This is a genomic window from Acinetobacter sp. NEB 394 (assembly GCF_013374795.1).
Taxonomy (GTDB): domain Bacteria; phylum Pseudomonadota; class Gammaproteobacteria; order Pseudomonadales; family Moraxellaceae; genus Acinetobacter; species Acinetobacter johnsonii.
Genome location: NZ_CP055277.1, coordinates 2,825,149 through 2,940,491, shown reverse-complemented (window position 1 = coordinate 2,940,491; position 115,343 = coordinate 2,825,149). Strand labels below are relative to the sequence as shown.

The 115,343-nt window shown below is 41.9% G+C and carries 101 protein-coding genes, 4 tRNA genes, 7 pseudogenes, 1 riboswitch and 1 other annotated feature (1 of these 114 running past the window's edge); of the genes and pseudogenes, 59 read left to right on the top strand and 53 right to left on the bottom strand.

Annotated elements, in window-relative coordinates:
- From scpB to HUK62_RS14190, 6 genes are all read right to left on the bottom strand, one after another.
- Window positions 1-302, bottom strand: the 5' portion of a protein-coding gene (gene scpB / locus HUK62_RS14215; RefSeq protein ID WP_010327370.1) for an SMC-Scp complex subunit ScpB. The gene continues 286 nt to the left of window position 1, outside the view; only the first 302 of its 588 coding nucleotides appear in the window; the start codon lies at window positions 300-302; the stop codon falls past the left edge of the window.
- Entirely contained in the window at window positions 302-1,096 is a 795-nt protein-coding gene (locus HUK62_RS14210) for a segregation/condensation protein A (RefSeq protein WP_125280338.1), read from the bottom strand. The genes scpB and HUK62_RS14210 overlap by 1 nt, the downstream gene beginning before the upstream one ends.
- 509 nt (window positions 1,097-1,605) lie before the next feature.
- Window positions 1,606-4,011 (bottom strand): sulfatase-like hydrolase/transferase, encoded by a 2,406-nt coding sequence (locus tag HUK62_RS14205; protein WP_176538181.1) that lies wholly within the window; start codon window positions 4,009-4,011, stop codon window positions 1,606-1,608.
- Between the two features lie 642 nt (window positions 4,012-4,653).
- Complete coding sequence (locus tag HUK62_RS14200) at window positions 4,654-4,920, bottom strand: hypothetical protein (protein ID WP_062034054.1); 267 nt, start codon at window positions 4,918-4,920, stop codon at window positions 4,654-4,656.
- A gap of 54 nt (window positions 4,921-4,974) precedes the next feature.
- Window positions 4,975-5,592 (bottom strand): L-threonylcarbamoyladenylate synthase, encoded by a 618-nt coding sequence (locus HUK62_RS14195; protein WP_176538180.1) that lies wholly within the window; start codon window positions 5,590-5,592, stop codon window positions 4,975-4,977.
- Window positions 5,593-5,677: 85 nt separating this feature from the next.
- Window positions 5,678-6,340, bottom strand: coding sequence for an elongation factor P hydroxylase (locus tag HUK62_RS14190; protein WP_176538179.1), 663 nt, complete (start codon window positions 6,338-6,340; stop codon window positions 5,678-5,680).
- A gap of 97 nt (window positions 6,341-6,437) precedes the next feature.
- On the opposite strand from HUK62_RS14190, the gene HUK62_RS14185 reads away from it, so the two are divergent.
- The 6 genes from HUK62_RS14185 (at window position 6,438) to lysM (ending at window position 10,191) form a co-directional block, all read left to right on the top strand.
- Entirely contained in the window at window positions 6,438-6,995 is a 558-nt protein-coding gene (locus tag HUK62_RS14185; RefSeq protein WP_004982945.1) for a YceD family protein, read from the top strand.
- Window positions 6,996-7,071: 76 nt separating this feature from the next.
- The gene (gene rpmF, locus HUK62_RS14180; RefSeq protein WP_004695348.1) at window positions 7,072-7,254 is read left to right on the top strand and encodes a 50S ribosomal protein L32; all 183 of its coding nucleotides are present in this window, start codon (window positions 7,072-7,074) and stop codon (window positions 7,252-7,254) included.
- Window positions 7,255-7,430: 176 nt separating this feature from the next.
- Window positions 7,431-8,417 carry an ACP S-malonyltransferase gene (gene fabD / locus HUK62_RS14175; protein ID WP_062034056.1) on the top strand — a complete coding sequence of 329 codons (987 nt, stop codon included), beginning with the start codon at window positions 7,431-7,433 and terminating at the stop codon, window positions 8,415-8,417.
- On the top strand, window positions 8,414-9,148 hold the full coding sequence (gene fabG / locus HUK62_RS14170) for a 3-oxoacyl-ACP reductase FabG (RefSeq protein WP_176538178.1): 735 nt from the start codon (window positions 8,414-8,416) through the stop codon (window positions 9,146-9,148). The genes fabD and fabG overlap by 4 nt, the downstream gene beginning before the upstream one ends.
- A gap of 86 nt (window positions 9,149-9,234) precedes the next feature.
- Complete coding sequence (gene acpP / locus HUK62_RS14165; RefSeq protein ID WP_004695351.1) at window positions 9,235-9,471, top strand: acyl carrier protein; 237 nt, start codon at window positions 9,235-9,237, stop codon at window positions 9,469-9,471.
- Between the two features lie 246 nt (window positions 9,472-9,717).
- The gene (lysM, locus tag HUK62_RS14160) at window positions 9,718-10,191 is read left to right on the top strand and encodes a peptidoglycan-binding protein LysM (protein WP_004982938.1); all 474 of its coding nucleotides are present in this window, start codon (window positions 9,718-9,720) and stop codon (window positions 10,189-10,191) included.
- 68 nt (window positions 10,192-10,259) lie between these two features.
- Here the strand turns inward: lysM and HUK62_RS14155 are convergent, their stop codons facing one another.
- From HUK62_RS14155 to atzF, 3 genes are read right to left on the bottom strand one after another with little or no spacing between them, the layout of a single operon-like run.
- The gene (locus tag HUK62_RS14155) at window positions 10,260-10,964 is read right to left on the bottom strand and encodes a GntR family transcriptional regulator (RefSeq protein WP_176538177.1); all 705 of its coding nucleotides are present in this window, start codon (window positions 10,962-10,964) and stop codon (window positions 10,260-10,262) included.
- Between the two features lie 3 nt (window positions 10,965-10,967).
- On the bottom strand, window positions 10,968-14,570 hold the full coding sequence (gene uca / locus HUK62_RS14150; RefSeq protein ID WP_176538176.1) for an urea carboxylase: 3,603 nt from the start codon (window positions 14,568-14,570) through the stop codon (window positions 10,968-10,970).
- A 20-nt stretch (window positions 14,571-14,590) separates the two neighbouring features.
- Entirely contained in the window at window positions 14,591-16,420 is a 1,830-nt protein-coding gene (atzF, locus tag HUK62_RS14145; protein ID WP_176538175.1) for an allophanate hydrolase, read from the bottom strand.
- A 1,102-nt stretch (window positions 16,421-17,522) separates the two neighbouring features.
- Here atzF and HUK62_RS14140 point away from each other — a divergent pair.
- From HUK62_RS14140 to HUK62_RS14130, 3 genes are read left to right on the top strand one after another with little or no spacing between them, the layout of a single operon-like run.
- On the top strand, window positions 17,523-20,375 hold the full coding sequence (locus HUK62_RS14140; RefSeq protein ID WP_176538174.1) for a type VI secretion system Vgr family protein: 2,853 nt from the start codon (window positions 17,523-17,525) through the stop codon (window positions 20,373-20,375).
- A 2-nt stretch (window positions 20,376-20,377) separates the two neighbouring features.
- Window positions 20,378-21,376, top strand: a complete 999-nt coding sequence (locus tag HUK62_RS14135) for a hypothetical protein (protein WP_078426824.1) — start codon at window positions 20,378-20,380, stop codon at window positions 21,374-21,376.
- Window positions 21,376-21,900, top strand: coding sequence for a hypothetical protein (locus HUK62_RS14130; RefSeq protein ID WP_176538173.1), 525 nt, complete (start codon window positions 21,376-21,378; stop codon window positions 21,898-21,900). Before HUK62_RS14135 ends, HUK62_RS14130 begins: the two co-directional genes overlap by 1 nt.
- 1 nt (window position 21,901) lies before the next feature.
- Here the strand turns inward: HUK62_RS14130 and HUK62_RS14125 are convergent.
- Window positions 21,902-23,121, bottom strand: a protein-coding gene (locus tag HUK62_RS14125) for an IS3 family transposase (RefSeq protein WP_176538172.1) whose coding sequence is annotated in 2 segments (ribosomal slippage) — window positions 21,902-22,845 and window positions 22,845-23,121 — 1,221 coding nt in all. Because the reading frame shifts where the segments join, the coding sequence is not laid out codon by codon here.
- Window positions 22,730-22,846 (bottom strand) — a sequence feature (AL1L pseudoknot). It overlaps the preceding gene by 117 nt.
- Before the next feature lie 55 nt (window positions 23,122-23,176).
- Here HUK62_RS14125 and HUK62_RS14120 point away from each other — a divergent pair.
- A pseudogene (locus HUK62_RS14120) lies at window positions 23,177-23,965 on the top strand (type VI immunity family protein); the annotation flags it as partial.
- 67 nt (window positions 23,966-24,032) lie between these two features.
- Here the strand turns inward: HUK62_RS14120 and HUK62_RS14115 are convergent.
- Window positions 24,033-24,784 (bottom strand): IS5 family transposase gene (locus HUK62_RS14115; protein ID WP_149931241.1). Its coding sequence is split into 2 segments (ribosomal slippage): window positions 24,033-24,448 and window positions 24,448-24,784, totalling 753 coding nucleotides; the frame shifts between segments, so codons are not numbered across the junction.
- Window positions 24,785-24,861: 77 nt separating this feature from the next.
- Here HUK62_RS14115 and HUK62_RS14110 point away from each other — a divergent pair.
- From HUK62_RS14110 to HUK62_RS14100, 3 genes are all read left to right on the top strand, one after another.
- A complete protein-coding gene (locus HUK62_RS14110) occupies window positions 24,862-25,083 on the top strand; it encodes a hypothetical protein (RefSeq protein WP_176538171.1) in 222 nt (73 codons plus the stop codon).
- Window positions 25,084-25,503: 420 nt separating this feature from the next.
- Window positions 25,504-26,016 (top strand): hypothetical protein, encoded by a 513-nt coding sequence (locus HUK62_RS14105; RefSeq protein WP_176538170.1) that lies wholly within the window; start codon window positions 25,504-25,506, stop codon window positions 26,014-26,016.
- 16 nt (window positions 26,017-26,032) lie between these two features.
- Complete coding sequence (locus HUK62_RS14100) at window positions 26,033-26,479, top strand: hypothetical protein (protein ID WP_176538169.1); 447 nt, start codon at window positions 26,033-26,035, stop codon at window positions 26,477-26,479.
- Window positions 26,480-26,976: 497 nt separating this feature from the next.
- Here HUK62_RS14100 and HUK62_RS14095 read toward each other — a convergent pair whose 3' ends face one another.
- From HUK62_RS14095 to HUK62_RS14085, 3 genes are all read right to left on the bottom strand, one after another.
- Window positions 26,977-28,260, bottom strand: coding sequence for a ribonucleotide-diphosphate reductase subunit beta (locus HUK62_RS14095; RefSeq protein WP_126037636.1), 1,284 nt, complete (start codon window positions 28,258-28,260; stop codon window positions 26,977-26,979).
- A 137-nt stretch (window positions 28,261-28,397) separates the two neighbouring features.
- On the bottom strand, window positions 28,398-28,535 hold the full coding sequence (locus HUK62_RS14090) for a hypothetical protein (RefSeq protein ID WP_176538168.1): 138 nt from the start codon (window positions 28,533-28,535) through the stop codon (window positions 28,398-28,400).
- A 124-nt stretch (window positions 28,536-28,659) separates the two neighbouring features.
- Window positions 28,660-31,491, bottom strand: coding sequence for a ribonucleoside-diphosphate reductase subunit alpha (locus HUK62_RS14085; protein ID WP_176538167.1), 2,832 nt, complete (start codon window positions 31,489-31,491; stop codon window positions 28,660-28,662).
- 595 nt (window positions 31,492-32,086) lie between these two features.
- Between HUK62_RS14085 and bfmR the strand changes: the two genes are divergently transcribed.
- Both bfmR and bfmS read left to right on the top strand, forming a co-directional pair.
- Window positions 32,087-32,803 carry a response regulator transcription factor BfmR gene (bfmR, locus tag HUK62_RS14080; RefSeq protein WP_004695375.1) on the top strand — a complete coding sequence of 239 codons (717 nt, stop codon included), beginning with the start codon at window positions 32,087-32,089 and terminating at the stop codon, window positions 32,801-32,803.
- 36 nt (window positions 32,804-32,839) lie between these two features.
- Window positions 32,840-34,504, top strand: a complete 1,665-nt coding sequence (bfmS, locus tag HUK62_RS14075; protein ID WP_148825606.1) for a sensor histidine kinase BfmS — start codon at window positions 32,840-32,842, stop codon at window positions 34,502-34,504.
- Between the two features lie 49 nt (window positions 34,505-34,553).
- Here the strand turns inward: bfmS and HUK62_RS14070 are convergent, their stop codons facing one another.
- Complete coding sequence (locus HUK62_RS14070; RefSeq protein WP_004695379.1) at window positions 34,554-34,910, bottom strand: hypothetical protein; 357 nt, start codon at window positions 34,908-34,910, stop codon at window positions 34,554-34,556.
- A 490-nt stretch (window positions 34,911-35,400) separates the two neighbouring features.
- Between HUK62_RS14070 and ndhC the strand changes: the two genes are divergently transcribed.
- The 16 genes from ndhC (at window position 35,401) to HUK62_RS13990 (ending at window position 52,436) form a co-directional block, all read left to right on the top strand.
- Window positions 35,401-35,949, top strand: a complete 549-nt coding sequence (gene ndhC / locus HUK62_RS14065) for an NADH-quinone oxidoreductase subunit A (RefSeq protein ID WP_078426485.1) — start codon at window positions 35,401-35,403, stop codon at window positions 35,947-35,949.
- Between the two features lie 6 nt (window positions 35,950-35,955).
- On the top strand, window positions 35,956-36,633 hold the full coding sequence (locus HUK62_RS14060; RefSeq protein ID WP_004975447.1) for an NADH-quinone oxidoreductase subunit B: 678 nt from the start codon (window positions 35,956-35,958) through the stop codon (window positions 36,631-36,633).
- Window positions 36,634-36,718: 85 nt separating this feature from the next.
- Window positions 36,719-38,506 (top strand): NADH-quinone oxidoreductase subunit C/D, encoded by a 1,788-nt coding sequence (gene nuoC / locus HUK62_RS14055; RefSeq protein WP_176538166.1) that lies wholly within the window; start codon window positions 36,719-36,721, stop codon window positions 38,504-38,506.
- A gap of 14 nt (window positions 38,507-38,520) precedes the next feature.
- On the top strand, window positions 38,521-39,030 hold the full coding sequence (gene nuoE, locus HUK62_RS14050; protein WP_004982912.1) for an NADH-quinone oxidoreductase subunit NuoE: 510 nt from the start codon (window positions 38,521-38,523) through the stop codon (window positions 39,028-39,030).
- Window positions 39,027-40,358, top strand: a complete 1,332-nt coding sequence (nuoF, locus tag HUK62_RS14045) for an NADH-quinone oxidoreductase subunit NuoF (protein ID WP_176538165.1) — start codon at window positions 39,027-39,029, stop codon at window positions 40,356-40,358. The genes nuoE and nuoF overlap by 4 nt, the downstream gene beginning before the upstream one ends.
- An 11-nt stretch (window positions 40,359-40,369) precedes the next feature.
- Window positions 40,370-43,051, top strand: coding sequence for an NADH-quinone oxidoreductase subunit NuoG (gene nuoG, locus HUK62_RS14040; RefSeq protein ID WP_176538164.1), 2,682 nt, complete (start codon window positions 40,370-40,372; stop codon window positions 43,049-43,051).
- 3 nt (window positions 43,052-43,054) lie between these two features.
- Window positions 43,055-44,062: an NADH-quinone oxidoreductase subunit NuoH gene (gene nuoH, locus HUK62_RS14035; protein ID WP_004695391.1), complete on the top strand. Its 1,008-nt coding sequence runs from the start codon at window positions 43,055-43,057 to the stop codon at window positions 44,060-44,062.
- A 16-nt stretch (window positions 44,063-44,078) separates the two neighbouring features.
- Complete coding sequence (gene nuoI, locus HUK62_RS14030) at window positions 44,079-44,621, top strand: NADH-quinone oxidoreductase subunit NuoI (protein ID WP_004651038.1); 543 nt, start codon at window positions 44,079-44,081, stop codon at window positions 44,619-44,621.
- Window positions 44,621-45,139 (top strand): NADH-quinone oxidoreductase subunit J, encoded by a 519-nt coding sequence (gene nuoJ / locus HUK62_RS14025; RefSeq protein ID WP_171056751.1) that lies wholly within the window; start codon window positions 44,621-44,623, stop codon window positions 45,137-45,139. Before nuoI ends, nuoJ begins: the two co-directional genes overlap by 1 nt.
- Window positions 45,139-45,447, top strand: coding sequence for an NADH-quinone oxidoreductase subunit NuoK (gene nuoK, locus HUK62_RS14020; protein ID WP_004695395.1), 309 nt, complete (start codon window positions 45,139-45,141; stop codon window positions 45,445-45,447). Before nuoJ ends, nuoK begins: the two co-directional genes overlap by 1 nt.
- Window positions 45,444-47,333 (top strand): NADH-quinone oxidoreductase subunit L, encoded by a 1,890-nt coding sequence (nuoL, locus tag HUK62_RS14015; RefSeq protein WP_094148762.1) that lies wholly within the window; start codon window positions 45,444-45,446, stop codon window positions 47,331-47,333. Before nuoK ends, nuoL begins: the two co-directional genes overlap by 4 nt.
- Window positions 47,334-47,340: 7 nt before the next feature.
- Window positions 47,341-48,948: an NADH-quinone oxidoreductase subunit M gene (gene nuoM, locus HUK62_RS14010; RefSeq protein WP_171262524.1), complete on the top strand. Its 1,608-nt coding sequence runs from the start codon at window positions 47,341-47,343 to the stop codon at window positions 48,946-48,948.
- Between the two features lie 3 nt (window positions 48,949-48,951).
- The gene (gene nuoN / locus HUK62_RS14005) at window positions 48,952-50,448 is read left to right on the top strand and encodes an NADH-quinone oxidoreductase subunit NuoN (RefSeq protein WP_005400347.1); all 1,497 of its coding nucleotides are present in this window, start codon (window positions 48,952-48,954) and stop codon (window positions 50,446-50,448) included.
- A 122-nt stretch (window positions 50,449-50,570) separates the two neighbouring features.
- On the top strand, window positions 50,571-51,206 hold the full coding sequence (upp, locus tag HUK62_RS14000; RefSeq protein ID WP_058870138.1) for a uracil phosphoribosyltransferase: 636 nt from the start codon (window positions 50,571-50,573) through the stop codon (window positions 51,204-51,206).
- Between the two features lie 81 nt (window positions 51,207-51,287).
- Window positions 51,288-51,581 (top strand): cold shock domain-containing protein, encoded by a 294-nt coding sequence (locus tag HUK62_RS13995; protein ID WP_005400349.1) that lies wholly within the window; start codon window positions 51,288-51,290, stop codon window positions 51,579-51,581.
- A gap of 123 nt (window positions 51,582-51,704) precedes the next feature.
- Window positions 51,705-52,436, top strand: coding sequence for a cold shock domain-containing protein (locus HUK62_RS13990; protein WP_176538163.1), 732 nt, complete (start codon window positions 51,705-51,707; stop codon window positions 52,434-52,436).
- 29 nt (window positions 52,437-52,465) lie between these two features.
- Here the strand turns inward: HUK62_RS13990 and gigC are convergent, their stop codons facing one another.
- The gene (gigC, locus tag HUK62_RS13985; RefSeq protein ID WP_004695408.1) at window positions 52,466-53,344 is read right to left on the bottom strand and encodes a LysR family transcriptional regulator GigC; all 879 of its coding nucleotides are present in this window, start codon (window positions 53,342-53,344) and stop codon (window positions 52,466-52,468) included.
- An 85-nt stretch (window positions 53,345-53,429) separates the two neighbouring features.
- Between gigC and HUK62_RS13980 the strand changes: the two genes are divergently transcribed.
- The 6 genes and pseudogenes from HUK62_RS13980 (at window position 53,430) to HUK62_RS13955 (ending at window position 58,957) form a co-directional block, all read left to right on the top strand.
- A complete protein-coding gene (locus tag HUK62_RS13980; RefSeq protein WP_176538162.1) occupies window positions 53,430-54,191 on the top strand; it encodes a ferredoxin--NADP reductase in 762 nt (253 codons plus the stop codon).
- Between the two features lie 156 nt (window positions 54,192-54,347).
- Complete coding sequence (locus HUK62_RS13975) at window positions 54,348-55,370, top strand: molecular chaperone DnaJ (protein WP_176538161.1); 1,023 nt, start codon at window positions 54,348-54,350, stop codon at window positions 55,368-55,370.
- A gap of 88 nt (window positions 55,371-55,458) precedes the next feature.
- Window positions 55,459-56,646, top strand: a complete 1,188-nt coding sequence (locus tag HUK62_RS13970; protein ID WP_176538160.1) for a molecular chaperone DnaJ — start codon at window positions 55,459-55,461, stop codon at window positions 56,644-56,646.
- Window positions 56,647-56,731: 85 nt separating this feature from the next.
- A pseudogene (locus tag HUK62_RS13965) lies at window positions 56,732-56,827 on the top strand (DUF559 domain-containing protein); the annotation flags it as partial.
- Between the two features lie 154 nt (window positions 56,828-56,981).
- A complete protein-coding gene (locus tag HUK62_RS13960) occupies window positions 56,982-57,527 on the top strand; it encodes a hypothetical protein (protein ID WP_176538158.1) in 546 nt (181 codons plus the stop codon).
- 20 nt (window positions 57,528-57,547) lie between these two features.
- The gene (locus HUK62_RS13955) at window positions 57,548-58,957 is read left to right on the top strand and encodes an adenylate/guanylate cyclase domain-containing protein (RefSeq protein ID WP_176538157.1); all 1,410 of its coding nucleotides are present in this window, start codon (window positions 57,548-57,550) and stop codon (window positions 58,955-58,957) included.
- Window positions 58,958-59,028: 71 nt separating this feature from the next.
- On the opposite strand, the gene HUK62_RS13950 is transcribed toward HUK62_RS13955, so the two are convergent.
- Window positions 59,029-61,923 (bottom strand): valine--tRNA ligase, encoded by a 2,895-nt coding sequence (locus HUK62_RS13950; RefSeq protein ID WP_176538156.1) that lies wholly within the window; start codon window positions 61,921-61,923, stop codon window positions 59,029-59,031.
- A 182-nt stretch (window positions 61,924-62,105) separates the two neighbouring features.
- Between HUK62_RS13950 and HUK62_RS13945 the strand changes: the two genes are divergently transcribed.
- Together HUK62_RS13945 and HUK62_RS13940 are read left to right on the top strand one after the other, a co-directional pair.
- A complete protein-coding gene (locus tag HUK62_RS13945; RefSeq protein ID WP_176538155.1) occupies window positions 62,106-62,780 on the top strand; it encodes a hypothetical protein in 675 nt (224 codons plus the stop codon).
- A 12-nt stretch (window positions 62,781-62,792) separates the two neighbouring features.
- The gene (locus HUK62_RS13940; RefSeq protein WP_176538154.1) at window positions 62,793-63,599 is read left to right on the top strand and encodes an SDR family NAD(P)-dependent oxidoreductase; all 807 of its coding nucleotides are present in this window, start codon (window positions 62,793-62,795) and stop codon (window positions 63,597-63,599) included.
- Window positions 63,600-63,699: 100 nt separating this feature from the next.
- On the opposite strand, the pseudogene HUK62_RS13935 reads toward HUK62_RS13940, so the two are convergent.
- The 9 genes and pseudogenes from HUK62_RS13935 to sdsA all read right to left on the bottom strand — a co-directional run bounded on the left by HUK62_RS13935 (window position 63,700) and on the right by sdsA (window position 75,537).
- Window positions 63,700-64,735, bottom strand: a pseudogene (locus tag HUK62_RS13935) (agmatine deiminase family protein).
- 128 nt (window positions 64,736-64,863) lie between these two features.
- Window positions 64,864-65,334, bottom strand: coding sequence for a heavy metal-binding domain-containing protein (locus HUK62_RS13930; RefSeq protein ID WP_176538153.1), 471 nt, complete (start codon window positions 65,332-65,334; stop codon window positions 64,864-64,866).
- Window positions 65,335-65,337: 3 nt separating this feature from the next.
- Entirely contained in the window at window positions 65,338-65,694 is a 357-nt protein-coding gene (locus tag HUK62_RS13925; protein ID WP_176538152.1) for a YbjQ family protein, read from the bottom strand.
- Window positions 65,695-65,797: 103 nt separating this feature from the next.
- Window positions 65,798-67,252, bottom strand: a complete 1,455-nt coding sequence (gene adeK, locus HUK62_RS13920) for a multidrug efflux RND transporter AdeIJK outer membrane channel subunit AdeK (protein WP_114837051.1) — start codon at window positions 67,250-67,252, stop codon at window positions 65,798-65,800.
- Complete coding sequence (adeJ, locus tag HUK62_RS13915; RefSeq protein WP_176538151.1) at window positions 67,252-70,431, bottom strand: multidrug efflux RND transporter permease subunit AdeJ; 3,180 nt, start codon at window positions 70,429-70,431, stop codon at window positions 67,252-67,254. Before adeJ ends, adeK begins: the two co-directional genes overlap by 1 nt.
- Window positions 70,432-70,443: 12 nt before the next feature.
- Window positions 70,444-71,688 (bottom strand): efflux RND transporter periplasmic adaptor subunit, encoded by a 1,245-nt coding sequence (locus tag HUK62_RS13910; protein WP_176538150.1) that lies wholly within the window; start codon window positions 71,686-71,688, stop codon window positions 70,444-70,446.
- Between the two features lie 25 nt (window positions 71,689-71,713).
- Window positions 71,714-72,325, bottom strand: coding sequence for a phosphatase PAP2 family protein (locus HUK62_RS13905; protein WP_176538149.1), 612 nt, complete (start codon window positions 72,323-72,325; stop codon window positions 71,714-71,716).
- Between the two features lie 146 nt (window positions 72,326-72,471).
- Complete coding sequence (locus HUK62_RS13900) at window positions 72,472-74,526, bottom strand: site-specific recombinase (protein WP_176538502.1); 2,055 nt, start codon at window positions 74,524-74,526, stop codon at window positions 72,472-72,474.
- Window positions 74,527-74,559: 33 nt separating this feature from the next.
- A complete protein-coding gene (gene sdsA / locus HUK62_RS13895; protein WP_176538148.1) occupies window positions 74,560-75,537 on the bottom strand; it encodes an All-trans-nonaprenyl-diphosphate synthase in 978 nt (325 codons plus the stop codon).
- Window positions 75,538-76,004: 467 nt separating this feature from the next.
- On the opposite strand from sdsA, the gene rplU reads away from it, so the two are divergent.
- The 9 genes from rplU (at window position 76,005) to HUK62_RS13850 (ending at window position 83,318) form a co-directional block, all read left to right on the top strand.
- Window positions 76,005-76,316 carry a 50S ribosomal protein L21 gene (gene rplU, locus HUK62_RS13890; protein WP_004695441.1) on the top strand — a complete coding sequence of 104 codons (312 nt, stop codon included), beginning with the start codon at window positions 76,005-76,007 and terminating at the stop codon, window positions 76,314-76,316.
- A 19-nt stretch (window positions 76,317-76,335) separates the two neighbouring features.
- Window positions 76,336-76,590, top strand: a complete 255-nt coding sequence (gene rpmA, locus HUK62_RS13885) for a 50S ribosomal protein L27 (protein WP_004695443.1) — start codon at window positions 76,336-76,338, stop codon at window positions 76,588-76,590.
- Between the two features lie 364 nt (window positions 76,591-76,954).
- Window positions 76,955-77,287 (top strand): collagen-like protein, encoded by a 333-nt coding sequence (locus HUK62_RS18905; RefSeq protein ID WP_218015304.1) that lies wholly within the window; start codon window positions 76,955-76,957, stop codon window positions 77,285-77,287.
- Window positions 77,288-77,362: 75 nt separating this feature from the next.
- A complete protein-coding gene (locus tag HUK62_RS13875; protein ID WP_218015303.1) occupies window positions 77,363-78,118 on the top strand; it encodes a collagen-like protein in 756 nt (251 codons plus the stop codon).
- Between the two features lie 220 nt (window positions 78,119-78,338).
- Window positions 78,339-79,037: an outer membrane lipoprotein chaperone LolA gene (gene lolA / locus HUK62_RS13870; RefSeq protein ID WP_176538146.1), complete on the top strand. Its 699-nt coding sequence runs from the start codon at window positions 78,339-78,341 to the stop codon at window positions 79,035-79,037.
- 173 nt (window positions 79,038-79,210) lie between these two features.
- Entirely contained in the window at window positions 79,211-79,981 is a 771-nt protein-coding gene (locus HUK62_RS13865; protein ID WP_176538145.1) for an RsiV family protein, read from the top strand.
- 100 nt (window positions 79,982-80,081) lie between these two features.
- Window positions 80,082-81,353, top strand: a complete 1,272-nt coding sequence (gene serS, locus HUK62_RS13860) for a serine--tRNA ligase (protein ID WP_004695457.1) — start codon at window positions 80,082-80,084, stop codon at window positions 81,351-81,353.
- 76 nt (window positions 81,354-81,429) lie between these two features.
- A complete protein-coding gene (gene cysG, locus HUK62_RS13855) occupies window positions 81,430-82,806 on the top strand; it encodes a siroheme synthase CysG (RefSeq protein ID WP_176538144.1) in 1,377 nt (458 codons plus the stop codon).
- Window positions 82,807-82,838: 32 nt separating this feature from the next.
- Window positions 82,839-83,318: a tRNA (cytidine(34)-2'-O)-methyltransferase gene (locus HUK62_RS13850; RefSeq protein ID WP_176538143.1), complete on the top strand. Its 480-nt coding sequence runs from the start codon at window positions 82,839-82,841 to the stop codon at window positions 83,316-83,318.
- 24 nt (window positions 83,319-83,342) lie between these two features.
- On the opposite strand, the gene HUK62_RS13845 is transcribed toward HUK62_RS13850, so the two are convergent.
- Window positions 83,343-83,729, bottom strand: coding sequence for a helix-turn-helix domain-containing protein (locus tag HUK62_RS13845; protein ID WP_004695464.1), 387 nt, complete (start codon window positions 83,727-83,729; stop codon window positions 83,343-83,345).
- Between the two features lie 115 nt (window positions 83,730-83,844).
- Between HUK62_RS13845 and HUK62_RS19300 the strand changes: the two are divergent.
- A pseudogene (locus HUK62_RS19300) lies at window positions 83,845-84,626 on the top strand (SDR family NAD(P)-dependent oxidoreductase).
- Between the two features lie 90 nt (window positions 84,627-84,716).
- Entirely contained in the window at window positions 84,717-85,271 is a 555-nt protein-coding gene (locus tag HUK62_RS13835; RefSeq protein ID WP_176538142.1) for a flavodoxin family protein, read from the top strand.
- Window positions 85,272-85,335: 64 nt separating this feature from the next.
- Here HUK62_RS13835 and HUK62_RS13830 read toward each other — a convergent pair whose 3' ends face one another.
- The 6 genes from HUK62_RS13830 to rpoD form a co-directional block, all read right to left on the bottom strand.
- Window positions 85,336-86,730, bottom strand: a complete 1,395-nt coding sequence (locus HUK62_RS13830; protein ID WP_005400375.1) for an APC family permease — start codon at window positions 86,728-86,730, stop codon at window positions 85,336-85,338.
- 265 nt (window positions 86,731-86,995) lie between these two features.
- Window positions 86,996-88,180 (bottom strand): iron-containing alcohol dehydrogenase, encoded by a 1,185-nt coding sequence (locus HUK62_RS13825; protein ID WP_004982825.1) that lies wholly within the window; start codon window positions 88,178-88,180, stop codon window positions 86,996-86,998.
- Between the two features lies 1 nt (window position 88,181).
- Window positions 88,182-88,715, bottom strand: coding sequence for a hypothetical protein (locus tag HUK62_RS13820; RefSeq protein ID WP_004695475.1), 534 nt, complete (start codon window positions 88,713-88,715; stop codon window positions 88,182-88,184).
- A gap of 78 nt (window positions 88,716-88,793) precedes the next feature.
- Window positions 88,794-89,453: a lipoyl(octanoyl) transferase LipB gene (gene lipB, locus HUK62_RS13815; RefSeq protein ID WP_176538141.1), complete on the bottom strand. Its 660-nt coding sequence runs from the start codon at window positions 89,451-89,453 to the stop codon at window positions 88,794-88,796.
- A gap of 162 nt (window positions 89,454-89,615) precedes the next feature.
- Window positions 89,616-89,903: a DUF493 domain-containing protein gene (locus HUK62_RS13810; RefSeq protein WP_010327321.1), complete on the bottom strand. Its 288-nt coding sequence runs from the start codon at window positions 89,901-89,903 to the stop codon at window positions 89,616-89,618.
- A 122-nt stretch (window positions 89,904-90,025) separates the two neighbouring features.
- The gene (rpoD, locus tag HUK62_RS13805) at window positions 90,026-91,912 is read right to left on the bottom strand and encodes an RNA polymerase sigma factor RpoD (RefSeq protein WP_114837041.1); all 1,887 of its coding nucleotides are present in this window, start codon (window positions 91,910-91,912) and stop codon (window positions 90,026-90,028) included.
- Window positions 91,913-92,345: 433 nt separating this feature from the next.
- On the opposite strand from rpoD, the gene HUK62_RS13800 reads away from it, so the two are divergent.
- Together HUK62_RS13800 and HUK62_RS13795 are read left to right on the top strand one after the other, a co-directional pair.
- Window positions 92,346-92,555: a hypothetical protein gene (locus tag HUK62_RS13800; RefSeq protein ID WP_004982817.1), complete on the top strand. Its 210-nt coding sequence runs from the start codon at window positions 92,346-92,348 to the stop codon at window positions 92,553-92,555.
- Window positions 92,556-92,625: 70 nt separating this feature from the next.
- A complete protein-coding gene (locus tag HUK62_RS13795; protein ID WP_176538140.1) occupies window positions 92,626-93,150 on the top strand; it encodes a YecA family protein in 525 nt (174 codons plus the stop codon).
- A gap of 117 nt (window positions 93,151-93,267) precedes the next feature.
- On the opposite strand, the pseudogene HUK62_RS13790 reads toward HUK62_RS13795, so the two are convergent.
- A pseudogene (locus HUK62_RS13790) lies at window positions 93,268-93,870 on the bottom strand (LysE family transporter).
- A 104-nt stretch (window positions 93,871-93,974) separates the two neighbouring features.
- Between HUK62_RS13790 and HUK62_RS13785 the strand changes: the two are divergent.
- Window positions 93,975-94,867 (top strand): annotated as a pseudogene (locus tag HUK62_RS13785) (LysR family transcriptional regulator).
- Between the two features lie 63 nt (window positions 94,868-94,930).
- Here the strand turns inward: HUK62_RS13785 and HUK62_RS13780 are convergent.
- The 5 genes from HUK62_RS13780 to HUK62_RS13760 form a co-directional block, all read right to left on the bottom strand.
- Window positions 94,931-95,344 (bottom strand): ABZJ_00895 family protein, encoded by a 414-nt coding sequence (locus tag HUK62_RS13780; RefSeq protein ID WP_176538139.1) that lies wholly within the window; start codon window positions 95,342-95,344, stop codon window positions 94,931-94,933.
- A gap of 22 nt (window positions 95,345-95,366) precedes the next feature.
- A complete protein-coding gene (locus tag HUK62_RS13775; protein WP_176538138.1) occupies window positions 95,367-95,981 on the bottom strand; it encodes a DedA family protein in 615 nt (204 codons plus the stop codon).
- A gap of 78 nt (window positions 95,982-96,059) precedes the next feature.
- Complete coding sequence (locus tag HUK62_RS13770; RefSeq protein WP_087012710.1) at window positions 96,060-96,359, bottom strand: hypothetical protein; 300 nt, start codon at window positions 96,357-96,359, stop codon at window positions 96,060-96,062.
- Between the two features lie 154 nt (window positions 96,360-96,513).
- The gene (locus tag HUK62_RS13765; protein ID WP_176538137.1) at window positions 96,514-97,542 is read right to left on the bottom strand and encodes a transposase; all 1,029 of its coding nucleotides are present in this window, start codon (window positions 97,540-97,542) and stop codon (window positions 96,514-96,516) included.
- Window positions 97,543-97,679: 137 nt separating this feature from the next.
- Window positions 97,680-98,612, bottom strand: a complete 933-nt coding sequence (locus HUK62_RS13760; RefSeq protein WP_176538136.1) for a rhodanese-related sulfurtransferase — start codon at window positions 98,610-98,612, stop codon at window positions 97,680-97,682.
- A 180-nt stretch (window positions 98,613-98,792) separates the two neighbouring features.
- Between HUK62_RS13760 and HUK62_RS13755 the strand changes: the two genes are divergently transcribed.
- Window positions 98,793-99,278: a DUF1289 domain-containing protein gene (locus tag HUK62_RS13755; RefSeq protein WP_176538135.1), complete on the top strand. Its 486-nt coding sequence runs from the start codon at window positions 98,793-98,795 to the stop codon at window positions 99,276-99,278.
- A gap of 82 nt (window positions 99,279-99,360) precedes the next feature.
- Window positions 99,361-99,972, top strand: a pseudogene (locus HUK62_RS13750) (LysE family translocator).
- A 62-nt stretch (window positions 99,973-100,034) separates the two neighbouring features.
- Here HUK62_RS13750 and ribB read toward each other — a convergent pair.
- The gene (gene ribB, locus HUK62_RS13745) at window positions 100,035-100,694 is read right to left on the bottom strand and encodes a 3,4-dihydroxy-2-butanone-4-phosphate synthase (RefSeq protein ID WP_176538134.1); all 660 of its coding nucleotides are present in this window, start codon (window positions 100,692-100,694) and stop codon (window positions 100,035-100,037) included.
- Window positions 100,695-100,799: 105 nt separating this feature from the next.
- Window positions 100,800-100,962, bottom strand: a riboswitch (FMN riboswitch).
- 248 nt (window positions 100,963-101,210) lie between these two features.
- On the opposite strand from ribB, the gene HUK62_RS13740 reads away from it, so the two are divergent.
- Together HUK62_RS13740 and HUK62_RS13735 are read left to right on the top strand one after the other, a co-directional pair.
- A complete protein-coding gene (locus tag HUK62_RS13740) occupies window positions 101,211-102,995 on the top strand; it encodes a DUF2157 domain-containing protein (protein ID WP_176538133.1) in 1,785 nt (594 codons plus the stop codon).
- Window positions 102,992-103,594, top strand: a complete 603-nt coding sequence (locus HUK62_RS13735; protein WP_176538132.1) for a GDYXXLXY domain-containing protein — start codon at window positions 102,992-102,994, stop codon at window positions 103,592-103,594. The genes HUK62_RS13740 and HUK62_RS13735 overlap by 4 nt, the downstream gene beginning before the upstream one ends.
- Window positions 103,595-103,657: 63 nt before the next feature.
- On the opposite strand, the gene panD is transcribed toward HUK62_RS13735, so the two are convergent.
- The 11 genes from panD to HUK62_RS13680 form a co-directional block, all read right to left on the bottom strand.
- Window positions 103,658-104,038 carry an aspartate 1-decarboxylase gene (panD, locus tag HUK62_RS13730; protein WP_004695506.1) on the bottom strand — a complete coding sequence of 127 codons (381 nt, stop codon included), beginning with the start codon at window positions 104,036-104,038 and terminating at the stop codon, window positions 103,658-103,660.
- A 143-nt stretch (window positions 104,039-104,181) separates the two neighbouring features.
- Window positions 104,182-104,763, bottom strand: a complete 582-nt coding sequence (gene pth / locus HUK62_RS13725; RefSeq protein WP_004695508.1) for an aminoacyl-tRNA hydrolase — start codon at window positions 104,761-104,763, stop codon at window positions 104,182-104,184.
- Between the two features lie 18 nt (window positions 104,764-104,781).
- Window positions 104,782-105,078 carry a 50S ribosomal protein L25 gene (gene rplY / locus HUK62_RS13720; RefSeq protein ID WP_004695511.1) on the bottom strand — a complete coding sequence of 99 codons (297 nt, stop codon included), beginning with the start codon at window positions 105,076-105,078 and terminating at the stop codon, window positions 104,782-104,784.
- A 101-nt stretch (window positions 105,079-105,179) separates the two neighbouring features.
- Window positions 105,180-106,133 carry a ribose-phosphate pyrophosphokinase gene (locus tag HUK62_RS13715; protein WP_004695513.1) on the bottom strand — a complete coding sequence of 318 codons (954 nt, stop codon included), beginning with the start codon at window positions 106,131-106,133 and terminating at the stop codon, window positions 105,180-105,182.
- Window positions 106,134-106,169: 36 nt separating this feature from the next.
- A tRNA-Gln gene (locus HUK62_RS13710) sits at window positions 106,170-106,244 on the bottom strand.
- 90 nt (window positions 106,245-106,334) lie between these two features.
- Window positions 106,335-106,409, bottom strand: a tRNA-Gln gene (locus HUK62_RS13705).
- 19 nt (window positions 106,410-106,428) lie between these two features.
- Window positions 106,429-106,503 (bottom strand) — tRNA-Gln (locus tag HUK62_RS13700).
- Between the two features lie 28 nt (window positions 106,504-106,531).
- Window positions 106,532-106,606 (bottom strand) — tRNA-Gln (locus HUK62_RS13695).
- Between the two features lies 1 nt (window position 106,607).
- Window positions 106,608-107,438: a 4-(cytidine 5'-diphospho)-2-C-methyl-D-erythritol kinase gene (gene ispE, locus HUK62_RS13690; RefSeq protein ID WP_176538131.1), complete on the bottom strand. Its 831-nt coding sequence runs from the start codon at window positions 107,436-107,438 to the stop codon at window positions 106,608-106,610.
- Window positions 107,439-107,449: 11 nt separating this feature from the next.
- The gene (gene lolB, locus HUK62_RS13685; RefSeq protein WP_125280013.1) at window positions 107,450-108,031 is read right to left on the bottom strand and encodes a lipoprotein insertase outer membrane protein LolB; all 582 of its coding nucleotides are present in this window, start codon (window positions 108,029-108,031) and stop codon (window positions 107,450-107,452) included.
- A gap of 5 nt (window positions 108,032-108,036) precedes the next feature.
- The gene (locus HUK62_RS13680) at window positions 108,037-109,746 is read right to left on the bottom strand and encodes a hypothetical protein (RefSeq protein ID WP_176538130.1); all 1,710 of its coding nucleotides are present in this window, start codon (window positions 109,744-109,746) and stop codon (window positions 108,037-108,039) included.
- 78 nt (window positions 109,747-109,824) lie between these two features.
- Here HUK62_RS13680 and hemA point away from each other — a divergent pair, with 78 nt between their 5' ends.
- On the top strand, window positions 109,825-111,108 hold the full coding sequence (hemA, locus tag HUK62_RS13675; protein WP_176538129.1) for a glutamyl-tRNA reductase: 1,284 nt from the start codon (window positions 109,825-109,827) through the stop codon (window positions 111,106-111,108).
- A gap of 24 nt (window positions 111,109-111,132) precedes the next feature.
- On the opposite strand, the gene HUK62_RS13670 is transcribed toward hemA, so the two are convergent.
- The gene (locus tag HUK62_RS13670) at window positions 111,133-113,028 is read right to left on the bottom strand and encodes a DNA primase (protein ID WP_176538128.1); all 1,896 of its coding nucleotides are present in this window, start codon (window positions 113,026-113,028) and stop codon (window positions 111,133-111,135) included.
- A 193-nt stretch (window positions 113,029-113,221) separates the two neighbouring features.
- On the bottom strand, window positions 113,222-114,205 hold the full coding sequence (locus HUK62_RS13665; protein WP_176538127.1) for an outer membrane protein assembly factor BamD: 984 nt from the start codon (window positions 114,203-114,205) through the stop codon (window positions 113,222-113,224).
- 71 nt (window positions 114,206-114,276) lie between these two features.
- Here HUK62_RS13665 and rluD point away from each other — a divergent pair, with 71 nt between their 5' ends.
- On the top strand, window positions 114,277-115,329 hold the full coding sequence (gene rluD, locus HUK62_RS13660; RefSeq protein WP_078425306.1) for a 23S rRNA pseudouridine(1911/1915/1917) synthase RluD: 1,053 nt from the start codon (window positions 114,277-114,279) through the stop codon (window positions 115,327-115,329).
- Window positions 115,330-115,343: the final 14 nt, after the last annotated feature.

Here is a 115,343-nt window from a genome sequence, read left to right as displayed (position 1 = left end):
GATGGCGAGAGACGAGTTGGTCGCTCTGGCCACGTTTGTGCAACGATTTGACGGTATTTTGCTCGAACCTGAAAACGAAAACCTTGAGCAGTTTCAATCAGTTCAATCGAACGGCCATGTTGTAGCATGGCAAGTTGTTGTAAAAACTGGCGTAAATCTTGTTTGCTATATTGATTTTGGAACGATTCTTTCAATCGTGCAAGTGAAACAGGCGCATCACTGGCAAAAATAATTGCTTCTAACTGCATCAGTACTTCATGTAAGTTATCTTCGTTCGTTACAGGAGCGGTTTGTTCTAACATTATTTTTTGACTCCTTGTATCGAAAGCGGTGCTTCAACACCTGAACTCACAATTTGAATACGTTGCTGACGGGTTAACTCTAAAATGGCCATAAACGTCACGACCATGCCCATGCGACCTTGGATGGGGCGCAGCAAAGATTCAAAAACTAAAACTTCACCTGAAGCGACTTTGCTTTCAATAAAAGCCATGCGCTCTTCAAGTAAAACAGGTTCTTGTGCAATTTGGTGGGTGATTGGCTCAGGTCGGTTAAACACGCAGAACAGTGCATCACGCAGCTGTTGCACATTATGACCGTCATTATTGTCTAGAGTTTGGCCTAAGCTGACATTGGTTGAGAAGGTGTCTCGCTCTAATATAGGCATTTGCCCTAAGCGTTCAGCCGCTTGTTTAATACGGAGATAAGTTTCTAAACGGTCGATCAGCTCTTGTTTTGGGTCTTTTTCAATTTGGATTGCATTGGGTGCTTTTGGCAACAGCAAACGTGACTTTAAGTCAGCCAATAACGCGGCCATCACCATATAGTCTGCTGTCAGCTCAATGTTAAGCGACTTCATGGCATCCATATAAGACAGGTATTGCGCTGCAATCGGGGCAATATCTAACTGTAATAAGTCGAAGCCGTTTTTTTGAATCAGGTAAATCAGAAAGTCGAGTGGTCCTTCAAAATGCTCTAAAAGAATTTCAAATGCAGCTGGAGGAATATATAAATCCTCGGGGATGGAGTCATGCCACTCATCCATAACACGGATTTGTGGAAGATCTTCCATGGCATTATGGACGGATTGATTCATTACAGTTATTGGCCACGCGAATTTTCAAAGGCATGATTATGTTTTTTCGAATCAGTACTTAAGGAGAAAAAGTAGAGGCGATTTAAAAAATACATAATTTTAATAGGGCTTAGTGTAAAACAAATTGCGGCGTGAATACATGATTTCACCGACCAAATAACAAAAAAAGCTGTAAATAAATAGAGAGTATTTATTTGTGTGATGCTTTTTATGCGCTGATGTCGTAGCTAAATTTGCAGAAATGGGTTGGGTTTGAGAGAACATGATGTACTTAGGGCCTAGTCCTGTGGTTTGAAAAATAATCGATTTATTGTAAGTAGCTAGATGAGACTGCATAGTGCGGCATTATGAACCTCAAAAGCAGCCTACAAAATAGGCATTGGATGAATACCTTAAAGAATAGCGCTGAAATACGAAGAAAGTATTTCAGCGCTGCTCCAACTTCAGAGACTTTGAAGTCTCAAATTTTGGGGTATTGATCAATCTCAGATCATCGTGTTTAAAAATATTTAGTCTTTTAAATCGATTGTGACGGTATCGATTTGACCTGTGAATGGGTACGGCGCTTTTTCATTGTAGCGCGGTGAAACGGTTGAGCCTAAGTCCATCCCGATGTCAAAGGTTTCAGTTGCTGAAAAACGATAAGGAACCACTTTTTCAACCTGACCTTGAGCAACCGTATCGCCATTGACGCTGATCGTCACAGGTCCGCCAATACCATGTCGTCCTTCACGCGGAGTCTGTTGATAATCTACAACGATGCTGTGTTTACCCGGTGCTAATGCTTTGGTGGAAGCAATCCGATAATACGATTGGGCAAAGAAGTTGTATTCGTACACAGGTATGCCATTTTCCAAATACAACGAGAAGCCACCACCTGAACCACCTTCAGCCACAATTACACCATTGGCACCGCTTTTAGGAATGACAATGTCAGCCTTAATACTATGCGAGCGCTGATACATGGTTGGTGCACTGCCTTCAGGCAGACGCGTGGTTCCTGCTGAATAGGTGAATTGCTTTCGGCCACGAACTGAAGAAGGCCGTTCTGGATTAAAAGCACGTTCCACAAAACGGTCATCTAACGGATAAACGCCATATTTGCCTGCTTCTTGGTCGAACAGTTTCTGCATTTCTGCTAAGCGTTGAGGCTCTTTGGCTGCTAGGTCATGCGCTTGGGAAAAGTCCTGTTTGATATTGTATAGTTCCCACGGACTATCTTTAAAGCCTAAAGAGCCACTGAGCTTCCACGGTACGCCATGGAAGGATGAGGCAACCCAACCGTCTTGATAGATGGCTCTATGTCCACCCGTTTCAAAGTATTGGGTATGACGCTGATCTTTGGCTTTTGCATCATTGAAACTGTATGCCATGCTAATGCCAGACATTGGCGTTTGCTTTACACCATCTACTAAGTTGGGCTGCGGAATATTGGCTGCTTCTAAAATGGTTGAGGTGATGTCGGAGACATGATGGAATTGGTTATGGATCGCATGCGTGGCTCTAATTTTTGCAGGCCAAGAAACGATCATGCCATTGCGTGTTCCTCCGAAGTGAGAAGGGACGCGTTTCATCCATTGAAATGGAGACGAGCCAGCCCATGCCCAACCGACAGGATATTGGTTTTCGTGTTTAGGTCCGCCAATTTCATCAATATGTTTTAATTGATTTTCAACAGTATCTGGAAAACCATTTTGAGTCATTAGGTTATTGATAGTACCCGTTAACGTCCCTTCAGCACTGGCACCATTATCCCCCGCAATAAAAATAATGAGGGTATTGTCTGCATCAGGAAGTTTCTTGATGGCTTTAATCAAACGTCCCATTTCATGATCTGTTTGTGCGAGGAAACCTGCAAAGACTTCTTGATGTTTTGCAAACAAGCGCTTCTCATCTGCACTCAGAGCAGCCCAAGCTTGAATACTGTCTGGGCGAGGCATCAAGTCGGTATTTTTAGGAACAATGCCTAATTTCTTCTGACGGGCCAAGGTTTCTTCACGGACTTTGTCCCAACCTTGGTTGAACTGGCCTTGAAACTTATCAATCCATTCTTGATTGACATGCAGTGGTGCATGGACGGCACCGGGTGCCATATAGACAAAATACGGTTTATCTGGAGAGACTGAGCCTTGACGATTGATCCAACCAATTGCATCATTGACCAAGTCAACATTCAGGTTATAGCCTTGCTCTGGTCGTTTAGTTGGTTCAACGGGTGTTACTCCGCGGATCAGCTGCGGTTCCCATTGGCTCGATTCACCACCAAAGAAGCCATAAAAATATTCGAAACCGAGACCTGTTGGCCAGCGTTCAAAAGGCCCAACTGGAGATGTTTCCCAGTCAGGGGTGTTGTGCCATTTACCAAATGCCGCAGTGGCATAGCCATTGTCTTTAAGGATTCTAGCGACACTGGCACTTTCCTTGGGCCATATTGTGTTATATCCCGGATAACCCGTTGAAAGTTCGGTGATGGTTCCCGCTCCAACTTGATGTGGGTTTTGTCCAGTTAAAAGAGCTGCACGTGTTGGAGAACTAATCCCTGTAGTATGGAAACGATTGAAAATCACACCATCATCTGCAAGTTCATCCATTTCAGGTGTCGGTACAGGCCCACCAAAGGTGCCAGCTTGCCCAAAGCCTAAGTCGTCTAACAAAATTACCACCACGTTAGGGGCACCTTTGGGTGCTTTTACAGGTTGAGGAAAATCTTGTTTAGAGCCCTCAAAGGTTTCTTTAATCACCCCTTTAAATTCGGGTGTAGGTTGGGGCAAAACCAAGCCTGTCTGGTTTGAGGCTTGAGGTGTGCTACTTTGGGCTTCGGGAGCTGCTAAAGCGGCATGCGATGCTGTAATGGCTGCGACCAAGGTGAGGACACGTGTCAGTGGTTTGGAGCTTAATGATCTATTTTTGTTCATATACAATCCCTTATTAAAAGTTTCCTTGCTGTGGTGTTGAAAAAATGCGCAAAAATGCTGAGTAGGGAAAAGACCTACGGAATAAAAAGGTTTAGATGTTTGGGGATTTCGATTGAGTTGTAGCTTCACACATGAGGCTCTCATCTCATATAGCCTGTTACAGGCTTGATTTAAACGAAGCAGAGATCGCGTTTGGAGGAAACCTGAATAGTTGGAAGCTGAATGCGATGGATTGGCTAGAATGCATTGGAGTGGTTGAAACCGCAAATAGGCCTAATATTGTTGTATTCCATTGCTTCGACATTTTTTGTCCTTATTGATTTGATTATGCTGTAGCTGTTTTTCATACCCATGACGATCCATCGTCAATGCACGGTGAAGTACGTTTAATGTTCTGGCTGTACAGTATCAAACTGCTTCAGAGGATGAACCACTCAAAAGAATGGACTTGGCTGTTTTTTCCGCACTTTAAAATGAAGATGGTTATTTGCGATAACAGTGGTTGTGAACACTGAAGCTGCATAGATTAGGTACTTTATTGTTATGGATGCGTGGATTTATTTGAACGCGTAGGGAAGAAAAATGCGTCTAAAGTCTGCAGAAATGGATCAGCTGACGCGACGGAAAATATTCATTCAAGATTTATTCAGGTGCTTGTAGCGCAAATTCAATGATGCGCTGACAGCTATCTTGTAGGCAGAGATTTTTGGGTTCAAGATATTTAAAGTATTGTTGGATGGTCGCGATCGAGAGAAAATAGCTGTACAGATTGTCTTTTTGCATATTGCAGTTGATTGAGCTATGGCGTTGCACCAAGGTCTCGGACTCAAGCGTCCAAGGACGCTGCACATATAAATTATGTTGCTCGGGAAATTGATCCAGATTGAGCAAAACCATAAACAGCGTCATGTTGATCTCTTGAGAATGTGAGATTCAGTTTCACTAGCGAATAAATGTAGCGCATCATTCAAATGCGCTGACATCGCCAAGCCCACGGCGGATCACTTCAGGGTGATCACCTGATAAGTCGACAATACTAGTGGTGCTTAATGTGCCCAGCCCGTTGTCGATAAACACATCAATTCGTTTTGACAGTTGCATTTCGATGTCATAGGGATCATCTAGTGGCTCTTCCTGATTCGGCAGGATTAAGGTACTGGTTAGTAGCGGCTCACCTAACTCTTTGAGTAACATTTGGCACACAGGGTTACTTGGAATACGTAGACCAATGGTTTTTTTCTTCGGATGCATCAAGCGTTTAGGCACTTCACTGGTTGCAGGCAAAATGAACGTGGTCACGGCTGGTGTATTGTTTTTCAGTAAACGATACATAGCATTGTCCACTTTGGCATAAGTGGCAATATCGGAAAGATCCGCGCAAATGATGGCATATTGATGTTTGGCCCCAAGGCCGCGAATTTGAGCAATCCGCTCCATGGCATTTTTATTCCCAATCTGGCAGCCAATGGCATAAGCGGCATCGGTCGGGTACACCACCACATCGCCTGCGCGAATCCGTTCTACTGCTTGGCTGATTGAGCGTGCTTGAGGGTTATCAGGATGGACTCTTAAATGAAGCATCGTTTTTATCTCCTGATGGTTTTTTCAACATTATCGCGCTTTATCTAGGTGATGTTCAATGGCCAAAATGTGAATCGGGTTAAATTTAGTCGAGCATTTCTCTTTGAAATTCATCGCTCTGTAATGTTTTGCCAGCACGAGTACATAGGCAAATACAGTCAATGAAGTGTTTCGCATCGCGTGGTAATTGAGCTTGGCCTGAAAAATAAGCCTGAACTTGAGCGAAAACATGGTCTTTGAAGCGGTTGCCGTCACCACCTTCACCAGTCAGATTGTCTAAGGAAACACGGAACTTCCGACCAAAAGCTGTGGCAAATAACCATTCAATGGCTTGCGGTTTAATTTCAACCTGTTCAAATAAAGCTTGTTGTTCCGCTGTGCGACCATCGGGTGCATACCAGTAGCCTAAGTCGGGGAGTAGACGGCGTTGGTCTCCCGCAATGCTCCAATGGCTGATTTCATGCAAGGCACTATTAAAAAAACCATGGGCAAATTGGATACGTGCAGGGGTGCTGTCTATAGCGGGAAAATATTCAGGTTCAAAGTCACCTTTAACCAAGTTGACATTCAGGTGGGAAAACCAACGATTAAAGTGTAAGATGAGCCAATCAACTTGTTCTGCTTCTGTACACAAATTCTCCCACATCGAGAGTTGCACTTGGCGGTTTGAAATGTCAGAATCGACAGTTGAAATTGTGCTCACAAGTGATGAAATACTCACTTCTGTTTGCGGCTGCAACAGATGCATGACTTAAGTTACCCAAATGGTCTGTCTAAATAAGTACAAAATTGTATCTTAATCTTTGACAGAGTACTGATGAATTTGTAGAATTGCCGCCTTAATTATGTCAGCAAATACCTTTCCGGCACAGATTGAGCCGTTTAAATGGGCCGAACAAGGCTTTACATGGTCAGGAACACTGCCATTGTCTCGCTTTGCTCGTATAGCCCGTGAAGCTGTTGGATCAATTGATGATCAATTGATTAACATAGACTGTAAGCTATCAATGGATGCGTATCATCGTATTGTATGGCTAGATGGTCACGTTGAAACGAACGTTCCAATGGAATGCCAGCGCTGTTTAGGCACGGTAAACATTGAACTCGTTTCAGATTTTCATCTAGCTCTAGTGGATGATGAGTCACTGATAGAGCGCTTGGATGAGGATGCTGATTTCATCGTCTTAGGTGAAAGTGAAGCAACGACAAAAGGTAGCTATGATGCGCCTGCGACGGCTGATTTACTGTCTCTGATAGAAGATGAATTGTTATTGTTGATGCCTTTGTCCGCTAAGCATGACGCTTGTGAACATAAGCACCAACCAGCCGTTGAAGAACTTGTTGAAGAAAAGCGGGATAATCCGTTTGATGTTTTGGCAAGTTTGAAGGGTAAACTTAACTAATTTTTGTGTTATACTCTTCCGTATAAGACAACTGAATTTGTTCTGATCCATATTTTTCGATTTGTAAGGAGCCATCATGGCCGTTCAGCAAAACCGTAAAAGTCGCTCTCGCCGTGACATGCGCCGTTCACATGACGCTTTAACCGAGAATGCATTAACTGTAGACCAAGCTACTGGCGAGATTCACCGTCGTCACCATGTATCTAAAGATGGTATCTACCGTGGTCGTCAATTATTTGCTAAAGCATCTGCTGAATAATTGTCGAAGCATTAAGCTTAAAGCTTAGTCGAAAAAAGGGGAGCGTAAAGCTCCCTTTTTTTGTTGTCGAATTTTTATCGCTGCTGTTTTTGTTGTATTTGGCAATTACATCGACCTAAATTAAGTGTTAAATTTTCGCTCCATAAACGAGAGCAAAGACAAGAAAGGACTTTTTTATGTCTGCGAAACAACTTGATCAAGTCGCTCAGGCAACAAAAACAGCTTTTGTATTTCCCGGTCAGGGTTCACAAAAGGTTGGCATGTTGGCTGAATTGGCAGAACAATTTGCCAGTGTTGAAGCAACATTTGCAGAAGCCTCTAAAGCGGTTGGATTCGATTTGTGGCACATTGCACAATCTGGTGAAGGTTTAGACCAAACTGAATTTACCCAACCGGTATTGTTAACTGCCAGCATTGCTTTGTGGCGTGTATGGTTAGAACTTGGTGGTGTTGCACCAAAGTATTTGGCGGGACACTCACTTGGTGAATACAGTGCGTTGGTTGCAGCAGGAAGCCTAAGCTTAGGCGATGCAGTCAAGCTGGTAAACTTGCGTGGTAAGTTAATGCAAAGTGCTGTACCTCAAGGTAAGGGTGCAATGGCAGCAATCTTAGGTTTAGATGATGCGCAAGTTGTTGCTTTATGCCAACAAGTTTCGAGTCAAGCTGAAGGTTCAGTTGAAGCGGCTAACTACAATGCTCAGGGTCAAGTGGTGATTGCTGGTGAAAAGGCAGCGGTTGAAGCAGTCATGGCTTTAGCCAAAGAAAACAGCGGCAAAGCGATTGCACTCCCAGTTTCTGTTCCATCGCATTGTTCATTGATGAAGCCTGCTGCAGAACAGTTCGCAGAAGCTTTGGAACAAACTGCCATTGAGCTGCCTAGCATACCTGTAATACAAAATGTGGGCGCGGAAATTGCTACAGATGTAGCACAAGTCCGTCAAGCACTTACAGCTCAGTTATATGAGTCTGTACAGTGGACCAAAACCATGCAGTTTATTCAGGATCAAGGGATCCAATATGTTGCAGAGTGTGGTCCAGGCAATGTTTTGGCAAACTTGGCAAAACGTCTACCTAATATTGAAAAAGCATTTCCACTCGATAGTAAATCACGCTTGGAAGATGCACTAAATGCCATTTTAGTGGCTGAAGGAAAAATTGCATGACACAGGAACGCAAAATTGCACTCGTGACAGGTGCAAGTCGAGGGATTGGTGCTGCCATCGCTCAGCAACTTATTCAAGACGGTTATTTTGTTGTGGGTACTGCGACATCTGAGTCAGGTGCAGAAAAACTGGCTGTAAGCTTCGGTGAACACGGTGCAGGTAAAGTACTCGATGTTCGCGATGGTGCTGCCATTGATGCGCTTGTCACTGACATTGAACAAAACTATGGCCCTGTGTTGGTTTTGGTGAACAATGCTGGGATTACCAAAGATAATTTGTTACTTCGTATGTCAGAAGATGACTGGGATGACATTTTAAATATCCATTTAAAAGCAGTTTACCGTTTGTCGAAACGTGTTTTAAAGGGTATGACCAAAGCACGTTTTGGACGAATTATTAATATTAGTTCTGTGGTTGCGCATTTTGCCAACCCAGGTCAGGCCAACTATTCAGCAGCGAAAGCTGGTATTGAAGCATTTAGCCGTAGCCTTGCAAAAGAAATGGGCAGCCGTCAAATCACTGTAAACTCAGTGGCGCCTGGTTTTATTGCAACAGAAATGACTGAGCAATTAAGCGAAAACATCCTTAAAAAAATGAGCGATCAAGTGGCCTTGAACCGTTTAGGTGATCCACAAGATATTGCAAATGCGGTGAGCTTCTTGGCATCAGACAAAGCAAATTACATTACTGGTACGGTAATGCATGTAAATGGTGGTCTATACATGAGCTAATTGGCTGATGGATAAACTTTCAAAATTTTAAAGATTCAATTAAACTAACGGCATTAAAAACGCCACAAGCAATGAGGAGAATTCCTGTGAGCGATATCGAACAACGCATCAAGCAAGCAGTTGCAGAACAACTTGGTCTTAAGGCTGAAGAAATCAAAAACGAAGCATCTTTCATGGATGACTTAGGTGCTGACTCTTTAGACCTTGTTGAGCTTGTTATGTCTTTCGAAAACGACTTTGACATCACAATCCCAGATGAAGATTCTAACGAAATCACAACTGTACAATCTGCGATTGACTACGTTTCTAAGAAACTAGGTTAATACATATTGTTTCAGCTTTGCTGAATGGAAAGGCCACCCAGTTGGGTGGCTTTTTTATGCCTTTCAAAAAATGCAAAGCACCTAACTCACCTTTAAAATCTTTTATTTACTCGGGTAACTTACAAAGCTTTACCTTAAGAGGACTATTCGCTACCAAATCTGTTGTCTTTTTTGGGTATAAAAAAGGGTGTCTCATTTTTGAGCATTCAATATAACAACACTGATATAACAAGATGGAGCATACACATGGGTCTTTTTGATTTTGTTAAAGGCATTGGTAAGAAAAACACAGCAGCAGCCGAGCCTCAAGCTGCACCAAGCACACCAGCAGAGCCATCTGCTCAAGAAATTGCTAACAAGTTATTGGGTCATATCAAAGCATTGGGCTTACCTGTGACGGGACTTTCAGTCAGCTATAACTCCACCACGGATTTGGCGACCGTGAAAGGGCAAGTTCAGACTCAAGCCGATAAAGAAAAGATTGTTTTAGCCGTCGGTAATATTGACCATGTGGCACAAGTCGATGATCAACTCACTGTGGCTAGCCCTGAACCTGAAAGTAAGTTCTACACGGTTAAATCGGGGGATAACTTATCGAAAATTTCCAAAGCATTTTATGGTGATGCCAACCAATATAATAAAATTTTTGAGGCCAACCGTCCGCTATTGAAAGATGCAGATGATATTTTTCCAGGCCAAGTCCTACGTATTCCTGCTTAAGTCCAAAGGTTGAAGAAAAGGCGCATGAAGCGCCTTTTTTATTTGAGAGTGGAATGTTGATCGAGTGCTTAGCGACTTACTTTCACAACAGCATGCTGACTGAGCATACCTAAGGTAATTTTTTTTACTTCATCTCGACTTTGTTGAATGTGAGCACTGATCTTTTCAACGGCAAGCTCCGTCTGTTGCTGTGCTATATAATTCAAAATGGCTTGATGCTCCGTATAGGTGGCTTCAATCCGATCCATTTTAGAAAAATCGAGGCGACGAATAATGCGAATTTTTTCACTGACCTCTTGGTGAATTTTGATCATTTCTTGATTGCCAATGGCACGAACCAATGCACAGTGAAAATCTTCATCAATTTTCGCCATGGCTTTTAAACTTGACAGATACTGCTCAGGTGCAACCATCCAAATTTTGTGTAGGTGTTTTATTTCCTTCGATGGCTGAGATGCACTGCTGCATAACTTTCGAATTGCGTACTGCTCAATCATGATGCGTAGCTCATACAGCTCGTCATAGTATTGTAAGTTCAACGGACGGACAGTCCAGCCACTACGAAATGCTACCTCTACGTAGCCTTCTTGTTGCAACCGATATAGTGCCTGCCGCGCAGGCGTACGACTGACCTGATAGTTCAAGGCGATTTCGGATTCGGTAAAACGTTCACCCGGCATCAATTTGAAATCAAAAATATCGTTTTTAATTTTTTGGTAAACAAGTTCAGACAAATTGTCTGAACTTGAACCTGCACGTGTCATATTGGGCATGTACTATTCCATATAAACCAAAGGCTCACCGCTATGAACGGTTTGTCCAGCCCGACAAATAATGGCTTTGACAGTACCATCATCCGCAGCGTACACCGGTAATTCCATTTTCATGGCTTCAATAATAGCAATGGTTTCACCTTTTTTCACAATCTGACCTTGTTCCACTAATATTTTCCAAATATTACCGGTCATCGAAGCATGTAGTGCTGCATAGGCGCTGTAGTCAGTCTCATCAGGTATTTCTGCAATCAGATGTTCTTGATGATCAATACTTTCTTTCCATAAGCCGACTTCAGCGCTAAAAGCGTGTTGTTGCTGTGCTCTAAACTCGGCAATGCTGTCTTTTTCATCTTCAAGCAGTTGTAAATACGCTGCATAGTCAAATTCAGTGTCTTCAATTTGAATTTGCGCTTGACCATTTTCAAAGTCGGCACGCCATTGCTCTAACTCTGACTCTGATACGGGGAAGTATTTGATTTGATCAAAGAAGTTTAAGAACCATTCTTTGTCACCAAACTGTTTGTTCTTTTTAAATTTATTCCAAATGGGGAGGGTGCGCCCGACTAGTTGGTAGCCTCCCGGAGAGTCCATGCCGTAGATACACATATACATGCCGCCAATGCCTACGGTACCTTCAGCGGTAAAAGTACGTGCAGGGTTGTATTTTGAGCTTAAGAGACGATGGCGTGGGTCAATCGGCACTGCACATGGGGCGGTGAGATAAACATCACCAAGGCCTAAAATGAGGTAATTGGCATTGAAAATAATTTCTTTGACTTGCTCTCGGCTGTTTAAACCATTGATGCGTTGAATAAAATCGACATTGTTCGGTAGCCAAGGTGCTTTGGCACAGACACTTTCTTGATAGCGTTCAACAGCACCTAAAGTTGCACTGTCTTCAAATGCCATTGGGAGATGAATGATCCGTGAAGGGATCTTAATTTGGCTTAAATCTCCCATTTGCTGTTCAAGCTTGAGTAGAAATTCGATCAATTGATGCTGTGGAAGCGTGAGTCCATCGTATTTGATTTGCAGCGAACGTACACCAGGCGACAGTTCCAATATGCCTTTAATATTGGCTGCGCGAATGAGTTGCATGAGCTGATGAACGCGTAAGCGTAGCGCCAAGTCTAAAACGTTGTCACCGTACTCCAGTAGAATATAGCTGTCACCCGCTTGGCGGTATACCGTGCGTGGGGACACATCAGTTGCCTCTAAGCTGGCAAGAATTGCGAATGGTGGAATGTCACTGCTTGGTGGCTCAGAATTAAGGGCTGCATGAGCAAAATTTTCGATCCGTTCAATTTGTTGTTGTTCTAAGGTATTGGCTTGTTCAACGGTTAAAGGATAAAAGCTGATTTTATCATCGGCTTTAAGTTGACCCACTTTCCAAAGTTCAGCTTTGGCAATAGTTACAGGGCAAACGAAGCCACCTAGACTTGGCCCATCTTTGGCTAAAATGACAGGGAAGTCACCTGTGAAGTTAATCGCACCAATGGCATATTCACAGTCATGGACATTCGATGGGTGGAGCCCTGCTTCACCGCCATTTTCACGTGCCCAGCTTGGTGTTAGCCCTGATAGTCGGATGCCTAGACGGTTGGAGTTAAAGTGTACGGTCCATTCGGAGGCAAAAAACTCTTCAATATATTCGGGTTTAAAGAAGTCAGGTGCACCATGTGGTCCATACAGCACCCCAATTTTCCACTCTTTGCCATAGCTTGGAATCAGTGCTGAAGATAGAGCCTGTGGTTCTTGCGGGGCTAAAGGGGTGTCGCTATTTGGATGGGCTGTGTTGACGAGTTTGATCATGTCACCTGCACGAAGCACACGTCCTGCATGCCCGCCAAAGTTACCTAAAGCAAAAGTCGAACGACTGCCCAAATATAGGGGGACATCGAGCCCATGACGCACTGCTAAATAGCTACGACAACCAGACTCGACCTGTCCTAAGCTGAGTACTTGACCTGCGCAAATGTGAATCGGTTGCCAAAAGTCCACGGGCTTATCGTCGAGTTGCGCAGGGCATGGTGCACCTGTCAGTGCAATCACAGTGTCTTGGTGGAACTTGAGACTTGGGCCTTGCAGGGTGAACTCGAAACCTGCTGCGCTAGCATCATTCCCCACAATTTGATTGGCCAATTGAAAAGCATAGTCATCCATAGGACCCGATGGTGGTACACCGATATCCCAATAGCCAACACGTCCCGGAAAGTCCTGAATCGAGCTTTGCGTGCCAGCTTGGAGTACTTCAATCACATTCGGTACGTAGTCAAAGTCATCTAGCAAGCGTGTCCAGATTTGCATTTGTGCAAAGCGTTCATCAGAGATCACGCTATGTGCATAGTCTAAATTGGTGCTGATGCCATTTAAACGAGTTTGAGAGAGCACACTTTTTAGTTGCTCAATGGCTTGTTCACGGGTGTCCGCATGTACGATGATTTTGGCAATCATTGGGTCAAAATATTGCGAAATTTCTGTCCCTGTTGAAACCCATGTATCAACACGACAATTGTCTGGAAATACAACTTCGGTCAGTACACCCGGGCTGGGCTGGAAGTTCTTAACTGGATCTTCTGCATAAATACGTACTTCAATCGCCGCACCTTGCGGTTGGATGTTGCTAAGTGCATTCCAATCCAGTGCATCGCCCGCAGCGACTTTAAGCATGCATTCAATCAGGTCTAAACCCGTCACCATCTCAGTGACAGGATGTTCTACTTGTAGTCGGGTATTGACCTCAAGGAAGTAAAATTCATCACGTGCAGCATCATAAATAAATTCGACCGTACCTGCGCTGCGATAATTGACCGATTTGCCGAGTTGAACTGCTGCTTGATGTAGTTTTTGACGTGTAGTTTCGGGTAGATGAGCCGCAGGGGTTTCTTCCACAACCTTTTGGTTACGACGTTGCAATGAACAGTCGCGTTCGCCTAATGCAACCACTTGACCTTGACCATCACCAAAAATCTGAACTTCGACATGACGCGCACGGTCAATAAAACGTTCTAAAAATACGCCCGAATCTTTAAAAAATTGTGCGCCTAAACGTTTGACGCTTTCATAAGCTTTAACTAAGGCTTGTTCATTATCACAGCGAGTGAGGCCAATCCCTCCGCCACCTGCGGTACTTTTTAGCATGATGGGATAACCAATCTCTGTAGCCGCAGAAATTGCTTCATCTAAGCTTTCAAGTAACCCTGTCCCTGGTGTCATAGGAACCTGTGCAGCGGCAGCCAGTTCACGTGCACGGTGTTTTAAACCAAACTCTAAAATTTGTGTCGCGGTTGGCCCCATAAAGGCAATATTATTTTTCTCACAAGCCTCTGCAAATTCAGCACTTTCTGATAAAAAGCCATAGCCTGGGAAAATAGCTTCAGCCCCCGTTTTTTGTGCGGCTTGAATCAGTTTTTCAATACTTAAATAAGTGTCGGATGGTTTTAAGCCGTCTAAAGCAATGGCAATGTCCGCGTCTTTGACATGTTGTGCGTAACGGTCACTGTCTGAATATACCGCTACACTGGTCATCCCTAGTTTTTTTAAAGTGCGAATTGCACGTACAGCAATTTCGCCACGGTTTGCAATCAATACAGTTTTAAACATTTTAAAATTCCTAAATTTGACTAAGCTTGTTCTACTTTTGAATTGTTACGGTGCTGGATATAGGCACGCCAACCGCCAAAATGACTGATGTTTTCGGCATCGTTTAAGCCATAAGGTTCGCAAATGAAACCTTTAACCCATCGACCGTCTGCCAGTTCGACATTGCCCATGCCCAGTGGTGTCGGAATCTCTGCGACAAATTCTCCAAAGCGAGCGGTGGGTACATCCCACAGTTCAACAATGATCTGCTGACCGTGTTTATCGACTCGGGCTAGACCGGGTTTAGGCGGGATCGTGCCATTCAGTGCAAACAGGGCATAGTGCTCAGCGGTATGCGTGGTTTCCACAAGCACGGCATCACGTGTGAACAATTGGAAGTTCAACGGCATTCCTGTCAGGTGTGCCCCAACCACCGCAACACGGATATGATGTGGAGAGACTGTGTTCTGTGGCATAGGAATAGATGCATATCGGTCTAAGGCACCCAGCTTTAAGTTCAAATGCGTCTGCCAAATTTTCCCAAATTCAATCAGGGCTTGGTCATACCATGCAGGTGCAATTAGGCTGATGCCGAAAGGTAAACCGTCGGTGCGGAAACCCGCGGGCAGGGCGAGGGCACTTAAATCGGCGAGGTTGGTAAAATTGGTATAAGTTCCAAACTCAGAGTTCAGACTAATCGGTGACTGTTCCATTTCCGCAAGAGTATGAATGGTTGGGGAGGTGGGAACAATCAATGCATCAAATTGGGCCAAAGTGTCTTGAATTTTTCGGCTTAAGTCCTGCTTTAAGTACTCTGCGTTATAGGCATCGACTGCACTAAAATCATGACCTTTTTGAATGATTGCACGTACTGTCGGATCGAAAACATCGGGTTGCTGTGCCAACAACTCGGCAACCGCCGCCGTACGTTCTGCCACCCATGAGCCTTGATAGAGTTGGGCTGCCAATTGTTCAAACGCTGAAAAATCAATTTCAGTAATTTCAGCCCCGAGAACTTTTAACTGTTCTACAGCCAATTGGAAGGCATATTTAGCTTGGTTATCACCAAAGAATTCCAGTTTTTGGGGAATAGCAAAATGCGGCTTAGCCGAGAGTTTCGCAGGTGCAGTCTTTGGATGCTGGCGTGAATAGCTATCTAACGCATCGTAGTGTTCTACCGTTTGGGCAATGGTGTCGGCGTCTGTTACCGTTAATGCAAAAATTGAAATACAGTCCAAACTTTTACAGGCGGGGAGTAGCCCACGATTTGAAAAACGACCTTTGGTGGGTTTTAGTCCAATAATATTGTTAAATGCAGCAGGAACACGGCCAGAGCCAGCAGTATCTGTTCCGAGTGCAAAGGGCACCAAGCCGCGAGCTACAACACTGGCTGAACCAGAGCTAGAGCCACCACTGACATAGTCAGCATTAAACGTGTTGCTGACTGCGCCAAAGGGAGAGCGTGTCCCTACGAGACCCGTTGCGAATTGGTCTAAATTGGTTTTTCCCACAACTATTGCCCCAGCATTTTTAAGCAGGCGAATGGTTTCTGCATCTTGCGTAGCAACAGTTGTCAGGGCCTTGCATGCGGCCGTGGTGACAAAACCAGCAACGTCGATGTTATCTTTCACTGCAAACGGAATACCGTATAAAGGCAATTCTTTGCTGAGGTCTGTAGCTTGCTCTGCTTTTTGCTTTAAGGCTTCAATTTGTTGGGACAGTATTTCTGTCGTAGCAATTGAAATCCATGCATGATCAGGTTGTGGTAATTGCGCTACATAGTCGATTAAATCTTCAAGATGAATGTCTTGGTTAAGATAAGCGGTTTGCCATTCTTGAAGTGTCCAGCCAATGCATTTGTTCTGACTCATTTTTTTGCATTCCAACTTGTATACATGATGGAATACAAAAATGCAGAATCTATGCCAATCTAATCAATTTGATTTATCTTTGGTTATAATTGTTATAAATCATTGGTTTAATGTTGAAGCTTTAGTTTAAATGAGTGATTCTAAGTGTTTTTAGAGTTGCACCAAAACAAGCGCATAGGGGAGCTAATGGTGCTTTTTATGATCAAGCCTTGGGTGGTTTGACGTTAAACTATTTAAAAGTAGGGTTTAAATCATATTCGTTTTTTATGTGAATTAAAGCCAAAAGAATTGAGGTTAAAACATATTATAAAATAGGATAATTCAAAGAAACTATACACACTCAGTTTTTAATTTTTATGTATAACCTAATGTATTTGAGCTATGCCAAATCTGGAAAGTTGCAAGTTTCATTTAACTCTTGATCAATACAACCGTTGAAATGTGCAGAGATAATCAATAAATCACGCGTATAACTTATAATAAACTATAATTTTTCATTCAGCTTTTCTCATCTTTCCTGTGTAATTAATTCTATGCCATATATTGATATACATAAGCTGGCTGGATCTTAATTCAAATACTAAGATGTGAATAACTGGGTCTTTTTTTCGAATAATAATTGATGTACTTAACTTGTATTTATCCTGCATAAGGTGATGATCTAAACTGTCTGTCGATAGCAGATCAATTGCTACTATGTATAAGCTATTGGTAGTAGCTTACTGTATCATCTATGGGGGAGTGTCTATATTGCCTGATAAGCAACATCTTCAAGAATTGCGGGTTATGTAGAATACTGTAATTGTTAACGGATTAAATGAAGTTTGAGTAAATTGCAAACCAGTATGAAAAAATAAAATTTTAGTGGTCTGGTATTAACTGAAAAACTTTAATATTTCTAGAGTAGATAAAGGAATGAATTGGGTTAAGCTGAATATGACTGGGATAATATCAAAACTATAAAAATAGAAACTTACAGATGGATCGGTCATTTATTGAAAAAAGGCTCTGAACTTAAAAATTCTATTAAAGTTACAAAAAATTAAAGAAATTTTTTGAGACTTTTGTACAATCAGCCACAACTTAAAATTTAATAATAACGATGCCCAATAATATTTATGCTGCAATAGAGCAACTTGGACTTAGTGCACAAAAACGTGCCATTCATATTCAGTTCAGCAATACTTCGCTTAACGAACAAGTATTCCTTCAGCGCATAGATGGAACACATGAACTGAATGCAGGTATAGAGTTACAGCTCCTTTGCTTATCTACCTCCGCTCATATTCCGTTAAAGCAATTTATTGGTAGTCAGGTGGCTGTCGATATTGTCACTGATAAATCAGAACTCAATCGTATTTCAGGCATCATCACTAAGGCGGATGTAGGGGCAAGCGATGGCGCTTTAACCATATACCGTTTAACCGTGGAAGACCCGACAGCCTTATGGAAGCATCGACGTAATTCTAGAGTTTTCATGGCGAAGTCTGTTGTTGATGTGGTTCAAACCATTTTTGCCGAGTGGCAGCAACGTAGTCCATTATTTGCTTCAAGTTTGATTTTGGATAAAAGTGGTTTAAGCAAAGAATATGATGTGCGTCCATTCATTATGCAAGCGAATGAATTGGATAGTGAATTTATTCAAAGGCTGCTCTCTTCAGAGGGGATTAACTGGCTTATTGATGAGTCTCAGCTCAAAGTGTCCAGTTCAAGTGAACCCATTCAGCCGCAAAAACTTAGACTGATTGATGACAACGCCCAATATCAAAGTTTAGAGCGACAGAATATTCGCTTCCATCGTAGCAGTGCTGTAGAAAGCAGTGATTCGATTACAAATTTGGTCGGGCAGCGTTCTATACAACCAACATCTGTTTATATTCAGCATTGGCAAGCAAATACTTTAGAAGTAGAAGAAGGTGCGGGTTCAGTTCAAAGTAAACATAGTCATAGTGATAATCAAGACAACGCTAGTCTAGGTTTAGAGCAGGCGTGGCATTTCTCACCTGCATGGATACAAGACCTCAAAGGTGAAGATGGAACGACCAAATCAGGCAATAGTCAGATTGAAAAGTTTAATCAAAATCTTGGTCACTATTACGACTTACAAGCCAAGCAATTTATGGCTACCTCGACCGTACGAGATGCACAAGTGGGTTACTGGTTTGAGCTCAACGAGCACCCTGAAATTGATCAGCATAGTGGTTCAGATAAAGAATTCTTAATCACATCCAAAAAATTCTATAATCAGAATAATTTGCCTAAAGATTTGACCGATCAAATCACAGCTTTGCTGAAACAAACCAATTGGCAACAGGCTGAAATTACAACAAATAATAAAGACGAACGCCAAGCCAATCACCTTGTTTTACAACGACGTAATATCAGCATTGTTCCAGAATACAATCCGCTGCGACAACGCCCTATTGCATCACCACAACGCGCGAAAGTGGTTGGACCAAGTGGTGAAGAAATTCACGTGGATGAATGGGGGCGTATTAAAGTCCGTTTCCTGTTCACCCGTAGTGAAGACAATACTCACGATGGCGGTGCAGGTTCAAATGACAATGACACAGATTCTGCTTGGGTTGATGTGCTCACACCTTGGGCTGGTGAGGGTTATGGTGCACGCTTCTTACCGCGTATTGGTGAAATCGTAGTTATCGACTTCTTTGATGGCAATATCGACAGACCCTTTGTCGTGGGGCGCATCCATGAAGCACAACGTCATCCAAGCAAATTTGACAATACAGGCAAACTGCCTGATACCAAAAAACTGGCAGGGATCCGATCAAAAGAGGTTCAAGGCGAGGGCTTCGGGCAACTACGTTTTGATGACACGACTGATCAGATCAGTACCCAGCTACAAAGTAGTCATGGTGCGACACAACTGAACTTAGGGAATTTGAGTCATCCTAAAGAAACGGACACCAGTGAAGGGCGAGGTGAAGGCTTTGAACTGCGTACTGACCAATGGGGAGCACTCAGAGCTAAACAGGGTTTATTACTTTCTACCTATCGACAAGATTCAGCAAATGGTCATCATCTTGATGCTTCTGAAACGAAATCACAATTTGAATCTAGTCTAAGTAATTCAAAAGCTTTAAGTGAAGTTGCTAAAAATCAACAAACCGATCCATTAGAAATACTGGATAATCTAAAAGAGTTTATTGAACAAATTGAACAAGAAAGTGAGGCGAAGGCAAAAGCATTTAAACAAGCTTTAATGATATTGACCTCCCCGCATTCGATTGCTCTGACTACAAATGAAGATGTTCACCTTTCAGCAGATGGTCAAATTGGTCACAGTGCAGGGGACAGTATTAATTTTAGTACCCAAAAGAATTTACTTGCACATGCACAAAGTAAAATCAGTTTGTTTGCAGCACAGGACGGTGCGAAATTCTATGCAGGTAAAGGCAAAGTTGAAATACAGGCTCAAGCAGATGGGGCTGATTTGATAGCACGTAAAGGTGTTCAGATCATTTCAACTGAAGATGCCATTTACATTACCAGCCCTAAAGAAATTAAATTAATCGCTGATGGTTCGGAACTTAAGATTAATAGTTTTGGAGTCTTTGCAACAACTAGTGGAAAGTTTGAGGTTAAGGCGGGACAGCATTTGTTTGTGGGGGGGGCGAGTGTTTCACCTAATTTGCCCCAATTACCTAAACTAGAATTTGCTCAGTCACCTTACTCAGCGCAATATCAACTATTTAAAGCAGATGGTCGAAATTTTAAAGGATATAAGTACTTTATTTCTGATAATCAGAATAATTTAATGAAAGAAGGTATTACAGATGAGTACGGATTTACAGAGCAGGTTGTTACGGAAACTAGAGAAAGAATTATTGGATATAAATCGGTGATGAGAGAAAGCGAGCGATTGACTGAAAATTGGGAAGCAAAATTAGAAGAAAAATCAAAAAAACTAGAATCTGAGTTGGATGGAGGGTAACGATGCTTCCAGCTATTATTGTCGTTGTTAAATTGGCAGGTTATGCAATAACAGCATATGAAATATACCGTACAGCTTCTAATGCTTATGGTGAGGTGAAAAACTATCAGGACAACATTAAAAAGGCTAAAGAAGAAATTAAAAAAATCATGAAAAATCTTGGTCAAGAGATTTCAGATAAAATTGATAAGGAAAAAGAAAAGGTCTTACTAACGACATTAACTACTGGTGATAAGCAAAGTAACAATACCAAAGCTGCATCTGGGAGACCCCAGACAAAAAGTAATGTGATTACTGCTGCAATCAAACAAAAGACACCATTTCGTTCAATCATAAGTCAGGTTTGTGAAAAAGCAGAACAACTACCTATGATTCAGTTGAGAAAGCAGAAAGGGAAAAAGTTAAAGGATATAGTTCCTAAAAGTAAAGTGGATGTTGTTGCAAAGCTTCTAAAAATGAGTGCTCAAGAACTGGCAGGAGCAAATGTTGATGAATATATCATTGTGAGACTGAAACAACTTGCTGTAAATTTTATGTTTGAATTCATGGATGAAATTGTCAAATGGAAAAGTCCATTAAAAGCTGAAGTCTGTTTTGGTTATGATGTTAAAACGAAGAAGTACCTTGCACCTTTATTAGAGGGGAAAACACGAATCAAGCGTACAGGTTCTGATATCAATCCATTCTGGCCGATGCCCTATAAAGGAAAGAATACAATTGGTGCTGATATTATTATTCCTGAGTATCGTGGTGAACCTTTAACTCTGACCAATATTTTTGCATTAGTTGAAATCAAGTTTCAAGGTGATCGAATTGATGATAAGCAATTTAAGGCTTATGACGATTTAAAAAAGCAATGTGCTGCAGAAAAGAAAACCAGCAAGATAACGGCAAGTGAGGGCTTTAAGTTGTCACTGTTTCGTTATCCTGAAGATGTAAGTCCTAAGGATCAACCACAACAGCAACAGCCAAAGAAGTCAAAAGGAAAGGGTAAAATATAATGAATGACGAAGAGTTATTTTTAAGTCAAGATGAAGTGACTGACTATATAGCAGAGTTTAAAAAAGATAGTTATCACACTTATGGGTACGAACAAGAAGAGTTTGGCATTTGTCCCTACATCACATTTTATATTTACCATCAGGATAATGAAGTAGAGGAAATTGCCAATAAAATTATCAATATTTATGAAGATTTTGAAAATAAAATAATTGATAAGCCATTTAAGCGACGCTATCGGGATACAGGTGTCTGGAAAAATGCCAATAAATGGAAGCCTTCTCATAAAGAGTTAATCAATGAAATGCACCAAAGTTTTAAGAGGTATCCTGTATATTTTATAGCAGCAACTACAGGGAATTCTCCTAATCAAAGTGCCCGTTGGGTTTTCTGTGCTCAATTTTCAGATAACAATAATAGTAGGTATACGACATTAAAGCTGTCATTTGGTGAAAAATGGTATAGAGAACATAAGTCAAAATGGTATCTGAACCGTACCGGGTTTGTCGGAGACTTTTTTATTTAAGTTAGGCCACCTGACCTAACGGGTTAATCTTATCATAGTACATTGCTTCAAACTCAAAAGGCGATACATAACCCAGTGCACTGTGTACACGCTTTTTGTTGAACCAATCTACCCAGTTTAGTGTCGCAAGTTGTACATCCGCTAAACCTTGCCAATCTGCTTTTAAATATTCAATCACCTCTGTTTTGTATAAGCCATTCACTGTTTCAGCCAGTGCATTATCGTATGAATCACCAGTCGTACCGACTGATGCTCGTAAATTTGCAGCTTCTAAACGATTGGTATAGCGAATAGAAAGATATTGAACACCTCTATCGGAATGATGAATCACATTCTTTGGCATGCCTCGATCGTGCAATGCTTGCTCTAATGCATCGAGCACCATATCTGTATTCATTCGTGTAGATACTTTCCAGCCAACAATTGCTCGTGAGAACACATCAATAATAAAGGCGGTATAGACCCAGCCTGAATGAGTTTGAATATAGGTAAAGTCAGCAACCCACAAGTGATTAGGCTGATCAGCTCTAAAATTACGTTTCACTAAATCATCTGCTCTTTTTTGATCATCTCGGCTACGGGTGGTTTGTTTGTTCTTACCACGCCAAACACCTTGTATACCTAGCTTTTGCATCAATCGAGCAACAGTACAGCGTGCAATAATATAGCCTTCACGTTTCAATTGTTGCCAGACCTTACGCACACCATATCGACCTGAACTTTCCTTCCAAATTCGTTTAATTTGTTCAGCATGATGCTCATCATGTAGATCTCGTTTCGCTCGATGTTCTGGATTGTCAGCGAGATCTAAAGTTCGGTAATAGGTTGAAGCTGCGATCGGTAAAATTCTACAAATCGCTTCAACACCATATCGATCTTTATTGTTATGGATAAAATCCACCATTATTTGTGTGGGCGGTCGAGCTCCGCCTGGGCGAAAAAAGCGGCTGCTTTGCGTAGAATTTCATTGGCACGCTTTAATTCTTTAATTTCACGTTCCATTTGCTTCATTTTTTCTTGATCAGATATCTGTTGTACTTTAATAGGATTTTGCTGATCTAAATGCTTTTGATGCCAGGCACGAAGTGTTTCAGGAGTACAACCAATCTTAGGCGCAATTGCTGTGATTGCAGCCCAAGTAGAAGGATAATCTTTTTCAGATTCAATTAGTAATTGAACCGCTCTTTCTCTGATTTCAGGGGTATATTTTAATTTTGTCATCGGGGTAGTCTCTCAGAATATTGACTCTCCGACAAACCCGGTACGGTTCAATCAGTTTGTTCAACATTGTTTAATTAAACTTAATCCGATACAAGCTTATAGTGGCTATGAAATTGGAAATTCGACAAACTTTAATATTGTTTCGCCTGAGTTTGAAACAGCAGAACGTATTTTTAGTGATTACTTTTATGGGCTGGATATAGATCATCCTAATATGAATCACTCCCATGATGGTTTGGATGGCTTTATCTATACACCTTCATTAGCCGCAGGAATTCGCACCCCAACTTGGTGTTTTTTATTATCTCCCTATTGGCTCGATAAATTAGGTTTAAGCGAGGAGCAAATCCGCTTAAAACTAGATGATCCACGGATAGAGATCACCAAATTGCTAGATGCAACAGATCCTGAAAAATTCAGTCTTTGGATTCAACTTGGGGAGCTGTCACTTTATCCTGTTGAAGAGGGTATTCCAGATTTATTGGTGAGGGCAAATGACCTGATAAAACCAATACGTTGTAATGACTTGAAGCTAACTACGTTAGATGCATGGGATGATGACCCTAATCCAAGATTTGATATAGAAAGTTCTCCCCAATGGATTGCCCGTTTTGATGAAGATAGCAGTTGGCCTGAAGGCAAACGAGTCAATAAGGTTAGTAACCTATCATTGGAAGAAGAAAAACTTAAAGTGAAAGGTGGAGAGCCATGCCCACAAACAGGCTATTGGCAAACTCCAGCACGACCTGATTTACGACAGTATTTTGAACAAGGTGATATTCTTCCAACCTTTTCAGAACTAGATTGGGGAGAGGTCTATTGGTATTGGGATGATGAAAATTAATTGAATCATTTGAGAAAAGCCATCTACGTTTGGATGGTTTTTTACTTTTACTAGGGTCTGTTGAGAATTACCGAGAGTTAATTAAACTCGCGCACAATTGAATCATGGCTTCAAAACTCGTATCTGTTTTACAACTACGCATCGCTATACGTTTAAATTCTTTTAACTTACAGAAATAGTTTTCAATGAGATGACGCCATTTATACATAATCGTATCAAAGGCTCTCATTACTTTTCGATTAGATTTGGGTGGGATCACCACTTTCACTTTACGTTCATTGAGTTCTTGGATGAGCCAATCTGCATCAAATGCTTTATCCGCTAGTAATGCTTGAAAATCAACATCTTCAATTAAAGGTTTGGTTTCTACTAAATCGTGATATTGACCAGGCATTAATCGAAACTTAATGAGGTTGCCTAGACTATCCACTAAGGCAAGAATTTTACAAGTCATTCCACCTCGAGATTTACCTATAGACTGTTTGAAGGTCCCCCTTTTGCACCTTGGCCATGTCGATGAACTTTAACAATCGTTCCATCAATCATGGCGTATTCCAAATCAACATCTTCATTTACAGATGCAAAAATAGTTTCAAATACACCAGCTTTCACCCAATCACGGTATCTTTTAAAGACGGTATTCCATTTACCAAAATGAGCAGGTAGATCACGCCATGGACTGCCTGTACGGGCAATCCATAGGACTGCTTCTAAAAATAATCGATTATCTTTTCCACTACGACCTCGATCGGTCACTTTACCTAGGCAAAAAGGTTCCATTTTTGCCCATTGGGCATCAGTAAGTATGTATCTATCCATAGTACTATTATAAATTAATCAGTAGCCTTTGTTAATTCTCAACAAGCCCTAAATGAAATGTTGCCGGAGTAAAAGAGTTGAATAACCAAATAAGTGATTTAAATATTGATTGGGAACAGCGATCTAATCAAAAAATATTAATTCATGAAAATTTTAGAGATAATTATTTAACAGAACTAGATTATCAGGAATGTTGTGATGAATTTTTAAATGGCATTTATTCAGTAACTGACGGTTTTCAAAAATATAAGGCAAATGCTAAATCCAGTAAAATTAGGCTGTTGGGCATCAAAGATTAAAAGATGCCTTAAATTTTATTTCATTACAATATTCTTAAGGTGAGGATATTGTATTTATTTAAGAACTTTCCCTATATCTTTTAAACTGGACAGAAGATTATGCCAAAATTCGCAGTCAATATATGTGGTGGGAATGATTTGGTCTTTGGATTTAAGTCATTGATGTGAGCCATAAGGAACTTAAGATGTTCCTTTTATATAAAATCAAGGCTCTCTAACCAAGGGTATGATTGTTCCAAAAGTAAACGAAACAATTTAAAACAACCAATAATTTTACTGTCAGATATAGCAACGATGGAATAACTTTGATGATTGGATTACTGAATGAAAGTGATTGGAAAATACAAAAAAGAGAACCATATCAAAAATATAAAGATTATGAATATGTTATAAATCAAGCTTTAGAGTCCGTCCAAACAATTGGAGAGAGGCTTAACGAAAAGAACAAGTAATAAAGCTAGGGGAAATGGCGGGAGGAAAAAGCAGCCTTGTCCTGATCCATGTAAAAATAGTAAGGCAGCACTTTTAGCAAAGGCTTATCAGACACCCAAAGAGGGCGAAAAATCTATATACAATAAACAAGATGATTGGGAAGTAGTATATATAGCTAAACATACTCAACTTTATGCCTTATCACCACACGGTAATAGTACTCCAAACTTTTTTGTACAAAAAAGTCAGATAAATAAATTTCCAACGGCAGCAGCATATAATGATGCTGTTCAAGTTGCTCATAAAGGTAATTTTAAAGGTGTAGATCGATCAATGAGAACGGAAATGCATAAATTTGTAACAACAAAAGGTCTATGTGTGGCTAAATCTAAGGCCTTAGCTAATTCTCATATTTCAGCTGGTGGAGCAGTTCAATTTTATGTTACGAATGAAGATAAAGGAAAGATAAGAAGTACTCCTACTTATTTGAATTTAAAATAATTTAAAAGGAATTTTTATGTATCCATTAAGTTTTAATAGTAATACTGGTGAAGTTTATGTATGTGAGAATTTTATTGAATATAAGCTGAGTAGTTTTTTTTGCGAAGATGATGAGATTAATAATCTAAATAGTCTATCCGATGATTCATTTATTGATTTTGATGATGAGAAAGTTTTTTTATTTAATGTTGTTTTTATAGGTGAAATATTTAACTTAAGTATGATTTATAATGAGAAGAAACTAAGATTAATTAAATTCAAACTTGTATATGAATCTTATGATGAATTTGATTTAAAGATGAATGGTCTTGTGGGTTATTTTGATAAAACACAATTTTTGAATAAAAAAGTAGATGATGTAAAACCATATACAGAATATTTTTATAATTGGGGCGTCGTTTCGGTATATAGTGATCTATCTCTAAATATATATTTTTCAGTAAGATGGCGGGAAGAGTGTTGAGAAATTGCAGTGAAAAGTAAGGAAATACATATTTGTGAATGCTTGGAGAAGATCCTCGTCAAGGAGTTGGGTTTAGGGAATTTTATTAGATCTTATAATGAAATGCTTGAATAGCCCAAGAAAGATAGTAGGTTCATTTTTTTAAATAAAAAACTTTCCTTAAAATCATTGGTTGATATACCTTTATGGGTTTTTGTAAGTATTAATAATGACATGCATTATACTTGGTACGATGAAATATATTGTGATAAACATCATGATTTATTGGCAGCTGGTGATATGTGATTTTGAATAAAAAGCATTTTTGCACTGTGCAAAAAATGAAAGTATAAAAGTACGCTACACTGGGAGTCTAGAGATTATCGTTACTTAATATTTGTTTCCAGTATTTATAATCAAAGAGTTACGATAATTTTTTTCTAATAGAAAAAGGCTGCAAATAGCAGCCTTTTTATTTTTTCATCTATGACAACATATGTGTCACGTGATGTTTTACCTTACCAGCTCAACGCACCGCCAGTCTGATAATCTGTCACACGTGTTTCGAAGAAGTTCTTCTCTTTACGCAAGTCCATCATTTCAGACATCCACTGGAATGGGTTGTTCACACCAGCAAACTGCTCAGGCAAGCCCAACTGTGCTAAACGACGGTTACAGATGAATTTCAAGTATTCTTCCATCATCGCAGCATTCATACCCAATACACCACGTGGCATAGTGTCACGCGCATATTCGATTTCAAGCATTGTTCCTTCAAGAATCATTTGAATGATTTCTTCTTGGAATTCAGCAGTCCACAAGCTTGGGTTTTCGATCTTGATTTGGTTAATCATATCGATACCAAAGTTCAAGTGCATCGACTCGTCACGTAAGATGTATTGGAATTGCTCAGCAACACCATTCATTTTGTTACGACGGCCCATTGACAAGATTTGGCTGAAACCACAGTAGAAGAAGATCCCTTCAAGAACACAGTAGAATGCGATCAAGTTACGAAGCAAAATTTGGTCGTTTTCAGGTGTACCTGTTTGGAAAGTAGGATCACTTAAAGACTGCGTATATTTCAAGCCCCAAGCCGCTTTACGTGCAACAGATGGAACTTCGCGGTACATGTTGAAGACTTCGCCTTCATCCATACCTAAAGATTCGATACAGTATTGGTAAGCGTGAGTATGAATAGCTTCTTCAAACGCTTGACGCAAAATGTACTGACGGCATTCAGGGTTGGTGATGTGACGGTAAATCGCCAACACCAAGTTATTTGCAACCAATGAGTCTGCTGTAGAGAAGAAACCAAGTGAGCGCATAACAATGGTACGTTCGTCTTCAGTTAAGCCATTTTCAGACTTCCAAAGCGCAATGTCATGGTTCATGTTGACTTCTTGTGGCATCCAGTGGTTTGCACAACCGTCTAGATATTTCTGCCATGCCCATTCGTATTTGAACGGTACAAGTTGGTTTAAGTCCGCACGACAGTTAATCATCGCTTTGTCGTCAACCTGTACACGTTGTGCACCCATTTCTAGTTCTTCTAGACCAGGAGCAACATCTAAACTTTCTAAGGCGTTAGATGCTCTTGCCAACGGATCGGCTGGATTTGTTGATCGGCTTCGAGCGGTTGAAGCGGGTTGTGCAGTTGCCACATTCTTCTGTGGTTGCTCTGCAGCAGATACCATCTGCGGATTAGCCGCTTTTTGCGGTTCGACGGGCGCAGACTTGTGTTCAGGTGCAGCCGGTTTTTGCGAATCATCTTCGAAATCGTCCCAACTTAGGATAGACATATCAATTCTCTCTACGTTGCTTTATATCTTTTATCGACATCCAGCAGTGCTGAGATGTCTTACTATACGCTTAATTTGTAAAAGCAAAATTAAGTTTTGCCAATCATTGTTCTAAAACTGTGCATAGAACGTGATTCTCACGACTTATTTTGCTTTCGCTTTTTGCTTTGGTTTGCTTTTACCCAAAAGTAGGCAATGGGCATATAAAACAAAACCACAAAGGAAATCACCAAGGTCGCAAGACCTAACATATAGTTCTGTGTCATATGGAGCATGGTGATTTCCTAGGTTGTCTTTAATTTTTTAATCTCCCTAAATCCTTCTTTTAAAAGAGGGACTTTCACACCTCAATAAGTTTGGTGTAATTCCCCTCCTTTTAGGAGGGGTTAGGGGAGGTTATTACTGACAAGCCTCACAGTCTGGATTATCAATTGAACACGCCATTGGCACTGGCGCTGCTTGACCGAAGCCTTCATCTTCAGCAACCACTTCTGGTTTAACTTCCTGAGCAACTGCTGCAACAGGCGCTGCCGTTACAGTTGCAGGTTTTACTGCATTCAATACACCAGTGTTAATGGTTGATTTCTCAGCAGAAGTTGCACCTAAAGCTCGGAGGTAATACGTCGTTTTCAGACCACGTAACCAAGCCATTTTATAGGTCAAGTCCAGTTTCTTACCGTTTGCACCAGAGATGTAAAGGTTTAAAGACTGCGCTTGATCGATCCATTTTTGACGACGTGATGCAGCATCTACAATCCAGCGTGGCTCAACTTCAAATGCCGTCGCGAAGATTGCTTTAAGCTCTTCAGGAATACGAGAAATCTTCTGAACTGAACCTTCGAAGTGTTTCAGATCATTCACCATCACAGAGTCCCATAGACCACGGTCTTTCAACGCACGTACTAAGTACGGGTTGATCACTGTGAACTCGCCTGACAGGTTCGATTTTACATATAAGTTTTGGAATGTAGGATCAATCGACTGAGACACACCACAAATGTTCGAGATGGTTGCAGTCGGTGCAATGGCCATCACGTTCGAGTTACGCATACCGTCTTTTTGAACTTTGGCACGTAAAGTGTCCCAGTCCAAACGTTGAGTGCGGTCAACTTCAAACATACGCTCAGGACGTGTTTTAGCAACAAGGTCTAGCGAGTCAATAGGCAGGATACCTTGATCCCACAGTGAACCTTTGAATGTCTCATACGTACCACGTTCAACAGCCAAATCACTTGATGTTGAAATTGCGTAGTAGCTGATCACTTCCATCGATTCATCAGCAAAGTCTACTGCTGCATCAGAGCCATAAGCGAGTTGCATTTCATACAGCGCATCTTGGAAGCCCATGATACCCATACCCACTGGGCGGTGTTTCAAGTTCGAGTTTTTCGCTTGAGGTACAGCGTAGTAGTTAATGTCGATTACGTTATCGAGCATACGAACCGCTGTTTTTACTGTACGTGCAAGCTTTTCACGATCTAACACACCACCTTGAACGTGTTGTACAAGGTTGATTGAACCTAAGTTACATACCGCAATTTCATCTTTGCTTGTGTTTAATGTGATTTCTGTACACAAGTTAGAAGAGTGAACTACACCAACGTGTTGTTGTGGTGAACGTAAGTTACATACGTCTTTGAATGTGATCCACGGGTGACCTGTTTCAAACAACATCGACAGCATTTTGCGCCACAAATCTTTTGCACGGATTTTCTTGTGCAACATGTTTGTTTCTTTCGCAATCGCTTCATAGTGTGCATAACGCTCAGCGAATTCCGCACCCATTAAGTCGTGTAGATCTGGTGTTTCAGATGGCGTGAACAGGGTCCATTCAGCATCTTCAAAAACACGTTGCATAAATAAGTCAGGAACCCAGTTCGCGGTGTTCATGTCATGCGTACGGCGACGGTCATCACCGGTGTTTTTACGTAACTCTAGGAATTCTTCGATGTCCAAGTGCCAAGTTTCAAGGTATGCACAGACTGCACCTTTACGCTTACCACCTTGGTTTACTGCAACAGCAGTATCGTTCGCCACTTTAAGGAATGGAACAACACCTTGTGACTTACCGTTTGTACCTTTGATATATGAGTTCAAGGCACGAACTGGCGTCCAGTCATTACCTAAACCGCCTGCCCATTTAGATAGCATTGCGTTATCACGCATAGCGCCATAAATGTCATACAGGTCATCATCAATCGTGGTCAAGTAGCAGCTCGACAACTGAGGACGTAGCGTACCTGAGTTAAACAGGGTAGGCGTAGATGCCATGTAATCGAAGCTTGACAATAAGTTGTAGAACTCGATTGCACGTTCTTCACGGTTTGCTTCGTTGAGTGAAAGACCCATCGAAACACGCATAAAGAATAATTGTGGCAATTCGAAACGCACGCCATCTGAGTGGATGAAGTAACGGTCAAATAATGTTTGTAGACCTAAGTACGTAAATTGGTTTGAGCGTTCTGGTTGAATCGCTGCGGCCAATTTCACAAGGTCAAAGTTAAGAAGTTCTGGTGAAAGTAGGTCTAGCTCAATACCTTTCTTCAGGAAAGTTTCTAAAGCATCGCCTTCAGCTGTGTCTTCAGACAAGCCAAGGAAAGTTAAACCTGTCGCGACCAATTCATCACGAAGTAGGCGAGCCGTCACGTAGGTATAGTTTGGTTCTTGTTCGATACGTGTACGTGTTGCCATCATCATCGTGGTTGCGATATCTGACGCTTTTACACCGTTGTAAAGGTTTTTGATGGTTTCATCGATGATCGCTTGAACATTGATGCCTTCTAAACCTTCAGCCGCTTTTGTTACAGTCGCTTCAAGCTTACGCATGTCAAGCGGTTGAAGCTGACCATTGGCGTCAGTGATTTGTAAGGTTGGGTGATGGTTTTCACCTGCTTGTTTACGAGCATCAGCACGTTGATCGCGGTAGATGACATACGCACGAGCAACTTTCTGTTCACCTGTACGCATCAGCGCAAGTTCAACTTGGTCTTGGATTTCTTCGATGTGAATTGTACCGCCAGAAGGTAGGCGGCGACTGAACGTATTTAATACCATCTCGGTAAGTTGAGAAATACGATCGTGGATGCGGCTTGAGTCAGCACTTTGTTGGCCTTCAACAGCCAAAAATGCCTTACCAATGGCAACAGAGATTTTTTCTGCGTCAAAGCTGGCAACATCTCCAGTGCGTTTAATCACCTGAATTTGACCAGGGGTTGAATTCGATACGCTCATGCTAGCATAGCTCCATTTTGTCATCTATTTTTATGTCTATGGACCGTTTGAACTGGGCAATTTTTATGCCACAGTGTTTGAGGTTTAAACACAAGACCTAGTGGTTTAAAAATTAATTGAACACAAGATACGGGAAAATTCAGGGTAGATCAATATTGACATTTTATTAAATATTTTGATCGATCTGGTCTCGAAAAGATCTCAAAAAGATCCCTTTTTTATGATTCTTGTATTAAGCCTTATTAGACAAGGCGATAGCATAACAAAGCTCGGTTTAAGTGCTTATAGATAACATTGTGGATAAGTTCAAAACAGACGAATGAGTGAGTTATAAACTGTTCAAACAGTGACTTGGTATGAAAAATCGCCATTTTGTAAAGAAACGTTTCTTTTGCTTTGGTTGGATATACAGCAAACGCGAGAAAGCGCTCATTTGGAGGCTAAAAAAATGTATAACAAAATGCTACTTTGATGTATCAGTTTGGTGAACAAGATCTTGTTTACAATGTAAACGTGTGTATATTGCAAAATATATCAGAGCGTATCCCTTGGATTTTAAAGGATACGTTAAGTCGTCAAAATAAAGGGGCACTCCATGAGCCAAGAAGAAAAGTTACCAAAAATTTTAATCGTAGAAGACGATGAGCGCCTAGCTCGCTTAACTCAAGAGTACCTGATCCGTAATGGTCTTGAGGTTGGGGTAGAACCCGATGGTAACCGTGCCATTCGCCGTATTATTGCAGAACAACCCGATATGGTGGTGTTGGATGTGATGCTTCCAGGTGCAGATGGTTTAACCATCTGTCGTGAAGTTCGTCCACATTATCATCAACCGATTTTGATGTTGACTGCACGTACCGAAGATATGGATCAAGTGCTTGGTCTAGAAATGGGTGCAGATGACTATGTGGCAAAACCAGTTCAGCCCCGTGTTTTACTTGCACGTATTCGTGCCTTATTACGTCGTACTGACAAAGCACCTGAAGATGAAGTTGCGCAACGTATCGAATTTGATGATCTGGTGATCGATAACGGTGGTCGTTCAGTGACTTTAAATGGTGAGTTGGTTGACTTTACCAGTGCTGAATATGACTTATTGTGGTTGTTGGCTTCAAATGCAGGTCGCATTCTTTCTCGCGAAGACATTTTCGAGCGCTTACGTGGTATCGAATATGACGGTCAAGACCGTTCAATTGACGTACGTATTTCGCGTATTCGTCCAAAAATTGGTGATGATCCTGAAAATCCAAAACGTATTAAAACGGTACGTAGTAAAGGCTACTTATTTGTAAAAGAAACCAATGGTCTTTAAGCCGTTTATTTGATTCGTTAAAACGGGACATTTTTAGTGTTCAAACACAGTATATTCTTGCGTATCTATGCTGGGCTGGTAGTGTTAGTCGCTATTGTTGCCCTCATGGGATATTTGCTTGTACAAATTATTAACTATCAGCGAGTGCAAGAATATCGCGAGTCTTTGACGGACGGGATTTCCTTTATTATTAGTGAAGGTGTATCCCGTCAGACCAATGCACAGCAAAAAGCAGACTGGATTTCAGATGCTTCAGATTTGCTGGAACTGCCGATTAATATGATCCCTGCTGATAAGGTGGATTTGAGTCGTGCAGAATTAAAGCGGATCACTGAGCGTAAAGCGGCTGTGCGTTATGATGCACAAACGCAAGTGGCGTACCTCATCATTGGTCTAAAAGATGATCCGAAACATTTACTGTATATTAAAGTAGATAAAATTGGTGAGCTGCAAATGAAAGCACTCCCGATTTTTATCCTAGATTATTTGGTGTATTACCCAGGTCAAGAAGAAGAGTACTTGGAAAAAGTACAGAAACATTTCTCTTATCCTGTGCAGATTGAAGAAGTACAAAATCTGGCTTTAGAGTCGGAGCAGATTGGTCGTTTGCGTTTAGATCATAGCGTGATCTTATATCGTGATAGTGCTTCTGTGCGTGGCACCACCATTTCTATTGTGTCTCCACCTTTACCTAGTTCACCGAGCAAGGTTTTGGTATTGGGGCCTGTGCCTATTTTCAACTGGATGCCGTTTCAGCTCGCAGCAGGGATTACCTTGTTGAGCCTGTTTGTGCTGAGTTTGGGGGTGTATGGCTTGCTTGTACCGATGCAGCGTAAACTGCGTGAGGTCAATTACGGTTTAAACCGTATGAAAGCGGGTGACATGACCCTACGTTTGCCTGTCGACGGCACGGATGAAATGGCCAGTCTAGCCAATAGCTATAACAGCATGTCAGACCATATTCAGCGACTCATCGAGGCGCAGCGTGAGCTGATGCGTGCGGTATCCCATGAGCTGCGTACGCCTGTTGCTCGGATTCGTTTTGGTATGGAAATGTTGGCTGAAGAAGATGATTATGAATATCGTCTTCAGCAAGTCGATATGATTGATAAAGATATTGAGGCTTTAAATACCTTAATTGATGAAATCATGACCTATGCCAAGTTAGAGCAGGGCACACCATCACTGGATATTGAAAACATTGTATTGTTTGAAGTCTTAGATCAGGTGGTGGTTGAGACGGAAGCCTTAAAAACCCAGAAAGAAATTCATTTAAATGCTCCTCCTTTAACCTTAACGGTTGAGGCTGAGCGTCGTTATTTACACCGTGTGGTACAGAACTTGGTTGGTAATGCGGTTCGTTATGGCGACCATCAGGTGCTGGTTAGTGGTGGCATTAATGACAGCGGTATGGCCTATGTTTGTGTTGAGGATGACGGGCCAGGTATTCCAGAAGACGAGCGAGAGCGTGTTTTTGAAGCCTTTGCACGTTTGGATGATAGCCGGACTCGAGCATCGGGTGGCTATGGTTTAGGTTTGTCGATTGTGAGCCGAATTGCCTATTGGTTTGGTGGTAGCGTTAAAGTGGATCAGAGTCCAAGCCTCGGTGGTGCACGTTTTACTATGACATGGCCGGCACATCGCTTTAGTAAGTCTAAAAAGAAGTATAGTGTTAAAGATAATACAGACTCAAAAAGCTAAGCATTAAAAAAGCACCGAATTTCGGTGCTTTTTTATTTTCTATGCTGACTTATTCTTGGATGCTGGCATCGGGAGAAATAATCTGCTTACCTTGTTTTAGGCTTTCAAGCGCATCTGCATTAAAGTCAATCAATAATGAGTTATTTTGTGTATCTATGCCATAACGGCTAATGAGCTTTTGATCACCATTAATCGTTTCAATTTTATATTCATCCACAATATTCATAATGCCATCAAGGTTGGTGGTGGCTGAAGCTTTGTCTTGGCGAAAAAGTTCATAAATGTCGCGTAAATCAAAGATGGCATTATTGGCATCGGGGTGTTTACGAACATAAGTTTCAACATGGCGAATAAGCAACTGGGCAAATAAAAAATAGTTAGGTTTATGGGTGAATTCCAGACTCATGTGGTGCTCCTTATTCTTTGTTGTTGGTTGTCTATATCAATAGCACAAGAAAAAGCCAAGTGCATTAATTGATTGGAGTGATTTGCAAAAAAATACAAAAAATATGAGTGACTTAATCTACTTTTGTACTTTTAAAATAAGCAAAATGCTGCGGTTGCTGAGCTGAGTTTTTTAAACCGCTGATTGTGTGATTGTTATTGGAATGAGGCTGAAAAATGCTTTATAGGCTTTGTTTGAATGTCAAAATTTGGAAAAATAATAGAATAGTAGTGTTTTATTAGATAAAGCGATTGGTTTCGAAATAAAAGGGCTTTCATCGAAAAAATCTCAAAAAACGAAGAGAAATCATCCGAAAGACTAAGACTTATGAACTAGCAAGTGAAATCATAAATCAGGTACAATTGGCGTGATTAATTTTGTGTTTGGTGTATTTGAAGGCCAATACATACATTCTTTGTTAATAAATAGGCCTGCCAGGAGTTATCCCCGCATGAGTGCCATTACTCCATACGAATGGGCAATTATTGCCTTCGTGATCGGCGTTACATTTTTATGCGTCTTTATGCTGACCGTTCCTTTACTCCTTGGGGGTAAATCATGGGGGCGTGCAAAGCAAGAGCAGTTTGAGTCGGGTGTTGTAGGTGCTGGTGGAGCACGTATCCGCTTATCTGCAAAGTTCTATTTGGTTGCAATTTTCTTCGTTGTTTTCGACTTAGAAGCACTTTATCTTTACGCATGGGCAACATCGGTTCGTGAAGTCGGTTGGTTTGGTTTTACCACTGTGGTGATTTTTGTTGTCGACTTATTGATTGCTTTGATTTACGCAATTTCTGTCGGTGCTTTAAATTGGGCACCTGTAGATCGTCGCAAATCAGCCGGTATACCACTGAAAATTGGTTCGCCAAATATGAATCTTGCAGAAATCACACGCTTTAATTCAATTGAAGAGTTGGTTATGGACCCTACAGGTCAAATCCCAGCTCAATCATCTGGTCGTGTGAAAGATAAGTCACCGGCTAAATCGTCTGATAAGGAGTAACTCGGGATGAAATATACATTAACCCGTGCGAATCCGGATGCTGATCAATATCCACTTCAAGAGCGTCAAATCGTTACAGATCCGCTTGAAGAAGAAGTGAATAAAAATGTGTTCATGACTCGTTTAGAGGACTTGGCACATACAGCAGTAAACTGGGGACGTAAGAACTCAGTTTGGCCGTTCAACTTTGGTACATCGTGCTGCTATGTAGAGTATGCAACGACATTAACAGGCGTGCATGACTTGTCACGTTTTGGTGCCGAGGTTATTCGTGCTTCACCGCGTCAGGCAGACTTGATGATTGTTGCAGGTACGTGTTTTGTGAAAATGGCACCTGTAATTCAGCGTTTGTACGAGCAAATGCTTGAGCCTAAATGGGTTATCTCAATGGGCGCATGTGCAAACTCAGGTGGTATGTACGACATTTATTCAGTTGTGCAAGGTGTGGATAAAATCATTCCTGTCGATGTGTACATTCCGGGTTGCCCACCACGTCCTGAAGCATTAATCCAAGCATTAATGTTATTACAAGACCAAATTCAATTAGAGCGTCGTCCGTTGTCTGCGGTGATTGGTGATGATCTTAAGCCAGTGTATAAGCCGAAGATGATGCCAGAACGTGACCGTAAGAATGCACAGCGTATTGCGGTGAAAAACTTACGCTCTATGGATGAAATTAAATAATTTAAACGTACAAATATTGATGCACCCGATGGGTGTAGTTGTCGTTTAGGTTGACTGAATTTGTATTAAATAGGAAGCCAAGCCAATGGCTGAAACTGACATTGCTATGCCAGAATCAACTACCGTTGATTCACGCCCAGCATTTGCAATTGTAGAAGACCTCAAAACCAAATTTGGTGAGAACTTCTACGTGCAAACGACTTTTGAAGATTTTCCAACAGTCTGGGTTGAGCGCGCACGTGTACAAGAAGTTTTAATGTTCTTGCGTACAGTGTCACGTCCATACGTGATGTTGTTCGATTTGTCTGCGGTAGACGAGCGTTTACGTACTCACCGCGATGGTCTACCTGCGTCTGACTTTACTGTGTTCTATCACTTGTTATCGCTTGAGCGTAACACGGATATTCGTATTAAAGTTGCGTTGAATGGGAACGATCTCAACATTCCAACAGCAACCAACATTTGGCCAAATGCCAATTGGTACGAACGTGAAGCTTACGATATGTTCGGGATCAATTTCGAAGGGCATCCAATGCTCCGTCGTATTTTGTTGCCAACCTATTGGGAAGGTCACCCACTTCGTAAAGAATACTCTGCACGTGCCACTGAATATACGCCGTATATGCAGAACCAAGCAAAGCAGGATTACGAACAGGAACACCTTCGTTTCGTACCTGAAGATTGGGGTATGAAGCGCGGTAATGACGACGAAGACTTCATGTTCTTGAACTTAGGTCCGAACCACCCATCTGCGCACGGTGCTTTCCGTGTAATCTTGCAGTTAGATGGTGAAGAAGTGAAAGACTGTGTGCCTGATATCGGCTATCACCACCGTGGTGTGGAAAAGATGGCTGAACGTCAAACTTGGCATTCATTCATTCCTTATACCGACCGTGTGGACTACTTAGGTGGTTGTGCGCAAAACATGCCTTATGTGATGGGTGTGGAGCAAATGGCGGGTATTACTGTACCTGACCGCGCGCAATGTATCCGTGTCATGATGTCTGAATTGTTCCGTATCAATAACCACTTATTGTATATCGGTACTGCGATTCAAGATGCCGGCGGTATGACGCCAGTCTTCTACATGTTTGCGGATCGTCAAAAAATCTATGACGCGATTGAAGCGATCACGGGTTATCGTATGCACCCAGCATGGTTCCGTATTGGTGGTACAGCACATGACTTGCCAAACAACTGGCAGCATCTGATTCGTGAAATCCTAGATTGGATGCCGAAGCGTATGAACGAATACTACACAGCAGCGCTGAAAAACTCTGTATTTGTAGGTCGTACGCGTAACGTAGCTCAATATGACGCGAAATCTGCGTTAGCTTGGGGTGTAACTGGTACAGGTCTACGTGCAACAGGTATTGATTTCGATGTTCGTAAATATCGCCCATACAGTGGCTATGAAAACTACGACTTCGATGTGCCACTTGAGTACGAAGGCGATGCGTATGCGCGTGTTCTTGTTCACTTCCGTGAAATTGAAGAATCACTCAAAATCGTGAAGCAATGTTTAGACAACATGCCTTCTGGTGCATACAAAGCAGATCACCCATTGGCTGTTCCACCACCAAAAGACAAGACTTTACAAGACATTGAAACCTTGATTACGCACTTCTTAAGCGTATCTTGGGGTCCTGTAATGCCTGCAGGTGAAGCATCTGTGATGGCGGAAGTGGTAAAAGGTGCGTCGAATTACTACTTGACTTCAGACAAGTCAACGATGAGTTATCGTACCCGTATTCGTACACCAACCTTCACGCATTTACAGCAAATGCCTTCTGTGATTAACGGCAGCTTAATGTCTGACTTGATCATTTATTTAGCGACTATTGATGTCGTTATGGCTGACGTGGATCGCTAAGGGGTAAACGCATTATGATGATTTTGACTGATAAAAAGCCACGCGTGAATGTTGAAGGGATTTTGACTGCGGACGAAATCCACGAAATTGAACATCACATTGGTCACTATCCGTACCCACGTGCAGCATCTTTGGATGCTTTGAAGTGTGTACAACGCCGTAATGGTTGGGTAGATGACGCACAGCTAAACGCCATCGCTCAGTTATTGACAATCAGTGTTGCTGATTTGGAAGGTGTTGCAACTTTCTATAACCGTATTTACCGTCAACCCGTGGGGCGTAACGTCATTTTACTTTGTGACTCGATTGCCTGTTTCTTGATGGGTGCGGAAACTTTAGCAGAAGCTTTTCAGCGCGAGCTAGGCATTCAGTTTGGTCAAACGACTGCTGATGGTCGTTTTACTTTGCTGCCGATTTGCTGCTTAGGTAACTGTGACAAAGGCCCAACCTTAATGGTGAATGAAGACACTCACGGTTTGGTTGAAGTTTCTTCAGTGAAACAGTTGTTGGAGAAGTATGTATGAATACCGAACCAAAACCAATTTATGGCGAAGGTAACCCAGAAACGCATCCATTAACTTGGCGTTTAAGTAAACAAGAGCACGTTCGTAATGCAGATGATTACGAAGCGCTTGAAGGTTACGCGGGTCTGAAAAAAGCAATCACCATGCCGCCGAAAGATGTGCTTGAAGTGATTAAAGCTGCGACTGTAAAAGGCCGTGGTGGTGCAGGCTTCCCAGCAGGGATCAAATGGTCTTTGATGGCGCCAAATGACAACTCAGGTCCACGTTACTTGATTTGTAATGCCGATGAGATGGAACCAGGGACCTTTAAAGACCGTTTGTTGATGGAAAAACTTCCTCACCAATTGATCGAAGGCATGTTGATTGCAGCGTATACGCTAGAAGCAACCCATGGTTATATCTTCATTCGTGGCGAGTACATTGAAGCTGCACAGTACTTAAATGAAGCGATTGAGCAAATTCGTGCCAAAGGTTATTTGGGCGAAAACATTTTAGGTACAGGTTGGGGCTTTGAGCTATATGTGCACACAGGCGCAGGTCGTTATATCTGTGGTGAAGAAACTGCATTGATCAACTCGCTTGAAGGTCGCCGTGCAAACCCACGTACGAAACCACCATTCCCACAAGTTGCAGGTGCTTGGGGTCGTCCTACCATTGTTAACAACGTAGAGACCTACAATAACCTACCAGCAATCATGTTGCGTGGTCCTGAATGGTATATCGGCTTATCTGCGGGTAAGTCGAAAGATCCAGGCACAAAAATTTATGGTGCATCTGGCAAGGTGAAATTCCCAGGTCTTTGGGAGCTTCCATTTGGTACAACTGCACGCGAAGTCATTGAAGACTATGCGGGCGGTATGCGTGATGGCTTGAAGCTTAAAGCATGGTTACCGGGTGGTGCGTCTACAGACTTCTTGGCTGCTGAACACATTGATCTACCGATGGATGCTGAGAGCATCATGAAAGCAGGTTCACGTTTAGGTACGTGTTTGCTGATGGTGGTGGATGAAACGCAATGTATGGTTTCAGCGACACGTAACTTAGAAGAATTCTTTGCACGTGAGTCATGTGGTTTCTGTACGCCTTGTCGTGATGGTTTACCGTGGGCGGTGAAAGCACTGAAAGCATTGGAAGATGGCACAGGTAAGAAAGAAGATATCGATCACTTACAAGAACTTACTCGTAAGCTTTGGATTGGTAAGACTTTCTGTGCGCATGCTCCAGGTGCAATGGAACCGTTGATGGGTGCACTCAAATATTTCCGTGGCGAGTTTGAAGCAAAAGTAGTGAATGCTGCTGCGCAAACTAGCAACGTAGAACAAGCTTAAGGAATTCGACTATGGCTACAATTCATGTCGATGGCAAATCGTACGAAGTCAATGGCTCAGAGAACTTGCTGCAAGCATGTTTGTCTTTGGGTATTGATATCCCGTACTTTTGTTGGCATCCATCCTTAGGTTCTGTCGGTTCTTGCCGTCAATGTGCCGTGACTCAATACGCGAATCCTGAAGATACGCGTGGTCGTTTAGTCATGTCATGTATGACGCCTGCATCTGACAATACCTACATCTCGATTGAAGACAAAGAAGCGAAAGACTTCCGTGCGTCAATTGTTGAGTTCTTGATGACGAATCACCCACACGACTGTCCAGTCTGTGAAGAAGGTGGGCACTGTCATTTACAAGATATGACCGTGATGACTCAACACGACCGTCGTCGTTACCGTTTCACTAAACGTACGCACTACAACCAAGAGCTGGGCTCATTCATTTCACACGAAATGAACCGCTGTATCGCATGTTACCGTTGTGTTCGTTACTACAATGACTATGCGGGTGGTACTGACTTTGGTGTGTATGCAAGCGCGTCACGTGTTTACTTTGGTCGTCCTGAGTCAGGCACTTTAGAGTCTGAATTCTCGGGTAACTTAACTGAAGTATGTCCTACAGGTGTATTCACCGACAAAACTCACTCAGAACGTTATAACCGTAAGTGGGACATGCAGTATGCGCCAAGCGTATGTCAAGGCTGTTCTTCGGGTTGTAACATTTCTCCGGGTGAGCGTTATGGCGAACTTCGTCGTGTCGAAAACCGTTTTAACGGCGAAGTAAACCAATACTTCTTGTGTGACAAAGGTCGTTTTGGTACGGGTTATGTGAACCGTGCAGATCGTCCACGTCAACCGCAGTTCCGTGATGGTGCTGAAGTCACTACAGTTTCTATAGATCAGGCATTAGATACGGTGATTGCAAATATCCAAGGCAAAAAAGTTTTGGGTATTGGCTCGCCGCGTGCGTCTTTAGAGTCAAACTTTGCACTTCGTGAATTGGTTGGACAAGAAAACTATTCAACAGGTTTATCTCAAAAAGAGCAAAATCTAGTTGAGCTTGCTGCATCAATCATGCAAACCGAAGGTGTATATAACCCGGGTATGCGTGAAATCGAAAGCTATGATGCTGTGCTTATTTTGGGTGAAGACTTAACCCAAACTGCGCCACGTATGGCGTTGTCTGTTCGTCAAGCGGCGAAAAACAAAGCCAAAGAAATGGCTGCGGAACGTCGTACCCAAGACTGGTTAGCAGAACCGCTACAACGTATTGCTCAAGATGCGAAATCACCAATTTTCATCCTCGCTGCAACGCAAACACGCTTAGCTGATGTTGCCGAAGGTGAAGTGGTTGCTTCTCCAAACGACATCGCTCGTTTAGGTTTTGCCGTTGCTGCTGCTGTGAAGGGTGATGCAATTCTTGGTCTGGCAGATGATGCGAAAGCATTTGCTCAGAACATTGCAGATACACTGAAAGCGGCGAAGAAACCACTGATCATTTCAGGTACAAGTTTACAAGACGCATCCATCATGGAAGCTGCTGCACAAGTTGCGCAAAACCTTGGTGGAAATGCTGGCTTAACCTTGACGGTTCCTGAAGTCAACTCTATGGGCTTAGCAATCTTCGGTGGGCAAAGCTTAGAACAAGCATTTGCGCAAGACTATGACACGGTTGTGATCGTCGAAAATGATCTATTCCGTCGTTTGCCAGCGGTACAAGTTGAAGCTGCACTTTTAGGTAAAGATGTGATTGTTCTAGATCACTCTGAAACTGAAACTGTGAAGAAAGCGGATATCGTACTTTCTGCTGCGTCATTTGCTGAAGGTGATGGTACGGTTGTCTCTCAAGAAGGCCGTGCACAACGTTTCTACCAAGTGTATGACCCGAGCTACTACAAACCTGAACTGGCGATCAAAGAATCTTGGCGCTGGTTACATGCCATTGAAACTGGCGTGAAGGGTAAAGCGATTTCTTGGACCTTGCTTGATGATGTCATCGAGTCAGTTGCGAAAAACGTACCTGCACTTGCTGCGATTCAAGATGTGGCTCCAGATGCGGGCTTCCGTGTCCATGGTTTGAAAGTTGCGCGTGAACCGCGTCGTTACTCTGGTCGTACCTCTATGCGTGCACCATTGAACGTGCATGAACCGAAACAACCGACAGATATCGACTCGGCATTAACATTCTCTATGGAAGGTTATGTCGGGAACCAGACTCCGTCTCCACTGGTACCATTTGCATGGTCAGCAGGTTGGAACTCACCGCAAGCTTGGAATAAGTTCCAAGATAACGTGGGTGGTCACTTAAAAGGTGGTGATTCGGGTGTGCGTTTATTCGATCGTTTAGCGAAGCGTCCAGCACGTACTTTCGTTGCTCCAGCGGTTGTGGTTGCAAACCCTGAAAGCTTCCGTTTAGTGCCAATGCATCACATTTTTGCTTCTGGTGAATTTACTGTGAAAACACCTGCTATGGAATCGCGTATTCCTGAAGCGGTCTTTGCAGTGGGTGAGCAAGATGCAACTCGTTTGAACGTTCAAGATGGTCAAAAAATCACTGTGAAATCAGGTGAGACTTCGATCGTACTTCCAGTTCAAGTGATTGATTATTTACCTACAGGTTATATTGGTTATCCAGTTGGTCTTGCACCTACGGTTTCACTTGCTGAGCCTGTATCAGTCGCGGTAGGAGCGTAATTCATGCAACAAGAATTAATCCGTCAAACGCCGCTTTGGGCTGAGAACTGGCCAATTGCCTACTCAGTCATTCAAGCGATTGTGATTTTACTCGTTGTAGTACTCATCGCTGCGTTGATGTCTTTTATTGAGCGTCGTTTACTGGGCTTATGGCAAGACCGTTATGGTCCGAACCGTGTAGGTCCTGGGGGGATGTTCCAGATCGTTGCCGACATGTTGAAAATCATGTTCAAAGAAGACTGGACACCAAAGTTTGCTGACAAATTGACTTTCCGTTTAGCTCCTGCTGTTGCCATGGCAACAGCGGTGATGTCGTTCATGGTTATTCCTGTATCACCATACTTAGGTGTTGCAGACATGAGCATCGGTCTATTGTTCTTTATGGCAATGGCAGGTATTGCAGTCTATGCCGTATTGTTTGGTGGTTGGTCATCAAACAACAAATATGCATTGCTTGGTGGTCTACGTTCTGCAGCTCAAACCATTTCGTATGAAGTGTTCTTGGGTATTTCATTGATGGGTGTGGTTGCAATTGCAGGCTCATTCAACATGCGTGAAATTGTAGAAGCACAAAAAGATGTATGGTTTGTCATCCCACAGTTCTTAGGTTTCCTAATCTTCGTGGTTGCAGGTGTTGCGGTAACTCACCGTCACCCATTTGACCAACCAGAAGCAGAACAAGAATTGGCGGAAGGTTACCACGTCGAGTACGGCGGTATGAAATGGGGGATGTTCTTCGTTGCGGAATACGTCAACGTAGTTCTGATCTCTGCATTGATCGTAACGCTATTCTTCGGTGGTTGGTTAGCGCCATTTAACATCGATATTCCGTTCATTCCACCAGTATTCTGGTTCATTATCAAAACAGCATTCTTTGTGATGATGTTTGTCTTGGCTCGTGGTTCACTTATGCGTCCGCGTTATGACCAAGTGATGAACTTTGGTTGGAAGATTTGCTTACCATTAGCGTTAGTTAACTTATTAGTTACTGGCGCAGTGATTCTGTGGTAAGGGCAGGGAGAATAAAATGTATAAAATTCTAGCTGGGTTCGGGTCAATCGTACGTTCACTGTGGATGGTTTTCTCACACGTGACACGTAAACGTGACACCATTCTTTACCCAGAAGTGCCAGCCGAACAAATTGTTCCACCACGTTTCCGTGGTCGTATCGTGTTAACACGTGACCCAGATGGTGAAGAACGTTGTGTTGCGTGTAACTTATGTGCAGTTGCATGTCCTGTTGGCTGTATTTCACTACAAAAAGCAGAAAAAGAAGATGGTCGTTGGTATCCGGAGTTTTTCCGTATCAACTTCTCACGTTGTATTTTCTGCGGTATGTGTGAAGAAGCATGTCCGACGACTGCAATTCAAATGACTCCAGATTTCGAGTTGGGTGAATACGTTCGTCAAGACTTGGTATATGAGAAAGAAAACTTACTCATTTCAGGTCCTGGTAAATACCCAGACTACAACTTCTACCGTGTAACAGGTATGGCTGTAACTGGAAAAGACAAAGGTCAAGCGCAGCGTGAAAGCGCACCAGTTGATGTACGGAGCTTATTACCATGATGTGGCCATTTTATTTGATGGCACTTGTGGCCATTGTTTCTACGATTCGTGTTGTGACCAACGCGAATCCTGTACACGCTTTATTAAGCTTGATCGTGTCACTTCTTGCGGTTGCAGGTATGTTTATGATCGTGGGTGCGCCATTTGCTGGTGCGCTTGAGATCATCGTCTATGCAGGCGCGATCATGGTGTTATTCGTATTCGTAGTGATGATGTTAAACCTTGGTCAACACACCGTTGAACAAGAACGTAAATGGTTAACATCGTCTGCTTGGGCATATCCAGCACTCATGAGCTTCTTAATGGGCTTGGTGTTGGTGTGGATGCTCGGCTCTGACTACACAGCGGCTGGGCCTGTTATGGGTACTGAAGTTGTGGGTCCAAAAGTCGTTGGCCAAGCACTCTTTACTCACTATTTATTATTGGTTGAAGTTGCTGCCATGTTATTGCTTGCTGCGTTGGTTGCAGCATTCCATCTTGGCAAACGTGAACCAGGTGCAGAAGAGGACAAACAATAATGGGCAACATCCCTTTAGAACATGGTTTGATTGTTGCAACCATTCTTTTTGCACTGGGTTTTTACGGTGTGATGGTGCGACGCAATCTATTATTTATGTTAATGAGTCTTGAAATCATGATGAACGCAGCTGCGCTTGCGTTTGTTTTGGCTGGTAGTGCATGGGTACAACCAGACGGACAAATCATGTTTATTCTGATCTTAACGCTTGCTGCGGCAGAGGCTTGTATTGGTCTTGCGATCGTCCTTCAGTTCTACCATCGCTTCCATCACTTGGATGTGGATGCTGCTAGTGAGATGCGCGGATGAGTTTTTTATATTTAACAGTATTATTCCCGCTCATTGGTTTTGTCCTTTTAGCGGCAGGTCGCAACAAGCTTCCTGAAAATGTCGCTGCCATTATTGGTGTGGGAGCGGTTGGCCTTTCTGCATTGGTTGCTTTGATCGCTGGTCTAGACTTTGTTAATAATGGCAAAGTGACTTATGTTCAACATCTTTGGACATGGTTCAATGTAGGTAACCTAAGCCCAGGCATTAGCTTACATCTTGACGGTTTATCACTGCTCATGATGGGTATGGTGACGGGTGTGGGTTTCCTGATTCACATCTTTGCATCATGGTACATGCGTGGTGAAGAAGACTTCGCGCGTTTCTTCTCTTATTTCAACCTGTTCGTTGCCAGCATGTTGCTGCTCGTATTGGGTGATAACTTAGCGTTATTGTTCTTAGGTTGGGAAGGCGTAGGTCTATGCTCTTACTTGCTGATTGGTTACTACTATCAAAACCCTGCAAATGGTTTTGCAGCAATTAAAGCATTTACCGTAACACGTGTCGGTGACGTTTTCTTATTGATCGCTTTGTTCTTAATTTACCAACAGTTCGGTACTTTAAACATTGCTGAAGTGGTTGCAGCTGCACCAACAGTGATGACACAAAGTTCATCTTTAACCATTTGGACAGCACTCATGTTGTTCTTGGGTGCAGCAGGTAAATCTGCACAGATCCCATTACAAACATGGTTGGCCGATGCAATGGCAGGTCCTACACCTGTATCCGCATTGATCCACGCTGCAACGATGGTAACCGCAGGTGTTTACCTGTGCTGCCGTATGTACACCGTCTTTGAAATGGCACCTGAAGTGATGATGTTTATCTCAATTACAGGTGCGGTAACGCTGTTAGTGGCTGGTTTTGCTGCATTGGTTCAAACCGACATCAAACGTATTTTGGCTTACTCAACGATGAGTCAGCTGGGTTATATGTTTATGGCTGTGGGTGCTGAAGCTTATCAAGCAGGCTTGTTCCACATGCTGACTCACGCATTCTTCAAGGCATTATTGTTCTTGTCTTCAGGTGCAGTGATTTTGGCTTACCACCACGAACAAAACATCTTCAAGATGGGCGGTTTGTTCTACAAGAACAAATTCCTATTTGCTTGTTTCGCCATTGGTGGCGGTGCATTGGCAGCGATTCCATTCATTACAGTCGGCTTCTTCTCGAAAGATGCGATCTTGGGTGCAGTTTGGGTACAAGGCGAATCAATCGCAGTGTATAACTCATTGTACTGGGTGGGTGTAGCCGGTGCTTTCTTAACGTCGATTTACACATTCCGTCTGATTTGGGTTGTGTTCTTTGGTAAAGAAAATACACCGTATCATGCGATTAAAGGCATTACCTTCTGGGGGCCTTTGGCGATTCTTGCTGTACTTTCAACTTTCGTCGGTGCGGCACTTAAAGCACCAGTGGAAAGCATTTTAAATGCAGCAAAAATTCCAGCATTTGTGATTCCTGAAGCTTTAGAACATGGTATGCACAGCGCAGAATATACCGCTGTGGGTATTGCATTGGTTGGTTTAGTGATTGGTGTGGTCTTGTTTGCGTTTGCTTATAGCGCAGTGAAAGGCTTTGCTAAAACGTCATTGGGTGCAGGTCTTGCAAACATTTGCCGTAATGCACTGGGCTTCGATGCGCTTTATGACATCGTTTTTGTGAAACCATATTTGCTTATTGCGAAGATTTTAGGTCGTGATCCAATTGATCGTTTGTGGTTAGTCTTGCCTGCACTTGTAAAAGGTGGTCATAGTTTCACAAGTTCACGTCAAACGGGTTCATTGCGTGATTACGCATCAAGTATGGCATTAGGTATCTTTGTATTGCTAATGGTCTTGATCGTAACTCAGATCGTGGGGAAATAAGATGGAAATCACAAACAACTGGATTCTACCCGCGCTGATCTTAGTTCCGTTCATTGCTGGTTTTATTTGTTGGTTAGTCGACAAACTCGACGACAAACTGCCGCGTTATATCGCGTTAGTGGGTATGCTCATTACTTTGGGCTTAACCGTTGCGCTGTGGCAGACAGGTACATTTAACTACGAACTTGGTGCGAAAGTGCCATCGTGGTCTGCTGAATTCATGTTGCCATGGATTCAAACTTTAGGCATTAACATCCATTTAGCGGTGGATGGCCTATCTCTATTAATGGTGGGCTTAACGGCACTTTTAGGTGTGTTGGCTGTCGGCTGTTCTTGGGGTGAAATTCAAAAGAATGTTGGTTTCTTCCACTTAAACCTTTTATGGTCTTTGGGTGGTGTGATCGGTGTATTCTTAGCGATTGACATGTTCTTGTTCTTCTTCTTCTGGGAGATGATGCTTGTACCTATCTACTTCTTGATCGCGCTTTGGGGTCATAAAGGGGCAGAAGGTAAATCACGTGTTTACGCTGCAACCAAATTCTTTATCTATACGCAAGTCGCTGGTCTTATTATGTTGATCGGTATCCTAGGCCTCGTGGTTTATGGTTACATGATGACAGGTATGATCGGTTTTGATTACAACTACTTATTAGCTGTAGCCAACACTTTAGACAAAGAATTACCTACCGTTGCTTATGCATTCATGCTGTGTTTATTTGTCGGTTTTGCGGTAAAACTTCCAGTTTTCCCATTACACGGCTGGTTACCAGATGCGCATGCACAAGCACCTACAGCAGGTTCGGTTGACCTTGCAGGTATTTTAATTAAGACCGCTGCATATGGTTTACTACGTTTTGTGATTCCATTCTTCCCAGCGGCTTCTGCACAGTTTGCAGACATCGCGATCATTTTCGGTTTAATCGGTATCTTCTACGGTGCTTGGTGTGCTTTCCAGCAAACCGATATGAAACGTTTACTTGCGTACACGTCAATTTCACACATGGGCTTTGTTTTACTTGCGATTTACGCAGGTAACATCTTAACCTTCCAAGGTTTGATGATCATGATGTTGGCACATGGCTTGTCATCTGCTGCATTGTTCATTATGTGTGGTCAAGTGTACGAGCGTGTTCATACACGTGATATGCGTTTGATGGGCGGTATGCGTGGTCAGTTCCCATATCTTGCATTCTTCCTCATGTTCTTCGTGGCGGCGCTTGTAGGTATTCCGGGTCTAGGTAACTTCATTGGTGAGTTCCTGATCTTGATGGGTTCTTATGCAAAATTCCCAGTGTTTACTATTCTTGCAGCAGTAAGCTTAGTATTTGCAGGTCTTTATGGCTTGATTCTGATCCACAAAGCGTTGTTTGGTACGCCAAACGAAGAACAACAGCAGCACTACAACAACCCATTGAAAGACTTAAATGCGCGTGAAGTAGTGATCTTGTTAATCTGTGCTTTCGGTCTGTTATGGCTTGGTCTGTACCCACAAAGCTTCCTTGATATTTCAAATTCAAGCATGGCGTGGTTAGCGAACAGCTACATTCCTGTACAAGAAGTAGTTGACGTTGCGAGTCAAGCAACTGTTCAACTCGAAAATGTGGAGATGCAATAAGTCATGAACTTCACAATGTCATTTTCTGAGCTTATGCCTTTAGCTCCTGTGATGATCGTTGCTTTAACAACGATCGTCGTGATGATTCTTACTGCAATTAAGCGTAACCATAACTTAATTGCGACAGCATCAGTGGTGGGTTTAAACCTTGCGGCAGCATATGTACTTTTCACAATGTTCGGTGGTGCTTTTAAACCTGCGAACGTGATGGGTATGTTCATGGTGGATGCGTTCACCTTGCTGTACCAAGTGATTATTCTAATTGCTGCTTTGGCATGCTGTACTCTGTCGCATGCTTATATTGAAAGCTATAAAGATAATCGTGAAGAACTGTATATCTTAATGTTGTCATCAGTGACTGGTGCAATGTTAATGGTGGCAAGTTCTCACTATGCATCGTTTTTCATTAGCCTTGAGTTGATGTCGATTCCTGTATATGGCTTATTGGCATATACACACCAACGCTCTAAGTCTTTAGAAGCGGGTGTGAAGTACTTGGTGCTTTCAGCAACAGCTTCGGCAATGTTGTTGATGGGTATGGCTTATATTTACGCGTACACAGGTTCAATGTCGTTCTATGACAATGTTCAAGCGTTAATGCAAAACATCCAACAGCCAATGGTACTTTTAGGTTTAGGCCTGATCGTTTTTGCTGTGGCATTCAAACTGTCTTTAGCGCCATTCCATAAATGGACACCAGACGTTTATGCAGGTGCACCAACTCCGATCGCAACATTCCTTGCTACAGCTGCAAAAGTAGCGACAATTGGTCTGTTTGTACGTTACATCCTTACCTCAGGTGCGATCCTTGTTGACTCAATCGTGACGATCTTAACCGTGATTGCGGTATTATCGATCTTGGTGGGTAACTTCCTTGCAGTGAAACAAGTGAACTTGAAACGTATCTTGGCATACTCTTCAATTGCACACTTTGGTTACTTGTTGATTGGTTTAATCAGCATGACTTATGCAAGCCTTGGTAACGTATCGGTCTATGTGATCACTTATGTGTTAACTACGATTGGTGCGTTCGGCGCGGTTGCATTGATGTCTAGCCCATACAACAACGTAGACGAAGCAGAAAGTCTAGCGGACTACCGTGGTCTATTCTGGCGTCGTCCAGTGTTGACAGCGGTGTTAACGGTGATGATGCTATCGCTTGCGGGTATTCCTTTGACAGCGGGCTTCATTGGTAAGTTCCTTGTGGTCATGGCTGCGGTAACGACTCAGCACTGGTTCCTTGCTGCGATGATCATCGTTGGTTCTGGTATTGGTCTGTACTACTACCTCCGTGTGATGGTTGTTATGTACATGACACCACCAGATGCACCTCGTGTAGATGCTGTAGATCATTGGGGTCAAAAAGTGGGTGGTATTATGGTGCTTTTAGCTGCGGCAGCAGTGCTTGTGATTGGTATCTATCCAGATCCAATTATCAAGTTAGCACTTCAGTCAGAGATTCTATCTCCAATCCACTTTATGCTTTCTCAACAGCACTAATTTTTAAAAACGTTTCGTTTTAACAAAAAAGCCTCCATCAATTGGGGGCTTTTTTGTTTTTATCGCACGATAAAAAGCTTTATAATGTAAGGAATTTTATTTTACCTTTTAGGTGCTCTCCCGTGGCTATCCATGAAATTCGTCATCCACTGATTCGTCATAAGCTTGGTCTTCTTCGTCGTGCCGATATCAGCACTAAAAACTTCCGTGAGCTGGCTCAAGAAGTGACCATGCTGTTGACCTATGAAGCGACCAAAGATTTACCTGTTTGCGACCATGAAATTGATGGTTGGAATGGTAAAGTAACGGTAGATCGCATTGTGGGTAAAAAAATCACGGTTGTGCCAATTTTACGTGCGGGTATTGGCATGTTAGATGGTTTCTTAAACCTGATTCCAAGTGCAAAAGTGTCTGTACTGGGTTTAGAGCGTGATGAAGAAACGCTTGAAGCACGTACTTATTACAAAAAATTAGTTCCAGATGTACAAAACCGTTTAGCGATGATCATCGATCCAATGCTTGCCACAGGTTCTTCATTGGTTGCTGCGATTGATGTATTGAAAGCAAGTGGCTGTAAAGACATCCGTGTGATGGTGTTGGTTGCGGCGCCTGAAGGTATTAAACGTGTTTTGGATGCGCACCCAGATGTCACTATTTTCACGGCTTCAATTGACCAAGGCTTAAATGCCAATGGTTATATCGTGCCGGGTCTAGGCGATGCGGGCGACAAAATCTTTGGTTCAGTTCAAAAAGATTAAGATTGAGCCCCAGCAAAAAGAGGCTTTTATAGCCTCTTTTTTATATACTACAACAAAGCGTGTACATATTAGGATCTGTTTATGAAGGCCGAGCAATATCAAGGAAAAGTTAAGCAATATAACGCTGACAAAGGTTTTGGCTTTATTTCCTCACCTGAAGGCGACGTATTTTTTCATATCTCGGATTTTCCTGCAGACTCAGGTGAGCCGAAACGCAATGAACGCGTGAAGTTTAATGTGGTTGAAAATGGCGATCGCTATAAAGCAATTAAAATTGAGCGGGTTGAAGACAACTCTGCCAAAGCCAAGAAGTCGAAAGTCTCAAGCCATAATAAATCGATCACCACAGACTTATTGTCTAATTTTAGACGCTAAGTCAGCGTTGATTCAGAGTTCAATCGTGCAAAGTGATTAATCTTTGCATTTTGAAGCAAAGAGGCTTTTTAGCCTCTTTTTTATTGATTACAATACGAAAAATACAATTGAATAGAGCAGATTATGTTTCTGAAAGGGAAAATCAAAAGCTTTAGTACCTCACGTGGTTTTGGTTTCATTGAGGTGGAAGGGGATATTGATGATGTGTTTTTTCATATCAAAGATTTGCCACAGAACAACATTGAACCCAAGCTTGGTGAAGTGCTTCAGTTTATGATTGTAGAAGACCAAGGCAAGTTTAAGGCTGGCAATATCCAGCGGCTTGGTCTGACCTCAGAAAGCAAAGCAACGACACCATCAAATAAGAAAAAAACGCGTACCCAAGCCTCACCAAGGTACCATGAGGCAGGGCATAAAAGTACCATCATCACCGTGATTGGGATCATTATCGTCGCGGTATTGGGCTTTTTGACCTATGGGAAATATCAAAGTTATAGTGCAGAAAAACAGCGTAAAGCTGAGCAGTTGATGTTCGAGCAACAACAGATTGTAGAAGAACAGCGTAAAGCTTTAGGAAAGTTGCCCGATCAAATCCTATCTGAGCAAGGGAAGCGTAATTTAGATGCAGGTCTGCATCAGACCAATCAACCCCGTTCTGAACGCGTGACGGAAAGTATTGATAAACAAAATGGTCGCTTACCTGTCAGCACAGGGCAGTTTAAATGCGATGGACGAACCCATTGCTCCCAAATGCGTTCCTATGAGGAAGCGCTTTATTTTTTAAGGAACTGTCCAAATACCCAAATGGATGGGAATAATGATGGTGAGCCATGTGAGCGCCAATTTGGGAAATAAAAAAGCACCCTCGGGTGCTTTTTGCTTACTTATTTTTCGCAAAACTTCATAAAGGCTTTGAGTCCTGGGCCTTGGTATTTTTGACGATGTACCAACATGAACAGTGGACGCGTTAGAGACCAGAATGGCGTATCAAGCACCACCAACTGGCCTTTTTCGCGCAAAGGCTCTGTTGCCAGTTTTGAAATACATGACATTCCTAAACCACCGGCCACGATTTTTAAAATCGCTTCATTATGACCCAAGGTCAGACGGATATTGGCATCAGGCAAGTCTTTTAAAATAGCATTATCAAACACTTCACGCGTACCTGAACCTTCTTCACGCAAGATCCATTCGACTGATTTAAAGTCTTCAGGCGTTAATGTACGATTTAACTGTGCCAACGGATGTTCTGGTGCACAGCAGACCGCCAATTCATCGTCACGCCAGTGAATGCATTGCAGTTGCGGCAAGTGACAAGAGCCTTCAATCAAGGCCAAATCCAGTTGGAACTGATTCACCGCCTCAATCATTTGACGGGTGTTACCGACTTGTAGCTGTAAATGGGCTTGAGGCTGAATTTGTAAGAAGTCAGCCATCAGGTCAGGCATGAGGTAGTCACTGATGGTCAGGGTTGCACCCAAACGTAAATCAATGCTTTGTAACTCACCTTTAGCAGCTTGCTCGAAAGCATCACAGCGACCCAAAATTTCTAAAGCTTGTGGCAGCAGGAAACGACCCAGATCATTGAGTTGAAGACGCTTACCTAAACGGTCAAACAGTGGAGCCCCTAAACCGTCCTCTAGATCTGCTAAAGCCATACTCGCAGCACTCTGGGTGAGTCGAACCGCATCACTGGCTTTGGTTACTGTGCCTTCTTGAGCAACTGCTACAAAAACCGCCAACTGGCGTAAAGTCATGCGCATGAATATAGCCTTAACATTTAAAAAATATTAACAAATTATGTGGTCATGCTAACATGAGCAACGTCTTTGATGCCACGCTGAAATCATGTCAATTGAAAAATTTAGCCTAGAAAAGGTTTTATCCGTACACCGTTGGACCAATACACTTTTTAGCTTCACCATGACGCGACCTGCACATTTTAAGTTTACTGCAGGACAGTTTGCCCGTATTGGCATCAAAGTGGGTGATGAATTGGTGGTTCGAGCGTATTCGGTGGTGTCCTCTCCCTTTGATGAAACTTTAGAGTTTTTCTCGATTGTGGTGCCTGAAGGTGCATTTACTTCGAATTTACAACACTTAAAAGTCGATGATGAGATCTACCTTGAAAAGATCCCGTACGGCTTTTTGACTTTGGCGCGTTATCAGTTGCCGTTACCAAAAGACTTATGGTTACTGGGCACAGGGACAGGGCTTGCACCTTTTATTTCGATGTTGCAAGACTTTGAGACGTGGTTGAAGTACGAGAGGATTACACTGGTTTATAGTGTACGTACAGCCTCTGAATTGGCGTATGCAACACGTATTCAAGAAATTGCAGAGACTTTTGGTGAAGGGCATACAGGCTTTAAATTTGTGCCGATTATTACCCGTGATCCGCATGCGCCACTGCATGACCGCTTACCTGTACTGATTGAAAATGGTGAGCTTGAAAAAGCAGTCGGTTTGAGTCTCAACCCAGAAACCAGCCATGTGATGCTGTGTGGTAACCCGCAAATGGTTGAAGACACCAAAGAAGCCCTGAAAGCACGTGGTCTGACCATGAACCGCCGTGGTGAAGGAAATATCGCGGTCGAAAACTATTGGTAAAGCTATTTCACTCAATAAAAGGCTCATCGAATGATGGGCTTTTTTTCACTCAAAATTTGAATCACTCAGATTTTTAAACTTGGCTCAAAGAGAGTAGCGCAGCTTGTGCACTCAGATCGCGCTATAATTTCACTTTCGTACTGGGTTGGATGGATTATGTCTTCAGCATTAAAAACGAGGGCTCAGCCAGAGGCTCAACTCAGTCCGCAGCAGAAAAAATTAAATCGTTTGATTGAGCGTATTGAACAGCAAAAACAAGAACTGGCAGCATGGCAAAATGCGCAAGCCGACATTCAAAACTATACACGCAGTAAGCTTTTACCTGTGTATAGCGAGTTACATACGGTGTTATTTGTACAGCTCGATACTCTGTGGAATCACTTAGCCAGCGATGGCTTTAGCAAAGTTGATCTGGCGCAGATTGACACCAAAATAGCCGCTTTAGCCAAGATGCTAAAAAAATCACAAATGCTAACTTCAGCGCAGAAAGAGCAAGTAGAGAAAATTGATACTTTCTATATGCAGCATGCAGAGCATATACGCGCGAAGAAAGCCAAAGCAAACTCAATACAAATTCATGAGGATGCTGAAACGGTAGAACAAAACGTGGATCTGGACTGGGAAAATTATGAACATAATTCTGCCCAATATGAAGCAGAGCGAGAACGTGCCAAGCTGTTAAAACAACAAGAAAAGCGTGAGCAAGCCGCCAAAATGACAGGGCAGTCGTTGAAAACCGTATATTTAAAAATTACTGCGATGATTCATCCTGACCGTGAGCCTGATGAAGCGAAGAAGTTGAAGAAGACCGAACTTTTGCAGAAGGTCAATGAAGCTTATGCAGCGCAGGATTTATTTTATTTATTGAAGCTTCAGTTACAGCTAGAGATCAATAAAAGCCTAAGCTCAAAAGCTTTAAGCTCGGAGCAAGTGAAGTTTTATCAGTTGGCTTTGGAAGCGCAGAGTCAGAGTTTACAAGGTCAATTAGATGAGATCTTTGCGTCTTTTCACTTGAGTAGTCATATCAATACCAAACAGCTCAAAATGAGTGATGTGTATAAGGTCATAGATCAGGATGCTACCGAGTTAAAACAGCAGTTGAAGTGGGAAAAGGAACGTTTAAAGCATATGAAAAAGGTGAGTGGGATGAAGATCTTGATGGAGCATGGGGTTCTATGAGATAAGATTTTACTTTTTAAACAAATAGTCGTAGGCATGCTTTCTGTTAAAATATTGAGTCAAATCGCATTTGTATTGAAATAAAGTCATGAGCATTTTAGATTTAAGTTTGTATCAAGAAACTGAAAATTTATCCCCACAACAAAAAAAGTTTAATCGTCAGATTCAAAAAATTGAGAAATTACAACTCTCTTTGGTTGAGTGGCAACAAGCACAACAAAAAGTACAACAGGATGCAAGTGTTGAACTCTTGCCATTATATGTCCAATGGCACCAAGTTTTATTTAGTCAACTAGAGGTACTTTGGCAATATAAACAATCGCATAAATTTGCTAAAACCCATTTAGAGCGTTTAGATGAAAAAATCTCAATTTTAGTGAGTCAACTGTTAGATAATCCCAATCTGTCTGAAGAGCAACATGCATTGACCATCGTCATTGCTCAATTTTATAAAATTTTAGAAGACCGTGATCATTTGCTTACCTCACAAGTAGAGAATACAGAAGATGATTTTCATTCAGAGCATGATGTTGATGAAATGATGCAAAAACAAGTGATGAAAGAAATTTTTGCAGATCAATTAGGTGTGTCTGAGGACTGGATTGACTTTGATTTTGATCTCGAAAATCTTGAAGAGTTTATGCAAAAAGTAAAAGAAAAGTTTGATCGAGAGGAAGCTGATTTCATTCAAAATCAACTTAATGATCATGAACGTGAGGCATATCAAAAGTTTGCAGAAAAAGAAAAAAAGAAAATTTTAAAGAAGCAAATGCAACTTGAAGATGCAAAAAAAATGGCAGGGCAGTCATTAAAAAGCATTTATTTAAAAATTGCCTCTGTGATCCATCCTGACCGTGAACGAGATGAGCAAAAACGTATAGAGAAAACTGAGCTTTTGCAGCAAGCAAATACTGCACTTGAAGAAAAAGATTTACTTACGATGTTAAAGTTACGTGCTTATACAGAACAAGGTGATCAAAAACAAGCAGTTAAAATCGCAAATGAACATTTGAAATCTTATAATCTATTGCTAGAAGATCAAATTGAGCAATTGCAAATTGAGTTAGATCACATTATTTACTCATTTGATTGGGAAAGCTCTGGTTTTTACAAACAGCGTTTTAAACCTGTTGATTTGACAAAAAAATATCAACGCGATTTAGCAGATATTCAAGCAAAACTGTTAAGAGATGAAAAGCGTTTAAATGATTATAAGGATTTTGATTACTTAAAAATTTTACTGAAAAGCAGAGCATTTAGTTGGTCATTTGAGTAATTTTTAGCATTGATTGTCATTCCAAGCATCGTCATTTTGACGATGCTTTTTTTTAACCTGCTGATTATTTGCCTTCGCCAAATCCATGCGCCACACCGCTACTGATGCAGAACACCTCATGTGGCAAATACTTCGCGTCAAGCGTTTTATGAATCTTAAATTTCGTCGTCAGTATGTGATTTTAAATATTAATTCATATCCATTATTTTAGGAGATTGACTTATAATTATGCTAAATTAAAAGGCGTGAGAAATTTATTTAAGTTTTTGAATACTAAAACCTTTTTTTAATTGAAATGTGTTCAAATTTATATGATAACTAAGTTGGGGTGGGCGATGGATAAAATTGAATTTTACTTTAAAGTATTAGCGAGATATGACCTTTATGTACAACTTGCTAATACGAAGGCTTCAAACCAAATAACATTCTTATCAAGTATTTTAGTTGCTATAACTGCTCTGGTTGGTTGGGGAATTACCTTTACTAACATGGATATTTTAGGCTGTATGATTATAGTTTTATATGGGGTTTTTTTATACTGCTGCGGTGAGTGGTATATGCATTGTATGAATGTAATACAACCAAACAGGAAAAGAAGCAAAAGTGATAGTAATAGTGATGTGAAAATTAATGTAGATGAACTTTCAACTATTTTTTATAGTGACGTGGCAAAATTCAAAGATTTACAAAGCATCAAAGACAAGGTTGAGGCAAAAGATGAACAGAGTCATTTAGATGATCTAATTAATCAAGTTTATATAATGGCGAGTGTTACCGAAAAAAAATTTGATGATTATCAAAAAATTCAACCTTGGTTGATAAGTGCAGTTGTAATAAGCATATTCATTCTTTTGTTAACGTGTATATCTAAGATCAATTAAATAATATTAGAGTCTAAAAGATGAGTTTTAAATTTTCAAAAAATGATTTTGATAACTATGTAAATCAAGGGATTAAGAAGAAAGCCCTAATTCTGGACTCTATCAAAGGTGAATCAGCTATTGGCTTAGATTCACAGTATAAGAGTACAGGCAGGCTGAGTGAAAGTAATGAAGGGCTAGTTTTGACAATTAACGAGCCTCAGCAATATCAGTTACAATCACAAATTAGAGAGGCATTTGGCCGTTCTAACACTATAAATACAAGAGGGATTGCTGACCATCAAGATTTTAGCGAGCTAATACATGGTGGTCAGATGAACCACTTTATTACAACAATATTTGTTGATATTAAAGGTTCAACAAGTTTGTCATTGAAATATCCTGATGATCTAGAATTTATATATAAGTTTAAGAATGCTGTAATTAAGAGTTGTATTGAAGTTATTCATGCCTTTGATGGGTGCGTACATCGAATTATGGGTGATGCAGTATTAGGTTTTTTTGGGTCATCAGAGATTGATAGACCTCAATCGATTTTGGACTGCTTGAATGCTGCTGCCATGCTTACAGTAGTATTAGAGCATACAATTAAGCCATGGCTTCAAGAACAAAAAAGTGATTTTAATGTTCTAGATTTCGGTTTTCGAGTTGGTTGTAATTTCGGTAATGATGATGAAGTTTTATGGGGTAACTATGGCTTTGGTCAAATTGGAGAGATTTCCCCTACTGGATTACCTGTTGATCTTGCGGCTAAATTACAGAGTTTAGCGAGCAAAAATCAAATTATGATGGGACAAGGATTATTAGAGTTTTTTAACTTTCCGAACGATTTCTGTAAGATTAAAACAGTAATTAGGAATGGAGAAACTATTGAAAAAGAGTTTATTTATCCTAATTATAAGAAAGCTGACGGTACTGATTTGAATTATATTATGAGATCGTTAAAAACACATAAATATATATTAGGATTGCCATTGCCACTTGATTTAAAACAAATGATATCAGTAAATGTTAATGCTGATGAAAAAGTAATACCTAATAATAATTTTAAATTAAAAGCAGAAGTAACAAATCCTAACGGAAATATTGAAAATTATTATTCTAATTCTAGAGTAATTAGAAAAGATTCAAAGATTAAAGCTATATTAAGTAGTGAAAATATTAGATTACTTCAGAGATATAAAGTTATTTTCTATAAGAAAAATCATTCAGGATTTAATGATGAAGAGATTTTAAAAACGTATCTTCAAGAAGAAATAGACGATAATGATATTGATGTTGGACAAGCTCAAAGTATTTCAACTTTTTTTAAAGTTGGAGAGTTCCAACGAGATTGTAATTTCAAAGGTTTACACTATATTAAGTGTGAAGTAAAGGATACTAGTGGTAGTGTAATATTTAGAGATTATATTTACGTACCAATTGAATAGTAAAATCTTATAAATGTATTATATCAAAATCCCCTCACTAAGAGGGGATTTTTTTGAATCGAATTACAGCATTAAAGCGCCGCAATTTGCTCCATATTCGCTTTAATCTTCGCTAATTGGTCAGCAAACTCAGCCAATTTCGCTTTTTCACCTTCAACTACCGCAGCAGGTGCTTTCGCCACAAAACCTTCATTGCCTAGTTTAGTGGCAATTTGGTCATGCTGCTTTTGAACCTTGTCTAAGTCTTTTTGCAAACGCCCCAATTCCGCTTTCGGGTCAATTAAACCCTTCATTGGAACAAAGACAGACACGTGACCCACAACAGAAGAAGAAGACAATGGCGGTTGTTCAGCATCAGCCAAGAACGTAATGCTTTCAACTTTTGCCAAAGCTTTAAACAACGCTTCAATACGGGTGATCTGCGCTTTCTCAGCATCGGTGGTGTTTTGTAGCAATACAGGCAATAAACGTGCATTACCTAAGCCCATTTCACCACGAATGTTACGTACTGCACCAATCAAACCTTGAAGCCATTGCATATCGGCTTCAGCCTGTTCGTTTACACGCTCAGGGTTAGCAACAGGGTACTGCGCCAGCATAATAGTTTCGCCAGAAATACCAAGTTTCGGTGCAAGTGTTTGCCAAATTTCTTCAGTCAAATACGGCATGATTGGGTGTGCAAGACGTAAAGACGCTTCCATTACTGCAAGAAGTATACGACGAACTTCAGCTTTACGTTCCTCAGCCACATTTTCATCATTTAGAACAGGTTTGGTCAGTTCGACATACCAGTCACAGTATTCATTCCAAATGAACTCGTAAATTGCTTGTGCAGCCAAGTCTAAACGATAAGTTGCGAAAGCTTGTTGCACCGCAGCTTCAGCTTTTTGCAAACGGCTTACGATCCACTGTTCAGGCAATTCCCAAAGGTCTTGACGAACTTCAGTACCAATCAGTTGCTCTTCACAGTTCATCATCACGAAACGGGTTGCGTTCCAGATCTTGTTGGCAAAGTTACGGTAGCCTTCAACACGTTTCATGTCGAACTTAATGTCACGACCCGTGTTCGCAAGTGCACAGAACGTGAAACGAACCGCATCCGTACCGTAAGCTTGAATACCTTCTGGGAATTCTTTACGGGTTGATTTTTCAATCTTCGCCGCTTGTTTCGGGTTCATCAGACCTGTAGTACGTTTTTGTACCAAAGTCTCAAGGTCAACACCGTCAATCAAATCTAATGGGTCAAGTACGTTGCCCTTAGATTTCGACATTTTTTGACCTTCGCCATCACGGACTAAACCGTGAACGTATACCGTTTTAAACGGAACTTGTGGCGTACCATCTTCATTCTTCATGAAGTGCATCGTAAACATAATCATACGAGCAACCCAGAAGAAGATGATGTCAAAACCAGTCACCAATACATCCGTTGGGTGGAAGGTATTGAGGAAATAGTTTTCCGCATCTTTCTTGGCATCGCCAGTCCAACCTAAAGTTGAGAATGTCCACAGCGCAGAAGAGAACCAAGTGTCGAGTACGTCTTCGTCTTGGTTAAGTGCAACATCAGCAGGGATGTTGTTTTTGGCACGGACTTCAGCTTCGTCACGACCCACATAGATGTTGCCTTCAGCATCGTACCAAGCTGGAATACGGTGACCCCACCAAAGTTGACGAGAGATACACCAGTCTTGGATGTTGTTCATCCACGCCATGTACATGTTGCTGTACTGTTCAGGAACAAACTTAATACGACCGTCTTGAACCGCTTCAATTGCTGGTTGCGCCAATGGTGCAATTTTTACATACCATTGGTCTGTCAATAATGGCTCAACGATCACACCTGAACGATCACCACGAGGTGGTTTCAAGGTGTAAGGTTGAATTTGATCTAACCAACCTTCAGCTTCAGCTTGTTCAACCAGTTTTTTACGTGCTTCAAAACGCTCTAAACCAATATAGTCCGCAGGGGCTGGGATGGTTTTCGAGATTTGCTCACCCGCTTTCGCGATATATTCAAACTCAGCCAACACTTCTGCATTTTTATTGAAGATATTGATGATTGGCAATTCACAACGCTTACCGACTTCATAGTCGTTAAAGTCGTGCGCAGGCGTAATTTTCACACAGCCTGTACCGAATTCTTTGTCTACATATTCGTCTTTAACGATTGGAACAGCACGGCCTGTAATTGGCAGGATAATGTTCTGGCCCACAAGGTGCGTATAGCGTTCATCATCCAGTGCCACAGCAACCGCAGTATCACCGAGCAATGTTTCAGGACGAGTGGTCGCGACAACGATGTGGTCTTTACCATCATGGGTACGTAAGTTTTTATCTTCAAAGAAGTATTTGAAGTGCCACAATGAGCCTGCTTCTTCTTTATCCGACTCAACTTCGAGGTCAGAAAGGGCAGTTTGTAATTTTGGATCCCAGTTCACCAAACGTTTGCCGCGGTAAATTAAGCCGTCTTCGTGCAGTTTAACGAATACTTCTTTTACTGCATTGGATAAACCTTCATCCATGGTGAAGCGTTCACGCGACCAATCGACTGATGAACCTAAACGACGGATTTGACGGGTGATGGTGTCGCCTGATTGCTCTTTCCATTCCCAGATTTTTTCGATGAATTTTTCACGGCCAAGGTCATGGCGGCTGACACCTTGAGCACCCAATTGACGTTCAACCACCATTTGCGTGGCAATACCCGCATGGTCTGTACCCGGTTGCCATAAGGTATTTTTACCTGACATACGGTTGTAGCGTGTTAAGGCATCCATAATGGCATTGTTAAAACCATGACCCATGTGCAAGCTACCGGTGACGTTTGGCGGCGGAATCATGATACAAAATGACTCACCTTTTTCAGAGGGCTTGAAATAGCCACGCTCTTCCCAAGTTTGGTACCATTTTTTCTCGATCTCGGTCGGATCGTAAGTTGTAGCGATATTTTGCGCTGAATCAGTCATAGTTCAAACAGTTCAAAAGTAGATAAAAAATTGCATCTATTGTAGCAAAGAAATCGCAAATGGGGGCATGTAAAGCAAATGCGTTGATCTAGCAATTGCGACATGATGCAGAGCGCTTTATGATGTGTCTAAACCTAGAGTGCGCTTTGTTCGCAGTAAAAATCAAAAAAGGGGGGATCACTATGACTTATCAAATATCATTAAAATTAAAACCTGAAACTCACCAACGCTTTGCCCACATTCATCAACAGCTTAATGTAGGCGAAAGCCAAAGCCTTGCCAAACCTTTGGGTGAGGTTTTAGCGGATATTTCATGTGAAGTGATTGATCAAGTCTTTGGTGATCTTGCACGCTTGTCTACCTCAGGCGATGGGGAGTCTGAGAAAATTATTCAGCATATTGTGGACACTATGCGTAAGTACATGCCGTGGTCCGTGTCGTTTTTTTCAAATGACCGTCTAATTCCAATGGTGAATTATCTAGAGCAAATGATGTATGACACCGAGAGCATGCATTTTTTAAGCTACCCAGTCGAAAAAACCTTAGTTACCGAACTTTTGGGTTGTGCGGAACAGATGGAAAAGGGCAATAACAGTTATGTTGCTCCAGCTTTGAAGGTATTTACACAAATTGTCGATCAAGGGGTGACCAGTCTGGTCCGTGAACCCAAAAAGATGCTTAAATTTAATCTGGTGGTCGATAAAACACTAAATGGGGTGATTAACTTAACGACTCAGTTGGGCTATAAACGTTTTGATAAGTTAGGGCGTATCTATGATGCGCAGATGATGAGTCAATATTTTGATCATTTCCTGACTTTTTTAAATGATCAATCCGCAAATAAAACTTCGGTATGAGGCAATAAGGACATGGCACAGTTAAACAGTTTAGACGCTAAAGTGGTGTGGATTACGGGGGCATCTTCAGGGTTAGGTGAAGCACTAGCCAAAGAATGTGCTTTACAGGGTGCTGAGGTTGTACTCACGGCAAGACGTTTTGATGAGCTTGAAAAAGTTCGCGTCGGGCTGCTCAATCCAGATCAACATATTTCTATTTGTGCCGACATTACCGACGAAGCTCAAGTTCGTCATGCCTATGAGCAAGTGCTACAGAAAAAAGGTCGGATTGACTGTTTAATTAATAATGCGGGTTTAAGCCAACGTGCCTTGATTGCTGACACCAGCATGCAGACTGAACGTGCGATTATGGAAGTGGATTATTTCTCACAAGTGTTTTTAACCAAAACCGTTCTGCCGACATTTTTAGCGCAAAAATCTGGCCGTATTGCTTTTGTTTCGAGTGTTGCGGGGTTGTTGGGGACGCAGTACCGTGCCAGCTATTCAGCAGCCAAGGCTGCCATTCATATGTGGGCAAATAGCCTGCGTGCCGAAGTGGCCAATGAGGGCGTAGATGTTTCGGTGATTTTCCCGGGCTTTGTTAAAACCAATGTCTCGTTTAATGCTTTAAATGGCGAGGGTAAACCACAGGGTCATCAAGACGAAGCGATTGAAAATGGTTTAGAACCCGATATTTTTGCGCAAACGGTGGTGAGTGCATTGCTTAAAGGTGAAGAATACATCGTAGTCGGCGGTCGCAAAGAGAAAATGGGGGTTCTGGTGTCTCGTTTATCGCCTACAACGTTGTATAAAATGATTCGTAAGATGAAAGTGAAGTAAATTGAAAAAGGCAGGAGGAAAGTCACTTCCACCTGCTTTTTGGGATCATGATGTTCACATATCCCATCCCCCCATGTATTGATAGGGGAGCCGCACTGTACTACTTACTGATTTTATTTAAATAGTTTAAGAACAATTCCGCATTTTTTCCACGCACTTGCCAAGACATACAACGTACACCGCCGCCCATATGACAAACATTAGAAGACTGTACTGGAACAACAGTACGTTTGGTTATGCTACGAATTTGCTGTAAAGCGACAGCATCCTCTTTAATCCCAAATTGCGGGAAGTAAATCCGTTCAGGCGTCACCAGCATATTGGTGTATAAACCACATGCAGAACCAAATTTTTCATCGTAGATTTTGCTGCCATCATAAGGGGCGATGATTTCACGAATTTTAACATTGGGAATGCCGCGCTTTAAATCTGCTTTGAGTTGCTTAGCATAGTCGGGTTCTTCAGGGTAAGAGTTAATCACCAAGGTGTTTTGGTCAACAAAGCTGACCACGCCATCGGCATGTTCCAAGCCCCCTTGTTCATCGGCTTCAATGAAGGCAATCTGCTTTGCACCCGTCAATGCCATGAGTTTCTTACGGGCTTCACTTTCGGTGAGCTTGTTATCCGCTAGGAATTTGGTGCTGAGGACGACATTGCCATAACCATCTTCCACCCAGTTTCCGCCATCATTCAATAGTTTGCTTTGCGTAAACTGTAAGCCTGCCTTTTGGCTGTAGTATTTAAACTCGTCTTGTACTTCATCTGAAATGGCCTGACCTTTTTTAGCGCCACCTTGTCCTGCCGCCGTGTAGCGGAACATGACGGGTTGAGCTGGATTAGCGCTGGTGAAGTCGCGCATCCAAATGTCATGCATCGGTGCGATTGCCACATGCTTTGTGCCCAAGGCTTTGACATAGTCGGGGTAGAGGCCTTTGTCTGTCAGAACAACGACATTGTCTCCGTTTTTAATAATTTTTTTTGCATAATCGACGTGAAAATCAAAAATATCATCAATCATTTTTGCATAGTAAGCATCATTACTTTGAAGGGGATGCCAGTACAATTAATTCAGCTTTGGCTACAAGTGGAATCATGCTGAGTACAGCCATACTTATTTTTAGTGCTAAAGATTTCATTATCTGTGACCTATTTACAGTGTAGGTAATGTCCATTTTTATTATGCTCTAGTGAGCAATCTACCATCCGAATGTACGATAGAAGGTGAGCGAGCATGAGCTATTTTTAACGCTCATGCTGTTTGAGTTTAGTGAATGGATGATTGGTCAATAGTGACTGTTTGAGGACTTTGAATGGCAGTCCCATAAGCAAAGACTTCAACCATACCGCCTTGCATGCCCATTTCTGTGGTCGCCAGTCGCATACAAGCAACATGCGTTGCGCCGTGTTTTTCCGCTTCAAGCTTAAGTCTTACAATGGCTTCACGACGGGCACGATCGACAACACTTTCATAGCTGGTGAGTCTCCCCCCAAAAAAGTTTTGCACGGTCGCTAATACATATTTGAAATAATCATGAGAAATCACAACATTGCTACTGATCATGTGCCCAGACTGTTCGAAGCTTACTTTGCGTAAATTACCCACGGTAATGTAGGCAAGACGCTTCTCATTCTGTTCAAGCTCCGCCAAATGTTTACGTTCATTGTAGCGACCAAAGCCAAAACCGACGCTAAAGAGCACCGCAAAGATCAGCAGTTGGAAAACTAAACTTTCCATGGTTTAGGCCTGTGTTGGAAATGGATCGGGGAGATGGTTGTCTAACGGTGTAATACGGACCGCAGTGCCATAAACAAATAACTCAGATGCACCTTGGGCAATGTTAGAAGTTGAAAAACGAATACCTACAATGGCATTGGCACCTAAGCCTTGTGCTTTTGCAATCATACGATTCATGGCTTCTTGGCGGGATTCTTCTAAAAGCTCAGTATAGGCAGTGAGTTCACCACCGACAATATTTTTTAACCCTGCCAAAAAGTCGCGTCCGACATGTTTACTCCGAACCGTACTGCCATAGACCACATCCAATTGTTGGGAAATGGTATGTCCAGGAACAGACTCAAGGTTACTTAAAAGCATAATGTTCAATATTCAAATGATTTGATTATCTTTGAAGATAGGAAAAAGCCCAGCAAAAAGCAATAAAAAAGCCCACCGAAGTGAGCTTTTGATGTTGCAAACCTTAGTTCGCTGTTTTGTTGTATTTCACATCTGAAGAAGAAGGCTGTTTCACCACTTGATCCGTCGTGTTGGCTTTTACACCGCCACCGAGGGTTTTATACACTTCAACTTGGTTGTTTAAGTTTGCTTGTTCAAGCAATAACAACCCTTGTTCCGCTGAGTACGATGTACGTTGTGCATCAAGTACAGTCAGGTAGTTATCGATACCTGCACGGAAGCGAGCAGTTGAAAGTTTATAAGTGGTGTTGGTTGCATCTACCAGACGACGTTGCGCTGCTAGACGGTCACCAATATTTTCACGTACTGCCAAGGCATCATTCACTTCACGGAAAGCAGTTTGAATGGTTTTTTCATAATCTGACAACGCAATTTTTTGGTCAGTTTCAGAAATCTTCACATTGGCACGACGTGTACCCCAGTCAAAGATTGGAATATCTAAGCTTGGGCCAAGTGACCATACAAAGGCACCTGATTTAAACAAATCGCTTAAATCTGTCGATGCATAACCCGCTGTACCCGTTAAGCTGATGGTTGGGTATAACTGTGCTTTTGCTGCACCAATGTTGGCACCCGCAGCAGATAATTGATATTCCGCAGCACGGACATCAGGACGGTTATTCAACAAGTCGCTTGGCAAGCCCGCTGTCAACGCCGTACTTTGGGTAATGCGTTTCACAGGTTGAGGAGACAATAAGTTTGCAGGAACAGGCTGACCCACCAACAGGTTGAGTAAGTTCTGTGCTTGTGCAAGTTGAGTCTTGTAGTTCGCAACGTCATTACGTGCAGTTTCAACCGAAATTTGCGCTTGACGTACAGGGACTTCACTGTCGATACCGACATCAAAACGTTTTTTGTTCAGATTGTATGATTCAAGCTGTGCTTTTAAGGTTTGGTCTGCCAGTTTTAAGTTGGCATTGGCAAACGAATAGCTCAGCCATGCTTGCGCAACCTGACCAATCAACGAAATTTGTGTTGCATCACGTGCACTTTGAGTCGCTAAATAGCTGTCTAAAGCATTGTCTTTTAAGCTACGAACACGACCCCAAAAGTCTAACTCATACGCAGTTACGCCAAGGCCAACATTATAGGTTGTCATAGGTTTGCTGCTGAGTGTATCTTGGCGAAGCACACTACCACTTGCACCAATGGTTGGCAGTTGGTTGTTTTCGCTAATTTGATACGCTTGCTGAGCACGTTGAATATTTAAAGTCGCCGTACGGAGGTCACGGTTATTGGCTAGTGCTAACTCGATGACTTGGACTAAACGCTGATCAGCAAAAAAGTCTTTATAGCCTTGTTCTGCAACAGATGGACCTGTCGTTGAACCAATATATCCTGTTGGGATATCCGCTTGAGCGACGGGTTCTGGACCACGCATGCTTTGACATGCAGTCAAAGCAAGCGCAAGTGCAGATACCGCAATGCTACGACCTGAAATAGACCATACTTTTTGCATCACGATGTTTGCTCCTGATTATTTTGTTTCTTAGGTTTGTATTTGAAAATACTACGAATCCAAACAAAGAATACTGGAATGAAGAAAATACCCAACAGTGTAGAACTAATTACACCACCAAGGACACCAAAGCCTACCGAGTGTTGGCTACCTGCACCAGCACCTGTTGAAAGGGCAAGCGGAAGTACACCAAAACCGAATGCAAGGGTGGTCATGATAATTGGGCGTAAACGCATTTTTGCAGCATGAAGGGTTGCATCAAACAAGTCTTCACCTTGTTCTTGCAACTCTTTTGCAAACTCTACGATCAAGATCGCATTTTTCGCAGAAAGACCAATCACGGCAACAATCGCAACTTGGAAGTAGATGTTGAACGATAAGTTTGGATCGCCCTTAATGATCATACCTAACCATGTCAGTGCAAATGCACCAAGAATACCGAGTGGTACAACTAGTAATACTGAAACAGGGATAGACCAACTTTCATACAATGCGGCAAGACATAAGAAGACGATAAGCATTGAAAGAACAAGCAGCGGAGCTGTTTGATTGCCCGAATCACGTTCTTCTAAAGATAAGCCTGTCCATTCATAGTCGAAACCTTGTAAGCCCATAGATGGTAACTTACCAATAATTTCTTCCATCGCGAGCATTGCATCACCTGAACTTACGCCCGGTGCTGGAGTACCTTGAATGTTTACAGAAGATACACCGTTATAACGCTCTAGACGTGGTGAACCATAAGTCCATTCGCCTGTTGCAAATGCTGAGAATGGAACCATTGTGCCGCTACTATTACGTACATACCACTTGTTCAAGTCTTCAGGCATCATACGTGCATTTGCTTCGCCTTGCACATAGACTTTTTTCACACGACCACGGTCTACGAAGTCATTAATATATGAACCACCCCAAGCCATGCTCATGGTTGTATTGATATCCGCAATACTCACACCCATTGCACCTGCTTGTGCTTGATCAATGTTGATTTGGTATTGAGGCGTATCTTCTTGACCATTAGGACGGACGCCTGCAAGACGTTTGTCTTGTGCAGCCATACCTAAAATAGCATTACGTGCAGCAATCAATTTCTCATGACCTTGACCACTTGCATCTTTCAACTGGATGTCAAAACCAGCCGACACACCTAATTCAGGCATTGCAGGTAACTGTAATGGCATGATGTAAGAGGCGTCTTTCACGATCATATTCAATGCCATACCACGTTGGATGATGGCACCAATTTGCGACTCAGGTGTCGTACGCTCACTCCAGTCCTTCAGCTTGATAAAGGCAAGACCTGCGTTTTGACCAACACCTGTGAATGAGAAACCAGAAACAGTAAAGATGGACTCTACATGTTCTTTTTCTTTATTCATGAAATAGTCTGTCATTGTGGTGATGACTTTATCGGTACGTTCAAGGCTTGCACTTGGTGGAAGCTGAACTAAAGTCATGACGACGCCTTGGTCTTCGTCAGGCAAGAATGAGGATGGTAAAGCTTTATATAGGCCAACTAAGCCTGCAATCACCAGTAAATAAACCACACCAGAAAATACTTTATGATGGGTCATACGGTTGACACCACCTTGGTATTTTACGGATAGCTTTTCAAAGCTGCTGTTAAACCAACGGAAGAAACGCGCAAAAATATTATTACTTTCTGCTTTATTCGGATCGTGTTGTTTTAACAAGGTTGCACACAGGGCAGGGGTGAATGTTAATGCCACGATCAGTGACAAAATCATTGCGGTAACTAGCGTAATCGAGAACTGACGGTAAATAACACCGGTTGTACCTGCAAAGAATGCCATCGGTACGAATACCGCAGTTAATACACTGGTAATACCGACCAAGGCACCAGAAATCTGTTGCATTGATTTTTCGGTCGCAGCTACAGGGTCGAGGTGTTCTTCTTGCATTACCCGTTCGACGTTTTCCACCACAACAATCGCATCATCGACCAGAAGACCAATCGCTAAGACCATCGCAAACATAGTGAGCGTGTTGATTGAGAAACCGAAGATGTTAATGACAGCAAATGTGCCCAATACAACCACTGGAACAGCCAATGTTGGGATAATCGTGGCACGCCAGTTCTGTAAGAATAAGAACATGACAATGAACACCAACACGACAGCTTCAATCAACGTGTGTACAACACTTTCAATCGACAGCTTAATAAACGGTGTAGTGTCATAAGCCAGTTGATCTTTTAAACCATTTGGGTAGTTTTTACGAAGTTCACTGAGGCGCTTTTCTACAGCCGCTGCTGTATCTAGTGCATTTGCACCAGTTGCAAGTTTAATCGCAACACCGCCAGCAGACTTACCATTAAATTTAGAGTCGAACTGATAGTTATCTGACCCGAGTTCAACACGCGCAACATCACCTAAGCGAACTTGAGCACCAGAAGATGTATTTTTTAGAAAAATATTTCTAAATTGTTCAGGGGTTTGCAACATGCTTTGAGCATTCACTGTTGCGTTCAGCACTTGACCTTGCACAGATGGTGCACCGCCTAACTGACCTACAGCCACTTGAGCGTTTTGAGCACGAATTGCAGCAGCAATGTCACTTGGTGTCACTTGCAAACTGTTCATTTTCGCTGGATCTAGCCAAATACGCATCGCATATTGACCACCAAAGACTTGAAGTTCACCAACACCTGCAACACGGCTAAGTGGTTCAGAAATGTTTGAGTTTACATAGTCATTAATGTCCGCCCCAGAAAGACTTCCATCTGGAGAGTAAAATGCAAGAACTTGCATAAAGCTCGCACCAGACTTGGTGACTTTTAGACCTTGACGTTGTACATCTTCAGGTAAAAGCGCCGTTGCCGATTGTAGTTTATTCTGTACTTGAACTTGAGCAATATCAGGATCGATGCCTTGTTCAAAGTTTAAGTTAATAGACGCTTGACCGTTACCCGCACTGTTAGATGAAATGTAACGTAAACCATCTAAACCATTCATTTGTTGTTCAATGATCTGAGTGACTGTGTTTTCAACAGTCTGTGCAGAAGCACCCGGATAAGTTGCAGAGATTGTCACCGAGGGCGGTGAAATCGTCGGATATTGGGCAACCGGCATTTTTGTCAGCGTGATAATACCCGCCAACATAATCACCAGTGCAATCACCCACGCAAAAATGGGGCGATGAATAAAAAATTGAGCCATTCAGTCTACCCCTTATGCGTTTGAAGTAGCTTTTTGTTCAGTTTTTGCACCAGCTTCTGTCTTTTTAGCATCCGTTGTTGGAGCTTGAGGTGCTGCTGCTTTAGGTTGATACGGTTTCGCAACAACTTTCTGTTCAGCTTTAACTTTCGCTATTCCGTCAACAATAACTTTTTCACCTGTTTTAAGGCCTTCAGTCACAATCCAGTCTTGGCCTTGAATACCAACGGTGGTGATTTGACGAGGCTCTACTACGCCTTTGTCATTCACAATCATTGCCATTGCTTGACCTGTTGGTGTGCGAGTCACTGCAATTTGAGGCACTAACATCGCATTCGGGATTACGCCTTGAACGATTTGTGCATTGGCAAACATACCAGGAAGCAACAAGTGATTCGGGTTCGGGAACACCGCACGAATCGTTACAGTCCCTGTATCTGGATTGACACTAGCATCAGAGAAAGCTAAACGGCCTTCGATTGGATAGTCACTGCCATCTTCAAGTTTCAGCTTCACACGCGTGTTGTTACTGCTGTCTAAGCTACCTTTACTCAATTGTTGACGCAAACGAAGAAGTTCAGAGCTTGATTGGTTGATATCAACATAGATCGGGTCTAAACGTTGAATTGTCACCAATGGCTCTGTTTGGTTTGCAGTCACCAAAGCACCCGCAGTAACTGTAGAGCGGTTGGTTTGACCTGAAATTGGTGAGCGTATGGTTGAATAACCTAAGTCCACTTCAGCATTTTTAACTTGAGCACGTGCTGCGGCCACTTGTGCCTCAGCAACCTTTACTTGACCCACTAAGTCGTCATAGTCCTGTTTCGCAACAGCGTTGCTTGAAACCAGTTGCTGATAACGATTTAGTTTGGTTCTGAGTGTGCTTAAATTCGCTTCTTGTTGTAATAATGCTGCTTTGGCATTATCAAATGTTGCGCGGTTGGAACGAGCATCAAGTTCATAAAGTGCCTGGCCTTCACGTACATAACTGCCTTCCGCAAACAAACGTTTTAGAATGATTCCACTCGTTTGTGGGCGAACTTCAGAGATTTCAAATGCCGTGGTTCTGCCAGATAACTCTACAGATTGTTCTACATTTTGCGGTTGTGCAACAATGACACCGACTTCAGTAGGTGGCGTTTGTTGAGAAGCGCCAGCTTGCTGCGCATCTTTTGGGTCTTTGCTACAACCAACAAGTGCAATACTCGTTGCTAATGCGCAAGCGGTAAGGGCTGGGGCCCAAAGCTTTGCCGATATCATTGTTCCACCTCGATTAGATTCTTATCTAAAAATAATGTGTATTTAATTGGGTATATCTGCCGCACAAGATGTAAAGCAGTGAAATCCAGATAATACTAATGCTCCAACCTGCGAGAACGTCGGATGGGAAATGTACTCCAAGATAGACTCTTGAAATTCCCATCATCAGCATCCATAAAAGAGCAATGGATACAACATGACGATGTGCAGAAAATGGTCGACTTAAGAAAATGGCAAGACACGCCAAAGTGGCAGCATACATACTGTGCGCACTCGGAAAGGAAGCACCATAGCTCGTCACTAGGTGAAACATTTCTGGTGGGCGTGGTCTTGAAATTAGAAATTTAAGTAGCCAAGCAGAAGCAATACTTCCAACAACGCCTAAACCAATAAAAACAACATCTCTATACTTTTTATACCATGCACGATGGAAACACCATAGAGTGGTTAGAAATAATACAAACGGCATGCCACCGAGTGCCGATAAAAGTATTGCAAGTTTATCTATAGGCTCAGTTCTTAATGTGCTGAAATATTCGACCATCGCCAGATCTAAAGCTGTGAGTGGTTGAATGCTTAGAGCTAATGCACTGATTATAAATAAAATAATACCGATAAAAAGCAACAAGTAATGCATGCTGGAACTCGTGTCATTTCAACCGATTTAAGCGCGGTTATTTACTGGGTTAAAGTGTACTCATCAGTACACTTTAATTCAAGTGTTGATTAATCATGTATAAAATTTTGTTCACAGTGTAACAAGAGCTCAAAATCGGTACAAAATCATTTTGTATGGTGTTTTGTATTGTTCGAACTTTCATCAACTTCAAGAGGTACTTTCGGTGGCCAAAAGAAGTCACTTGGTCGCGTTAGAAAATGGGTTAAAACCAATTTTGCTAACGGTTTCCACTGTTCAAATCGAACTCGACGTGCACGTAAAGCCACAATAATCGTGAGGGTAAAACTGACAAATAAGTTCGTTAGACCAATAGCGAGCACTCCGAGGAACGATACAATAATCAAGCCAATCTCAGGACTACCATTAATATTCATCAGACCTTGAATGAAGTTTGCTGAAGCAAAGGCAATATGGCGAATATCTAGGGGTAAACCCAAAATATAACCAATGGTTCCCATACTTCCTAGCATAATCCCGAACAGAAAATTACCCGCCAGCGCACCTAAGTTACGTTCTATATAGCTTGCAAATTTATCGAGCCGTTCTTGTCCCATGATGGTTTTGAGACGAGGGTGTGCTTTTAAGCGGGGGCCAACTTTGCGATAAACCGCCATATTGTCAAAATAGCCTGCTAAAAGTCCTGATAAAAACAAGCAGACACCCGCAATCGCGGCATGCGGAATGGCCAGAGAGGTAAAAGGGTTTAAGTCATGTAAGACTTTCGCCGCTTTTGCATGGTTGAGTAGCGGTTCATGCATGCCAGTTGCCCATGCCCATGTAATAAAGGCGGCAACAGGGATGGCAATTGAGATATTGCCCAAAATAGCAATAAATTGGGTGCGAATAATATTAATAATCAGCGCTGCTAATTCAGCAATTTGCGCTGTTTTTGAACCTTTGCGCTGTTGTACCGTTGCCGCGAGTGCCGCTGCTGTCATCGCTGGTTGCTTTGTTGCTACGGTAAAGTGCAACACATGGATCAACATAAACCCCAATGAGTAGTTCATGCTGTAAACAAAGGCTTGCATGAGCGGTGCCATGATCATCCGTGCAGACAAGATTTTCAGGGTGGCCATGGTAGCAATGATGACACCTGCACCCGCTGCGGACTTATACATGGCTAAAAAGCCTTGTTTGTCTGTACTTACATAGTGTTCGCCCGTTTTACTGGCATTTTCAGTCACCTGTAAAGCAATCAATTCACTATTGGTCGTCAATAAAGAGCGCACACTCCGTTCACTATAAATCGCAGCGGTAATGTCGACCAAGAGCAGGCTCACCGCTTCATAGTGTGCTTCGCCTTCTTCTACAATTAAATTGAGCAACAGTTCGACGCGGTCTAAGCATTGCTCAAGTAAAGAAATCAGATAGGTTAAACTGACACTGACCCCAATACGCTTGGTCGCACGACGAATTTTTAATACCACATCACGACACTGCTCAATCATGACCAGTGCTTGAGAGGCGTCGGGTGGGGCAACCACACTGGAGGTTTCTGCGTCTTGATGTGCCTTTTTATACTGTTGAATGAACTCGATAATTTCGCGGTTCTGCACTAAAAAAGGCGATTCATATTCGGTCAACTCAGGATGCGCATTAATAAACTCTGGATATAAACCAATACCACTAATCCGATAAGACAACACCGTAATGGCCTTAATCACTTCACTGCGAATTTTGACTTTTTCTTTTTGATTGGCATGCCCGTGATTGAGCAGGTTCAGCAGTTGTAGCCAGTCACTGTCTCGGATGTTATCGAGCCAATATTTATCACTTCGGTTGGGGAAAACGCGACGGACTAAATCTTGTAGTTGAGTTTCGTCATTAATCAGTGGGAGAAAATGTGCCCCTAAACGCTGCGACAATTGGTTCCAAAACCCATCTAAAGACAAGATGCCTGTGTCGGCATAAAGACTGGTTTGTTTATATTGGGAAATAAGCCGCAGCACAAAGCTTTGTAAGGTTGATGCGGCATCGGGAGTGATGAGTAATGCTTGAATGAGCGCTTGAAATTTTTGATGGATTTCATCGGTTTGATACGCATCCGTTGGACGAATACGCTCCACCAACTCAATTAAAAGTTGATCATTTAAAACAGCTTGAGGTTGCTCAAGCTGTTGCTGCATTTGAGAGAAAAGATCATTAAATTTTATATGCATAGGCAAGTTAAAAACATTTTAAAGCATCATTTGTTATTGAATTCGATGTAAAGCCAGTTGGGTTAAATTGACCAGTGCTTGACGATATTGGCTGTCAGGTAAAGCCTGTAATGCTTGAAGTGCGGCTTCGGTTTCTTCATGCGCCCGTTGTCGGCAGTAATCTAGTGCGCCAGAACTGTTTACGATAGCAATGACTTGATCAAGATCTGCCGTTCCACCTGTCGCAATACTTCGACGAACAATGTTATGTTCTTCACCCGTTGTATTTTTCAATGCTGAGATTAACGGTAAAGTCGGTTTACCTTCCATTAAATCATCGCCAATATTTTTACCTAATGTTTCAGCATCTGAGGTGTAATCTAAAATATCATCAATGATTTGAAAGGCATTGCCAAAGTGGCCAGCAAATAAACGCAGCGGTTCACGGTACTGCGGTGTCCCAGAAAGAATGGCAGCCCCTTCAGTTGCCAGTTCAAATAAACGTGACGTTTTACCGTGAATAATATCTAAATACGTTTGTTCTGTGGTTTCAGGTTGGTGCTGTGCTTGAAGTTGTAACACTTCACCTTCGGCAATTTCACAAGTCCCTGTAGAAAAATCTTTGAGTAAGGTCATGTCACCGAGATCGACCAACAAATCAAAGGCACGTGAAATTAGAAAGTCACCCACCAGTACAGCGGTCTGATTGTTCCAAGTCGCGTTGGCCGTTGGGCGACCACGACGTAAGCCAGATTCATCGACCACATCATCATGGACTAAGGTTGCGGTATGCAGCATTTCAATGATGGCAGCAAGTTTGCGCTGGCGTTCCAAGTCTTCTGCACCACAGGCTTTGGCAGCCAATAAACACATAATGGGACGCATGCGTTTACCACCTGCTTCAACCACATGTTTACTCACCGCCATGACCAATGCCACTTTAGAGGTAATGCCTTCATTAATAAATGTGTCCATCGTGGCAAAGTCTTGAGCTACAGGGGCGAGAATATCTTGCTTAAAGTCGATGGTCATTTGAAGAGCGGCCTCATCTATATAAAGTGATAAAAATCAGCATTACCAGTATTGTGTAAATAGGGATACCTGTCTAAATGATTCATTTCAATCATAAATAAGACTCGCTAGCGTGCGAGGCTATATTTTACTAAAGACAGTTCCTTATTTCCCCAATGTATAAGCGTACTGCATTTGTAGGCTTATTTACATTTTAAAAATCAATTCATCCATACTATAGCGGATTGATTTTAAAAATCTATTTCATTGTAAGCAAAGTCAAGCCAGAGTTGAACTGTAATTTGTTGATTGAGTTTTTCTCGATTATTAAATAATCGTTAATTTAGTCTAATAAGTTCGGCAAATCTCTTGTTGTTTGAGTCAATATCACTTAAAATCCTTGCCCTTGATTAACCCCAGTGGCGTTCGTATTAAGATCGATATCTTCCTTTATCGGCACGACGACACGGGCATGTTTGGAGTACATTATGTACGCAGTAATCCAAAGCGGTGGTAAACAGCACCGTGTTGTAGAGGGTGAAACCCTTAAAGTTGAATTGTTGAAAGCTGAAACTGGCGCAACTATTACGTTTGATGACGTATTAATGCTAGTAAATGGTGACAGCATTCAAATCGGTGCTCCAGTTGTTGCTGGCGCTACTGTAACTGCTGAAGTAGTTAGCCATGGTCGTCACGACAAAATCCGTATTGTAAAAATGCGTCGTCGTAAACACTACCGTAAACAACAAGGTCACCGTCAATGGTTCACTGAGTTGAAAATTACAGCTATTTCAGGCTAATCACGAGGAGTAATGAGACATGGCAACTAAAAAAGCCGGTGGTTCGACTAAGAACGGTCGTGATTCGAACCCTAAAATGCTTGGTGTTAAAATTTACGGTGGTCAATCTGTGACTGCTGGTAACATCATCGTTCGTCAACGTGGTACAGAATTCCACGCAGGTCAAAACGTTGGTATGGGCCGTGACCATACTTTGTTTGCAACCGCTGACGGCGTAGTAAAATTCGAAGTGAAAGGTCAGTTTGGCCGTCGCTACGTAACTGTTGAAGCGTAAGTTTTAATAGTAAAAAAACCCACAGTTTTGTGGGTTTTTTTTCGTCTATTCATATGGTTAGCTTATTTTTCTTGTGTTTTTAATTCTGAAATAAAACACTAAATACCAATAAATGGTGATGTGTGTCACAAAAAAATAGGAGTGTAATAAAAAAACAAAACTAAAAGAAAGGCAGATAGATATGAACAAAATATTCACAAAAGTCTTGGGAAAATCCTGCTGCCATATGGTTTCTGTTACAAAACAAGACAGTCAAATTGAACAAAACCATATGATGAAAGAGACAGTGTTACGCATTCCTCATAGATCACACGTTGAGAGAGAGAGCGTTGTTGCTAATCTGAGACTTACTCCGAAATTATTGTTGTTGAGTATTTTATTGGCCATGGGGAATGCAGCATGGGCAACTCAGGGAGATAATCATCAAGGGCAGGGACAAGGACACGAGTCACATGGGAACGGAAATGGGTATGGTCATGGTTCGCATGGAAATGGTAACGGACATGGAAATGGTAACGGACATGGACACGGTTCTGGAACTCCAGGTCCTATGGGACCACAAGGACCAATAGGTCCAGAGGGACCACAGGGCATCCCAGGAGAAAAAGGCGACACAGGAGCCAAGGGCGATAAGGGTGAGCAAGGTATCCAAGGTGTGAAAGGCGATACTGGAGCAACTGGCGCCAAAGGAGATTAGGGCGACAAAGGCGATACTGGTGCCACAGGAGCCAAGGGTGATAAGGGTGATAAGGGTGAACAAGGTATCCAAGGTGTGAAAGGCGATACTGGAGCAACTGGCGCCAAAGGAGATAAGGGAGACAGAGGCGATACTGGAGCAACGGGTGCACAAGGTATCCAAGGTGCCACAGGTGAGACAGGGGCAACTGGAGCACAAGGCGAACAAGGTATCCAAGGTGAAACGGGAGCGACAGGATATAATGCTTATCAAGTTGCGCAAGTTAATGGTTTTGACGGTACTATCACCGAATGGCTCGCTAGCTTAAAAGGCGATATGGGTAACACAGGGATGACAGGTGCAACAGGTTTTAGTGCTTATGATGTTGCAGTTGGTAATGGCTTTGAGGGCAGCATTACTCAATGGTTGGCCAGTCTTAAAGGTGCAAATGGTACCAATGGAATCTCTAAAGAAGTGATGGATGCTGCTGATACCTACATCTTGAATGAAGCAAAAACCTATGTGAACCAAGTTGGGCAACAAACCCTCAATCAAGCAAATGCTTATACCGATAGCCGTGTAAATGCCTTGAACCGAGACATGCGAAAACTCGAAGATCGAACCTATGCAGCAGTTGCATCAAGTATTGCGATAGCATCTTTACCGCAACCGACAGATGCTGGCTACAATATGTTGAGTGCCGGTGTGGGTACATGGGAAGGTGAGCAAGGTTATGCTTTTGGTCTCAGTGGAGTGACTGAAAGTAACAAATATGTATACAAAGTAGCTGTGACAACCAATAGTGAAGGCGACTTCGGTGCAGGTGCAGCAATTGGTTGGCAATGGAAATGACAGTGATAATTCTTAACCTCAGTTAGAAAAGCCTCTAGTGATTTAGGGGCTTTTTCATATCTAAACTCAAACTGAGTTCTTCATCATGATGGATATTTCACAACATTAAGCACCAATAAATATACAAATCTTCTTATATTCTCAATTATTAGCCATAAAATTTGATTTAAGATAGCTCATCTAACAAATTGCGACTGCGCAAATTATAAAAGGTGAGATTATGAAAATGCTTCGTAAGACTTTATATGCAATGACAGTGGGTGTAATAACACTTGGCCCTGTTATGAGCAGTACAGTATTTGCAGCTCCGGTTGCAGCATCGGAGCAACAAGCGACGACGAGTTTAGTGAAACAGTTGAGTGGTATCCAAAGTATCAGTTCTAACTTTGAGCAAACCACCAAAGTTACAAATTCATCTAAAGCACCGAAGAAACAAGGTTTATCTGCTCAGCATATGAATCAGACCTTTAAAGGGGTGATGAAAGTTGAGCGTCCAGGGAAATTCTATTGGGAAACCACAAGCCCTGCGAAACAAACCATTGTAACTTCGGGTAAAACGGTATGGATTTATGATCCAGACTTACAGCAAGCGGTTCGTCAAACTTTAGATGAACAGGTGGCGAATACACCTGCACTATTATTGTCAGGGAATACGGAACAGATTCGTAAGTCATACCGTATTACGCAACCAAATCAGAGCAAAACTTACTATACCCTGTACCCAAAAAGCGATGATGGTGCGTTTCAAAGTTTAACGATCAGTTTTGGTGCGAAAAATGCGCCAACGCTAATGATCTTAGAAGATTCTTTGGGACAAACAACCTATGTGCGTTTTAATAACACTAAGGTAAATACCAATATTCCAGCTTCAACCTTTAATTTTACGCCGCCTAAAGGCACAGACATTATTGACCAATAATATGAGCCTGTTGTTTAAAACCACCTTCGGGTGGTTTTTTATTGGGTCACGTTCAGTTACATAACGTGGTGGGAAGTTATGGCTGTGCTTTGTATAGTCTGTGCTATTGAATACGTAACTGCGGGTAAATCATGATATTACTTCATAACAATAAAATTGGATCTGTCTTCGCAATGATGTTGTGCGTTGGATTGCTCAGCGCATGCCAACCACAAAATGACATTAACGCTGCAAAAAGTGAAGAGACAACTAAACCAGCTCAAGTCACACAGACTTTACCACTGATTGAGGCAAAAGTTCGACCATTACAATTGGCGCGTTCTATTGCATGTGATGAGGAAGGATGTACCCAATACAAGCTGTACAGCTTGGACACCAATGTCCCATGGATCAGTCAATATTTTGATGAACGGATGAAAAAAGCCAATCCTGTGGCATTTGAAAGCTCGAAGCAAGCAAAGCCACAGATCGATGAAAACATGCTCAGTGAAACTTTGTCTGATGTCCGTTATGTGGCGCAGCGTGGAAAATATGCTGATTTTGTCTTGATGTATTATCACTACCCAGCGCGTGCCGCGCATGGCATGTATCACAACGAATACATCACCTTAGATTTGGCAACGAAAAAACGGGTTGCGCTGAGTGACATTGTGGTGGACAAGACTGAATCGCAATTATTAGATGCATTATATAGTGCCAATAGCATGTGGCTGTCCGATCATAATATTTCACGCGAGCAATTGAAGCTGACAGATAATTATTATATGAGTGCCAAAGGTGTGGTGTTCGTCTATCCCTTATATGAATTAGCGTCTTATGCAGAAGGGATGTCTGAATTGGTTTTACCGTATCAACAAGCCAGCGGCTTAATTAAGGCGGAATATTTGCCGAGTTTTGTCGATTATGCAGCTGAACGAGAAAAAGCGAGCAAAGAAAAGCCATGAAAATTGCTGTAATAAGCCACAGCTAGTGATCGCGTGACTGTATTTTTCGGCCTGAAGCGCTTACACTATAGCCAGTTTTTTTCTTTGCAAAAGATTGGCTATGATCGACCCGAAATTACTCAGAAATAATATTGAGGCTGTAAATTTAGCCTTAGCAAAACGTGGTGTACAACTGAATGTTGAAGAATGGGCATCACTAGAAGCTCGCCGTAAAGAGATTCAATCCAAAACTGAATCTCTTCAGGCTGAACGTAATTCGGGTGCAAAACAAGTTGGCCAAATTAAAAAAGCTGGTGGTGATGCATCTGAAATTATGACGCGCATGTCAGCGATTGGTGATGAAATCAAAGCCGCAGAAGTCGCTTTGTCTGAATTACAAGCTGAACTTGAAGCGAAATCACTCAGCATTCCAAACTTGCCAGATGAGTCTGTTCCTGAAGGAAAAGACGAAAGTGATAACGTGGAAATCCTCACATGGGGTACGCCGCGTACGTTTGACTTCGAAATTAAAGACCATACTGACCTTGGTGAGTGGATGGGTGGTCTTGAGTTTGAAACAGCGACCAAATTGACAGGTTCTCGTTTCAGTGTGCTCAAAGGGCCACTTGCTCGTTTACAACGTGCGATTACCCAGTTCATGTTAAATACGCACACCTTGGAAAATGGTTATACCGAAGCTTATGTGCCGTATTTAGTCAATGCTGACTCACTACGTGGTACAGGCCAATTGCCTAAATTTGAAGAAGATTTATTCAAATTACAAGGTGAAAAAGAGTATTACCTTATTCCAACTGCGGAAGTGCCTGTAACCAACTTCGTGCGTGATGAAATCATTGATGCAGACCGGTTACCACTGAAATATGCAGCACACACGCCATGCTTCCGTAGTGAAGCAGGTTCATATGGTCGTGATACGCGTGGCTTGATTCGCCAGCATCAATTTGACAAAGTTGAAATGGTGCAAATTGTTAAGCCTGAAGACTCCATGCAAGCGCTTGAAGAGCTTACAGGTCATGCTGAAGGGATTTTGAAAGCACTTGGTTTGCCGTACCGTAAGATCATTCTTTGTGGTGGTGATATGGGCTTCGGTGCAACTAAAACTTACGATCTTGAAGTTTGGGTACCAAGTCAAAATACGTACCGCGAAATTTCTTCATGTTCAAACATGGGGGATTTCCAAGCGCGTCGTATGAAAGCACGCTACCGTGCAGACCAAAAGAAAACTGAATTTGTACATACGCTGAATGGTTCAGGTTTGGCTGTGGGCCGTACTTTACTTGCGGTCATGGAAAACTACCAACGTGCTGATGGTTCGATTGAAATCCCAACCGTGCTTCGTCCATATATGGGCGGTGCTGAGTACATTGACTAATAAAGTCGATGTACTGCACAGTTTTGTGCACAATAATTGCTTTAAGACAGTCAGATAAAACTCATTGAGGTCGTGCGTGGATATTTTTCCAATCTCTTTAAAGTTGCAGCAGCAACCTTGTCTGATTGTCGGCGGTGGGCATATTGCTTACCGTAAGGCAGTGTTGTTACATAAAGCAGGGGCAGTGATTCATATCATTGCTCCTGATATTGATGCAAATTTATTGCAACTGGTTGAAGAAAGCCAAGGGCAATATATCCAAGCGCTATATCCTGCGCAGATTCAACTCAATGACTATCGTTTAGTGATTGCTGCAACAGATGATTATGCAGTGAATACTCAAGTCTTTGAGGACTGTGAAGCGCTGAAAATACTGGTCAACAGTGTGGATGATCCACCACATTGCCGTTTTATGGTTCCTGCTATTGTCGATCGTTCACCTTTGGTGATTTCAGTGGCCAGCAATGGTACATCCCCCGTATTATCTCGCCAAATCCGAACCCAGCTTGAAACCAGTATTCCACATGGGATGGGTAAGCTGGCTGAGTTTTCAGGAAAATGGCGTGCAGCGGTGAAAGCGAAGATTTCCAATCCTGACGAGCGCCGTGTTTTTTGGGAAGACTTATATGCAAGCTCTCTGAAAGAACAGGTTTTTCATGACAATCTTGTAGAAGCAGATCGTTTAATCGAGCAAGCACTAGCAGAGTGGAAAACCCCGAAAGGTGAGGTATATTTGGTTGGTGCAGGTCCAGGTGATCCTGAGTTGTTGACCCTCAAAGCATTGCGTTTGATGCAACAAGCCGATGTGGTGATTTATGATCGTTTGGTTTCTCCTGCGATTATGGAACTCTGCCGTCGCGATGCAACAAAAATTTATGTAGGTAAAGCCCGTTCTAACCATGCTGTACCGCAAGAAGGCATCAATGCCTTACTGGTGGAATACGCCTCAAAAGGTCAACGTGTTTGCCGTTTAAAAGGTGGTGATCCTTTCATCTTTGGTCGTGGTGGTGAAGAAATTCAAGAGCTTTTTGCAGCAGGTGTACCATTTCAAGTAGTGCCAGGGATTACAGCAGCTTCGGGTTGTTCGGCTTATGCAGGCATTCCGTTGACACATCGCGATTATGCACAAAGCGTGCGTTTCCTTACGGGACATTTAAAAGAAGGTTCGCCTGAGTTACCGTGGGATGAGTTAGTCTATCAGAATCAAACGCTTGTGCTGTACATGGGCTTGGTCGGTTTAGAAAAAATTTGTGAAAAGTTAATTGAGCATGGCCAGCGCCCAGACATGCCCGTTGCTTTGATCTCGAAAGGTACCACGCCAGAACAAAAAGTGCTGGTCGGGACCTTAGCGGATATCGCATCAAAAGTTGAAGAAAATCATATTCAAGCGCCTACATTGACCATCATTGGTGATGTAGTAAGCTTGCGTGAACAATTACAGTGGCAAGATTAACTTTTGCCATATTGAAAGAGTAGAGAAAAGCTGTGATCCATGTTGTTTTATACGAGCCCGAAATTCCTGCAAACACAGGCAATATCATTCGTTTATGTGCCAATACTGGAGCGCAGCTGCATTTGGTTAAGCCTCTCGGCTTTGAACTGGATGATAAAAAACTTAAACGTGCAGGTTTGGACTACCACGAGTGGGCGCGCATGCAAATTTGGGAAACATTCGATGAGTGTTTAGCAAATTTAGCCCTAAAAGGTGTCGATATAAACGCGGTTTATCCTCTAACCACCAAAGGAACGGAAACCCCGCATACTTCGGATTTGAATCGCCCCGTGGCGTTACTTATGGGACCTGAGACGCGTGGTCTGCCTGAACAGGTTCGTATGTTGTTTCCAAAAGAGCATTGGATTCGTTTGCCCATGGCTGAAAACTCGCGCAGTTTGAACTTATCCAATACGACAGCTGTGATTGTGTATGAAGCATGGCGTCAGCAGGGTTTTAAGCCTTTAGCCTAATCAAATTGCTGTGACAGAGCCCGCTTAAGCGGGCTCTGTTTTTTCTAGCTTTTGATCGAATCCCGCTCTGGATTTTAAAACTTTAAGCATATTGGCTTCGACCCAATCTTTCATTTGATAGGCATTTTGAGCAAAGTCTTTGCCAATCTCGGTTAACGCATATTCCACTCGAATCACGTTGTCTTCATGAATGGTTCGCGTCAAAAAACCATCGCGTTCTAAGATTTTTAATTTTTGTGACAGTACTTTAGGGGAAATACCTAAAACATTTTTCTTGAGCTCATTAAAGTGTTGTGACTCTTGATCCAGCGTATACACAATCAATAAAATCCACTTGTCTGCAAATTTTTCAAAAAAAAGACGAGCAGGACAATCTGGATGAAAAATATTAAATTTCATTGGCTTATTCATTTTTAACCATGCTCCTTTTACGTTCTATCTTCATTTTAAACAGCGAATTTGACCAGTTATCAAGTGGTAACTAATTGATACTAGGTTTCATAAGTGTATCATGAATACAGACTTAATGCAGCGCTGTCATCAGACTACGCTTTCGCAAAATACTGGCAATTGGATGGATCACATAATGAAAGTTTCTGAGGCTGTTGTTTTTATTACGGGTGCGAATCGTGGCTTAGGACTTGCCATCGCTCGGGAGGCACGTCGTCAGGGCGCTAAAAAGATCTATGCGGGTATGCGCCAGATTGGGAGTTTTCAGGAAAAGGGGCTTACCCCGATTCAACTGGATGTAAATGACGAAGCATCTATTCAGCAGGCAGCAGAACAATGCGCAGATACCACGATTCTTGTGAATAATGCGGGCATTGCGCTTTTGAATGAGCATCCTGTCAAGCCAATATCATTACGACTACGCAAAAGATTTTGGAAACTAATTTATTGGGTTTGATGCGGGTGACGCAAATTTTTGCTCCGATCTTGCAAAAGAGCCAACAGGCTTATGTGGTCAATATTCTCTCGGATGTGTCATGGGAGCCAAGCACTGTTTTGACCAGTTATGCCATTTCTAAGGCAGCAGCATGATCCTATACCAACTCAAGTCGTCAGTGGTTGTCTCAATTTAATATTCAGATCATGGGGGTGCATGTGGGTTTTATTGACACCGATCTGACTCGTTCATTACCCATTCCGAAGATTGCGCCAGAAACAGCAGCTCAAGAAATATTTCAAGGCATCGAGCAAAATGCTTATGAAGTTTTGATCGGTGAAAAGACCCAGCAGTTGAAGCAGGGCCTAAGCGCTGAAGTTGCAAGTTATGTGAAGCTCAAGCCCGATCAGGCAAGTGTTTAAGATATTTCATACTATTTATTTTTAATGGTTTACGCAGCGTCATGCTTGACGAAGCAATGCCAATCAAGTGATTCAAAAGAGGAAACTAAAATGTCGAATATTTCAGTGGTTTTTTATTCAGGCTATGGACATACCAAAGTGATTGCACAAACTTTTGCGCAAGAAATTGGTGCAAATTTGGTGGAGATTGACCCAAATGGCGACATTTCAGAGCAAGATTGGCAGACATTGGATCAATCTGATGCAATTGTATTTGGTGCACCAACTTATATGGGTACTGCACCGTGGCAATTTAAAAAGTTTGCCGATGCATCTTCAAAAAAATGGTTTACTCGTGTGTGGCAAGATAAAATTTTCGGTGGCTTTACCAATAGCGCAAGCTTAAATGGTGATAAGCAAGTGACCTTAATTCAACTACAAACACTTGCATCGCAGCATGGCGGTATTTGGGTAAGCTTGGGTTTATTGCCTGCCAATAGTAAAGCGGCAACCCGTCAAGATGTAAATAATTTGGGTGGTTCTGTAGGCTTGTTGGTGCAATCACCATCCGATGCAAGTACGGATGAAATTCCAACAGGGGATCTCGAAACCACAAAAGCCTATGCACAACGTATTGCTAAAATGACTAAACAATTTAAGGGCTAGTTTTTTAGCTCTAGTTTAAAAAAGAAAAAGACGCACTTGGCGTCTTTTTCTTTTGAATGAAAGATTAGAGCGGATCGTCAAATTCATTATGTTGTGGTGCTGGTTGCTTAAAGCCTTTGGTTTTATAACCTAAGTATAAAATACCAAACATTGCCCACCATAAACCGAATTTCAACGCAGTTTCTTCAATTTCTAGCCACATGGCAAAGATACTGAGGAATCCACACATTGGAATCACCACAAAGCTAAAGATATCTTTAATATTCTTTGTGCGGCCATCACGCAGTGCATATCTTGAAATCACCGATAAATTTACAAAGGTAAATGCAGTTAGCGCACCGAAGCTGATCATCGAAATGACGATGTCTAAGTCCATGAAGCCAGCTGTTAATGCTACAGCACCTACAATGAGGATATTATAAGACGGTGTGAAGCTTTTCGGACTAATATGACCAAAAATCTTCTTGTTAATTACGCCATCACGACCCATCACATACATTAAGCGTGAAACGCCTGCATGTGCCGAAATACCTGATGCCATAACAGTCACAATTGCGAAGTACAACACCACCGTTTTAAACGCAACGCCACCGACGGCTTGTAAAATGTCAGGTTGTGTTGCAGCAACATCTTCAAAGTAAGTCTTTGGATCGTTCGGGAAGTAAATCTGCATGAAGTAGGTGCTGATAATAAAGATCACACCGGCCAAGAGTGCCGTTAAGAAAATCGCTTTAGGTAGAGTTTTCTCGGTATCTTTTGTTTCTTCTGCAAGCGAGCTGAGCGAGTCAAAACCTGTGAATGAGAAGCACAGCAAAGTTGCACCTGTAATCAGGGCACCCAGTGAAGTAAGCTCATTCCAGAATGGCTCTAAACTCCATAACTGATATTTCGCATTGACCAAAGTACCATCTGCGTTGACGCCACCAGCAAGCAAGCTGTAAACCATCCACGTGAAGTAAGCAATCACACCTAACTGGACAAAAACGATCAAACCATTAAAGTTTGCAACGAAGCGTGCACCACGTAAGTTGACCGCGGTCATAAATGCAGTTAAACCAACCACCCAGACCCAATGGTTTACATCCGGGAATAAGGCCTCAAGGTAAATCACGGCAAGAATGATGTTGACCATTGGAGACAATAAATAGTCTAACCATGATGACCAACCGACCATAAATCCGACATTCGGATGGATAGATTTTTGCGCATAGGTATAGGCTGAACCCGAGGAAGGGTAGCGACGAATCATGTGACCATAACTGATTGACGTGAATAAAATTGCAATTAAAGCAATGATATATGACGTTGGCACATGATAATGACTTTCTTCTGATACTAAACCGAAAGTATCAAATAATGTCATTGGTTGAATATAAGCTAAACCAATAATAATGATGTGCCAGAGACCTAGCGTTTTTTGCAGTTTAGCTGCCGATTGAGTCCCAGAAATATTAGTCAACGGCGTTATCCTCTTAATCGTTGATCAAGGATCAGTCATGTTTAATAAGGATCGTTTGAGACGAACGATCCCCCCTGTGTTTAATTTCAAAAGTGCGCCAATCTACATTAATTTGGCCGCTTTTGTCAGTAACTTTTTCAGATTTTTTAGCAGTTTTTATGCCAATAGGTATAAGGAAAGCATTATTCCTTATGGCAAATAAAAGCCCGATGTTTAAAAAAGCATCAGGCTAAGATTGTCGCTATATTGGCTGATTTTTTATGAATTACCAAGCTTTTTCTAAAATTGCTTTTAAATCTTTTAAGCTGGCTTCTTTCGGGTTGTAAATGATCGAACCATCGTTGAGGGCCTTTTCTGCCACCTCATCGAGTTGTTCTAAGGTCACTTTTCCTGTTTCACTCAAGGTACGGGGTAACTTGGTTAGGGTAAATAAGCGATCACGCATGGTGAGTAATGTGCTGATGGCTTTGTCTGCACGTAAGTGGGCAGGAGTCTGCGCATAAATGTCTGGCCCTGCAAGCGGTAACAAGAGCTCTGCAATCTTGTCACCATTCACTTCCTTGTTGAATTCAAGCACATAAGGCAAGAATAGGTTCATGCATAGTCCATGCGGCAAGTGTGCCACTGCACCTAAGGCATGTCCAAGTGAGTGTACAAGGCCCACCATCGAGTTTGAAAACGCAATGCCAGCCATGGTCGAAGCTTGAGCCAATTCTAAGCGGCCGTTGGCATCGCTTGGATTATCCAGCACATTAAACAAGTGATTGCTGACTTTTTTAATTGCAGCCGTAGCATAGGCATCTGAAATCGGATTGTGTGCCATGCATGTATAGGCTTCGACGGCATGGGTCATGGCATCCATTGCGGTCATCGCAGTTAAGTGCGGTGGCAGGGTTTGGGTCATACGTGGATCGAGAATCGCAGCATGCGGCATTAAATAGTACGATGCGAAAGGCAGTTTGACATTTTTCTCTGGATCAGACACCACTGCAACCATGGTAACTTCAGACCCAGTACCTGACGTGGTTGGAATCACAAAAAAGGGTTTGAGTGGTTTAGGTAGGTTGTGTGCCCCAGAGTATTTCAGTAAGTCATCACCACCTTCAGATACCAAAATATTAGTGGCTTTCGAGGTATCAATCACCGATCCGCCACCGACAGCAATAATCGCATCGCACTGGTGTTCACGATATAAATTGGCTGCTTTACGTACTGTCTCTAAGCTTGAATCGGGTGGAACATCATCAAAAATTGCACCAATCACTGCATCGGTAGACTCAAACGCTGCTTCAATGGGTGCCAGTAAATTGTTGGCACGAACACCTTTGTCGGTAATGATTAAAGGTCGGGTTGCCCCTAATGTTGCCAGTTCAAATGGAATGTGTTCTAAAGCAGCATGACCAGCGATCACTTTTACAGGACAGAAAAATTCGTAATAAGGCTTCGCCATGTTATGCACTCCGTTTTAAATATGATTGGGCTACTTTGAGATAAATATTTGCAGCACCAGTGAGTTTTTCTTTTAAGCCCAATTCAGTTGGGTATTCTTTGACGGCAAGTTCAGCGACCATTTTCGGTAAAATCAATGATTCCATTTTATTTAGACAGCGGACGAGGCGAATTGCATAGGAAATATCCCCATCTGCAATCATGCGGTCGTGTGCAAAAGCTTGTGCTGTACTTTCTTGAAATGAAAATACTAAAAAGGCATGGCTCAGATGTTTAAAAGTGATGGTTAAATCTGCTTTTAGGCTGCCAGGTGTCAGCAGTTCAAGTTGATGGTCTTCGGTCACTTTGGCTAAAAAAGCCGGGCCGTTTGGAAAGACATTCATCGATAAGGTGAAATTGGCTGGAAATTTGGCAACTTCTTGCTGAATTTCACTATCGACTTGGCTGGCCATGACCAATCCTCGGCCAATCACATCCATCATAAGTTTGACATAGGTCAATTGCAGAGCGGGTTTCACTGAATTTACGTTAATCACTCGCTGTTGTCCTTTCTAAAAATAATTATTAGTTTAGAGTAAATACTCTAATTTATTTTTCCATGAAAAGCAAAGCCTTTATATATGCTGTACTTGAACTTCTTTAAAGTAACCGCTGTGCTGTAAAGTTTCAATAATGTCAGCACATAAGTTTTCAAAACGAGGGTAGTCTGGTTTGAGGTCTGAGATACGCACCATTTCTAAGCCCGCATAGCCGCATGGATTAATGGTGTGAAACCCAAATAAGTCACAGTCAATATTTAAGGATAAACCATGATAACTGCGGCCTTTACGAATTTTAAAACCCAATGAGCCAATCTTGCGTCCATCGACATACACGCCGGGTGCATCAGGTTTGGCATAGGCTTCAATCTCATATTTCTTGAGTAACTCAATCATGAGGTTTTCAGCATAAGATACCAAGGTACGGACGTTCCAACGAAGTCGGTTGAGGTCAAACATAAAATAGGCCACCAACTGCCCGGGACCATGCCAAGTGACTTGCCCCCCACGATCTGTTTGTACCACAGGAATGTTACTGCTCATGAGGATGTGTTCAGGTTTTCCAGCTTGACCTTGGGTGAGCACGTCATGATGTTGCAAAATCCAAAGTTCATCTGGTGTGTCTACATCCCGTTGTTCAGTCAGTGCTTTCATTTCTACAAAGCGGTCAGCATATGAAGTTAAGCTATCAAACTGGCGAATAATGAGTTGTGGTTTGAGAACGGCATCTGACACGGCACTTGCGTCCTTATAAAACAAAAAGTATGTCTGAAATTATAAAGAAAAGATCTAGAGCGTAGGGGGATTTCTTCAGTGAATAAGCTGAATTCAATAGATCAAAAATTTAGGCACAAAAAAACACGCTCGTAAGCGTGTCTCATTGATACATCATTTGAATTACAGCGCCGTTTTAATTAACGGACAAGCCGCAAGGTCTGCATACAGTTGATGAACTTGTTCTAATTCTTCAAAACGCAATTGAGCAGTTAAAGAATGGTATTTACCTGTGCGTGATGGCTGGACTTGGATCGATTCACCATCAAACTCAGGGAAATGTTTGACTAAAATTTCAACCACTGCAACATGTAACTCAGTGCTGGCAAAGCCAATGAGTTTGATTGGGTAGTCCATAGGAAATACCCAAAGATGTTCTTGTAATTCACGTGATGGTGTACGGTCTAACATAGTCATGAGCGTCAGTCCCCCTTATTTCAAACGCCTGCGAAACTGCAGGCGTTAGGTGTTGCTCTTAAATACTTAATGGAGACTCGTGATTAAATTTCAAGTCTCCAACGTATCGGTATCAATTAGTCGTTTTCTAGGAATGAACGTAAATGTTCAGAACGAGAAGGGTGACGTAATTTACGCAGTGCTTTCGCTTCAATCTGACGAATACGTTCGCGCGTCACGTCAAACTGTTTACCCACTTCTTCCAAAGTATGATCCGTTGGCATGTCGATACCAAAACGCATTTTCAAGACTTTCGCTTCACGTTCAGTCAAGTTTTCAAGCACTTCACGAGTTGCTTCTTTTAGGCCTTCAGACGTTGCAGCATCGACAGGTGACGTGATGTTGCTGTCTTCAATGAAGTCACCCAAGTGCGAATCTTCATCATCGCCAATCGGTGTTTCCATCGAAATTGGTTCTTTGGCGATTTTCAGCACTTTACGCACTTTAACTTCATCCATTTCCAAACGTTCACCGAGTTCTTCAGGTGTTGGTTCACGGCCCATTTCTTGCAAAAGTTGGCGTGATACACGGTTGATCTTGTTAATGGTTTCGATCATGTGTACTGGAATACGAATGGTACGCGCTTGGTCGGCAATCGAACGAGTAATGGCCTGACGAATCCACCACGTTGCATAAGTCGAGAACTTATAACCACGACGGTATTCAAACTTGTCTACAGCTTTCATCAAACCAATGTTACCTTCTTGGATCAAGTCCAAGAATTGTAAGCCACGGTTGGTGTATTTTTTCGCAATCGAAATGACCAAACGTAAGTTCGCTTCAACCATTTCTTTTTTCGCGCGGCGTGCTTTCGCTTCGCCTACAGCCATACGTTTTGAAATCTCTTTGATGCCTTTAACATCAAGGCCCAAATCTTTTTCAATGTCTGCAATTTTTTGTTGGAACGCTAAAACGTCAGGGCGTACTTTTTCAAGATAGCCTTTTTGGTCTGGCGAAGCTTTCGCAATTTGTTCATCTAACCAAGCAAAGTTTGACTCTTGACCTGGGAAAGAGGTACGGAATTGAGTACGATCCATACGACCACGACGTACTGCATAGCGCATTACTTCACGTTCAGAGGTACGGATTTGTTCATGTGTACCACGAATCATTTCTGAAATGATGTCAAATAAACGTGGTGTAAATTTGAACATCATAAACACAGTTGCAAGTGACTCTAAAGCGTCTTCTGCTTCTTTGCTTGAACGACCATGTTTCTCGATGATGGTTCGGGTGTTTTTCCAAGCAGCAGTCAGTTCGTCAAAGCGCGCTTTGGCAATCTCAGGATCTGGGCCAGATTCACCTTCAGAATCATCATCACTTTCAGACTCTTCTTCTTCCTCGTCATCATCCAATTTTACATCTTTGGTTGATTTGGTTGAAGAGTCTTCTTCTTCATCAATTTCAGACTCTTCTTCGAGGACTTCTGGAATAGCTTCATCGGTTTCAGGGTCTAAATAACCTGAAAGGATGTCCGCAAGACGACGTTCGCCCGCTTCATAATCTTTGTATTCTTGTAATACCACTTCAACCGCATTTGGCCAGTAAGCAATCGAGTGAAGAACGTCACGAATCCCTTCTTCAATACGTTTTGCAATACTGATTTCGCCTTCGCGCGTTAACAGTTCAACAGTACCCATTTCACGCATATACATGCGGACAGGGTCAGTGGTACGACCAGGCTCATTTTCTACAGAGGCAAGAACAGCAGCGGCTTCTTCTTCAGCAACTTCATCGGCAGCTTCATTACCACCTTCAAACATTGCATCATCAGATTCAGGCGCACGTTCGTGCACAGGAATACCGACATCTTGAAGCATTTGAATAATGTCTTCAATCTGTTCGCTTTCAGTGATCGAGTCTGGGAGATGATCGTTAACCTCAGCGTAAGTTAGGTAACCTTGCTCTTTGCCTCGGCTAATCAGAGCCGCTACTTGTGAAGTAGGGGAAGTCATATCGCTCATCTTTGCTTACTCTTCGTTGAATCTGTGGCAGTGGAAAACTGTGCATCTGGGCACAATTCGCTTCATAAACTTATTTGTAAATAACTGCGTATTCCATCAGGGATAGTCAGCCAAAAGCTGCCTGATAAAATATTAAAAATATAAATTCAGTGATTTAGATGGGGGTGAATTTGTTGTTTTCAAGTTCATCCCGAGCGTACTCAAGTTCAAAACCCAAATTTGAAATCTGAAAGATTTGGATTTTATGTGACCATTTAAAGTCGTAAACTACAAAGACGCAGGGTGGATTATATCATGCCATAAAAATTGGTTAGAAATAAAGACTAAAAATCAAATTAATTGCTCTAAATGAAAATAAAACTTGACAAGGTTCTGGAACCCATATAAATAGCGGCTAAGACCCTTCACATTTTTTCACTATGAGGTAGTTTTAGTGTCTTCTACAGATTTTGAACTAGATGATAACTACGCTGATGATGATGTTAATTTTGATGAGTCATCAAGTAAAATTAGTGCGAAAGAATCATTAGAAAAACGTCGCCTGATTGATGACCTTCTTGCACAGCGCCGTTTGGAACGTGAGCTTAAAGATTTTGATTACGACATCGACGATGACGACGATTTTGACGACGAAGAAGACTAAAATCAGATGTAGCATCGTGTCTGAAAATGCTATGCTAATGCCCTAATCAGTTTCTGAATTTGGATTTGAAATGAGTGCTTTAGATTTAGACTTATTGAGTGAATATCTAGATGGTGACCAAAATGAGTATGGTCTAGATTTTGCAGCGACTCATGGTTTTTTGTGTGCAATTGCAGTTGGTCCTACTTTTGCAAAATGGTTGGATGAACTTTTTGATAATAATCAAAAGAAAGTGCCTGCCGAGATCATCTTACAAGTGAAAGCTTGGCTTGAGTCTATTCGTCAAAGCCTTGCCAATGAAGAAGGGATTGCATTTCCTTTTGAAATTGAAGAGGCCGATGTTGAGTCAAGTTTAGGGGATTGGAGCGTTGGTTTTGTCGATGCAATGTTCCTCAATGAAGATGCATGGTTCACGCCTGAGTTTGAAGAGCAACTGGTCGATCTTACTTTACCAATTATGGTATTTAGTGGGATTGACGAAGAAGATCCGCAAATGGAAACTTTCCGTCGTAACGGTCAGTTAATGGATGAGCTTGCAGAAGAAATTCCAGAGAATTTAAACGAACTTTATCTCATGTATCATACGCCAGCATAATTGTTCTTGCGTCGTGACATCAGCGATGCAGGCATTAGCAAGCAAATAAAAAAACGTCCCTAAAGGACGTTTTTTTATTCCCAAATTTTAGTGTTTAAACGCAGGTACCACTCATGCTTAGTTTGTGAGAAATAAGCAAAGTCCTAAAGTTGCGAGTACGGTACCGATGACACGGTTAATACTCACTTGTTTGCGTAAAATTTTATTTCGGATCACTGGGGTCGAACAGAATAGTGAAATGAGCAAAAACCACAGCAGATGACTGGCCGAGATAAACATGCCATAACCGATTAAATGCATCAGACCATGATTGCCTCGCAGTAACTGTGCAAAGATGCTCATCACAAATAGCGTAGTTTTGGGATTCAAACTGTTACCAAGAAAACCTTGTATAAATGCTTGCCGTGGGGGCAGCAAGGTATGAGTGGCATGGTCACTAATTTGCTGTTGGGTAAATGTTTTGTACCCGATATACATCAGATACAGTGCGCCAATATATTGAATGATATGCAATAGGTTTGGAATGTAGTGCTTTAAGAAGCTGAGCCCCAGTACGCTATAGCTAATGTGTATCCATACAGCACAAGCAATACCATATGCGGTATAGATTCCTTATTTACGCCCATATAGATAACTATTTCGGCTGACCAAAGCGAAGTCAGCGCCAGGACTGATGACTGCAAGTAGGGTGATGATTACAATCGCTATAATTTCATTCACTCATTGATCCTTGTTCAGGTTGAATTAAAAGGATTTATATATTTTTCATATATTTGCTATAGTGAAAATCGATTTTAATTATTGCTTATTGATGAGTTTTTGGAATGATTGAGCGCTTATCACTGAATTCTCTTAAGTTTTTTTATTATGTCGCTCGCTATGACAGTGTCACCATCGCTGCTGAAAAACTTTTTGTCACTCAAGGGGCGGTCAGTAAGCAGTTAAAAAATTTGGAAGAGGTACTGGGACGTCGTTTATTTATTCGCGACGGCAAAAAGTTACAGCTGACGGGGGATGGCCTCACACTGTTTGATTGTTGTGAGCAGGTCTTTCCTCAGATTGACCAATGTCTCGTACAGATGGCAAAAGAAAAGAAGAATGAGAAGAAGAGCTTAATCTTATCCTGTGAGCCGACCATCGCCATGAAATGGCTGATTCCGCGTTTAGTTCAATTTAAGCTACGTTATCCTGAGATTGACATCAGTTTGTTAACAGCGGGTGGAGAAGCGGATTTTAAAGCGCAAAACATCGACTTGGCCTTAAGGCGTAATGATTTTGAGTGGGGCAAGGCCATTTATAGCGAAAAAATGGCTGATGAGCATATGGTTGGTGTATCGCGTCATAAGCATTAGCCCCGATGTCACAGCTGTTTATTTCCAGTTCGAGATCTAAAATTTGGACACAATTTAAAGATGCATATAAAACGCAGTTTAAGCACTTTCAAAAAGTAGCATTGGAACATTTTTATTTGTGCATAGAGGCCTCTTTAGCAGGGTTGGGGGCAACAGTAGTTTCAGCCTATATGGTTGAAAAAGAGCTCGATTTTCAAATGTTAGATATGCTTACCCCGATTGTGCAAGATGGCTCTGCTTATTATTTACTTTCCGCATCTCCTTTTGAGGATGATCCAAATAAAGTCATTTTTAAAGACTGGTTGATTGAAGAAATGAGAGCCAGCCAAACAAAGTTAATGGCACTTTCCGCTCAAAAGCACTAATCACGCGCGGTATTTGATCGCTATCTATCGAGCATAAAAAAACACCTCAAACGAGGTGCTTTTTTATGGCAACTGTTTAAAACAATAGTCTGCGTACCAACCATAGGCAATATGAAAAATAGCGCCATGAATCGCGACCATACACAGCATAACGACAGCGGTGAGTCCAATGCCGGCATTATCGACGGATTTCATAATCGCTTCAGCATTGGGATTCATCAGCACTAAAAACAGCACAAAGAAACTACCGACGATAATTGCGACAGCACTTGAACCCCAAACCAGTTGTATTTTTTCATGATTATTTGGAACACGGTGTTCTTTTTTTACGAAGTGTCTGACACTAATCAGTGCACAAGCCACTAAGGTCGGAATTAAGGTTAAACCGCCAAGGTTTAAACCAAAGACCAGTACGGTGATTAACAGCACCAAAGCAATGCTATATACCGCCGCAAAATGCAGTAAATAGTGTTTCATGTATTTCCCCACAATGAATAAATTAGCTACGTGTTTTACCTAAATGCCTACGATATAAAATCCAAAGGATAATCACAGCGACAATGGCAATAATGACATAACCGACTTTGCTAAAAATTTGATGCATCAGTGCTTGGTTTTCACCAAAGTAATAACCGACTGTTGCTAAAAATGTTGTCCAAATAATTGTGCCGAGTCCACTATAAAACATGAACTTCCAAAAGGGCATACGGCTCATCCCCGCAGGGATGCTAATCAGTGAACGCACTGCAGGAATCATACGACCAAAAAATACAATACGGTGACCATACTGCTCAAACCAATCTAAGGATTTTTTCACATCGGCGGATTTGATAAATAGATATTTACCATAGCGGTCGACCCATCTGAAAATATGCTCTTGTTTAAATTGATAGCCGATCCAATAGAGCACTGCTGCGGCAAAGAGTGAACCAATACATCCTGCAATAATGACCCCAACTAACACCAACTCACCTTGTGATGCGGCATAACCTGCAGAAGGCATGATAATTTCAGAAGGAATGGGCGGAAAAACATTATCAAGAAACATCAGTAAGGCTATTCCCCAATAACCCAGTTGTTCCATGACGGAGATGATCCATGTAGTGAGGTTCATATAGACCATAAAAATAAATGCGATAAGTTATCTTAAGGACTTATCGCATGTGGGTAAAGAATTGAAATGTATTGTTTTCTATTCATCGAAACGGGTATGGGTCAGGGTGTGAATATAGACTTTACGTAAGCTATAGGCCAGCGCAACTGGGATTAAACTAAGCAACGTATAATTTAAAAGATTTGAACTTAAATGGTAACCAATGCCGAGGGCAATACTTGAACCAATCAACATGCCCAAAACTACGATAAATAAATGCGTGCGTTGTTCAAGCTTGGCTTTGATTTGGTTGAAGCTAGTATTGTGATATTGCTCGATACGGCTTGCTGCGGCATTGCGAATCAGTGTGCGATGGCGTGGCATGATTATTTTATGCATGGCAATCATCCTATTTTCGTCGTTTAGGCATGTCATTTTTATTGTTATGTGGAGACCTTCAGGACACCACTTTAGCTTATTATTTATACAGTATGACTCAGATTGAGTTAAATATTGTGACAAAATTGTTAAATATTTTAGGACTTACGCACTATCATTTATAGATTCTCTGTGGTAGCAGATGATTTTTATCGAGAATAAAGTCATCAATGAAGTTTTTGATCATTGGTCTAAATAACTTCTTCTGCCAACGATATACATTTTCAAAGATCCGCTCAAACTGGTTCTTTTGTATCTCAACGTAGGCCATCAAGGCTGAAAAAATATGATTCAAAATCAGTTTAGATCGTCTTACTTGAAACTTTTCAATATGACAAACCTGTTTAATCACTCGGTGATATTGTTCTATTTTCCAATGACTTGAATGTAATTCATGAAAACCCTCAAAGGACAATAAATCATCTTCATCTTGATGCACAATATAAAACCTCTGCTGTTCTTTTAACTGAGTCTTAAATAATTGTACAAAGCCAAAATCTTTGAGCCAGACCACTTGACCCTGATGGAAATTTGGCAATAAACGCAGTTGAAACCATTGTCCTTTTTCAGGGGAAACCTTACGGTTACAGTCGATACCAAACATAAATCGAATACCATGTTTTCTTATGGTTTTTAGATTTCCAGTCGATGAATACCAACTATCACCTGTAATAAATTGAATCTTTGCCCCCCAACTGAGTACTTCACTTAACATATCCATAAAGTAATCATTCTTGGTTTTACCTTCAGATTTGTCATAAATTCGAAAATTAATTGGAATATTTTGACCATTTTGATCTGTCGCATACAAGGTAATGAGATTAATACCCTTGACGGATCGGTGGTGTTTGCCTGACCAAAAATAGCTAACCAAGTCCATATGCTGACTATACGGTTTATCTAAAACAGTATCATCAATACTGACTATAAGTTTATTATTATCAATATGTTGAATTGTTTCTTGATATAGGTCGTGAGGTGTGTAGTCTTCACGCTCTAGAAAGCGATTTACACTATCATGCGAGATGTTATAAGTCTCGGCAAGTTGTGTGCAGCTAATAGAGTTCGGTTCTGTCATGAGAAAGCCCATATAAATGGGTAGTGTACAAGTTGCTGTAGAAGCATTTTTAATTCGTCTGATCACAGATACTTTATAAAGTATTTTAATACTTTTTTGAATCCGTCAATGCGTAAGTCCTATATTTTTAAAAAACGCGAACTGGATAAAAAAATAAGCCCTCAAATGAGGGCTTATTCTTGACTTAAATCATCTGAATGATTTTAAAGGCGTTTACGTTTAGCCGCAGCAATCTGCGACTGGCGCATACGGAAGCCTTCTTTTTGTTTTTCTGTGGTTTTGTCGATACAGTATTTGCATGACACACCATGTTCATAGCTAGGTTCTTCTGCTTCAGCAGGAAGAAGTGGCCAACCACAAGCATGACATTTAATGTTAAGGCCTTCTTCAACACCATGAGTGACTGCAGTACGGCCATCAAAAACGAAACATTCACCTTCCCACATACTTTGTTCAGCAGGGGTTTCTTCCAAGTATTTTAAGATGCCGCCTTTTAAGTGATAAACCTCGTTGAAACCTTCTTGAAGAAGAAGGGAGGTCGATTTTTCACAGCGGATACCACCTGTACAGAACATCGCAATTTTTTTATCTTTGTGCTGTTCAAGGTTTTGTTTAACGTATTCTGGAAATTCTCGGAAACTTTCTGTTTTCGGGTCAATAGCACCCTTAAATGTTCCGGCTTTGTATTCATAGTCATTACGAGTATCGATCAAAATGACGTCATCACGAGCAATCAGCTCATTCCATTCTTTCGGATCAAGGTAGTGACCGACTAAATCACGTGGCTTTACTTCAACGCCTAAAGTCACGATCTCTTTTTTAAGTTTAATCTTCATTTTACGAAATGGTTTGTCTGCACTGTCAGACTCTTTGTATTCCATTTCTTTAAAACCTTCATTCAGAAGGAATTGATGAATCATATCGATCGCGGCACGGTCGCCTGCAACCGTACCATTAATGCCTTCGCCCGCTACAATCAGAGTACCACATAGGTTGATGGTTTTTACCAAGTCTAAAAGACGTTGTTGAAGATCAGCAGGATCTTGAACTTCTTTGAATTGATAAAGTGCGGCAACAACCCAACCAGTCGTCGCTTGCTGTTCTACAGGTGCAAGCTGTTCTACAGTAGCGTTCATGGAGTACTCCAATGTATTTTGATAGATAATTTTAAGGCGCACATTTTACATGGAATTGAATCAAGATGCGAGATAAGTAAACATTTTAAATGGCTTCTCAAGTGGTAGGGGAGCGTGTATATTCAGTTGCCAAAGACAAAATCCGTTTTGTTTTGGTGCGTTTATTAACAGGAGTATGTTTTGAGTACAGATCGTCGAATTGCCTCTTTGACCCCATGTGCAGGGCGTTGTTCAACGGTATTTGGTGATTCTGTGTGTCGTGGTTGTCGTCGTTTTAATCATGAAGTGATTCAGTGGAACACCTACACTTCGGAGCAGCATCGTTCAGTTTGGCAACGCTTAGATGCGCAACTAGATCAAATTTTAGTGCCTATGTTGCCTTTTGCCGATGTGCAGCAGGTCGAAGCTTTTGTTTTATCTAAACACGTTCGTTTGCGTCCCGATGCATCAAAAGGGCGGAAGCTTTATCATGCGTTAAAAGTATGTGAAAAAAATAAGAACTTTACCGAAGAAAGTGGTTTAGGTATTCAAGCGCTGCAAGTGAAACCGATTTGGCAAGAGTTTGAACGCCGTGTTCTTGCACTTGCTACAGCCAGTTATGATTTGGCATTTTTGCGTGCTGACGCAATTCGACAACATCTCATCCATATGGAAGAGGACGAATAAGTCCTCTTGGTTTGAATAAAAAGAATACTCCGCATACCTAAGCTATTTGCGAGAGTGACTGGGGAAAAGGGTTTTTTCGATGGTGAATGTATTTGAACTGGCGTTGTACTGTACGGCTGTGGTGGTCATGATTGCAACACCCGGCCCAGTGATGTTGTTGGTTGCCAGTGCAGGTCTAAAAGGTGGGTATAAACAAGCCTTAAAAACCATTTTTGGGACGAATTTAGCCTCTTTAGTTCTTATTGTGTTGTCTGTGCTCATCTTAAAAGGCTTTTTAAACATTGCAGAGCATTAGTTAAATACGATTAAGATTTTAGGCTGCGTATATATTGCCTATCTTGGTTTTCAAATTTTAAAAGAAGCAATTGCACAAGAAACAGAAACATCGCCAGTGCAATTAAAGGCAGTGCAGGGGGGCTTTAAGCAAGGTTTCTTGGTGGGGATTTCAAATCCGAAGGATATTATTTTCTTTGCCTCATTTTTCCCACAATTCATTGGGGTAACCAGTGATGTCGATATCAGTCTTGTACTGTTGACCATTCTCTGGATTATTCTAGACTTCAGCACATTGTCTTTGGTTTATTTGGGTTTTAATAAACTATCGCAGTCCGCTTTGTACAATAAGTTATTAGGCGTTTGTGGTGCGATATTAGTCAGCATTGCGCTCTATGGTATTTATACTGTCTTTGCTTGATGCTGATGGTATTACATCAAAAAGCCTCAAACATAGAGGCTTTTTGATGGAGAGCCTAAAAATTAGACTCCGTGTTTAATGCGATATTGCACCAATTCTTCAATGGTGATCACAGTCAACTGATGCGTTTGCGCATATGCCAACACTTGAATGCCAGAGGCCATAGTTCCATCGGCATTGGTCAGTTCACACAAGACGCCTGCTGGCTTCAAGCCTGCTAAACGAGCTAAATCAATCGTCCCTTCGGTATGACCGCGACGGGTGAGCACACCGCCTTGGCGTGCACGAAGCGGGAATACATGACCAGGGCGGTTTAAGTCGCTGGCAACAGCCCCATCTTTAATTGCTGCTTTGACTGTGGTGGTACGATCTTGTGCAGACACACCTGTGGTCACGCCAGTTGCAGCTTCAATGGTCACCGTGAATGCAGTTTTAAACTGACTTGAGTTATCTGACACCATAGGCACAAGGTCTAAGTGATCGGCCAGTTTATCGGTCAGACATAAACAGACAATGCCAGAACCATCACGAATCATGCGTGCCATCGTTTCGACGGTGAGGGTTTCAGCAGCCACAATGAGGTCGGCTTCGTTTTCCCGGTCAAAGTCATCCATCACCAAAACAGGTTTGCCTTGGCGGATATCTTCTAAAGCTTGTTGGATACGTTGTTCAGCTGGAGAAAGGGCTGAAAAGAAAATTTCGGGTTGAATCAAACTAGACATTGAAACGCTCGCGTAAAATTGAAGTACGGTTGAACATTTCAGGACTTTGAAAAATTGGCGTAGCAATAAATCCTCACAGGTTTGCACCTGAGATTCTATTGGTCACGTCGTCTTCTTTCATCCGGACTATACCGTCGGCTTTGGAATTGAACCAAATCTGCGAGCCAAACAGATGATTTCTGCTTGGCTGGCTCGTGGGCTGATTCAGTCTGAGTCATTCAACTGAACTTACCACCGGTGGGGAATTGCACCCCGCCCTGAAGCGATGTAACTCCATTATAGTGCTAAATATTTAGAAAAACAGGGGGCGTTTTAGAATGATCAGTTTTATACATAGAACAATTTTTGCTATAGCTTTGCTAAAGATCAACAATCTCTTTGCATGATTTAACTTAGTATAGGTATAAGGTTTCAAAATGAATGCCCAAAATAAAGGGCATAACTTAAATGAGTATAGCCTTTCTAGGTTGAATCCTTTTAAATAATGAAGATAAAAATAAGAGTGAGGAATTGGGATTGATCAAAATTCAACAATATGATTACCCTTGGAGTGCTGAATCCTTCATAAAGCATCTGCAAGTTTTTGGTTTTACACTCATCGCGCTCAGTATGTTGTATTTGGTTGCCGCCAATTGGTTTATGTTGCCACAGGCTATTCAGCTGGCTATTCCTCAGTTGTTATTATTCCTCAGTGCGGTTTGCAGCTTGTGGCTGACAAAACATGATTTTCTAGTGCAATGTTTACATAGTATCTGTGGTTTGATGATTGGTTTAAGTCTGGCTGTGATTGGTCAAATTTATCAAACGGGTGCTGATAGCTATTTATTATTTCTACTTTGGTCTGTGCTGCTTTTACCGTGGTTATATCGTCCGAATATCGGTGTATTTTTCCTTTTATGTATTACCAGCCAGTTGGCACTGTTTCTGTTTTTTATACAAACCTTTTGTGGGGATCAATATCCAGATCTCTTTTTAATCAGTATTCATGTATTTGCACTGATTCAATTCTATTTCTGCAATAAATATTATTCGAAACTTCGTTATTTATTCTTACTATGGTTTGCCATTCTCTCGATTTGGCATATGGCGATGTATCTCTATGTGGATAAAAGCATTCTTTATTTCATCGTGTCTTTTATCTTGTTGGGCATTTCACTGGCTTACTATTATCAAAATAAAGATCAGTTGTGTAGTGCACTTTCAGCCGTTGGCTTAGGTATTAGCTTTACCTTGATCATTGTGAAGGCGGTAACGGAGTGGGTTGGTCAGAATGAAATTTTTGAATTATTTTTTATCGCATTGATTATTTTTGCGTGGTTTGCTTTTATCACTTACATGTTGATTAAATTTATTCCACATAGTCGGTTCAATGCTATTCCACTTGCTGTGGGAGCTTGGATTGCTGGCATCGTCTTTGCAACGTTGATGCTGACCTTTTGGGGAAATTTCTCTTTGATTATGGGCATTGTTTTTGTGGCTTTGGCGGCTTACTTATTGAAAGCTAAACAAAGTTTATTTTTAAGACAATTCGCTTATTGTCTCTGGATTGCAGGACAAATTGCGGTCATCTTTCACACCGTTGATTTAATGAATCAAATTCTTCCTATTCTATTTTTACAATTGGCGATGCTAGCACTCGCTTATTTCATGCGAACACATTGGTTCTTTGTCTTTATTCAAATTTTGGGTTTATATGCAGCAGGTGTGGCGTGTATTTGGGATATCAATGCACATCTCAGTTGGCGTAATATTGTTGAAAAATTTGTTTATTTAGCACTTTGGAATTATGTTTTTTATCTGGGAATTCTGGCCATAAAATTCATACAGCCAATCGAATATCAACGTAGTTTATTGCTTTCTGCACTTGGGATTATTCTATTTTCCATGAGTTTTTATACTTTATTTGGGAAATACGAATTAGCGAAAATTGAGCACATTCCGATATTGGCTTTTGGTTTACCGATTTTATGGTTTGTGCTTTTTGTCTTTTTACATATTCAAAAGCAGTTTCATTTATTTGCTCATTTTATTTTGACTACTTTTGCAGTAGGGCTGATTTTTTATGGTTATTTCGATATTTTTATTTGTTTGGCCATCATTTCATGGGCATTAAAAACACAAGATAAAGTGATCTATGGATTTGCGCTGGCAACTTTCGCTTTAATTTTAGGGTTTTTATATTATTCCCTTGACGTGACCTTTCTAATTAAAAGTTTAAGCATGTTCTTGTCAGGTCTGATGTTGCTCTTGCTGACATTGAGCTTGATGCTATTTAAGCAAAAAGAGGAGTTCGGCATATGAAGAAAATGATTCCTCTTGCTTTGGCACTACTCAGTATCGCGGTATGTTTAGGCTTAATTTTTAAAAATGAATGGCACTTAAACAATAGTCAAACCATGTATGTGCGCTTGCAACCTGTAGACCCGCGTTCGATTATCCAGGGGGATTATATGGCGCTGAATTATCAACTTTATTTTGCGCCTCAGCATTTGAGTCCAGAAAGTACCAGCCAAGCAAACATTAATCAAGAAGATCAGATTTTTTCAGGTCATTATTTTGATGAAGTGATTAAGAACAAGTCTTCAGTGCTCACTTATGTTGAACTCGATTCACAGAGGCGCGTGATACATAGTTATTTTGAGTTGCCGAAAAATGTTCGTACAGCTCGACTGATTTTACAAAACCCGAATAATCGCTATAGCGGACTTTATCCTGCGTCGAGAAGTTTTTTATTTGCAGAAGGTTTGGCGGATTGTTATCAGCAGGCAGAATATGCTGAGTTTAAAGTCGATGAGCGGGGCAATGCGATACTCACGGCATTGAAAGGTGATCAGCTACAAGATTTAGGCTGTGAGAGCAAACGAGATTGGTTGAGCGGGTTTCGTGCTACTCACAATTGATCCAATTGCATTATTCTGCTCATAAAAAAATCCGCATGCAGCGGATTTTTTAATTTATTGGGCTTAAGCCACTTGTACTGGAATACAGTTTGCCATGTGACTTACAGTATTGTCTGGATTTGCATAAACTAAACGTGGTTTATGTGCATTTGCTTCAGCTTCTGTAAAATCACCGAATGTCGCAATAATCATTAAATCGCCTACATCGGCCTGATGTGCTGCACCACCATTGACTGAAATGATGCCAGAACCTTCTTCACCACGAATTGCATAGGTACTGAAACGCTTACCATTAGTCACGTTCCACATGTGAATTTCTTCATATTCGCGGATACCGGCTAAATCCAATAAAAGACCATCGATTGCACATGAACCTTCATAATGAAGTTCAGCTTGAGTAACAACACAACGGTGGATTTTTGCTTTTAATAAACGAGATAGCATGGCTAGCGTCTCCTGAGTGGACCTAAGATCGTTATCTTATGGTTGAATCAATCTGAACTTGCTGGATAAGCAATCAGGCAAGCGCATTTTGCCTTTAAAATGACAGTATGGCAAGCAGCATGGTTCAACATTTTTTTGACTTATCAGTTTGGTTTGTAAGCATTGATTTGATTCATGGCAGGCTGAATCTCACCATTCACCAGCATTTTAGTGCGAGCTAATGCGTGATGGATTGCGTCATCCATTAAATTTTGTTCATTGCTTGGTGCTTTGCTTAAGACATGTCCTGAAACACGTTCTTTTGAACCGGGGTGACCAATACCAATGCGTAAGCGATGGAAATTTGGACCGATATGAGGAACTATGTCACGTAAACCATTATGACCACCATGACCACCACCTGTTTTTAGGCGAATGACACCAGGGTTCATATCCAGTTCATCGTGAGCAATCAGTATTGCTTCTGGAGCAATATTGTAGAATTTTGCGAAGGGAACAACACTTTTACCAACAAGGTTCATAAATGTTGTGGGTAATAGCAGGCGGACGTCTTGACCTTCGATATTACCACGCCCACTCATTCCATTGAATTTTGGGTCTTTTTTTAGCGTAATACCATATTGTTCTGCAAGGCGTTCAACAAACCAAAAGCCTGCATTATGGCGGGTTTGGGCATACTCAGAACCTGGGTTGCCCAAACCAACAATCAGTGAAATATTTGACACTAATTATACCAATAACACTTATGCGCGAACGAAGTCAGCGTGCATAGGCGTGTTTTTAGCTGGGTGACGTTGTAACGCTTTGATTTTAACGCTTTCAACTTTGTCGCCAACTTTGATTTCAACAACTTCTTCGAAGAAAGCGTTGTTTTCTAAAGCTTTAACAAGCTCACGAAGTTCTAAAGTAACAGCTACAGGTTCAGCAGCACCACCGTAGATGATAGCTGGAACTTGAGCAGCGTGACGAAGGCGGCGGCTCGCACCTTTCCCTTGGTTAGCTGCTTCACGCGCTTGAGCGTTTAATACGAAGTTTGCCATGATAGACATCCTTAATTTAAGTTTTAAATAAACTAGATCTGCGACCGACCTAGTGAGACAAAGCCCTGCACTGGGCAGGGCTTTTAAAATTCAGCGCTATATTATAGATAAGAATCAAACATTGCGCTAATAGATTCTTCGTTGTTAATACGACGAATTGTTTCAGCAACCATACTTGCAACTGAAACTTGGCGAATCTTACCAAGAGCTTGAGCTTCTTCAGAAAGTGGAATGGTGTCTGTAACAACCAATTCATCAATCACAGAGTTTTTCAAGTTTTCGATAGCTTTACCTGATAAAACAGGGTGAGTTGCATAAGCAACCACTTTGCGCGCACCAAATGTTTTCAATGCATCAGCAGCTTTACATAACGTACCTGCAGTATCTACCATGTCATCTACGATGACGCAGTCACGGCCTTTAACATCACCAATCAAGTGCATGACTTGTGATTCGTTTGCCTTTTGACGACGTTTGTCGATGATAGCAAGGTCAATATCGCCCATTTGTTTAGCAACAGCACGTGCACGAACGACACCGCCAACGTCAGGAGAAACCACCATGAGGTTATCATGTGATTGTTGACGAAGGTCAGCTAAAAGCGCTGGTGTACCGTAGATGTTGTCTACAGGGATATCGAAGAAACCTTGGATTTGGTCAGCGTGAAGGTCGATCATTACCACACGGTCAATTCCTACAGTTGTCAGCATATCTGCGACAACTTTTGCAGTAATTGGAACACGTGATGAACGAGGACGACGGTCTTGACGCGCATAACCGAAATAAGGAATCACTGCGGTAATACGACCAGCACTTGCACGACGCAAAGCATCAGCCATAACGAGGATTTCCATCAGGTTATCATTCGTTGGGGCACAAGTAGGTTGTACGATAAATACGTCTTTACCACGAACATTTTCAGTAATTTCGACAGCAATTTCACCGTCAGAAAATTGACCAATAGATGCAGCACCTAAAGGGATGTGCAAGTGGCTTACGACTTTTTGGGCGAATTGTGGATGTGCAGATCCACTAAAAACGACAAGATTGGGCATGAAGCACCCTTGGCGGTTGGCAATTTAGGAATTAGATGGCAGGGGTAGCTGGATTCGAACCAACGGATGCCGATATCAAAAACCGGTGCCTTACCACTTGGCGATACCCCTAATGCGGCAGAACTTTAATATTTTTGCGTCATTCTGTCAAGGTAAATTAACAGTAGAACAGCAAAGTGTTGTTCTGTCTTTTTTGGAAAATGGCAGGGGTAGCTGGATTCGAACCAACGGATGCCGATATCAAAAACCGGTGCCTTACCACTTGGCGATACCCCTAAATTTGATTACTGTAAAATGGCAGGGGTAGCTGGATTCGAACCAACGGATGCCGATATCAAAAACCGGTGCCTTACCACTTGGCGATACCCCTAGTACAGTCATCTACAGGTGAAATAAAATGGCAGGGGTAGCTGGATTCGAACCAACGGATGCCGATATCAAAAACCGGTGCCTTACCACTTGGCGATACCCCTATCAGGTAACGTGGAAATGTCTTATTGGTGATTCATTCAAGCTGTTGACCAAGTAAGCTTTACATGGTGCATTTGCAAGAACATCATCAATGTTCATATCACTCGTTACTTCAGTAAAAACACAAGCACCTGTACCTGTAAGTTTTGCAATACCGAACTGGTCGAGATATTGCATTGCTTCATCTACTTCTGGATATAAACTTCTTGCCAAAGGCTCAAAATTATTTCCAAAATCAGATGGCTTTAACTGATAGGCGCAAAATTTAGAGCTCTTCGTGTTTCTTGTCAATGTTTTTTGTGAAAAAAGCAATTGAGTGCTGATAAAACAATCAGGTTTTAACACAATGTATTGTTTTTGATCTAAGTCTATGAATGTTAAGTGCTCACCTATGCCTTCAGCCCATGCATTGCGACCATGTACAAAGATGGGAACGTCTGCGCCTAACTGAACTCCCAAGTCTGCTAATTGCTCAGTATTTAGCCCGCACTGCCACAGTTGATTGACTACGATTAATGTCGTCGCGGCATCCGATGAACCTCCACCTAAGCCTGCACCCATCGGAATATTTTTTTCAAGACGAATGAATAAACCCGTGGCTTTTTGTGCATACGGCTTAAGTATCTGCGTCGCTTTATAAATCAAATTTTGACTCAAATCGACACTGTTTAAGCCTTCAATATGAATCTCTTGATCTGTACGAGGCTCAAATTCCAACCAATCACATAGATCGATCAACTGAAAAATACTTTGCAGTTCGTGGTAGCCGTTTTCACGGCGACCCGTAATGTGTAAAAACAAATTCAGCTTTGATGGGGCAGGGACACGGATCATAACGAGATAAACTAGCGGTTTTGAATGACCATTGTAATACGGTTTTCTGCACCATTTTCAAGTGCTTGTTTTAAAATTAACCGATTTGGCATATGGGCTTGCTCATTATAGCTCAGCTCAACGCTCCAACCATCTTCAATGATCTGTACTGCGCGTTTGGCATTGTCACGTTGGATTTGTGCTTGAACTGTTGCGGGTTTGGCCTGAACCCAATTGACTAAATGGGTGATGGGTGCCTGCCAACCTGTTGCGGTTTTTAAAAGTTCTTCAGGAGTTTCAGCTTGGATGAGGCCAGTTTTAGCACTATTCAGGCTAACTTCACCTGGACGACCAGTAATTTGCGTTTTACCAACGCCTAAAATTCCACTGAGCTCAATATCAAACTCTTGTTGCTGTTGTACCCATGTGAAAAAAGCACTGCCTGTCTGTTCAGGCGTCCGTACCCCAATTTTACCCTGTAAGCTAAAGTGTTGATCAGATTCTGTTTGCATGGTGTTTGGGTCAAGCTGTGGTTTGGTAAATTGTTGACAGCCTGTTAGTGCCAAGCTACTTGCAGCAAGTAAGCTTAAGCTCAGATTTGAGAAAATACGCATAAAAACTATGAGCTCTTTTTCAGTTGTTGGGGTAACAATAAAGTATTTAGTTGATCCAATTGAGGATCATTTGGGTGTTTTTGTTTGAGTTGTTGTAACACAGTGGAGAATTTTTGCAGATCACCGAGCATATAGACTGAACGCGCATAACGCACGCCAATGTTGACACTACCACTGATAAGGTAGGCTTTTTCTAAGACTTTGGCTGAAGTGCTAAAGTCATTTTGTAAGTAACAAATAAAGCCTAAGGTATCTAAGATGGAGGCTTGTTCAGGGGCATATTCTAAAGCATGTTCAACAAATCTACGTGCATCATCTAAGCGTCTGTTTTGCAAGGCTAAAGTGTATGCATAAGCATTGAGATAGGTTGGGCTATTGGGTTCGATACTTAACAGTTGATTCAGCAACTTTTCAAGTTTGTCTTTATCCGTGTGTGCATCCAGCATTAGCACTTCAGAATAGATCAGTTCAGGATCATCCGGTAAGTTTTTAATCGCCTCATCTAACAGTCGCATGGCTGCGGCTTTGTTATTCATGCGCTTTAAAATATCGGCTTGTGCCTGATACAAGAAGCTTGCATGTTGTGGGTAGTTCACCCGTTCTTGGGTTAAGAAGCGTAAAGCATCATTGGGTTTGTTTTGCTGAGTATAGATACTGATGAGGCTACGACGCGATACGGTATACAGACTACCATCGACTAGACGGTAGTAGGCCTTGGCTGTTTCAAAATGCTGTTTTCGTTCAGCATTCACTGCTAGATAGTAATAGGCTTCATTTTGATATTCAGCCGAATTACGTAGTTCAACCAGATATTTTTCAGCTTTTTCGTACTTCTTTAAATCAATACTGGTTAACCCCGCAATAAACAAGGCTTCTTCTTGGTTAGGCCATTTTTTAATCAGGCTCTCAAGCTTGGTTAAGGCCTCATTTGACGCATTAATTTTAATCAGATATTTGGCTTCGGCTAAACGGACATCGACATTGTCGCGGTGTTTACGACTTGATTTTGAATACCAATTACGGGTTTCTTCCTCTTGACCGAGTGCGCTGAGTAAGTTGGCTTTCATCAGGATGTAGCCTGTGACTTTTCCACGCTTTTTTAGGGCTTTATTGATGGTGGTTAGGGCTTGGTCAAGCTGGCCATTTTGAGCCTCTAAACCCGCAATCAACGCCAAAATAGAGGGGTTGTTCCGCTCCTTACTCGAACGTAGCGCTTGAATGAGAATTTCTTGATCTTCTGGTTCTTCAGGGGCAATCCCAGCAAGGATTTGCTCTAAATCAGCATTGGCATCAATATTGAGAATTTTATCGAGCGTTTCAGCAGCAAGCTCATATTCATGTGCTTTGAGTGCAATGTGCGACAAATAAAATAAGGCTGGAACATCGGTGGGCTCTTGCACCACCCAATGCGTTGCAATGTCGAGTGCGGCATGCAAATCATTTTGCTCAAGGGCAATATTTAAAGCGCGCTGTTTAATGGTGGTGGAATTACTTTTAATCGCCAGCACAGTATAGTTGTGCAGGGCAGTCGCGCTGTCTTGGTAAGCCAGTGCAAATTCGGCAATCATACTTTGTTGAATTGCATCATAATTAGATAGCGAAAAATCTCCAGCTGCTCTAAGATGAGCACTAGATGCCATGCTACCGACGAGTAAGAATGTGGTAGAATATTGCTTAATTCTCGCGCCGCTCAGTCGGCAATGTGTTTGACGCAATTTTTCTTGATCCAAGTAATGCTTTTTATGACACCGTTATTGCACAATAGCATAAATTTAGCGAAATGATGATCTGATATGTCTTTCTTTGCATTGGGTGTCAACCATCAAACCGCCTCCGTAGAATTGCGTGAGCAAATTGCCTTTAACCCTGAAAAGTTAACGCAACTGCTTGAGCAACAAGGCCAAAACCAAGACTTAAATGAAATGGTAGTGGTGTCTACGTGTAACAGAACAGAAGTGTATGCCATGTCTGAAAACTCAGATATGGTATTGAACTGGCTCGCCCAAGCAAATGGCATAGATGTTAAACAATTGTTGAATCATGTATACCGTTATGAAAATGCGCAGGCTGTGACTCACTTAATGCGTGTTGCAAGCGGTTTAGATTCACTCATGCTTGGTGAACCGCAAATTTTGGGGCAGGTTAAATCTGCACTATCTCTAGCGAAGACGGCTCATACTGTTTCTCCTCATTTAAACCGAATTTTTGAATATGCTTTCTATGCGGCGAAACGCGTCCGCTCTGAAACGGCTGTAGGTACTCACGCCGTATCGATGGGCTACGCGGTGGCTCAGCTTGCATTACAAGTGTTTAGTAAGCCTGAGAAGTTGACGGTCATGGTGGTCGCTGCGGGCGAAATGAATAGCTTAGTGGCGAAACATTTGGCTGAAATGGGAGTCGCAAAAATCCTCATTTGTAACCGTACTCGTGAACGGGCTGAAACTTTGGCTCAAGAAATAGCCCATCGTGTAGATGTTGAAATCATTGAGTTTGATCAGTTGGCCAATAACTTAGCACGTGCAGATGTCATTTCCAGTTGTACGGGAAGTTTACATCAAGTGATTCATTATCCAGATGTCAAAGCTGCTTTAAAAAAGCGTCGTTATCAACAAATGTTGATGGTCGATTTGGCTGTTCCGCGTGATATAGACCCGAAAGTGGAAAGCTTAGATGGCGTCTATTTATATGGCGTAGATGATTTGCAATCGGTGATTGATGAAAACCTTGCTCAGCGTCGTCAGGCGGCGGTTGAAGCAGAGGTGATGGTTAACCAACTAGCAACGGAGTTAGTGACCCAGCAGAAGGTCAATCTCGCAGGTGAAACCATCCATGCTTACCGTCAGCAAGGTGAACAGTTAAGACAAGAAGAATTAGAACTGGCATTGGCACGAATTGAGAAAGGGGAAAAGGCAGAACGGGTGATGCAAGAGTTTGCGCATCGTTTGACGCAGAAGTTATTACATCCGACCTCGATTATGCTGCGTGAAGCAGCCAAATTAGAAGATCCAAGTCATTTTGAACAAATGCAAACATGTTTAAATGAGACTTTTGACAAACGTCGTAAAACTAAAAAGTAAACTCAGATAAAAAATGCAATAGGTTTAAGTAATCAGTCTTAAGCCTATTTTTTTTGTCAATTCATTCAGTTTTTGACGTAGATTACGCGATTCAAGCAGGCTTAAAGGCGCTTTTAGTTTTTGGCGCAAATATTTTTCTTCAAGCGAGAGAGCATATTCACTGGCCAGTTTGTCGGCCATTTCAGGTGTTTTGGTCAGAACTTCAATATTGGTGCGCTGCATAATATCGGCAATTGCGTTGGCATAACGGCTACATGCACCCAAAACATAATAGGTTGCCAGTTCTTGGTCATCAGGTAAATCATCAAAGATACCATCTAAGACTTGTAGCACATGTGCTAAAAGTTCATCTTCAGGTAAATAGGCGCGTAGAGTTTCAAAGTGAATATACAAAAACGGGTGATGGATCAGAACGGCGAGCGCGAAGTCTTCATCTTTGGTGCGAATATTAAAAGACAACGAGGCATCGTTGCTGACTTGAGGTGTCCAGCGACGACCAAAACCGAGTTTTTCTTTGAAGGATTGATTTAGCAAATAACGGAAAGAGCCTGTTTTTGGCAATAAGTCCGTCAGTTGACGTAACTCACTCATGACCTGACTTTTACCTTCAGGGCTGCTGATGTCATGGTTCTGCGTCAGATGTGCAAAAACAAAGTCTGACAGCAATGGGGCCTGTTGAAGCAGTTTATTAAAGTTTTCAATACCTTCGCGACGAATCAGTGAGTCAGGGTCATGATCATTCGGTAAAACAAAAAACTTCAGCTCGCGACCATCATTGAGCAAAGGTAATGCAATTTCTAAAGTACGGCGAGCCGCTTTTTGTCCAGCCACGTCACCATCAAAGGCAATGGTAATACGGTTGTTTTGTTTAAACAGAATATTTAAGTGTTCGGTGTTACTGGCCGTTCCTAAGGTCGCCACAGCACCTGCAATCCCATACTGCTGTAGCGCAATCACATCCATATAGCCTTCGACCATCAGCCAGTCTTGGGCTTTTTGTTTACGGCCTTCATATAAACCATAAAGCAATTGGTTTTTATGAAATACCTCAGAGTCTGGCGAGTTGATGTATTTGGGTTTAATTTCGTCATTTAGAGCACGACCACCGAAGCCCACCACGCGACCTTTGGCATCACGAATCGGAAATATGACGCGATCCCGCAGTAAGTCAAAGTCACGACCGTTGTCGCTAGTGCGAATCAATCCGAGTAGCTTTAAGCCTTCGATATCTTGCGGGAAGGCTTTTTCTAAGTGTTGCCAGTCCTCAGGTGCATAGCCTAAACGCCAATATGCAATGGTATCTCGGCTGAGACCACGCTGTTTAAAGTACTGCTGAGCAGCGCGACTATGCGGTAGTTGTTGCTCATAGTATTGCGCAATATTTTCTAACAGGTCGTATAAGTTGCCTTCTTGAACGGGGGCGGTGTTGAAGCCTTCGAAAGTATCAAAATCAGCGTAACCCTCTTGGTAGTCCATGGACTGAAATTCAGCAAAAGGATCATGCTCAATCTGAAACTCAGGTTGTGCTGGAGCTGGTTCAGCTTTCTTGGCTTCTGCGACATCGACCTGTGGTTTTTGGGCAGGTTTAGCTTCGCGCTTATACACCAGTTTTTTCGAGTCACGGTTGTCTTTTGGAAGTTCGATGCCTGTTTGGCTCGACAAATCCTTCATCACATCAATAAAGCTACGACTGTCGATGTCCATTAAAAAACGAATGGCATTACCATTGGCCTGACAACCAAAACAGTGGAAATACTGTTTGTCACGATACACGTGAAAAGATGGTGATTTTTCTTGATGGAACGGACAACAGCCTGAATAGGTGCGACCTGACTTTTTAAGTTTCACACGTTGACCAATCAGGTCGACAATGTCGGTCCGATCTAAAATTTGGTCAATGGTGTGTTGAGGAATAGTCATGTCGAATCGTCAGTCGTTGATGTTTTGAAAACCGTGAAAAGAAGCAGAGATGGAGGTTTTAAAATGCAAACAACCATCGAATCTAGATTGTTTTGTATACCTTTTAGGCGTTTTGATCAAGCGGAAATCGCACAAAACAAAAGGGCAAGTATGATAACTTGCCCTTTCTAAAATAGCGAATATTTCAGAGGAATTATTCGGTTTCAGTACTGATATTTTGCTGTGTTTCAGGACGATCCAGTAAACCGAAGCTGACACGATTGGTAAAGCTGCGTTCTGCTGTTTGTTTGGGTTGTTCGATTTTTTCTTCAGAACTGTTTTGTTCTTCGCGACCAAACACACCTAAAGTCGCACGGTTGACCCAACTTGCTTCTTTACGTGCAGCACGTAAGTTCACCTCACCATTCGATTTCACTAAATTTGGATAATTTAGTTTCAAAACATCGGTATATTGTTGCGCAGTTTGCTTGTCGCCCAATTGGTCATACGAATAAGCAACAGTTGCTAAAGCCTCAGGCACTTGAGGGCTTTGTGGATAATGTTCAATCACCCATTGCGCACGCTCTAGTGCTGCGACCCATGCTTTACGTTTGATATTAAAACGTGCCGCATTCATTTCGCTTTCAGCCAACTCATTGCTGATAAACTTCATGCGTTGTGCAGCATCAACCGCATAAGTGCTTGAAGGGTAACGACGAATAAAGTCTACGAAGTTTTGATACGCCACTTTAAGATAGCTCACATCGCGATGTGCTTGCTTTAAAGAAGTATAACGAATCAAACCATCATAGTTTTGTTCCATATTGGCTACACCACGGACATAGTAGGCATAGTCCACGTTTGGATGCTGAGGGTTCAAACGAATGAAACGATCAGCCAGTGCAATCGCACCTTCGTAATCTTTCTGCTGAAACTTCACATAGAGCAGCTCTAGTTGAGCTTGTTGCGCATATTCACCTGTAGGGTAATAGGTATCTAATGCTTCTAAGTGTTTTGCAGCGTCGGTATATTGACCACTTTGCAGTGCTTTTTCTGCTTTTTGAATATAAACCTGTTCACTCGATTGTGGACCGGTATCTACCACTTCTTTCTTGGGATTGCTGCTACAGCCTACCATTGCAGATGCAATGCCAATCGTTAGAGCAAGCATTGTCATTTTATAATGTGGTAGCGACATAAAAATTCCTCTGTTAATACGGGCAATGAGCTACAATTGCGCTATTAAATCACTTTTATTTGAATGATCAAATGGCTCAAGCACAATCTTCCGATCCAAATTTCCCTGAAACCGATTTCAATTTACTTGAAGATTCTGAGGATGCAGATAACCATACTTCAAGCTCTACTGCAACACGTTTATCGTTGCAATTTCAATTGGATGAAACTTATCTCGGACAGCGTATAGACCAAGTCGCAGCAACGATTTGGAGCGACTTTTCGCGTGAAAAACTCAAACAGTGGCTAAAAGAAGGCCATTTGTTGGTAAATGGTAACAGTGTCAAACCGAAATATAAATGTGAAGGATTTGAACTGTTAACCCTTGAAGTTGAGTTAGAAGCCCAAACTCGTAGTCTGCCTGAAGATATTCCGCTGGATATCGTCTATGAAGATGATGACATTATTGTCGTTAATAAACCTGTTGGGATGGTAGTTCACCCAGGTGCAGGCAATTCATCGGGTACGTTGGTCAATGCATTATTGCATCACTATCCAAAATCGGCAGAACTGACTCGTGCGGGTTTGGTACATCGTATTGATAAAGATACGTCAGGTTTATTGGTCGTTGCGAAAAACTTAGAAGCACAATTTTCACTCAGCAAGCAATTGGCGAAAAAAACGGTTTACCGTGTTTATGATCTGATTGTGTATGGCAATGTGATTGCTGGCGGCACGGTGGATGAACCGATTAAACGTCATCCTGTAGATCGTGTCAAAATGGCGGTATTACCAGGTGGTAAAGACGCTGTAACACACTACAACGTGAAAGAACGCTTCCAACATTTCACCCGCATCCAAGCTCGTCTTGAAACTGGACGTACGCATCAGATTCGTGTGCATTTTAGTTATATTGGTTTTGGTTTAGTTGGCGATCCTGTGTATATGCCACGTGTACGCGTGCCCGCAGGTGCAACAGAACTTTTAGATGAGACTTTACGTGGTTTCAGACGCCAAGCCTTGCATGCAGCAGAGCTAGGTTTGAAACACCCTCGTACAGGTGAAGAAATGTTGTTTAAAGCGCCGTGGCCAGCAGACTTGGCGACCTTGGTCGATGTACTACGCACGGAAAACAAAGCCTACTAAGTTATAGTTGAATC

Coding starts and splice junctions, on each gene's coding strand:
- HUK62_RS13825 (WP_004982825.1), bottom strand. CDS start 88,180: ATGGCGAAGCCTTATTACGAATTTTTCTGTCCTGTAAAAGTGATCGCT.
- HUK62_RS13665 (WP_176538127.1), bottom strand. CDS start 114,205: ATGTCGCTACCACATTATAAAATGACAATGCTTGCTCTAACGATTGGC.
- HUK62_RS14195 (WP_176538180.1), bottom strand. CDS start 5,592: ATGCTTCATTTAAGAGTCCATCCTGATAACCCTCAAGCACGCTCAATC.
- HUK62_RS13810 (WP_010327321.1), bottom strand. CDS start 89,903: ATGTTAGACCGTACACCATCACGTGAATTACAAGAACATCTTTGGGTA.
- HUK62_RS13980 (WP_176538162.1), top strand. CDS start 53,430: ATGTCAATTGAAAAATTTAGCCTAGAAAAGGTTTTATCCGTACACCGT.
- HUK62_RS13795 (WP_176538140.1), top strand. CDS start 92,626: ATGAGTGCTTTAGATTTAGACTTATTGAGTGAATATCTAGATGGTGAC.
- rpmA (WP_004695443.1), top strand. CDS start 76,336: ATGGCAACTAAAAAAGCCGGTGGTTCGACTAAGAACGGTCGTGATTCG.
- HUK62_RS14155 (WP_176538177.1), bottom strand. CDS start 10,964: ATGCCCAATATGACACGTGCAGGTTCAAGTTCAGACAATTTGTCTGAA.
- HUK62_RS14205 (WP_176538181.1), bottom strand. CDS start 4,011: ATGAACAAAAATAGATCATTAAGCTCCAAACCACTGACACGTGTCCTC.
- bfmR (WP_004695375.1), top strand. CDS start 32,087: ATGAGCCAAGAAGAAAAGTTACCAAAAATTTTAATCGTAGAAGACGAT.
- HUK62_RS13845 (WP_004695464.1), bottom strand. CDS start 83,729: ATGAATAAGCCAATGAAATTTAATATTTTTCATCCAGATTGTCCTGCT.
- fabG (WP_176538178.1), top strand. CDS start 8,414: ATGACACAGGAACGCAAAATTGCACTCGTGACAGGTGCAAGTCGAGGG.
- nuoH (WP_004695391.1), top strand. CDS start 43,055: ATGCAACAAGAATTAATCCGTCAAACGCCGCTTTGGGCTGAGAACTGG.
- HUK62_RS14130 (WP_176538173.1), top strand. CDS start 21,376: ATGAATGACGAAGAGTTATTTTTAAGTCAAGATGAAGTGACTGACTAT.
- HUK62_RS14060 (WP_004975447.1), top strand. CDS start 35,956: ATGAAATATACATTAACCCGTGCGAATCCGGATGCTGATCAATATCCA.
- HUK62_RS13670 (WP_176538128.1), bottom strand. CDS start 113,028: ATGACTATTCCTCAACACACCATTGACCAAATTTTAGATCGGACCGAC.
- rpmF (WP_004695348.1), top strand. CDS start 7,072: ATGGCCGTTCAGCAAAACCGTAAAAGTCGCTCTCGCCGTGACATGCGC.
- HUK62_RS13975 (WP_176538161.1), top strand. CDS start 54,348: ATGTCTTCAGCATTAAAAACGAGGGCTCAGCCAGAGGCTCAACTCAGT.
- rplY (WP_004695511.1), bottom strand. CDS start 105,078: ATGGCAAACTTCGTATTAAACGCTCAAGCGCGTGAAGCAGCTAACCAA.
- HUK62_RS14210 (WP_125280338.1), bottom strand. CDS start 1,096: ATGAATCAATCCGTCCATAATGCCATGGAAGATCTTCCACAAATCCGT.
- HUK62_RS13905 (WP_176538149.1), bottom strand. CDS start 72,325: ATGCATTACTTGTTGCTTTTTATCGGTATTATTTTATTTATAATCAGT.
- atzF (WP_176538175.1), bottom strand. CDS start 16,420: ATGAGTCAGAACAAATGCATTGGCTGGACACTTCAAGAATGGCAAACC.
- HUK62_RS14095 (WP_126037636.1), bottom strand. CDS start 28,260: ATGTCTATCCTAAGTTGGGACGATTTCGAAGATGATTCGCAAAAACCG.
- ribB (WP_176538134.1), bottom strand. CDS start 100,694: ATGTCTAGTTTGATTCAACCCGAAATTTTCTTTTCAGCCCTTTCTCCA.
- nuoN (WP_005400347.1), top strand. CDS start 48,952: ATGAACTTCACAATGTCATTTTCTGAGCTTATGCCTTTAGCTCCTGTG.
- nuoJ (WP_171056751.1), top strand. CDS start 44,621: ATGTGGCCATTTTATTTGATGGCACTTGTGGCCATTGTTTCTACGATT.
- nuoL (WP_094148762.1), top strand. CDS start 45,444: ATGAGTTTTTTATATTTAACAGTATTATTCCCGCTCATTGGTTTTGTC.
- nuoC (WP_176538166.1), top strand. CDS start 36,719: ATGGCTGAAACTGACATTGCTATGCCAGAATCAACTACCGTTGATTCA.
- uca (WP_176538176.1), bottom strand. CDS start 14,570: ATGTTTAAAACTGTATTGATTGCAAACCGTGGCGAAATTGCTGTACGT.
- ndhC (WP_078426485.1), top strand. CDS start 35,401: ATGAGTGCCATTACTCCATACGAATGGGCAATTATTGCCTTCGTGATC.
- nuoK (WP_004695395.1), top strand. CDS start 45,139: ATGGGCAACATCCCTTTAGAACATGGTTTGATTGTTGCAACCATTCTT.
- serS (WP_004695457.1), top strand. CDS start 80,082: ATGATCGACCCGAAATTACTCAGAAATAATATTGAGGCTGTAAATTTA.
- HUK62_RS13940 (WP_176538154.1), top strand. CDS start 62,793: ATGGCACAGTTAAACAGTTTAGACGCTAAAGTGGTGTGGATTACGGGG.
- sdsA (WP_176538148.1), bottom strand. CDS start 75,537: ATGACCATCGACTTTAAGCAAGATATTCTCGCCCCTGTAGCTCAAGAC.
- HUK62_RS14140 (WP_176538174.1), top strand. CDS start 17,523: ATGCCCAATAATATTTATGCTGCAATAGAGCAACTTGGACTTAGTGCA.
- ispE (WP_176538131.1), bottom strand. CDS start 107,438: ATGATCCGTGTCCCTGCCCCATCAAAGCTGAATTTGTTTTTACACATT.
- HUK62_RS13945 (WP_176538155.1), top strand. CDS start 62,106: ATGACTTATCAAATATCATTAAAATTAAAACCTGAAACTCACCAACGC.
- HUK62_RS14190 (WP_176538179.1), bottom strand. CDS start 6,340: ATGCATCTGTTGCAGCCGCAAACAGAAGTGAGTATTTCATCACTTGTG.
- adeJ (WP_176538151.1), bottom strand. CDS start 70,431: ATGGCTCAATTTTTTATTCATCGCCCCATTTTTGCGTGGGTGATTGCA.
- lolA (WP_176538146.1), top strand. CDS start 78,339: ATGAAAATGCTTCGTAAGACTTTATATGCAATGACAGTGGGTGTAATA.
- HUK62_RS13770 (WP_087012710.1), bottom strand. CDS start 96,359: ATGCATAAAATAATCATGCCACGCCATCGCACACTGATTCGCAATGCC.
- HUK62_RS13760 (WP_176538136.1), bottom strand. CDS start 98,612: ATGAACGCTACTGTAGAACAGCTTGCACCTGTAGAACAGCAAGCGACG.
- lysM (WP_004982938.1), top strand. CDS start 9,718: ATGGGTCTTTTTGATTTTGTTAAAGGCATTGGTAAGAAAAACACAGCA.
- nuoE (WP_004982912.1), top strand. CDS start 38,521: ATGATGATTTTGACTGATAAAAAGCCACGCGTGAATGTTGAAGGGATT.
- HUK62_RS13715 (WP_004695513.1), bottom strand. CDS start 106,133: ATGCCCAATCTTGTCGTTTTTAGTGGATCTGCACATCCACAATTCGCC.
- HUK62_RS13950 (WP_176538156.1), bottom strand. CDS start 61,923: ATGACTGATTCAGCGCAAAATATCGCTACAACTTACGATCCGACCGAG.
- HUK62_RS13995 (WP_005400349.1), top strand. CDS start 51,288: ATGAAGGCCGAGCAATATCAAGGAAAAGTTAAGCAATATAACGCTGAC.
- lolB (WP_125280013.1), bottom strand. CDS start 108,031: ATGCGTATTTTCTCAAATCTGAGCTTAAGCTTACTTGCTGCAAGTAGC.
- gigC (WP_004695408.1), bottom strand. CDS start 53,344: ATGCGCATGACTTTACGCCAGTTGGCGGTTTTTGTAGCAGTTGCTCAA.
- rluD (WP_078425306.1), top strand. CDS start 114,277: ATGGCTCAAGCACAATCTTCCGATCCAAATTTCCCTGAAACCGATTTC.
- nuoI (WP_004651038.1), top strand. CDS start 44,079: ATGTATAAAATTCTAGCTGGGTTCGGGTCAATCGTACGTTCACTGTGG.
- HUK62_RS13925 (WP_176538152.1), bottom strand. CDS start 65,694: ATGCTTTTAAGTAACCTTGAGTCTGTTCCTGGACATACCATTTCCCAA.
- HUK62_RS14100 (WP_176538169.1), top strand. CDS start 26,033: ATGTATCCATTAAGTTTTAATAGTAATACTGGTGAAGTTTATGTATGT.
- nuoG (WP_176538164.1), top strand. CDS start 40,370: ATGGCTACAATTCATGTCGATGGCAAATCGTACGAAGTCAATGGCTCA.
- panD (WP_004695506.1), bottom strand. CDS start 104,038: ATGCTATCTCGTTTATTAAAAGCAAAAATCCACCGTTGTGTTGTTACT.
- HUK62_RS13990 (WP_176538163.1), top strand. CDS start 51,705: ATGTTTCTGAAAGGGAAAATCAAAAGCTTTAGTACCTCACGTGGTTTT.
- HUK62_RS13960 (WP_176538158.1), top strand. CDS start 56,982: ATGGATAAAATTGAATTTTACTTTAAAGTATTAGCGAGATATGACCTT.
- HUK62_RS14135 (WP_078426824.1), top strand. CDS start 20,378: ATGCTTCCAGCTATTATTGTCGTTGTTAAATTGGCAGGTTATGCAATA.
- HUK62_RS13910 (WP_176538150.1), bottom strand. CDS start 71,688: ATGATATCGGCAAAGCTTTGGGCCCCAGCCCTTACCGCTTGCGCATTA.
- HUK62_RS13970 (WP_176538160.1), top strand. CDS start 55,459: ATGAGCATTTTAGATTTAAGTTTGTATCAAGAAACTGAAAATTTATCC.
- HUK62_RS13900 (WP_176538502.1), bottom strand. CDS start 74,526: ATGCATATAAAATTTAATGATCTTTTCTCTCAAATGCAGCAACAGCTT.
- rplU (WP_004695441.1), top strand. CDS start 76,005: ATGTACGCAGTAATCCAAAGCGGTGGTAAACAGCACCGTGTTGTAGAG.
- rpoD (WP_114837041.1), bottom strand. CDS start 91,912: ATGAGCGATATGACTTCCCCTACTTCACAAGTAGCGGCTCTGATTAGC.
- nuoF (WP_176538165.1), top strand. CDS start 39,027: ATGAATACCGAACCAAAACCAATTTATGGCGAAGGTAACCCAGAAACG.
- HUK62_RS14085 (WP_176538167.1), bottom strand. CDS start 31,491: ATGAGCGTATCGAATTCAACCCCTGGTCAAATTCAGGTGATTAAACGC.
- HUK62_RS13930 (WP_176538153.1), bottom strand. CDS start 65,334: ATGGAAAGTTTAGTTTTCCAACTGCTGATCTTTGCGGTGCTCTTTAGC.
- fabD (WP_062034056.1), top strand. CDS start 7,431: ATGTCTGCGAAACAACTTGATCAAGTCGCTCAGGCAACAAAAACAGCT.
- HUK62_RS13780 (WP_176538139.1), bottom strand. CDS start 95,344: ATGAAACACTATTTACTGCATTTTGCGGCGGTATATAGCATTGCTTTG.
- HUK62_RS14070 (WP_004695379.1), bottom strand. CDS start 34,910: ATGAGTCTGGAATTCACCCATAAACCTAACTATTTTTTATTTGCCCAG.
- HUK62_RS14090 (WP_176538168.1), bottom strand. CDS start 28,535: ATGCTCCATATGACACAGAACTATATGTTAGGTCTTGCGACCTTGGTG.
- HUK62_RS14200 (WP_062034054.1), bottom strand. CDS start 4,920: ATGACGCTGTTTATGGTTTTGCTCAATCTGGATCAATTTCCCGAGCAA.
- HUK62_RS13735 (WP_176538132.1), top strand. CDS start 102,992: ATGAAGAAAATGATTCCTCTTGCTTTGGCACTACTCAGTATCGCGGTA.
- adeK (WP_114837051.1), bottom strand. CDS start 67,252: ATGCAAAAAGTATGGTCTATTTCAGGTCGTAGCATTGCGGTATCTGCA.
- HUK62_RS13955 (WP_176538157.1), top strand. CDS start 57,548: ATGAGTTTTAAATTTTCAAAAAATGATTTTGATAACTATGTAAATCAA.
- hemA (WP_176538129.1), top strand. CDS start 109,825: ATGTCTTTCTTTGCATTGGGTGTCAACCATCAAACCGCCTCCGTAGAA.
- HUK62_RS13865 (WP_176538145.1), top strand. CDS start 79,211: ATGATGTTGTGCGTTGGATTGCTCAGCGCATGCCAACCACAAAATGAC.
- HUK62_RS13835 (WP_176538142.1), top strand. CDS start 84,717: ATGTCGAATATTTCAGTGGTTTTTTATTCAGGCTATGGACATACCAAA.
- HUK62_RS13775 (WP_176538138.1), bottom strand. CDS start 95,981: ATGAACCTCACTACATGGATCATCTCCGTCATGGAACAACTGGGTTAT.
- HUK62_RS14185 (WP_004982945.1), top strand. CDS start 6,438: ATGTCAGCAAATACCTTTCCGGCACAGATTGAGCCGTTTAAATGGGCC.